We start from the raw sequence: 101,216 nt of genomic DNA on the forward strand, positions 1-101,216 counted from the left end.
AGTTACGTCAACAGGGCGTTAAACACCATCTGGCGGCAGGTATCGTGCTTACCGGTGGTGCGGCGCAAATAGACGGCCTGGCGGCCTGTGCGCAGCGGGTGTTCCACACCCAGGTGCGCATCGGCCAGCCGCTAAATATTACAGGTCTGACGGATTATGCGCAGGAACCATACTACTCAACGGCGGTCGGGTTGCTGCATTACGGCAAAGAGTCTCACCTTGGCGGTGAGCATGAGGTCGAAAAACGTGCCTCGGTGAGCAACTGGTTCAAAAGAATCAATAGCTGGCTGAGGAAAGAATTTTAATTTTATCAAAGAGATCACCTGGCACAGTTTATGATCTCGCAGTTACAGGCACAAAACGGAGAGAAACTATGTTTGAACCAATGGAATTAACCAACGACGCGGTGATTAAAGTCATCGGCGTCGGCGGCGGCGGCGGCAACGCCGTCGAGCATATGGTGCGCGAGCGCATCGAAGGCGTTGAATTTTTCGCGGTCAATACCGATGCTCAGGCATTGCGCAAGACGGCGGTAGGCCAGACGATCCAGATAGGCAGCGGCATCACCAAAGGTCTGGGCGCCGGCGCCAACCCGGAAGTCGGGCGTAATTCGGCGGAAGAGGACCGCGAAGCGCTGCGCACGGCGCTTGAAGGCGCCGATATGGTATTTATCGCCGCGGGCATGGGCGGCGGCACGGGTACGGGCGCGGCGCCGGTGGTTGCCGAAGTGGCGAAGGACCTGGGCATCCTGACGGTCGCCGTGGTGACCAAGCCGTTCAACTTCGAAGGCAAAAAGCGTATGGCATTCGCCGAGCAGGGCATCGCCGAGCTCTCCAAGCACGTCGACTCCCTGATCACCATTCCGAACGATAAGCTGCTGAAAGTTCTGGGACGCGGCATCTCCCTGCTGGATGCGTTCGGCGCCGCGAACGACGTGTTGAAAGGCGCGGTTCAGGGTATCGCCGAACTGATTACCCGTCCCGGTCTGATGAACGTCGACTTTGCCGACGTGCGCACCGTGATGTCCGAAATGGGTTACGCCATGATGGGCTCGGGCGTGGCGCGTGGCGAAGACCGTGCGGAAGAGGCGGCGGAAATGGCCATCTCCAGCCCGCTGCTGGAAGATATCGACCTGTCCGGCGCGCGCGGCGTGCTGGTTAACATCACCGCGGGCTTCGATCTGCGTCTGGATGAGTTCGAAACCGTGGGTAACACCATTCGTGCTTTCGCTTCCGACAACGCGACGGTGGTTATCGGTACCTCGCTCGATCCGGAAATGAATGACGAACTGCGCGTCACCGTGGTGGCGACGGGCATCGGTATGGACAAGCGGCCGGAAATTACCCTGGTGACCAACAAGCAGTCCAGCCAGCCAGTGATGGATCATCGCTATCAGCAGCACGGCATGACGCCGCTGACCCAGGAAAAACCGGCGGCTAAAGTGGTCAACGACCAGAATCAGCAGGCCAATAAAGAGCCGGATTATCTGGATATCCCGGCGTTTCTGCGTAAGCAGGCGGATTAATACCGCCCTATGACGTTGGAATCTCCGCTCTTTGTGCTAAACTGTCCCGCCGATCCTGGTATAAACTAGGTCGGTAGGTTCAGTAACATGCGAGATAAAATGATGATCAAACAACGTACACTAAAACGTATTGTTCAGGCGACAGGGGTCGGTTTGCATACCGGCAAGAAAGTCACCCTGACCATGCGGCCTGCACCGGCAAATACCGGGGTCATCTATCGTCGCACCGACTTGAATCCACCGGTTGATTTTCCGGCTGATGCAAAATCCGTGCGTGATACCATGCTCTGTACTTGCCTGGTTAATGAGCATGACGTGCGTATTTCCACGGTGGAGCACCTTAACGCCGCGCTGGCGGGGCTGGGGATTGACAATATTGTCATTGAAGTTGATGCGCCGGAAATTCCAATCATGGACGGCAGCGCCAGTCCTTTCGTCTACCTGCTGCTGGATGCGGGGATTGAAGAGCTGAACAGCGCCAAGAAATTCGTGCGTATCAAGCAGCCCGTGCGGGTTGAAGATGGCGATAAATGGGCCGAGCTGACGCCGTTCAACGGTTTTAGCCTGGACTTCACCATCGATTTCAACCATCCGGCTATTGATGCAGGCTCCCAGCGTTATCGTCTGGACTTTTCTGCCGACGCTTTCGTGCGTCAGATAAGCCGCGCGCGTACTTTCGGTTTTATGCGTGATATCGAATATCTGCAGTCTCGTGGGTTGTGCCTGGGCGGCAGTTTCGATTGTGCGATAGTGGTGGATGACTACCGCGTGCTGAACGAAGACGGGCTGCGTTTTGAGGATGAATTCGTGCGCCATAAAATGCTGGACGCCATCGGCGACCTGTTTATGTGCGGTCACAACATCATCGGCGCATTTACCGCGTTCAAGTCAGGACATGCCTTGAATAACAAACTGTTGCAGGCTGTGTTGGCGAAGCAGGAAGCGTGGGAATACGTCACCTTCGAAGATGACGCTGAAATGCCGCTGGCATTCAAGGCGCCGTCGACCGTATTGGCCTAACGCATAAAGTCGTTATTTCTTATTACGACTGGTTTTACTGGTACCCTCTCCGGCCAGTGAAGCCAGTCGTTCTAATATCCGGCGTAACTTCTCCGGGCTCTGACCGGCCAAACCCCGCAATATTTCCGCACTTTGTTCGCTCAACTGGCGAAATGGTTTTGCCTCTCCTTCCTCGTCGGGCGTGCCGATAGCGTTTTTTTTCACCAATTCATGTCCTTTTGCGGCGAGCGCGGGATTAATCCTGATGTCGATCGAGGCCAATGATGGTAATATTTGGGCGCGCAGTGCAGAGAGCAAGGCCGGCTGTTCATAACGTAACCGCATCAACCAGTTAGCGTTGGCGGTTTCCAGCACCAGCAGTCCATGCCGATAGTTGGCAACGCGACACCAGGGATGCAGCTGTGCGGGAAGTAATCCGCGCACCGCCCGGTTGAGTTTTAATAAAGCGATAGCGCGCTGCTGCACATCACGCAGTGGGCCGGTCCCCGCACCCGATGCGCTATCAAACAGGGATTCCAGTGATTGTGGGCGGCTATCACGCATAAATCAGGCTCCGACGGACGTTAAACTAGTGATCGGTATTCTAAATCGTTGGCGACAATTTGGCAGACGTTATTTCTGGCCGCATCTCTTATTGGGGATGGTCGCGGCGAGCCTTGGCTTGCCGGCCAGCCTGAACGAGTCGCAGGATCTGGCGCCGTTGCCGAATTCAGCCTCCAGCGTCAGCCGCCAGAACAGCGTATCGCTCAGCCTTACCGATTTAGTGGCGCTGAAAGAAGCGCAGCGTCGCTCTTCTTTTGGCGTGGACTACTGGCATCAGCATGCCATCCGCACGGTAATACGTCACCTCTCTTTTGCGCTTACCGCGCCGCAGCAGCTACATGCGCAGCAGGTCGACGACTTGCCCTCGCATTCTCTGGTGCTGCTGGATACGCTGAGCGCGTTGCTTACGCACCAGGAACTGCAACCCACCATCATTCGCCAGACCGGGCGAGCTTCCGATTTTTCCCCAGCGCAGCATCAGACGGGCATCTGGCTGGCCCAGGTTCGCGGCATTCGCGCCGGCCCCGCTATCCATAGCTGAAAAAGATTGCTTGCTAATTAACAGCTGTAGGATTTCCTCCCAGTTTTTTGATGTTGTGCAGCCACTGGATGAGTGGCATTTGTGAGATTAAAACTATTATGGTCATGAATATATTAACCAAAATTTTTGGTAGCCGTAACGATCGTACGCTGCGCCGTATGCGTAAGAACGTTGAGGTGATTAATCGTCTGGAAGCCGATATGGAAAAGCTTTCGGATGACGAACTGAAAGCCAAAACGGCTGAATTCCGCGAGCGTCTGGAGAAAGGCGCATCGCTGGAGAGCCTGCTGCCGGAAGCCTTTGCCGTGGTGCGCGAATCCAGCAAACGGGTGTTCGGCATGCGCCACTTCGACGTTCAGCTTATCGGCGGGATGGTATTGAACGAGCGCTGCATTGCGGAAATGCGCACCGGTGAAGGTAAAACGCTGACCGCGACGCTGCCCGCGTACCTCAATGCCCTGACCGGCCGCGGCGTGCACGTGGTGACGGTGAACGACTATCTGGCGCAGCGCGATGCGGAGAACAACCGTCCGCTGTTTGAGTTTCTGGGATTGAGCGTTGGCATCAACCTGCCGGGCATGCCGGCGCCGGCTAAGCGCGAAGCCTATGCCGCGGACATTACTTACGGCACCAACAACGAATACGGTTTTGACTATCTGCGCGACAATATGGCTTTCAGCCCGGAAGAGCGCGTACAGCGTAAACTCTATTACGCGCTGGTGGATGAGGTTGACTCCATCCTGATCGATGAAGCCCGTACCCCGCTGATTATTTCCGGTCCGGCTGAAGACAGCTCCGAGCTTTATATCCGCGTTAACAAAATCATTCCCCACCTGATCCGTCAGGAGAAAGAGGATTCGGATACTTTCCACGGCGAAGGCCACTTCTCCGTGGATGAGAAGGCGCGCCAGGTCAACCTGACCGAGCGTGGTCTGGTGCTGGTGGAAGAGCTGCTGGTGCGCGAAGGCATTATGGATGAGGGCGAGTCGCTCTACTCGCCGGCCAATATTATGCTGATGCATCATGTGACCGCCGCGTTGCGCGCCCATGTGCTGTTTACCCGCGACGTGGATTACATCGTGAAAGACGGTGAAGTTATCATCGTCGATGAGCATACCGGGCGTACCATGCAGGGGCGTCGCTGGTCGGATGGTTTACATCAGGCGGTGGAGGCGAAAGAGAATGTCGCTATCCAGAATGAAAACCAGACGCTGGCCTCCATCACCTTCCAGAATTACTTCCGTCTGTATGAAAAACTGGCCGGGATGACCGGTACCGCGGATACCGAAGCCTTTGAATTCAGTTCGATTTATAAGCTGGATACCATTGTCGTTCCCACCAACCGTCCGATGATCCGTAAAGATCTGCCCGATCTGGTCTATATGACCGAAAGCGAGAAGATTGACGCCATCATTGAAGATATCAAGGAACGCGCCACCAACGGGCAGCCGGTGCTGGTGGGTACGATTTCCATCGAAAAGTCTGAGGTCGTTTCTCAGGCGCTGGATAAAGCGGGCATCAAGCACAACGTGCTGAACGCCAAATTCCACGCCATGGAGGCGGATATCATCGCCCAGGCGGGCCAAAGCGGCTCGGTAACCATCGCCACCAATATGGCCGGTCGCGGTACCGATATCGTGCTGGGGGGAAGCTGGCAGACTGAAATCGCGCGCTTGGAAAACCCGGACGACGCACAGATAGCCGAGATTAAAGCGGCGTGGCAGGTGCGCCATGACGCGGTGCTGGCCGCCGGCGGTTTGCATATCATCGGTACCGAGCGTCATGAATCCCGCCGTATCGATAACCAGCTGCGCGGCCGTTCCGGTCGTCAGGGGGATCCGGGCTCTTCACGTTTCTACCTGTCGATGGAAGATGCGCTGATGCGTATTTTCGCCTCCGACCGCGTATCCAATATGATGCGTAAACTGGGGATGAAGCCGGGCGAGGCGATTGAACACCCCTGGGTGACGAAGGCGATCGCCAATGCGCAGCGCAAGGTGGAAAGCCGCAACTTCGATATCCGTAAGCAATTGCTGGAATATGATGACGTGGCGAACGATCAGCGCCGGGCGATTTATACCCAGCGCAACGAGCTGCTGGATGTTTCCGATATCAGCGAAACCATCGCCAGTATCCGCGAAGACGTGTTCAAGGTAGCCATCGACAGCTGTATTCCGCCGCAGTCGCTGGAAGAAATGTGGGACGTCGAAGGTCTGGAGCAGCGTCTGAAAAATGACTTTGATCTGGATATGCCGATTAAAGAGTGGCTGGATAAAGAACCTGAGCTGCATGAAGAGACGCTGCGCGAGCGTATTTTACAGCAGGCGATCGAGTTTTATCTGCGTAAAGAAGAGGTTGTGGGCAGCGAGGTGATGCGCAACTTCGAGAAAGGCGTGATGCTGCAAACGCTGGATTCCCTGTGGAAAGAGCATCTGGCGGCGATGGACTACCTGCGTCAGGGTATCCACCTGCGCGGTTATGCGCAGAAGGATCCCAAACAGGAATATAAGCGCGAGTCTTTCGCCATGTTTGCCGCCATGCTGGAATCGCTGAAATATGAAGTGATCGGCACGCTGAGCAAAGTCCAGGTTCGTATGCCGGAAGAGATTGAGGCGCTGGAGCAGCAGCGGCGTGAAGAGGCCGAGCGTCTGGCCCGTCAGCAGCAGTTGAGCCATCAGGAAGAGGCGACTCAGAATGCCGGCGCACCGGTTCACGCCGAGCGTAAAATTGGTCGTAACGACCCCTGTCCTTGCGGCTCCGGGAAAAAATATAAGCAATGCCACGGCCGGTTGCAAAAGTAGCAGACCGTTGAATTGAGCAATAATATAAAGGCGGTCGCAGAGACCGCCTTTTACTTGATGGGACGTATTATGGTGCAAAAACAGTTATCCGTTGCGGTAGGCATTATCCGCAATGCCGAGCAGCGGTTTTTTATTGCTCGTCGGCCGGCCGGCGTTCATATGGCGGGGATGTGGGAGTTTCCCGGCGGTAAAGTGGAAGCGGGCGAAACCCCGGCCCAGGCGTTGATCCGCGAACTGCGTGAAGAAACCGGGATTGAGGCGCAAAATCCGCAGCCGCTGAATACGAAAACTTTCTCTACGCCGGAGCGCGTCATCACGCTGCATTTTTTTCTGGTGGAGAACTGGCTTGGCGAGCCATACGGCCGTGAAGGTCAGGCCTCCCGCTGGCTGAAGGCGGATGAGCTGCTGGAAGATGAGTTTCCGCCAGCGAATGCGGAGATGATCCGCTGGTTGAAAGCCAATTAACGCCGTTCTTAACCGCGAGCGGCCGCCGTTGCCGGCGTGCGTTTGAAAAACGCGGCGCTATTCCTTAGTGCTGCGGTTCGCTCCAGTCTTCGCTGTCGGAAATAATATCATCGCTGGGGATACGCTTTTCCTCGTCGGCCCATTCCCCCAGATCGATAAGCTGGCAGCGCTTGCTGCAAAACGGGCGGTAAACGCTTTTCTCGTTCCAGATAACGGTTTTCTTGCAGGTCGGGCATTTTACGGTGGTTACGTCATTAGTCATGGCTTTTTCCTAACATATTTTCTTAGCTATTCTTTTCTTTCTTAACAACAGGCCAAATCAAACGGCAGCCGAGCGGGAATCTGGCCGTTCTCATTGTCCAGGGACAAGAAGCGGATGGCATAGCGCGTTTTGTGACCGGAAATTTGCGGGTAGAGCTGATAGGCCAGATCGATCCGCAGACGTAATAGATCGGCCTCTGAGGCATTATCCTGAAAGAAGCCGTTCAGGCTAATCTGCGGGCGGAAGGTGGCGGAATGACGGATCAGCTCCAGTATCATATCCAGCGATTTCTTTAACGGCGCCAATGAGTCAAGCCAGCCCGCCACCAGCTGTTCGCGCTGTTCCTGTGGCTGATAAAGCCAGATATGCAGCGTGGGCAAATCGAAGCTGCAACATCCTCCCGGTATGCTGAGCCGCTGACGGACCATGGCGATCAGCCGATCTTCCCGCAGGAGTTGTCCCATCCGCGGGGCGGCCATCAGCACGCCTGACTGCGTTTTCAACTGCTGGCGCAGGGAATGGATCCGCTCCATATCAACACCGGGAACATGGCTCCATTGCAGTAGCTTTTGCTGCTGGCGTTCCAGCTCTTTTAGCAGTTCGGTGCGAACATCCCCGCGCTCCAGCACATCCATCAGGTCGGAGATGGCGCGAAAAAACGTCAGCGCGCTTCCCATATCGGTCAGGGAATGGTTGCGGTGCAACTGCTGTAACAATGATTCGATACGCAACCAGGTGCGTGTTTTCTCGTTTAAAGGATATTCAAATAAAATGGTTGAGGATACGTCACTCATGCTTAGTAATCCTGTCAGCGGCTGAGGCAGCGAGCTCAAGGTAACGACGATGCAACTGCGCAACGCGCGAAGCAAGCTCTCTTTGGCTGCGACTATTATCAATAATATCATCGGCATAGGCCAGACGCTGTTCACGAGTCGCCTGGGCCGCCAGTATGTTTTCTGCTTGTTGACGACCGATCCCGTCTCGGGCCAGGGTGCGTTCAAGCTGAGTATCCCGGTTCACATCGACCACCAGAACACGCTGGGCAAGGCGTTGTAAACCATTCTCTATCAGTAATGGCACAACCCACAAGACATAGGCATCGGTCGATTCCTGAAACCGGGATTGTGTTTCCGCATGAATCAGCGGGTGCAACAGATTATTCAGCCATTGCTTATCCTCCGGGGAGGAAAAGATGCTTTGGCGCAACGCGGCGCGGTTCAACGAGCCGTCGGCGTGCAGGATGTCGGCGCCAAAGCGCAACCTGATGGCGTCCAGCGCCGGTTTCCCCGGTTCAACCACCTGACGGGCGATGATATCCGCGTCGATGATGCTCACCCCGAGTTTGGCGAACTCATCGGCTACCGTACTTTTGCCGCTGCCGATGCCACCGGTTAAGGCTACGATATATGTCATGGCGCCCATTCTCAAGATACTGTCCGCGTTGTCGCCGGTTACATTGGTATAGGTAAATTTATTCGATTCTATCCCAAGTAAAAGTAAATTCGCAGTCTTGTCGCAGGATTATTCCCGCGTATGATAACGTCACTGGAAAGGGCATGAATTACGCCGAACATCACCGTTGCGCCTCGTCGCCACTAACCAGGAATGCAAACCCCATGCGTATTGAAGAAGATTTGAAATTAGGCTTTAAAGACGTTCTTATCCGGCCCAAGCGCTCTACCCTCAAAAGCCGTTCCGACGTTGAACTGGAGCGCCAATTCACTTTTCTCCACGCCGGGTGCGACTGGTCCGGCGTGCCGATTATCGCCGCCAATATGGATACGGTCGGTACCTTCCGCATGGCGGAGACGCTGGCGTCGTTCGATGTATTAACGGCGGTGCATAAACATTATTCGCTGGAGCAATGGACGCGCTTTGTGCAGGATTCATCCGCATCGGTGTTAGGTCACGTGATGGTGTCAAGCGGCACGTCGGCCGCCGATTTCACCAGGCTGCAGCAAATTCTGGCGTTGTCGCCCGAGCTGAAGTTTATTTGTATCGACGTCGCCAATGGTTACTCGGAGCATTTCGTCACCTTTCTGCAAAAAGTGCGTGAGGCCTTTACGGACAAAGTGATTTGCGCGGGCAACGTGGTGACCGGTGAAATGGTCGAAGAGCTGATTCTATCAGGGGCGGATATCGTTAAAGTCGGTATTGGCCCTGGCTCGGTGTGTACCACCCGCGTCAAGACCGGGGTTGGCTATCCCCAGCTTTCCGCGGTGATTGAATGCGCCGATGCCGCCCACGGTCTGGGAGGGCAGATCGTCAGCGACGGCGGCTGTTCCGTGCCGGGCGACGTGGCGAAAGCCTTTGGCGGCGGCGCCGATTTCGTTATGCTGGGCGGCATGCTGGCCGGGCATGATGAGTGTGAGGGCACCATTGTGGAAGAGAATGGCGAAAAAATGATGCTGTTCTATGGCATGAGTTCGGCTTCAGCAATGGAACGCCACGTGGGGGGCGTCGCGGAATACCGCGCCGCCGAAGGTAAAACGGTCAAATTGCCGCTGCGCGGTCCGGTTGATGACACCGTACGCGATATTCTTGGCGGATTGCGTTCCGCCTGCACCTATGTCGGCGCTTCACGCTTGAAGGAGCTGACCAAGCGCACCACGTTTATTCGCGTCGCCGAGCAGGAAAACCGTATTTTCAATAGCTGACTAACGACGTATGCCGGTATTGGCTGGCTCAGGCGCCGGCCAATACGTTGCCCAGCTGGAATATAGGCAGGTACATGCCGATAACCAGGGCGCCGACCATCGCTCCGACAATCAGCATCAGCATCGGCTCCAGCGTTTGCGTCAGCGTTTCCGCCTGTTGGCGGGTTTTTCTCTCATACCACTGCGCCAATTGGGTAAACAGGCTATCCAATGCCCCGGTTTCCTCGCCCACGCGAATAAGCTGCTGACAAGGGGCCGGAAACAGCGCGCCATATTGCCGCGTCGCGTGATGAAGCGTGTTGCCCTGCCGGATCTCCATTTGTATCTGCCGGATTGCCGCCTGATAGACCGGGTGGCGGATGGCGGCGGCGGCATCCAGTCCTGCCGGCAGCGTCAGCCCGGCGTGTTGCGTCATCGCCAGTACGTTAAATATCTGGCTCAGGCAGCTGCCGCGGATCAAATGCGCCAGGAGCGGTAATTTCAACAGCCATGCCTGTTCTTTCTCCCGCCACAAGGGGCAGCGCCGGCGCAGGCTGCAATAGCCCAGTAACGCGCTCAATGCGATGATAAAGCCCGCGAAACCGTAGCGGGCTATCCCGTCCGCCAGATACAGTAACTGCCGGGTAAACCAGGGAAGCGGCGTGTCGAAAGACGCATACAGGTTGGAAAATTCCGGCAGTACCAGCGTCAGCATCAGCAGGCTGACCAGCATGGCGATGATTAATACAAAACAGGGATAACGCAGCGCTTTCACCACCTTCTGGCGCAGGCGATACTGCGCCTCCTGTTGCAGCGCCAGCCGCAGGCAGCACTCATCGAGCTTTCCCGTCAGTTCGCCCACGGCGATCAGCGAACGATAGATTACGGGAAAGATATGCGGATATTCCGCTATGGTTTCAGACAGCGCTTTCCCCTGCGCCACCTGGACGCCGATTTCTCTCAGCACGCAGCGCCAGCCCGGACGTTGATGCTGTTCGGTCACCAGATGCAGAGCTTCCAGCAAAGGGAGCCCCGCCTGCAACAGCGTCGCTATTTGTTTGATAAGCTCGCTGAGCTGCTCGCCTTTCCAATAGCCTGGCGTCAGGTAGCGGCCGCTTTTCAGCGATAAAGGCTGATATCCCTGGCTGATTAAACGCGCGTGGGCCTGTCGTCGACGGGCGCTGATTGTTTCTCCGTGGACCAACGTCCCTTCCGGCGTAATGGCCTGCCAGTGATATAAGCGCTCCAGTCTCATGACGCCGGCTCCTGATGCCATGCGCCCGCGCCGACAATACGGTAAATCTCCGCTATTGACGTCACCCCTTCATGCACCAGTAATAGCCCGGCTTCGAGCAGCGAGGGGGAGCCCGACTGGCATGCGAGCCGCGATAGCTCGCCGCTGCCGGCGTTATTCGCCAGCGCTTGCTGCAGTTGCGGCGTAATCAGCAGCAATTCATAGATGGCGACACGGTCGTAGTAGCCGGACAGACAGTGGCTACAGCCGTTGGCCCGCCAGTTATTCAGCGGACCGCGCCACAGCGCCGCGGGAAAATGAGCGAGCGGGTCGGCCGGCGTTTTGCAGCGGGGGCATAAGCGCCGCACCAGACGCTGGGCAATCACCAGTTTCAGAGCGGCGGCGATTAGGTAGCCCGGTATGCCGAGATGGCTCAGCCGGGTGAGGGTTTCCGGCGCGGAATTGGTATGCAGCGTGGACATCACCAGATGCCCGGTTTGCGCCGCTTTGACGGCGATTTCAGCGGTTTCGGCATCGCGGATTTCGCCGACCATGATTACGTCCGGATCCTGACGCAACAGCGCCCGTAATATGCGGCTGAAATCGAGGTCGGCTTTCGGGTTGATCGCCGTCTGATTGATGCCCGGCAGCGGGATTTCAACGGGATCTTCCACGCTGCAGATGTTGCGACTGACATGGTTCAGCCAACTGATGGCGCTGTACAGGGTGACGGTTTTACCGCTGCCGGTGGGGCCGGTCACCAAAATCATCCCTTGCGGCGCGTTCAGCACCCGCATCAACTGCTTCAGGTCGGCGTCCGCCAGCCCCAGTTTGTCCAGCGCCAACTCCTGCCGGCGGGTTTGCAGAATACGCAGCACCACTTTCTCGCCGTGGTGTACCGGTAAGGTGGCAATGCGTAACGAACAGCTTTGCCGATCCAGCATGATGCTGAACTGTCCGTCCTGCGGCAATCGCCGCTCGGCGATATTCAGCTTGCCCATGATCTTCAGCCGGGCGGTAATGCGCGCGCTCAACCCGCTCGGCGGCGGCGAGGCTTCCTGCAATACGCCGTCAATGCGCAGGCGCACGCGATAGTCGGCCGGCAGGGGTTCAAAGTGAATATCGGAGGCGCGGCGCTGAATGGCCAGGCGCAATATCTGATTGATAAACTGCACCGCCGGGGCGTCTTCGTCGCTGATGTGGCTTTCAGTCTCGGCTTGGTAATCCTCGGAGGTTTCCTTCACCACGGTTTTTTCCGCGCCGGTTTTGAGTTGCTGCTCCATTCTGGCCCGCGGCCACTGTTCCAGCAGAATCTGGCGGTTGCCGGCGAAACGCAGCGCCGCCATCATTTCCGCCGACGCCTCGCCGCTGACGGCGACCGATAAGGTCTGCTCATCCATATTCAGCAGTAAGGCATGGTAGCGATGGCACACCAGCTGTAATTCGCCGGCAAGATGTTGTGCGTCAGCCATGGTTAACCCGCCGTGTCGTCAAAACGGAAAACATCCTGACAGGCGGATTGCAGACTGTCCGCCGTGCTTGCGGCGGCGCAGTTTTTGGTCCAGCGCGCCGTGCCGGTTTCCGTATCCCATACGGGCGTCAGGACGACGCTCAACCCTTGCAGGGTGGATTGTCCGCTTAGGGTAATGACGCCCTGATTAACGCTGACCGCGCTGACGTAGCGTGAAGTTTTACTGCCGGGTATTCCCTGATTTCCCGCGTTGCAGGCGGAAAAGGCCGCATTCTCCAGCCCGCAAAGGTCTACGGCGGTTTTATACGACGCCATCGTTTGCAGCATATCGGTCATGGCCGCCTTTTGCAGGTATCCCTGATAGGCGGGTACGCCAATGGCGCTCAGGATGGCGACAATCGCGATGACGATCATCAACTCAACCAGCGTAAATCCCTGTTGTTTTCCCATGGTGGTTTTCCCTGTTGTGGTGCGTAACGACAAGATAGAAAACGTGGCGGCAACTGGCGACGGGCGGTGATGAAAACCGGAATAAGGCGCGGAGAAGAGTTGCTGATTTGCTGATTATTGAATGGTTTTTGCGAGCGGTTTTGCAATTTCGGTACGGCAATGAAGCGTAAGATTCAGGGCGGAAAGCGATTTTTGCTGACCTTATTTACTTTGCCGCACAGGAAACGGAATGACAGAACTAATCCTTTAATCGGAGGTTCATATGAAAATCTTGCTAGCGAGGAAAATATTACTAACGGCGATTTTTAGTCTGTTCGCTCTAGGCGCCAATGCGCAAACAAAGACCTATGACGTCGATGTCGGCGTTATCGGCGGCGGCGCCGGAGGCGTCACCGCGACGCTGGTCGCCGCGGAAAACAACCTGAGTGTGGTACTGCTGGAAAAGATGGCGTTTTTAGGCGGAGGCGGCAATCATTTTGAAGGCACCTACGCGTCGGAAAGCCCTATGCAGATTGAGGAAAATAATCCTTACTCACCGGAATTCGCCTTCAAACAAATCATGAATTTTCATCATTGGCGCATCGACCCGAAGCTGTTGCGCACCTTTATCAACGCCACCGGCGACAACATCCGTTACATGATGGCGCACGGCGTTGAATTTGAAAAAATACAGACCATGCAGCCTAAAAATGCCAACCGCACGTGGCATGTGCTGAAAAACAACACCGGCGCCACCATGATCAATGCCTTTGTCAGGGATATCAAAAAATACCCCGATGTGACCATATTGAGCAAAACGTCGGGGAAAAAGCTAATCCAGGATGATACCGGCCGGGTAACCGGCATTATCGCCGAAGATACCGCCGGCAATGAAATCATCATCAATGCCAAAGCGGTTATCGTCGCCACCGGCGGCTTTGCCATGAACCGGGAAATGGTGCTGAAATACCTGCGCTTTCCGCTGGAAGGGCAGGGCGCGGCCGGGCGCGTCGGCGATGGGGTCAATATGATGATGGCCGCCGGCGCCGATACCGTCAATATGGAGCTTGGCGCGCAAGCCGGCCCCTGTTTTGACGTGGACGGCAGCTACACCTTTGGCCATGGCGCCAAATATCTCGCCATCGGCGCCCTGGTGCTGCAACCTTTTCTGCACGTCGATATGACCGGCGATAGGTTCTTTGACGAATCACAGCCGCTGGAATTTATGTCCAACGCCATTGAAGCGCGCGGCGGCAAAACCTGGCATATCATCAATCAGCAGGTGCTTGACGAGCTTCAGAATGGCAAAGGGCTGGCCAAAAATCACGGCAATATGCTGGTCAGAGGCGCCAGGCTGGATAATCTGCAAACCATTTTGCAACAGGCCATGGCGGAGCCGGGTCCGGTGGTCGTCAAAGCGAATACGCTGGATGAACTGGCCGTTGCCACCGGCATGGATCCTCGGATATTGGCCGCCAGCCTGGAAAGGAACAACCGCTATGCCCGGCAGGGCTACGACGAGGAGTTTTATAAGGACCGTATCTACTTGAGAAGTATGGAGGAGGGGCCTTATTACGCGGTGAAGACGGTCATCAAGATGTTTGCCACGCTGGGAGGCGCACGCGTTAATGAAAAATTCCAGGTGCTGGATAAACAGCGGCAAATCATCCCCGGCCTTTATGCGATTGGACAGGATGCCGGCGGTCTTTACAGCGATTCCTACGATATGTCGATTGCCGAAGGCACCGCCAGTGCGTTCGCCATCACCGGCGGCAGGCTGGCGCCGCTCGCCATTGCGGAAGAGGTGAAAAAATAGCCATGGTTTTCTTACGGCAAAGCCCCCTGAGCAGGGCTATATCTTAGTCACATATTTACCGATAAAAGGTATATGTAAGCTCAGTGTTATTTCGTGCGCGAAAAAGAAAGGTATTTTTATGCCACGTCGTAGCACGCGCCCGACTCAGGGCGCTCAGTCGCCGCAGCCCTGAGAACCCTGGCTTCCGGCTGAAATTATGCCGCTGACGCGGTTCCCTCGGCGCCCATGACCGCTATTCGAGCCACCAGTGACGCGTTCCCGACGCGGCACTGGTTTTCGCAGCATCCCTGCTGCTCACTCGGCGGTCAAGTTCACCTCAGCATAATTTCTTACGCCGGGTAAAGGCAAAACCCGTCATGCGTCCCTGCATTTGTGTATAAGACGCAGTGCGCAGGGGGCTTTAACAAAACGGGGTCAGATAAAGCGCATCGATAAATCCAGCGCGCGGACGTGCTTGGTCAGTGCGCCGACGGAAATATAGTCCACCCCGGTTTCCGCATAGTCGCGCAGCGTCTCGATCGTTACGTTGCCGGAGATTTCCAGCAGGGCGCGGCCCTGGGTGATGTTCACCGCCTCGCGGATGGTTTCCAGACTGAAGTTGTCCAGCATGATGATATCCGCACCGGCGTCCAGCGCCTGTCGCAGCTCATCAAGCGATTCCACCTCCACTTCCACCGGCACGTCGCGGCGCAGTAAAAAGGCGTTCTCCACCGCCTGCCTGATGGAGCCGGCCGCGATGATATGGTTTTCCTTGATCAGGAAGGCATCGGACAGGCCGAGCCGGTGGTTATTGCCGCCGCCGCACATCACCGCATATTTCAGCGCGGTGCGCAGCCCCGGAATGGTTTTTCGGGTATCCAGCAACCGGGTGCCGGTGCCTTGCAGCACCGAGACGTAACGGCTGACTTCGCTGGCCACGCCGCACAGCGTTTGCAGGAAATTCAGCGCGGTACGTTCCCCGGTCAGCAGCTGTTTGGCCGGGCCGGCGATATCGCACAGGGTTTGGCCGGGCGTGATGGCGTCGCCATCGGCAACGCGCCAGGTAATGGACGTCGCGCCGCCGAGCTGGGCAAAAACCTCCTCAAGCCAGCGTTTGCCGCAGAAGATGCCCGCCTCGCGGGTGATAATACGGGCTGAGGCCTGGGCATCCTGGGCTAACAGACGGGCGGTAATATCCTGAGAGGCATCCACCGCGCCGCCCAAATCTTCACTTAACGCCAGCCGGACGCTGGCGGGAATATCCTGCGCAATACGATTGAGCAGCTCGGTCTGGCGTTGTTCCTGACTGTAGCGACGCGTTGTCATCACAAAAAGCTCCGAAAGGGGATTCGGGGCTCTATGCTACCCTGTTTGAACGACGACATCCACAACGACTAGTTGTTATAATTCAAGGTGTTAAATTGTTAAAAACTGTAGCCCACCACCAAATAATAACCCCAGCCGGTTGATTTCACTTCAAATGGCCCCTGGCCGAAGTTCAGCTCGGCGCCGTCCGCCCACTGTCCGCCGTTGTGGAAATAACGGGCGACGACGGCGTAGTGCCAGTGGTCGTAGCCCAGCGACAGAATATGGCTGGAGGCGATGGAGTTGCCGGTGCGCGACCGGCCGTCCTTATTGCGCAGGTCCGAGCCGAAGTCAACGTTGGTGAAACCGATATAGGCGACGTTGCCGCCCCACAGCGCCCCTAGCGGATAGGAGTATTTCACCTTGAAACGGTAGCCGTCCCATTCGTTTTCATTGCCGGCGCCATAGTTCTTCCACTGGTATTTGGCATAGATATTGGTGGAAAGCGATAAATCGGTGCCGGTATCGATATCGTTGCCCAATCCCACGTACCAGGTGCTTTGCCGCGAATCGCTGCTGCGCCCGTGGTCGTAAATGATATTGTTGGCGACATACCACTCTTTAAACGGACCGACCCCAAGGTCGACGCCCGTCAGCTTATCGATGGAAAAGCGCGGTTCAATTTCCACGAACAGCGGCGAGCCATCGTCCCAGGCGCCGCGGTCGTTCGAGTTTCCCACGCCGAAGAACTTCGGCACGTCGACATAGCCGTAAAAATCGAACCAGTCTTTGCGGGCGAACGCCTCGTATTCCAGATAGACATCGTTATTCAGCTGAGGTCCGAAGCGGGTGTGATAACTCCCCACCACGTTGACGCTCTGATGCCACCAGTCGGAAAGATATTCCGGTTTATTCTCGTCGGCGAGAGCCGGCACGCTGTAGGACAAGGCGACCAAAGCGCCTGCGGCGAAAGCTTTTTTCATATTCATTTCCGTATAGTTGGCAAAGCGCGTTGTGAAGCCGGGTATTGTGAAATAAGTTTTTGTAATACCTGCAAAAAATCGCTGGCTATTTCACGTCGCCATTTTAAATAAAAATTGAAACAGTGCACGTTAGTTAACTCACATATTCATCAGATTTCATAAAAAATGTGATGTGCATCACTATTTTCCAGCGTCCGGAAGAGGCGTAACGCGGATCGCCTTTGCAGCGATTACCCTGTTTAAAGGCGATTTATGGCGGCGTGACAACGCGCGGGGAAACAATAAAACCTTTTTGTATCCAGCCGGTTAGGTATGGTGTTGAGAAATATGGTACTCTGTCGGCAGGCGCATTCCGGTTAAAAACCGTTCCCATTAGCGCGCCAGATTCAGCCCGGCAAACGACATGATGCGAGGTTATCGCCGATGCTTTTGGAAAATGGCTGGTTATCCGAGATAAAACATATTCCTTCCCCCCATTGCGATAGTCGCCCGGACGACGAAGCCCCTTCTCTGCTGGTGATCCATAATATCAGTTTACCGCCGGGGGAATTTGGCGGCCCTTATATCAATCAACTGTTTACCGCGACGCTGGATGCCGACGCCCATCCCTATTTCGCCGCTATCCGCCATTTACGGGTTTCCGCGCACTGCCTTATTCGCCGGGACGGGGAAATTATTCAATATGTCTCTTTTAACCAGCGAGCCTGGCATGCCGGCGTTTCTCAATATGAAGGTCGTGAACGGTGTAACGATTTTTCCATCGGCATCGAGCTGGAAGGGACGGATACGCTACCTTTTACTACAGAACAATATTATCAGCTGGCGGCGGTAACCCGGCTGCTGCTCAGCGCTTACCCCGTTACGCCGTCGCGCATTACCGGACACAGTAATATCGCACCGGGCCGTAAAACCGATCCTGGCCCGGCCTTTGATTGGGATTTATATCACCGCCTGATACAGGAAGGCCGGATAGATAATGACGGGAGCATAAACCGATGACGCTGTTTACATTGTTGCTGGTATTGGCGTGGGAGCGTCTGTTCAAACAGGGTGAGCACTGGCAGCTGGATCACCGTCTTGAAGCGGTGTTTCGCCACCTGCCGCCCCCTTCCTTACTGCAAACCCTGTTTCTGACATTGTGCTGCGTGGGGGGGGTATCGCTCTTGCTATGGCTGGCGGACGGCATCCTGTTCGGGCTGATTCTGCTGCTGCTGTGGATCGCCATCAGCCTGATGTGCATCGGGGCGGGGGAGGTGCGGCAGCACTATCGGCGATATCTACAGTCGGCCCGGCGCGGTGAAGTGGGCGCCAGTCAGGAAATGGCGGCGGAGCTGGCTTTGATTCAGGGCTTGCCCGTCGGGGTGGGAGAAAAGGAGCGTTTGCAGGAACTACAGAACGCCTTGCTGTGGATTAATTTCCGCTTTTATTTGGCTCCGCTGTTCTGGTTTATCGTCGCGGGCCCTTATGGTCCCGCCGCCATGGCCGGCTATGCGTTTTTACGCGCCCGGCAGACGTGGCTGGCGCGCCACCATACGCCGCTGGCTCGCGCGCAGTCAGGGGTTGACTCGCTGCTGCATTGGCTTGACTGGATCCCGGTGCGTCTGGCCGGTGTGACTTACGCTCTGCTGGGGCATGGCGAGAAGGCGCTGCCGGCCTGGTTCGCTTCTCTGGGGGATTTCCGTAACTCGCAATATTGGGTTTTGACTCAGTTGGCGCAATTTTCGCTGACGCGTGAGCCGCATATCGACCCGGTCGAAACGCCAAAGGCGGCGGTGGCGCTGGCGAAAAAAGTGACGCGGATACTGGTGGTGGTGGTGGCTTTACTGACGATTTACGGCGCGCTGGTATAGGGCCAAGAGGAAGAAAAATGGCCGAATATATCGGCCATTTTTTCGCGTATCAGGCTAATTACCGGGGCTGATTTTTCTTCCTGAGAGCGTAGCCGATACCCAGAATAACCACCCATACCGGGATTAGCAGCACGGAGATGCGAATGCCCGGCGTCAGGTACATCACCACCAGAATACCCGCCAGGAACAGCAGACAGATATAGTTGCCCAGCGGATAAAGCAGCGCCTTGAACTTGGTTACCGTTCCTTCGCTGTCTTTTTTCGCCCGGAACTTCAGGTGGGCGAGGCTGATCATCGCCCAGTTGATCACCAGCGCGGAAACCACCAGCGCCATCAGCAATTCAAAGGCTTTGCCGGGAATCAGGTAGTTGATCAGTACGCAGAACGCCGTGGCTAAGGCGGAAACCCCAATCGCCACCACGGGTACGCCGCGAGCGTCAACCGTTTGCAGCACTTTAGGGCCGTTGCCTTGTTTCGACAGGCCGTACAGCATACGGCTATTGCAATAAACGCAGCTGTTGTACACCGAGAGCGCGGCGGTCAGCACCACGATATTCAGTACGGTCGCCACCACGTTGCTGTTCAGTTCATGAAAGATCATCACAAACGGACTGCCGCCTTCCACCACTTTGCCCCACGGGTAAAGGGACAGCAGAATGGTCAGGGAGCCGATATAAAAGATCAGGATACGGTAGATAACCTGATTGGTGGCGCGGGGAATGCTCTTTTCCGGGTCATCCGCTTCCGCCGCGGTGATGCCGACCAGCTCCAGTCCGCCGAACGAGAACATGATCACCGCCATCGCCATCACCAATCCGCTGGTGCCGTTGGGGAAGAATCCGCCCTGCGCCCACAGGTTGGTGACGGTCGCTTCCGGGCCGCCGGTGCCGCTGAGCAACAGCCAGCCGCCAAACAGGATCATGCCGATGATGGCCGCCACTTTTATGATGGCGAACCAAAATTCCATTTCGCCGTAAATTTTGACGTTCGCCAGATTAATGGCGTTAATCACCAGGAAGAACACGGCGGCGGAAACCCAGGTGGGGATATCAGGCCACCAATACTGGACGTAAATCCCTACGGCGCTCAGTTCCGCCATGGCGACCAGCACATACAGTACCCAGTAGTTCCAGCCGGAGGCGAAGCCGGCGAAGTTGCCCCAATATTTGTAAGCAAAATGGCTGAAAGAACCCGCTACCGGCTCCTCTACCACCATCTCCCCCAGCTGTCGCATGATAAGGAAAGCTATCAGCCCGCCAATCGCATACCCCAAAATAACCGAGGGTCCGGCCATTCTGATTGTTTGAGCGATGCCGAGAAAAAGGCCGGTTCCCACCGCGCCGCCCAGGGCAATCAACTGGATATGACGGTTTTTCAAGCCACGCTTTAGCGCTCCGTCCTGTTGTTGACCATCCATCAAATTTAATCCTCTGCCTTGGTGAGTAATAAAGGCCGATGCGCTGCGCTCGGCCCTATCAACTCTTTTACGTTGGTGTAATTTTATTTTTACGATGAGATGTATACGGATATTGCTCAGCATCTACCGTTGGTCAGAGAATAGTGGCAAGCAAACAAGATTGCACTGATTTCTTCTGCTCTATAGACAAAAATTATAGTGACATCAATGTCTCACCGTTAAATTATCCTTTTCCTCGCCGGCTGGCTATTTTGTCCCCGTTTCAGCGATCGCCTTTTTCTTACCATAGAATAGAGTAGCCCGATTTCCTGGCTGAATTAGCGCGGGAAATCGCGTTGACGCGAGAGTGTAAATGAATAAAAAGGTGTTTATTTTGAATTTTAATTCACTTATTCGCTGTTTAAACGGTTCAGCAACGCCTTCTTTACGTTTCATAAAAGTTAAAATACAAACCGGGGTCGGAAAGGGGAATAGCGCAGGCGCGCTATCACTTTGCCGCATATCCTTGGTGCATTTGTTAAAATATGAGGAGATTGGTGATTTAGCCCCGTGTCCTTATGGACAGAAGGTGAATATTTTGTTACTTTAGCGTCACGTTTTTGAAATTGGTAATACCAATTGACTCCGCGCCATTCGCAGAGATGAATCCACCATGGCATACAGCAAGATCCGTCAGCCCAAACTGTCAGATGTGATTGAGCAGCAACTGGAGTTTTTGATCCTTGAGGGAACCTTGCGCCCCGGCGAAAAACTGCCCCCGGAGCGCGAACTGGCCAAACAGTTCGATGTCTCCCGCCCTTCTCTGAGAGAAGCCATTCAACGCCTGGAAGCCAAAGGATTGCTTTTGCGCCGTCAGGGTGGCGGCACTTTCGTTCAGGCCAATCTATGGCAAAGCGTTAGCGACCCGCTGACGGAATTACTGAGCAACCATCCCGAATCACAGTTTGATTTGCTGGAAACCCGCCACGCGCTGGAAGGCATCGCCGCCTACTATGCCGCTCTGCGCGGGACCGAGTCGGATTTGCAGCGTATCCGGGATTGTCATGACGTCATTCAGCAGGCCAGGGACGCGGGCGATTTGGCGGCGGAGTCGGAAGCGGTGATGCAGTATCAGGTGGCCGTAACGGAAGCGACCCATAATGTGGTGCTGTTGCACCTGCTGCGCTGTATGGGGCCGATGCTTGAACAGAACGTAAGACAGAATTTTGAATTGCTTTATCTAAGCCGGGAAGTGCTGGCGCAGGTGAGCATTCATCGCGCCAGTATTTTTGCGGCGATTGTTGCCCGCGAGCCTGAAAAGGCGCGCGAAGCATCACATCGCCATCTGGCGTTTATTGAGGAAGTATTGCTGGATCTTAACCGGGAAAATAGCCGACGAGAAAGGTCATTGCGCCGGCTCCAGCAACGCAGGGATTGAGCGTCCTATTTTGTATTTTGGGGCTCTGAATTGCGGCGACTACGATGATGAGCCTGTCTTCATGTGCTTTACCCGGATCCAACGGCGGGACAGAGCACAGGAAGACAGGCTCCAACAAACCAACTTATTAGAGAAGATAAGGAATAACCATGTCAGATCGTTTAAATAATGACGTGGATCCGATCGAAACCCGCGACTGGCTGCAGGCGATCGAATCGGTCATCCGTGAAGAGGGTGTTGAGCGCGCTCAGTTCCTGATTGATCAGGTCTTGGGCGAAGCGCGTAAAGGCGGGGTGAGCGTTGCCGCCGGCAGCGCCGCGCGTCAATACGTCAACACCATCGCAGTGGAAGACGAGCCGGAATATCCGGGTAATCTGGATCTGGAAGGTCGTATTCGCTCCGCCATTCGCTGGAACGCGGTAATGACGGTGCTGCGCGCTTCGAAAAAAGATCTGGACCTGGGCGGCCATATGGCCTCTTTCCAGTCTTCCGCCACCTTCTACGAAGTGTGTTTCAACCACTTCTTCCGCGCGCGTAATGCGCAGGACGGCGGCGATCTGGTGTACTTCCAGGGGCACATTTCTCCCGGCATTTATGCCCGTGCTTTCCTTGAGGGCCGTCTGACCGAAGAGCAGATGAACAACTTCCGTCAGGAAGTGCATGGCAAGGGCCTCTCTTCTTACCCGCATCCCAAACTGATGCCGGAATTCTGGCAGTTCCCCACCGTCTCCATGGGTCTGGGTCCGATTGGCGCCATCTATCAGGCTAAGTTCCTGAAATACCTTGAGCACCGCGGCCTGAAAGACACCTCTAAGCAAACCGTTTACGCCTTCCTGGGCGACGGCGAAATGGACGAGCCGGAATCCAAGGGCGCGATCACCATCGCCACCCGTGAAAAACTGGACAACCTGGTTTTCGTCATCAACTGTAACCTGCAGCGCCTGGATGGGCCGGTTACCGGCAACGGCAAGATCATCAACGAACTGGAAGGCATCTTCGCAGGCGCCGGCTGGGAAGTGATCAAGGTTATCTGGGGCGGACGCTGGGACGAACTGCTGCGTAAAGACACCAGCGGCAAACTGGTCCAACTGATGAATGAAACCGTCGACGGCGACTATCAGACCTTTAAATCCAAAAACGGCGCCTATGTGCGCGAGCACTTCTTCGGTAAATACCCGGAAACCGCCGCGCTGGTCAAAGACTGGACCGACGATCAGATTTGGGCGCTGAACCGCGGCGGCCATGACTCGAAGAAAGTCTATGCCGCGCTGAAAAAAGCCCAGGAAACCAAAGGCAAACCGGTGGTTATTCTGGCGCATACCATTAAAGGCTATGGTATGGGTGAGGCGGCGGAAGGTAAAAACATCGCCCACCAGGTCAAGAAAATCAATATCGAAGGCGTGCGTTACTTCCGCGATCGTTTCAATGTGCCGGTCAGCGACGACAACGTCGAAAAACTGCCGTACATCACCTTCGACAAAGACTCCGCGGAATACAAATACCTGCATGAACGCCGTCAGGCGCTGGAAGGCTACCTGCCGTCCCGTCAGCCGAAATTCAGCGAAACGCTGGAGCTGCCGACGCTGGAGGATTTCAACACCCTGCTGGAAGAGCAGAACAAAGAGATCTCCACCACCATCGCTTTCGTGCGCGCCCTGAACGTGATGCTGAAGAACAAGTCGATCAAGGATCGCCTGGTGCCGATCATCGCCGACGAAGCGCGTACCTTCGGTATGGAAGGTCTGTTCCGTCAGATCGGTATCTACAGCCCGAACGGCCAGCAGTACACCCCGCAGGACCGTGAGCAGGTCGCCTACTATAAAGAAGACGAGAAAGGCCAGATCCTGCAGGAAGGGATTAACGAACTGGGGGCCGGCTCATCCTGGCTGGCGGCGGCGACCTCCTACAGCACCAACGATCTGCCGATGATCCCGTTCTACATCTACTACTCGATGTTCGGTTTCCAACGCATCGGCGATCTGTGCTGGGCGGCCGGCGACCAACAGGCGCGCGGCTTCCTGATCGGCGGCACCTCCGGGCGCACCACGCTGAACGGCGAAGGTTTGCAGCATGAAGACGGCCACAGCCATATTCAGTCGCTGACCATCCCGAACTGTATTTCCTACGATCCGGCCTATGCTTACGAAGTGGCCGTCATCATGCATGACGGTTTGCACCGCATGTACGGCGAAGCGCAGGAAAATATTTACTACTACATCACCACGCTGAACGAAAACTACCATATGCCGGCCATGCCGCAGGGTGCGGAAGAGGGTATTCGCAAGGGTATCTACAAGCTGGAAGAGGTTGAGGGCAGCAAAGGCAAAGTGCAGCTGCTGGGCTCCGGCTCCATCCTGCGTCACGTGCGTGAAGCGGCGCAGATTCTGGCGAAAGACTACGGCATCGGTTCCGACGTGTTCAGCGTGACCTCCTTCACCGAACTGGCGCGCGACGGCCAGGACTGTGAACGCTGGAATATGCTGCACCCGACCGAAGAACCGCGCGTTCCCTATGTGGCTCAGGTATTGAGCGATGCGCCGGCCGTAGCCTCAACCGACTACATGAAGCTGTTCGCCGAGCAAATCCGCAACTTCATTCCGGCCAGCGATTATCGCGTACTGGGTACTGACGGTTTCGGACGTTCCGACAGCCGTGAGAATCTGCGCCACCACTTTGAAGTGGATGCGTCTTACGTCGTGGTTGCGGCTCTGGGTGAACTGGCCAAACGCGGTGAAATCGACAAGAAAGTGGTTGCCGAGGCGATCGCCAAATTCGAGATCGATGCAGATAAAGTCAACCCGCGTCTGGCATAAGAGGTAAAGATTACATGGCTATCGAAATCAAGGTACCGGATATCGGTGCAGATGAAGTTGAAGTCACCGAAGTGCTGGTGAAGGTGGGCGACAAGGTGGAAGCCGAGCAGTCGCTGATAACCGTGGAGGGCGATAAGGCCTCGATGGAAGTGCCTTCCCCGCAGGCCGGTGTGGTTAAAGAGATCAAGGTTGCGGTCGGCGATAAAGTCGAAACCGGCAAACTGATTATGATTTTCGATTCCGCCGACGGCGCGGCCGATGCCGCGCCCGCCAAGGCCGAAGAGAAGAAAGAAGAAGCCAAACCGGCGGCCGCGCCGGCAGCCAGCGCCAGCAAAGAGGTTGCGGTGCCGGATATCGGCGATGACGAAGTCGAAGTCACCGAAGTGCTGGTGAAAGTGGGCGACAAGGTGGAAGCCGAGCAGTCGCTGATCACCGTGGAAGGCGACAAGGCCTCCATGGAAGTGCCGGCGCCGTTCGCCGGCACCGTCAAAGAGATCAAAATCAACACCGGCGACAAAGTGAAAACCGGCTCGCCGATTATGGTGTTTGAGGTGGCGGGCGCGGGTGATGCCGCACCGGCCGCGGCGTCAGAGGAAAGCAAAGCGGAAGCCGCTCCGGCCGCCAGCGGGGCGCCTGCCGCGAAAGACGTTAGCGTGCCGGACATCGGCGATGACGAAGTCGAAGTCACCGAGGTGCTGGTGAAGGTGGGCGACAAGGTGGAAGCCGAGCAGTCGCTGATCACCGTGGAAGGCGACAAGGCTTCCATGGAAGTACCGGCGCCGTTCGCCGGCACCGTCAAAGAGATTAAAATCAACACCGGCGATAAAGTGAAAACCGGTTCGCCGATTATGGTGTTTGAAGTAGCGGGCGCCGCGCCTGCCGCCGCCCCAGCGGCCAAACAGGAAGCGGCTCCGGCTAAGCAAGAAGCCAAAGCCGCCGCGCCGGCGCCGGCGGCGAAAGCTGACGGCAAGGGCGAATTCGCCGAGAACGACGCTTACGTTCACGCCACGCCGGTTATCCGCCGTCTGGCCCGTGAATTCGGCGTTAATCTGGCGAAGGTGAAAGGCACCGGCCGTAAAGGCCGTATCCTGCGCGAAGACGTTCAGGCCTATGTGAAAGAGGCGGTCAAACGCGCCGAGTCCGCTCCGGCCGCCGCCAGCGGCGGTAGCCTGCCGGGTCTGTTGCCCTGGCCGAAAGTGGATTTCAGCAAGTTCGGCGAAGTTGAAGAAGTGGAGCTGGGCCGCATTCAGAAAATCTCCGGCGCCAACCTGAGCCGTAACTGGGTGGTCATCCCGCACGTTACGCACTTCGACAAAACGGATATCACCGAGCTGGAAGCGTTCCGTAAACAGCAGAACGCGGAAGCGGAGAAACGTAAACTGGATGTGAAAATTACCCCGGTGGTTTTCATCATGAAAGCCGTTGCCGCCGCTCTTGAGCAACTGCCGCGTTTCAACAGTTCGCTGTCCGAAGACGCCCAGCGTCTGACGCTGAAAAAATATATCAATATCGGCGTGGCGGTCGATACGCCGAACGGTCTGGTGGTTCCGGTGTTCAAAGATGTGAACAAGAAAGGCATCATCGAGCTGTCTCGCGAACTGGCGGCTATCTCCAAGAAAGCCCGCGACGGTAAGCTGACCGCCGGTGAAATGCAGGGGGGATGTTTCACCATCTCCAGCATCGGCGGCCTGGGCACGACGCATTTCGCGCCGATTGTCAACGCGCCGGAAGTGGCTATCCTGGGCGTGTCCAAGTCCGCGATAGAACCGGTCTGGAACGGCAAAGAGTTTACGCCGCGTCTGATGCTGCCGATATCTCTGTCCTTCGACCACCGTGTCATTGACGGTGCTGATGGTGCGCGCTTTATTACCATCATCAACAACACGTTGTCTGACATCCGCCGTCTGGTGATGTAATCGAAAAGCCGGCCTGACGGCCGGCTTTTTCTGATAAGCTGTTATTTGCTACGGCTATCAGTGATTAAGGACAAATCGTTAGTCGCATGTTGTTTCAAAGTTGTTAACAATTTTGTAAGCTACCGCGGCAAAGACACGTCCCGGTGGAAGAGGGCGTTAAGACTCGATAACAATAACGTCACAGGCCCGCCGGAAATTAATTAAGAGGTCATGATGAGTACTGAAATTAAAGCTCAGGTGGTGGTACTTGGTGCCGGCCCCGCAGGCTATTCCGCGGCATTCCGCGCTGCGGACCTAGGCCTGGAAACCGTACTGGTGGAGCGCTACGCCACGCTGGGCGGTGTGTGTCTGAACGTCGGCTGTATCCCTTCCAAAGCCTTGTTGCACGTCGCCAAAGTGATTGAAGAAGCCAAGGCGCTGGCGGAGCACGGCATTGTGTTCGGCGAACCCAAAACCGATATTGATAAAATCCGCCTGTGGAAAGAAAAAGTCATCACCCAGCTGACCGGCGGCCTGTCCGGCATGGCGAAGGCGCGCAAGGTGAAAGTGGTTAACGGCCTGGGCAAATTCACCGGTGCCAACACGCTGGAAGTGGACGGCGAAAACGGCAAAACGACGATCAATTTCGACAACGCCATTATCGCGGCGGGCTCCCGTCCGATCCAACTGCCGTTTATTCCCCATGATGACCCGCGCGTATGGGATTCCACCGATGCGCTGGAGCTGAAAAACGTTCCGGAACGCCTGTTGATTATGGGCGGCGGCATTATCGGCCTGGAAATGGGCACCGTGTACCATGCGCTGGGTTCGCAGATCGACGTGGTGGAAATGTTCGATCAGGTGATCCCCGCCGCGGATAAAGACATCGTCAAAGTGTTTACCAAGCGTATCAGCAAGCAGTTTACGCTGATGCTGGAAACCAAAGTGACCGCGGTGGAAGCCAAAGAAGACGGCATCTACGTGACGATGGAAGGCAAGAAAGCGCCCGCCGAACCGCAGCGTTATGACGCGGTGCTGGTGGCCATCGGCCGCGTGCCGAACGGTAAAAACCTGGATGCGGGCAAAGCGGGCGTAGAAGTTGACGATCGCGGCTTTATCCGCGTGGATAAGCAGCTGCGCACCAACGTGCCGCACATCTATGCCATCGGCGACATCGTCGGTCAGCCGATGCTGGCGCACAAAGGGGTGCATGAAGGCCACGTCGCCGCGGAAGTTATCGCCGGCAAGAAACACTACTTCGACCCGAAAGTGATCCCGTCCATTGCCTATACCGAGCCGGAAGTGGCCTGGGTCGGGCTGACCGAGAAAGAAGCGAAAGAGAAAGGCATCAGCTACGAAACGGCTACCTTCCCGTGGGCGGCATCGGGCCGTGCTATCGCTTCCGATTGTTCAGACGGTATGACCAAACTGATTTTCGACAAAGAGACCCATCGCGTTATCGGCGGGGCGATTGTCGGCACCAACGGCGGCGAGCTGTTGGGTGAAATCGGTCTGGCGATTGAGATGGGTTGCGATGCGGAAGATATCGCGCTGACCATCCATGCGCACCCGACGCTGCATGAGTCCGTCGGTCTGGCGGCCGAGATTTATGAAGGCAGCATCACCGACCTGCCGAATCCGAAAGCCAAGAAAAAGTAATCGCGTCTATCGCATGGTGAAAAATAAAAATCCGGCATAATCTGCCGGATTTTGAGTTTATGACCCCCTCCCGGCCTCTTCCTTGTCAGCTGTCTCTTATACACAAATGCGGGAGCGCTGACGGAGGTGGCTGTTACGCGGCGTAAAAAATTATGCTGAGGAGATAGCAGGCTTAGGATGAGCCGCATGGACGCGGCGAAAGCTTGCGCCACGTCGGGAACGTGTCGCAAGCGGTTTTTTTTAGCCGGTTGCGAGGAATGTGGCGTCGGCCCGGGTATTTGTCGCCCAGCGTTTTACAATTTCGTCTCAAAGAAAAACAACGCCTTATCTTTGGGACTACTATGATATACATTTCACGACGAGCACCGTTCTGGTTGCTGGCGGCCTGCCTGATCGCACCTTCACTGATGGCGCATGACATGACCTACCAAACTTCGGCGGTGACGGATGAAGGTCTGCCCTCATTTTATCCGCAGCTTAAGCGGCAAATGACCTACCCGGATTCCTGGCTGGTAAGCGAGCATTTTCGCTTCCCAGACTGGAAGCACCATGCCCGCCGGACGCTGCGCGCTTTGCTGCTGACGCCCGATTCGACCCGCGCTTTCGCGCCGCAGACGCTGGACCGGCAGGATCGCGGCGGCTATCTGGCTGAGAAAGTCGCGTTTAACCTGACGGATGAAAGCCGGGTCGGCGCATTATTGCTGACGCCTAACTCTCCCGGACCTCATCCCGCGGTGATCCTGCTGCACGATCACGGATCGACATTCGATATCGGCAAAGAGAAAGTGATCAAACCCTGGGGCGACCAACAGCGGCTTGTTTCCGCGCAGGCGTGGGCGGATAAGTTTTTCTCCGGACGTTTTATTGGCGATGAACTGGCGCAACGCGGCTATGTGGTATTGGCGGTGGACGCGCTGGGCTGGGGCGATCGCGGGCCGATGCAATACGAACGGCAGCAGGCGCTGGCGAGCAATTTCTTCAATCTGGGGCGTTCGCTGGCGGGGCTGATGGCCTATGAGGATATGCGGGCCGCGGACTTTCTGGCTTCGCTGCCGCAGGTGGACGAAGAGCGTATCGGCGCGCTCGGATTTTCCATGGGCGCCTACCGCGCCTGGCAGCTGGCGGCGCTGTCCGACAAGGTGGCCGCCACGGCGGCGGTAGCCTGGATCGGCACCTATGGCGGGCTGATGACGCCGGGGAATAACGCGCTGCGCGGCCAGTCGGCCTTTTATATGCTGCATCCCGGACTGGCGGCGCGGCTGGATTTCCCCGATGTCGCCAGCATTGCCGCACCCAGCCCGATGCTGTTTTTCAACGGCGCCGCGGATAGCTTATTCCCGAGCGATTCGGTGCAGCAGGCGTACGATAAAATGCGCCGCGTCTGGCAGTCGCAGCAGGCGGACGACAAACTGGAAACCCGAATCTGGCCGGAGCTGGGCCACGTTTTCGATCGGCAGCAGCAGGAAGCGGCGTTCAACTGGCTGGATCGGTGGCTGAACGTTGCCGGGCAGTAACAACGTTCGCATCAGGCGCCTAAGCGCGATGGCGCCGTTCATTTTTTCTATGAGTATAAATTTATAATAAATTTGATACCGATTAGGGCTGCTGCTACTATTTTCCTCGCTGGCGTTTTATTTCCACGCCCAGCGGCCGGCTCAAGTAGAGGTAATAATCAGCCGGTGATTATCCAGGATTTAACCGGCCTGTTTGTGGCATCCGTCCACTCGCCATCAGGTATCAGTGAGGAGGTTAAATATGACTAATACCATGTCCCAAAAAACAGCGCGGGAAGGTTTAGGCAATCCCGAACTTTTTGAAGGCGGCGTCTTTGTCACCAAAAACGGAGTAGCCGAGCTTTTTGTGCAGACGGCCGCGGAACGGCAAGCCGAACTGGCTGAAAGAGCCCGCGAGCGTCAGATTAACGCCCTGTTGAAACTCGTTATGAAAGGGAAACACGACATCGCCAACGATCGCAAAATGTCCCCCGAAGAAGCAAAACAGCGTCTACGCGATGCGCGGAGATAACGGGCAGTAATCAATGAATAAAATGGTGGTTTTGGCGCAGTCGGCCTTTGATAGCTTACGTGAAATCGAGTTTTATAAGTCTGCTATTATCGGGCCGCAGCAAGCCGCAATTTTTGTCGATGATCTGATTGATCGCTCCGTAGCCAGCATCAGCCGTTCCCCCACGCTTTACAAATTTAATCCGGATTTGGCTGACAAAGGTATCCAGGTGCGAGAATGGTTGGATATTCACCACGGCTATCGATGCTTTTACGATGACAGAGGCCCGGAGATTGAAATCCTGCTGTATGCCAGCACCAGACAAGATTTTGAGGCGGCACTTTACCGCCACAGTATTATTTATGCTGATTCATCGATTGAGTAGCTAGCGAGCGCGGCTTATGCCGGCGTGTCTATCAGCAGCTCCAACAGATATCGCAGGTCCCCCGCCTCTTGCAGTGCGCAGCGAGCCAGGATCCGCCGGCTATCCAGATGCGGCAATGCGCTGATATTCTGCGCCAGCTTCGCGCCGAGATCGGTGGGTTGCGCCGCCGTTTCCCGCCGGGTAACGCGGCGGGTCAGCGTTGCGCCGTCGCGCAGCAACAGGGTGACTTGATGGAAACGGGCGTCCGGATCCAGCTCGTCCGGCGGCGCGCTATCGTCCGCCAGCCGGGTAACCTTGTCCGCCAGCGCGGCGATGGCCGGATCCACCGCACCTTCCGCAAACCGCGCCAGTTTCAGTTCGCCTTCCAGCAGCGCCGCGGCAATCACATACTCCAGACTAAAACGCGCTTCCACACCGGTGGCGGCTTTACGGATAAACGGGGCGGTATCGCCGCCGGGCGGGAAGGAAACGGTGATGCCGGCTATACCATCCGCCAATGATGCGCCGCTTTCCCGCAGCGTTTGCCACTGCTCCCTGAGCGCGAAAGCCGCTTCCGCCGCGCTGTGGGTGCCGCCGCAGGTCGGGTAGCGTTTGAATTCCAGGCCGGGAGACAGGATCCGCCACGGCGACCCCCAGGATTCGACGAGCAGCCGTGGCTGCTGTTTCTGGTCGCCGTGCGCGGCCAGAAAGGCTTCCACAACCCCTTGAGCGTTGCCGTTGAAACCGGCCAGCCCGAGTTTGACCGCGGTGAGGCCGGCTCTTGCCGCCAGTCCGGCATGCAGCGGCTTGGCCGCGGAACCAAACTGGGCGCGCAAACCGGCGGCCTGCGTCGCCGCCAGGCCGAGGATATTCCGCGTCTGCGCGGCGGAGGCGCCGGCCAGCCGCGCCGCCGCCGCAGCAGCAGCAATGGTTCCCAGCGTGGCGGTGCTGTGATAGCCAAGGCTATAGTGGCGCGAGCCGCTGGCCAGGCCGATGCGTCCTGCGGCCTCCACACCGATAACGTAGGCGGTGAGAAACGCCTCTTCGGTTATGGCGGGGTTTTCCGCGGCCAGCGCGAACAGGGCCGGCAGGATCACGGTGCCAGAATGGCCGCGAAACGCCGGTTGATAGTCATCAAAGTCCAGCGCATGGCCGGCGTACCCCAGAATCAGACTGTTCGTCAGGCTGTCGGCGCCGCTAAATACCTGTTTTAACGGATAAAGCCCGCTGTCGGCGATAGCGCCCTGGGTAATGGGCAGGGCGGCGGCGACAAAATCGGTGACGCCCTGACGCGCGGCGTCAACGGCCGCCCGGTCTGGCGAACTGTGGGTAACGTAATCGGCGAGGGTAGCGGTTAAATCGGCAACGTTAGTCATAAATGGCGCAAAATCAGCAGTGGAAGATACCTTAATCTACTGCGCCCGGCCGACGGATGATTAATAGCCAAACGTAATGAATCATGCTTTTCGGCTATTAAGGGCGTAATGGCGCGTATCAGAAACGATCCTTCACCTGCCCCGGCGTGACGCCGAAGGCGCGGCGCAGCGCGGTGGCGAAGTTGGCCGGGCTGTTATAACCGGCGATGCTGGCCGCCTGCGCGATGCCTATCCCATCTTTTTGCAGCGCCAGCATCGCGCGCTGTAAACGGCAGTTACGCAGGTATTCAAACACGGTGATATTGAACGTCTGGCGAAAATGACGCTGTAGGGTACTTTCGCTCATGCTGACGCTTTTGGCGATTTCAGCCATGGAGAGGTGGTCGGCGGCGCCGCTTTCCAGCATATCGCGGATCTGATGGACCCGCTGATGATTGCGCAAGGTCACGCCGGGGGCGGTTTTGTCCCGCTGCGCCTGGCTGGTGAGCGAGCCGAACGCTTCGATAATCAGCAACATACACTGGGTTTCCAGATACAGCCGTTGCAGCGGGGTATGGCAGGGGCCGGCGTTCAGAATCTGCCAGGCGATGGCCAGCGCCTGACGCGACGGGATCCATAAATGGGTGGCGAGATGGGTTTGCGTGAAATCATAAATAGCCTGCCAGTCGCTGACGCTGTCCAGCAGATTGCCGTACAGCCATTCCCGGCTAAAGGTGAGCGACACGGTGCGTTCGTATTCGTCGCGTTTGCCGCTGCGGCTGAACCGTGTGGGTTCGGTTAGTGAAATCAGCGATGCGGGCTGATGCTTTCCCAGATGCAGCGGCTTTTCATCGTAGCTGATATGCGCGATGCCGTTTACCACGATAGCCAACTTTATCGCCCCGTTCAGCATACTCTGCGTTTTCATATTGTGCAGGTTGATCACATCGGCCGTGTGCAGAATCAGATCGCGGTTCAGTTGGATAACGTTAAAGCTGCCGAACAGCACCGGCGTATCGTCAATCAGCCTCGATCCCAGCAGTTGATAGTCATTGGTGACCAGGCTGGACTGCTGCACGATATGGTTCTTATAGATCGATTTTGACGATGGCAGCTGATTTTGCATGATCCCCTCTTACCTTGTCCGGTTATCGCCGGTCATTTTGCCGTTTTTGCAAAACAATTTGCTGTTTGCACAAACCCGGCCCTGAAAAACAAATGTAACAATGACCGCGCCGAATTGGTAATGCAAATACTTCTCAATAGCATTTTTCGTTGGCGGCCGGCGACGCGCGGGCGATAACCGCTGGTGATATCACAGGCTTGTCTCCACAAAGTATGGAGCCGGTTTTACGGCGATAAATAAAGCCTGTCACAGCTGCGTCCGCATCAGCGTCTTTCAAATTACGATTCTACAGGGCGATTTTAATCATGAGACTACCACCACGCCACTATCTGGCGACCCTTATCGGACTGAGTTGTGCGACTACGCCTTTCCTGAGCTGGGCCGAGACCCCAGCGGCCGATACGGCCTCTACCCGGCAGACTTCGCCGGATGCCGCCGCTGACTCCTCCGATACCATCGTGGTCACCGCCGCCGAGCAGACCCGTCAGGCGCCGGGCGTGTCGGTGATCACCGCGGAAGATATCGCCAAGCGCCCGCCGGCCAACGATCTGTCGGAACTGATCCGCACCATGCCGGGGGTGAACCTTACCGGGAACTCCACCAGCGGACAGCGCGGGAACAATCGCCAGATCGATATTCGCGGCATGGGGCCGGAAAATACGCTGATTCTGGTGGACGGCAAACCGGTTTCCAGCCGCAATGCGGTGCGCTATGGCTGGCGCGGCGAGCGCGATAGCCGCGGCGACACCAACTGGGTGCCGGCCGATATGGTGGAGCGCATCGAAGTGCTGCGCGGCCCGGCGGCGGCGCGCTACGGCAACGGCGCGGCGGGCGGGGTGGTGAACATTATCACCAAACAGCCGACGCAGGAGCTGCACGGCAGTTGGAATACCTATCTGAACGCGCCGCAGCATAAGTCGGAAGGCGCCACCAAACGCACCGATTTCAGCCTGATGGGCGGCCTGACCGATAATCTGAGCTTTCGTTTGTACGGCAATCTGAATAAAACGCAGGCCGACGCCAGAGATATTAATGAAGGGCATCAGTCCGAGCGTACCGGCAACCAGATCAATTCTCTGCCCGCCGGTCGGGAAGGGGTGCGTAATAAAGATATTAACGGCCTGCTGCGCTGGGATATCACCAAACAGCAGTCGCTGGAGTTTGAAGCGGGCGTCAGCCGTCAGGGCAATATCTATGCGGGCGATAGTCAAAATACCAATAGCAATGCCAATGTCCTCAGCAATTACGGCAAAGAGACCAATCGCATGTACCGGCAGAACTTTGCCGTCACGCACCGCGGCTATTGGGACAGCGGCGTCAGTTCGATGTCATATCTGCAATATGAACGTACCCACAATACCCGTATTCTGGAAGGATTGGCGGGCGGTACGGAGGGGATTTTCTCTTCACCTAATGCTTTTAGCACCATCAAACTGGATAGTTTCACCGCGCATAATGAAGTCAATATTCCGTTTAATGCTCTGTTCGATCAGGTGGCGACCATCGGCGTAGAGTGGAACGAGCAGAAAATGAAGGATCCGGTGTCGAATACGCAGACCACCACCGAAGCCGGCAGCATCGGTTCGCTGAGCAGCGCCGGGCGCAGCGACAAGACATCCGCCCGTCTGGCGTCGGCTTTTATTGAGGACAATATTCAACTGACGCCGAGTACGGTGCTGACGCCGGCGCTGCGTCTCGATCACCATAGCAAGGCGGGCACCAACTGGAGCCCGTCGCTGAACCTGTCGCAGGAACTGGGAGAGGATTACACCCTGAAACTGGGTATCGCCCGGGCTTACAAGGCGCCGAATCTGTATCAGACCAACCCTAACTATATCCTCTACAGCCGCGGCCAGGGATGTTACGGCGGCAGCTCACAGAGCTGTTACCTGCTCGGTAATGAAGACCTGAAAGCGGAAACCAGTCTGAATAAGGAGATCGGCCTGGAGTTCCACCGCAACGGCTTGACGGCGGGCATTACCTACTTCCACAATGATTACCGCAACAAGATTGAGTCCGGTTTGTCGCCGATTGGTCAGGCAGTCGGCGGAAGCAACCCCGCTTACGCCAATGCCAATATTTTCCAATGGGGAAATATCCCGAAAGCGGTGGTGCAGGGGCTGGAGGGCAGCCTGAACGTTCCGGTAACGGAGAGCATCAACTGGCGTAATAATCTGACGTGGATGCTGGAATCGAAAAATAAAACCACCGGCGATTATCTCTCCATCACGCCGGAGTTTACTCTGAACTCATCGGTTGAATGGCAGGCGACGGAACGGCTTTCCTTCCTGGCGGATGTCACCTGGTATGGTCGGCAGAAACCTAAAAAGTATGACTATAACGGCAACCGGGTGACCGGCAGCGCCAGTGATGAACTCAGTCCATATGCGTTATTCGGTCTGAGCACCACCTATGAATTTAATAAATATGTGAGCGTAACAGGCGGCGTGGATAATCTGCTGGACAAGCGCCAGTTCCGCGCCGGCAACGCGCAGGGGGTGAACAATATCGCCGGCGCGGGCGCCGCCACCTATAACGAGCCGGGCAGAACCTTTTTCGTCAGTCTGAATACCCGCTTCTAAGCGACGCCGGGGTTTCCCCGCGGGCGGACGATAATATTCCGGTCGCAAGATCGGATATTATCGCCGCGATTGACGCCCTGCGCTCAGGATACCGTCGCCGCCAGTTGCGGCACCGCCTGCGCGTCTGATTTTTCCTCGCCGTGCGTCCGATCCTGCTCCAGTTGGAAAATGGCGACCGCCAGCATCAACTGCCGGGCCTGCTCTTCCAGTGACGCCGCCGCGGCCGCCGACTGTTCCACCAGGGCGGCGTTCTGCTGGGTGACGCCGTCCATTTCCGTCACCGCCTGACTCACCTGACTGATGCCCTGACTCTGTTCGTCGGAAGCGGAGGCGATCTCTCCCATCAGATCGTTAACCTGACTGATGGCGGTAATGACGCCATCCATCACCTCGCCGGTACGCACCACCTGTCTGGCGCCCGCATCAACGCGATCGACCGACTCGGCAATCAATTCTGCAATTTCTTTCGCCGCCTGAGCGCTTTTCTGCGCCAGATTACGCACTTCGCCCGCCACCACGGCAAAACCGCGCCCCTGTTCGCCGGCGCGCGCGGCTTCGACGGCGGCGTTCAGCGCCAGAATATTGGTCTGGAAGGCGATGCTGTTGATCATGCTGGTGATCTCGTTGATTTTACGCGAGCTGGTGGCGATGCTGTCCATAATGGTGCCGAGCTCGCGTCCCATCTCCCAGCTCTGTCTGGCCACCGAGGTCGCTTTTTCCGTCAGGCTGCTGGCCTGATGCACGTTGTCGGTATTGTGTTTTACCGTGGTGCCCAGTTGCTCCATACTGGCGGCCGTCTGTTGCAGCGCCGCCGCCTGCTGTTCGGTGCGCGAAGAGAGATCGTTGTTGCCGGCGCTGATCTCCGCCGTTCCCTGATAAATGGAATCCGCGCTGTTGCGAATGGTCGCCACTGTCATTTTCAGGCTCTCCTGCATCTCCCTGAGATAAGGCACCAACTGGCCGGCATCGTTGCGCCCGAAATCCTCCAATGGGCGATCCAGTTTTCCCGCGGCCAGGGTACGGAAATGATCCCTGATCGACATCAACGGCTTCACCACATAGCCGGCCAGATAGCGGTCGGTCAACAGCAGAATAACGGCCCCGACGGCCATCGCCGCGATAAGGATGCGCTTGCACCATTCAACCAGCGTATACACGTGCCGCACGGTACCGCTGTCCGAGGCGATGGCCTGATAGCGGCCCGCCGCGCTGATAAAGCTTTCGTTCAGCGCCTGGAAATCGTCGCGGAACAGCCGGCGGTACTCGGCGAAGCGCTTCTCCAGCAGGGCCGTCGTCATCGGCTGCAGACCTTTCTCGATCAATAGGCTCCACGTGGCCACCACCTCATCGACGACGGGCGAGTCGATTTGCGTATGAGACTGATTTCTGAACTTTTCCAGATTTTCCTGACTGCTTCGCAACGCGGCGCCGGCGGAGGAGACGGTGTTATCGATGTCGTCCAGTTTGCCGCTCTGCATCAGCGTCATCGCCCGGTTGATGCGGATGGCTGAAAGCAGCGCCTGATCGGTGCCGCTGGTCAGGGTATTTAATGATTCCACCTGCGTATTGCCGAGCGTCAGATAATGGGTGGCCTGATTAAGCGATGACAGCGTAAACCACGACACGCCGCCCCATAACAACAGAAAAAGACTGAGAATAACCAACAAAACCTTTCTTATGGTGACGTTGCGTAAAAAGGACATATGTACTCCCAATGGCGTTGATATCAACCTGCCCAGTAGGAAGCTATCGGCAATCGGGCGAATTTCTTACATAGGTCTTTTTTATAGGTTATGCGCGGTATAACGCATGGACATCGCTGAGGGTAATTAACGACGACGCGCTCGGGGCGAGAGTAAGGTGAATCGGATGCCGCTACGGGATATTGCACCAAAGAGTGGCAGAGATTTTTCATTTCTGGTGCAAGCCATGTTTATCGTTTATTTACCAATGAAACGGTTTATTTCCGCGCCTTAAATTATTTTCGGCACAAAATGGTTCATTTGAATCATTTTGATTCTGCCTATATTGCCATATTGACTTTTGATGCCGCAATTTATCCGCAAATATTGAATCAAGTGAATCGACATGAATCGTTTTTGGCACGGCGGTTGCAATTCCTATCCCATAGCGATGCGAAAAACGGGCTAATTTATGGATCATCTTGCGTTGTGCCAACAAATAAAACAGCGATTTGAGTCGTTGCCGAAACAGGAACGGCTGGCGGCCAGTTTTGTGCTCGACCATCCGCAGGAAGTGATCGTTATGTCGATGCGCGAACAGGCGCGGCTGGCGGGCATTCCCCCTTCCACCATGACCCGGCTGGCGAAACGGCTCGGGCTGTCCGGTTACGATGAAATTCGCGCTATTTTCGTCGACGCCGCGCGGGGGCAGGGACATGAGTACGCTCCGCGCGTGCCGGCGCTGGTGGAGATGAAACAGAAAATGGGCGAAAGCTCGCTGGTGCTGGATTTAGCCAATACCACCACGGCCTATATTCAGAATCTATGCGAGAAGTCTACGCTGGACGCCATTGTCAGGGCGGCGAAAGTGCTCTCCGCGGGGCGGATGATTTATTGCCTGGGTTTGCGCTCTTCATTTCCGGTGGCCTTTCATTTCGCTCACGTAGCCACTTATTTTCAGGGAAATATCCGTTTAATCGAAGGGGCAGGAGAGAGCGGCATTATGGGCCTGATGAATAATATCAGCTCGAAAGACGTATTGCTGGTATGCAGCCTTTCTCCCTATGCCAGGCGCTCGGTGGCGCTGAGCCGTTATCTGGCGCAGCAGAAAGTGCAGGTCGTCGCCATTACCGATAACGCCAGTTCGCCGCTGGCGCGTATCGCCAGCGAAACCATCTTGGTAAAAAAACAAACCGCGTCTTTTTTTGACACCTTAACGCCGGCTTTTCTCGTCAGCGAATTATTGGTGGCGTTATTAGCCGCTACCGCGAAAGTGGACGTACAAGGCTTGGTAAATAGTACCGAAGAAAAATTATGGGCGATGGGCGAGTGGTGGAGCCTGAATTAATTCCGCCGCTGTTTATCGCATTATTATTTATTGCTACCAGGAAAAGAGAAATGATTGCCTATAAACCGGAATTGACTACCGCGCCGAAACACGGTCATAAGAGTCTGCTTTATTCGGAAGTCGTGACGGATTTAAATACGCTCGATTCCGTGGATATCGCCGTATTGGGTATTCCCTATGGTTCGCCGTATTCGATCGATGAAGTCAGCAACGATCAGACCCATGCGCCGACGGCGGTGCGTCAGGCGACCGATCGCGCGCTGCGCAGCTTCGAGCGCTATGACTTCGATATCGGCGGCCCGATGATGGACAACCAGCCGATTCGTATGGTGGATTGCGGCGATATCGCCGGCGATGCGCGCGAGTTGAACCGGCACTATGACGCCGCCGAGGCGGTGGTGCGCAAGATTCTGGCGCTAGGCGGCATGCCGTTGATCATCGGCGGCGATCACGGCATTCCCATCCCGGTGCTGCGCGCGCTGGAAGAGGTCGGCCCGATTACGCTGATTCATATCGACGCGCACCTTGACTGGCGTCAGGACGTGAACGGCGTCACCGACGGTTACTCCAGCCCGATCCGACGCGCGTCGGAGATGGCGCACGTCGGCGAAATCTTCCAGATCGGCCTGCGCGCCAACGGTTCCGCCCGGCAGGAAGAGGTGGACGCGGCGCTGGCGTACGGCGCACATCTGATTACCGCGCACGAACTGCATGACGCAGGTCCCGAGGCCATCCTCAGCCGTATTCCCGACGGCGGCAACTATTACATCACCATGGATGCGGACGGGATAGACCCGACGATTATGCCCGCGGTCAACGGTCCGGCGCTGGGCGGAGTGACCTACGGCGAAGCGCGAAAAATCATTCACGGCCTGGTGGAAAAAGGGCGCGTGGTGGGCATGGATATCGTCGAAATTACGCCTAAAAAAGATGTGAACAATATTACGGCGATTACCGCCTGTCGGTTCTTTATCAATCTGATCGGTATGGCGGTACGCGCCGGCTATTTTAAAAAAAGGTCCGCGAGCCAATTTTAATGTCGCATCAGCGACGGTTCGCAGGGCTGGCGGACGGTAATGATCCGCCACCATAAATAAACAGACACCATTTTACGCCGCCGGCGAAAACAGCGGCTTTTGCGCCAAAACCAGGGTTTTTTATTTATCCAACCTTTATTCAGTACGCCAAGTCAGGAGAGTTGTCATGAAAAGAAAGACATTATTGTCCGCGCTCGTCGGTGTCGTAGCGGCGTTTGCGGTGATGACGGCCAATGCCGCCAGCGTTCTCGACAACATTGTGAGCCAGAAGAATTTACGCGTGGCCGTACCGGTGGACTATCCGCCCTATGGCTACGTCGGCAGCGATATGCAGCCGCAGGGGGTAGATATTGATGTCGCCCGCCTGATCGGTGAAAAGATGGGCGTCAAGGTGACGCTGATTCCGGTGACCGGTCCCAACCGCGTTCCCTATCTGCAAACCGGTAAGGCGGATATGACCATCTCCTCGCTGGGGAAAACGGAAGAGCGCGCCAAAGTGATCGACTACAGCATCGCCTATGCGCCTTTCTTTGACGCGGTGTTCGGCAGCGGCAAGGTCAAGGCGACCACCACCGACGAGCTGGCGGGCAAAACCGTGGCGGTGACCCGCGGCTCCATGCAGGACGAAGAGTTGACCACGATGGCGCCGAAGGCGGTTATCCGCCGCTTCGAGGACAACAACAGCACCATCTCCGCTTTCCTGTCCGGCCAGACCGAACTGGTGGCGATCGGCACGACGGTGGCGGGCGCCATGAAACAGAAAAACCCCAGGCTTGATCTGGAGCTGAAGGTCATTTTGTCCAATTCGCCGTGCTATGTCGGGATGCCGAAAGACCAGCCGGAACTGGTTGCCAGGGTGAACCAGATCCTGCGCGCCGCCAAGGCGGACGGAACGCTGGATGCTATCGCGCAGAAATGGTTGGGCGCGCCGGCCGGCGATCTGCCGGAATGATGACGGTGGGGCCGGAGAAGCGGGCATGACGGAAAAACGCGCGACGCAGCTATTGGCCGATTGGCTGGCGGCCATAACGCCGGAGGCGATCCCCAGTTCGGTGCGCCGGGTAGCGCAGCGCTGCCTGGTGGATACGCTGGGAGTCATGCTGGCAGGCTCGGCGACCCGCGTTGCCGGACTGGCGCGCGCGACGGCGACGCAGTACGCCGCCGCCGGCCGGGCGGAGGCGGCGGGATGCGATGTCAATATGGCCGCGCCGGCGGCGGCGTTTGTCAACGCTACGGCGGCCCACGCCCTCGATTTTGACGATAACTGCTACGCCGGTTTCGCGCACGGCTCGGCGGTAATTGTTCCGGCGGCGTTAGCGCTGGCGCAGTCCCGTTCCGCCAGCGGAGAGGCGCTGATAACCGCGCTGGTGGCCGGCTCGGAATGCCAGTACCGGCTGGCGCAGGCCCTGGGAACGACGCTGTATGAACGCGGCTGGTGGACCACGGGCGTGCTGGGAACGGTAGGCGCCTGCGCGGCGGCGGCCCGGCTGCTGAAGCTGGATGCGGTCGCGACTGCGCAGGCGCTGGGGTTGGCTATCGCCGGAACCGGCGGGATGAAAAGCGTATTCGGCAGCGACGCCAAGCCGCTGCTGGCCGGCCGCGCCAGCGAGGCGGGCGTGATAGCCGCGCTGCTGGCCCAGCAGGGAGCCAGCGGGCCGACGGATGCCGTCGAACATCCACAGGGGCTGGCCGCGCTGTGCAACGCGGGGCGCTTTATGCGGGAACGGCTGGCGGCGGGCGATAGCTGGCGCCTGCTGAACCCCGGCATCGACGTCAAGCGTCTGCCGGTGTGCCTTTCCTCCCATGCGGCGGTGGACGGCGTGATGGCGCTGGCGCGCGAGCGGGCGCTCGAACCGGGCGATATAGTCCGCATCGTCTGCGATGTGCCGCCGCTGGTGGCGGCCAATCTGGCCTACCTGCGGCCGGTTTCCGTTCAACAGGCGCAGTTCAGTCTGCCGTTCGCCATCGCCGCGTCGCTCTCTTATGGCGAACTGACGCTGGATTGCCTCAATGACGAGACGGTGCGCAGTCCCGAACTGGCGCAACTGATGGAAAAAGTGGCGATGACCACCGGCCCGCGCTGGCGTGACGACGAACTGCTGCGCCGGGCGCCGGAGGGGGCGGCGGTTACGCTGGAGATGGCGGATGGGACGAAACACGAACGGTTTACCGCTCAGGCATGGGGAACGGCCGCCCGGCCGCTGAGCGATGACGAACTGAGCGACAAATTTCGCCGCTGCGCCGGCCGGGTCATGGACGCCGCGCAGATGCACAGCCTGCTCGGACGGCTATGGGCGGCGGAAACCCTGACTGACCTTGACGATTTACTGGCACTGCGCCCAACGCGGGGGAAAACGCCTGATGATGTTTGATTTTGCTACGGTACTGCGACAGTGGCCGTTGTTATTAACCGGAACGATAACGACGCTGGCGATGGCGCTGATCGCGACGCTGTTCGGCCTGTTGCTGGGCATCGCCTGCGGCTGGGGACGGGCCAGGGGACCTGCCTGGTTGCGTTTTCTGGTGGGCGCTTACGTGGAGCTTTTTCGCAATACGCCTTACATCGTGCAACTGTTTTTTATCTTCTTCGGGCTGCCGGCCGCCGGCGTGCAGCTGTCGGCGCTGACCGCCAGCGTGGCGTCGCTGATCCTCAACCTTGGCGCTTACTCCGCGGAGATCGTGCGGGCGGGGATCGAAACGACGCCGCGCGGCCAGATTGAGGCGGCGAAGAGTCTGGCGCTCAGCCGCTGGCAGATTTTCACCCGCGTCGTGCTGCCGCCGTCGCTGTCCCGCGTCTGGCCGTCGCTGGTAAGCCAGGTGATTATCATCATGCTGGGGTCGGCGGTGTGCAGCCAGATCTCCACCGAAGAGCTATCGTACAGCGCCAATCTGATCGCCAGCCGCTCGTTTCGCAATTTTGAATCCTACATTATCGCGGCGGCGATCTATCTGCTGCTCGCTATGGCGATGCGCCGGTTTTTGAACTGGCTGGGACCGCGCTTTATTTTTATGACGGGCCGCTCTTGCCGGACGTCTTCCGGGGCGTCGCTCAGCGGCGTTAAAAAATTCGCCCGGCGTATTTTCAACCGCTGACATCAGGAAAACGATCATGAGTGATTTCTCGCTGTGGGATATCTACCGTAATCTGCTGCTGGCGCTGCGCTGGACGGTGGGGCTGTCGGCCATCGCCTTTATCGGCGGCGGCATCGTCGGCGGCATTCTGCTGGTGTTGCGTCTGTCCGGCGGCGTCTGGCTGCAGCGCCTGGTCGCCGCGTACGTCAATCTGTTTCAGGGCACGCCGCTGTTGATGCAGCTCTTTCTGACCTACTTCGGACTGGGACTGCTCGGCATCGAAACCGCGCCGCTATTCGCCGCCAGCCTGTGCCTGACGCTGTACGCCAGCGCGTTTCTCACCGAAATCTGGCGCGGCAGCGTAGCGGCCATTCCGCGTCAGCAGTGGGAGGCGGCCGCCAGTCTGGCGCTGTCGTTCGGCGAACAGTTACGCTACGTAATACTGCCTCAGGCGATGCGCCTGGCTATCGCGCCGACGGTGGGGTTTATGGTGCAGGCGGTTAAAGCCACCGCGCTGGCCTCGGTGATCGGTTTTGTCGAACTGACCCGTTCGGGACAGATTATTTCCAATGCCACCTTCGCGCCGTTTCTGGTTTACGGCAGCGTGGCGCTCTTATATTTCATCCTGTGCTTTCCGCTGTCGCTCTGGAGCCGGCATCTGGAAAAGCATTTAACGCGGGGGACAACCGGCCATGACTAATTCCGCCCGGCATGCCAGCGGCTTTGCGCTGGTCGATATTTGCGGGCTGCATAAGCGCTTTGGCGACAACGAAGTGCTGAAGGGCATCGATTTGCAGATAAAACGTCAGGAGGTGGTGTGCATCATCGGCAAAAGCGGTTCGGGCAAGAGTACGCTGCTACGCTGCATCAACGGTCTGGAGTCCTTCCAGCAGGGGGAACTGCGCGTGGACGGTCAGCCGGTCCAATACGACGATGAGAGCGCCATGCGCGAGCTGCGTCAGGACGTCGGTATGATATTCCAGAGTTTTAACCTGTTTCCCCATCTCACCGTGGGGAGAAACATTATGCTGGCGCCGTCGCTGGTGAAGAAAATGACGAAAGATGAAGCGGAACGCGCCGCCCGCCAGCTGTTGCAGCGCGTCGGGCTGGCGGAAAAGTTCGACAGTTGGCCGGACAGCCTGTCCGGCGGACAGCAACAGCGCGTGGCGATCGCCAGAGCGCTGGCGATGAACCCGGAGGTTCTGCTGTGCGATGAGATCACGTCGGCGCTCGACCCGGAACTGGTGGGCGAAGTGCTACAGGTGGTTGAGAAGCTGGCCGGGGATGGCATGACCATCATTATGGTGACCCACGAGATGAATTTCGCCCGCAAGGTGAGCGATCGGGTGGTGTTTATGCATCAGGGAAAAGTCCATGAAATCGGCTCGCCGCAGGATATTTTCGATAATCCGCAAAGCGCGGAACTGAAACAGTTTTTAGCCTAATCGGCCATTAATCGACTAATTAACGTTGTCAAACCATAGGCATGGGCAAACCTTGCCGCAAACCCGCTCGTTTAAAAAACGGCTTTACCAGGAGAAATACACTATGGCACATACGCGTATTCGCCAGTTCAACACCAAAAAAACCTACCCCGAACAGAATCTGGACAACGATCTCTGTCAGGCGGTGGTAGCCGGTAATATGGTTTTTCTGCGCGGACAAATCGGCCAGAATCTGGATACCCGGGAGTCGGTCGGGGTGGGGGATGTCGCGGCCCAGACCGAGCAGGCGATGTTCAACATCAAGATGCTGCTTGAAGAATCCGGCAGCAAGCTGGAGGATATCTGTAAAATAACCGTCTACCTGACGGACATCCGCTACCGTGAAACGGTTTACACCATTATGGGACGCTGGCTGAAAGGCGTCTTTCCGGTGTCGACCGGGTTGACGATCACCGGGCTGGCGCGTCCGGAGTGGTGGGTGGAAATCGACGTCATCGCCGTAAAATCCTGAGGATAGCCCGTTATGATCACCGCCATCGATATTCTGTCCGAACTGATTGCTTTTCCTACCCTGAGCCGTCAGTCCAATCTGCCGCTGATTGACTTTGTGGAAGACTATCTGGCCGGTTACGGTATTCGCGCGCGCCGGGTATACAGCGCCGACGGCCAGCGTGCGAATCTCTACGCCACCATCGGGCCGCAGGATCGGGGCGGGATCTGCCTTTCCGGACACTCGGACGTGGTGCCGGTGGCGGGACAGCCGTGGAGCGGCGATCCGTTCACGCTGACGCGGCGCGGCGATCGTCTCTATGGGCGCGGAACGGCGGACATGAAGGGGTTTATCGCCTGCGTGCTGGCGCTGGCGCCGCGTTTTATTCAGGGCGCGCGCGGCGCCGACGCCCGGCCGATACATATCGCCATCAGCTATGACGAAGAGATCGGCTGCGTCGGCGTGCGCGGCCTGCTGGATCAACTGGCGCGCGACGCCGTGCGCCCGACGGGATGCATCATCGGCGAACCGACGATGATGCGCATCGCGACCGCGCATAAAGGAAAAAGCGCCTGGCGCTGCACCGTGCTCGGTCAGGCGGCGCACTCTTCCCAGCCGCAGCTGGGAGTGAACGCCATCGAATATGCCGCCGAACTGATGATGTTTCTGCGTCAGCGCGGGCGCGACTGGCAAGGCGGCTTAACCGATACGCGCTACGAACCGCCGTGGTCGACGGTACAGACGGGAACCGTGCGCGGCGGCGCGGCGGTCAATGTGGTGCCGGATCGCTGCGAATTTGATTTTGAAATCCGCCCGCTGCCGGGCAGCGATCACCATTTACTGGCGGATGATCTGGGGAATTTAGCCCGTGGGCAAATCGTGCCGCATATGCGTCGGATCGCCGGCGACGCGGATATTCAGTTTGAGATGCTGTCCGCCTACCCTGGTTTGCAGGACGATGCGTCGCTGGATGCGCTGAAACACCGCTGCGCGGCGGCGGCGGAACAGCCTGGGTTTCACTCGCTGGCGTTCGGCACCGAGGCCGGATTGTTTCAGCAGGCGGGGATCCCGGCGGTTGTCTGCGGACCGGGCTCCATTGCACAGGCCCATAAGGCGGACGAATATATCGACTGCGGCCAGTTGGATCAGTGTCAGGCGTTTCTGGCGCGGGCGCTCGGCGTATAGCGGATCCCTCTCTTTATCGCCGCGCCGAGCGTTGAATGGGATGCTGGTTTACGGATGAAGTGAACGAAACGATACTTTAATGTTGCTGGGTTGTAAATGAATTAACAGGTGTTGCAAATTCTGATATGCTGGCGAGGCTGGACCGGGCACTCTCTTACCTTAACCCCCTCATGCTGACACAGCGGCATGGAAATCATCATCAGGAACAAGAGCGCCGGGCATAACGAAGACAATAAGAGCGAGGAGAAAGTCGTGCTAGAAGAATATCGTAAGCACGTAGCCGAGCGGGCTGCACAGGGCATTGTTCCCAAGCCGTTGGATGCCGCGCAAATGGCGGCGCTGGTTGAGTCATTAAAGCATCCTCCCGCCGGTGAAGAAGACGTTTTACTGGATTTGCTGATTAACCGCGTTCCCCCCGGCGTTGATGAAGCGGCCTATGTGAAAGCCGGGTTTCTGGCGGCGGTGGCGAAAGGTGAGGCGTCTTCCCCGCTGGTCAGCCCGGAAAAAGCGGTGGAACTGCTCGGCACCATGCAGGGCGGTTATAATATTCATCCGCTGATTGAGGCGCTGGACAGCGACGTTTTGGCGCCGATTGCGGCAAAAGCGCTGTCGCACACGCTGCTGATGTTTGATAATTTTTACGACGTGGAAGAAAAGGCCAAAGCCGGTAATGCCTATGCCAAGCAGGTAATTCAATCCTGGGCGGACGCCGAATGGTTCCTGTCCCGTCCTGAGCTGGCGGAAAAAATCACCGTTACCGTATTCAAGGTTACCGGTGAAACCAACACCGATGACCTCTCCCCGGCGCCCGACGCCTGGTCGCGCCCGGATATCCCGCTGCATGCGCTGGCGATGCTGAAAAACGCCCGCGAAGGCATTGACCCCGATCAGCCCGGCGTGGTCGGCCCGATCAAACAGATTGACGCGCTGAACCAGAAAGGCTTTCCGCTGGCCTATGTCGGCGATGTGGTCGGCACCGGTTCTTCCCGTAAATCAGCCACCAACTCCGTGTTGTGGTTTATGGGGGACGACATTCCCCATGTGCCGAATAAACGCGCCGGCGGCGTGGTGCTGGGAGGGAAAATAGCCCCCATCTTTTTCAATACCATGGAAGATGCCGGCGCGCTGCCGATTGAGGTGGACGTAAGCGACCTGAATATGGGCGATGTGATTGATATCTATCCCTATAAGGGCGAAGTGCGCCGCCATGATACCGGCGAGGTGCTGGCGACCTTTGCGCTGAAAACCGATGTGCTGCTCGACGAAGTGCGCGCCGGCGGCCGTATCCCGCTGATTATCGGCCGCGGGCTGACCTCCAAAGCGCGCGAGTCTCTGGGGCTGCCGCAGAGCGAGGTGTTCCGCATAGCCAGGGCGGTGGCCGACAGCAATAAAGGTTTCTCGCTGGCGCAGAAAATTGTCGGACGCGCCTGCGGCGTGGCCGGTATTCGTCCCGACGAGTATTGCGAGCCGAAAATGACCTCGGTCGGTTCCCAGGACACCACCGGGCCGATGACCCGCGATGAGCTGAAAGATCTCGCCTGTCTCGGCTTCTCCGCCGATCTGGTAATGCAGTCGTTCTGTCATACCGCCGCCTATCCGAAACCGGTGGACGTCACCACCCACCACACGCTGCCCGACTTTATCATGAACCGCGGCGGGGTATCGCTGCGTCCGGGGGACGGGGTGATCCACTCCTGGCTTAACCGCATGCTGCTGCCGGATACCGTCGGCACCGGCGGCGATTCCCACACCCGTTTCCCGATCGGCATCTCGTTCCCGGCCGGCTCAGGGCTGGTGGCGTTTGCCGCCGCCACCGGGGTAATGCCGCTGGATATGCCGGAGTCGGTGCTGGTGCGCTTTAGCGGCAAGATGCAGCCGGGCATCACCCTGCGCGATCTGGTGCACGCCATCCCGCTGTATGCGATTAAACAGGGGCTGCTGACCGTCGAGAAGAAAGGCAAAAAGAACATTTTCTCCGGGCGTATTCTGGAAATCGAAGGGCTGCCGGATCTGAAGGTGGAGCAGGCGTTTGAACTGACCGACGCCTCGGCGGAGCGTTCCGCCGCCGGTTGCACCATCAAGCTGGATAAAGCGCCGATTATCGAATACCTGAATTCCAATATCGTGCTGCTGAAGTGGATGATCGCCGAAGGCTATGGCGATCGCCGTACGCTGGAGCGCCGTATCCAGGGGATGCAGAAATGGCTGGCCGATCCGCAGCTGCTGGAAGCGGATGCCGATGCGGAATACGCCGCGGTGATCGACATCGATCTGGCGGAAATCAAAGAGCCGATTCTCTGCGCCCCGAACGATCCGGATGACGCCCGCTGGCTGTCCGACGTGGCCGGTGAGAAGATCGACGAGGTGTTTATCGGTTCCTGTATGACCAATATCGGCCATTTCCGCGCCGCCGGTAAACTGCTGGACGGCCATAAAGGTCAACTGCCCACCCGTCTGTGGGTGGCGCCGCCGACCAAAATGGACGCCGCGCAGCTGACCGAAGAGGGGTACTACAGCGTGTTCGGCAAGAGCGGGGCGCGCATCGAGATCCCCGGCTGCTCGCTGTGCATGGGTAACCAGGCGCGCGTGGCGGACGGCGCGACGGTGGTATCCACCTCCACGCGCAACTTCCCGAACCGTTTGGGCACCGGAGCCAATGTTTATCTGGCTTCCGCGGAGCTGGCGGCGGTGGCTTCGCTGCTGGGCCGCCTGCCGACCTCGGAAGAGTACCAGGCCTATATGGAGCAGGTGGATAAAACCGCGCTGGATACCTACCGCTACCTGAACTTCGACCGTCTGGATCACTATACCGATAAAGCGGACGGGGTTATTTTCCAGACCGCGGTGTAAACCACGGTAGTTTGATGACCCCACCCCGATCCTCCCCTTCGCAGGGGAGGGAGTTATATGTTCCTCCCCCTGACAAGGGGGAGGCCGGGGTCATAGCACCAAACTTTAATCAACGATTTCACAGAGGCCGTCAGGCCTCTCAGACCATTGACAAAGCTCGTTATTAGGGAGAGCGTGGCGAGGGGCCGTAGCGGCGTAAGCCACCGGAGCGCCCCTCGGTACGGTAGGCCCGGGTATCGCCGACTTACAGGCGACTTTGTCAGCAACCTCCTCTTTTTACTTTCCCCGCAGCCGCATATATAACTTTCCGTTACTGGATTAGTGCCTAATCGAATGACGATCCCGCACGCAATGGCGTGTCTTCCCCGGCGTATTTGCTCATTATATGACGGGTTATCGCCGCGTATTATCGATAAGGTCTCTGATCACTCATCCGGGTTAAGCCGTAAGGAAAATGCCATGCCAAGTTTATTCGATCCGATCAAGATTGGCGCCATTCAGTTATCCAATCGTATTGTTATGGCGCCGCTCACCCGTATGCATGCCTTCGAACAGCGAATTCCCGGCGAGTTATCGCTGGAATACTACGTTCAACGGGCCAGCGCCGGTCTGATTTTGACCGAGGCCACCGCCATCACGCCGCAAGCGGTGGGGTATCCCAATACGCCGGGCATCTGGTCGGAAGCGCAGATTGCGGGCTGGAAAAAGATTAACGACGCGGTGCATCAGGCCGGGGGGAAAGTGGTCGTCCAGCTATGGCACGTCGGACGTATTTCCGATCCGCTTTATCTGGCCGGCGAATTGCCGGTCGCGCCCAGCGCCATTGCGCCGGAAGGCCATGTCGCCGCCATCCGTCCGTATAAGCCTTACGTGGTGCCGCGCGCGCTGGAAACGGAGGAAATAGCCGGACTGGTGGCGGATTTCCGTCAGGCGGCGGAAAATGCCAAACGCGCCGGTTTTGACGGGGTGGAAATCCATGCCGCCAACGGCTATCTGTTCGATCAGTTCCTGCATGACGGTTCCAATAAACGGACGGATCAATATGGCGGCTCCATCGCCAACCGCGCCCGTTTCCTGCTGGAAACGACGGACGCCATACTGGAGGTGTGGCCGGCGGAGCGGATAGGAGTGCATCTGAATACCATGTCCGATACCCATTCCGTGCAGGATTCCAATCCGCAGGCGCTGTTCGGCTACGTGGCCGAACAGCTGAACGAGCGTCAGTTGGCGTTTATCTTCGTCCGTGAGACGCAGGAGACGCCCAACCGCATTCTGCCGCTGATCCGGCAGCGTTTTAGCGGCGCGGTGATTGCCAACGACGGGTTGACGCGCGAGTCCGCCGAGCGGCTGATTGCCGATGGAGAAGCGGATGCGGTGTCTTTCGGACGGCTGTATATCGCCAATCCGGATCTGGTGGAGCGTTTCCGACTCAACGCGCCGTTAAACGCCCTGAATAGCGCCACCATCTACAGTGCCGACAGCACCGGGTATACCGACTACCCGACGCTGGATCAGGTCGGCGGCTAAGCGTTATCCCACCTCTTTTTCTGACTGGACGCCTTGGGCGATTTTTTATAACGGGCGTCCTGCCCGCCACCCTTCGGGCCGTCGCAAGCGACGTTAAAAATTTCTCCCGGAAATTTTTTATGCCGGGCTATCCCTGCCCGCCACCCTTCGGGCCGTCGCAGGCGACGTTAAAAATTGCTCCTGGCAATTTTTTCTTGCGAGCGGCTTTGCAGGGCGGGGCGTATTACCTTTACCCGCGAGCTGCAGGCGTTATCGTGGCGTTCTTCGGGAACGCCATTCGCCAGGGACGACATGCAATCACATGATAAGGTATTCAAACTTTTTCTCAGCGATATTGCTGTGGCGCGGGATTTTCTGTCCATCCATCTGCCGCCGGATATTGGTGAACGCTGCGATTTCAACACGCTGCAACTGGAGTCGGCCTCGTTTGTGGATGAAGCGCTGCGCGCCCGGGTATCCGATATGCTCTATTCGCTGCAAACCACTGCCGGAACCGGCTATATCTATTGTTTGATTGAACATCAGAGCAAACCGGAAAACATGATGGCATTCCGCCTGATTCGTTACTGTCTGGCGGCGATGCAGCAACATCTTGAACAGGGCCATAAGCAGTTGCCGCTGGTGGTGCCGCTACTGTTCTATCAGGGGGAACGCAGCCCGTATCCGTACAGCCTGCGTTGGCTGGATGCATTTGATGATCCGGTGCTGGCGGCCCGGATATACAGTAAGGCTTTCCCGCTGATTGACCTCACCGTGACTTCAGATGAAGAGATTAAAACCCACCGGCGGGCGGCATTGCTGGAGTTGGTGCAAAAGCATATCCGTACGCGGGATATGCTGGAACTGGCGCGAGATATCGGGTTATTATTTGAGCGCTGGCAGGTGCCGCTGATGCAGAAACGGGCGTTGCTGTATTACATCGCGCAAACCGGCAATACATCCAGACCAGCCGATTTTATCGAAATGGTGGCGGAGCCGTTGTCAACGGATCGGGAGGAGATAATGACGATTGCACAGCAACTGAAACAAATTGGATTTGAAGAGGGGTTGCAGGCCGGAGTAATACAGGGAAGAGAGCAAGGCATAGAGCAAGGCATGAAAGCCAGTGCGCGGCAGATTGCGCGTCAGTTGCTGCTGACCGGCATGGCGCGCGAGCAGGTCCAGCAAATTACCCGGCTTTCCGACGAGGAGATGGCGCAATGGGCGCTCTCCGCAAACATATAAGATGATTTATCATTATCTTCTGGGATTCCCCAGGCTCCTGGCGATTTTTTATTCGGAGCAATCGGCTTCGCTTAGCATTTTGGCCCGCCCCATCGCCTGGGTACGGCTGGTGACGTCAAGCTTGCCGTAGAGATTCTTTAAGTGCCATTTGACCGTATCAACCGAGATATCCATGCTGCGGGCGATCTCTTTGTTCGAGCGGCCCTGGGCGACCAGCAGCAGCGTCTGATTTTCGCGTTCGGTCAGCGGAGGCAAGGGGCGCCAATCGGCAATCGGGCCGACGTCAATTTGCGGCGCGGCGCGTAACAGATTAGCGATATAGCCGCGCTCGTCGGCGTCCGCCCGGCTCTGCATGTGTTGAAGCAGCGGGTGGATTTCAGCGCCGGCATCCAGCAGGCTGCGCTTCAGATTTTGACTTCTGGCCAGTTTTATCACCGGCGACAGCGCGTCTGCGGCCTGCTGCCGCTCGCCTTCCCGCCACCAGGCTACCGCACACAGCGCGCGTAGCCTTAGCGCTTCCAGTATGCAGCGGCGTTCCTCCAGTTGCCGCACCAGCGGCCACAGCAGACTCGCCGCCTTACCGGGCTGGCCTTCATCCATCAGTATCAGAGCCTGCGCGGTGAGATGGCTGGTTTGCAGGTAGTTGGCGTGCGGCAAGGTCCGGCGATATTTTTCTCTGAGCGCGGTTAATTGCCCCATCAACTCCCGCGCCTGGCATCGCTGGTTTTGCAGCACGGCGACCCGGATCTGTTCCGCCAGCAGCATGCCTTGCAGCCGCGGCCAGCCCCGGCCGATCACCACCTGTTGCGCGTGTTCCAGCAGCACTTTGGCCTGTGCCGGGTCGTGCGGCAAGGCGCGCCGGACCAGCGCCCGATAGGCGCTTAGCAAGGCGTCCGGCGGCGCGAAAATATCGATTTTGGCTAAATGCGGAGCGACCTGCGAATCCAGCAGCAGGACGTTGTCCTCTTCATAATGAATTTCCGCCAGCAGGGCCTGTAACGTCGCGCTGCCGCAGGAGTCGACGCCGGTCAGACGCTCGGCCTGCTTTAATGCCTGCCGGTAATATACTTCGCCGGTGCGTAAATCCGCCTGACGCACATGATGGAGCCCCAGAATGAACGCCCGATAGACGCTGACGAACAAATTATCCTGTGGCGCGCAAGGCGAGGGCATATGTTGCTGCACCGCGGCGACGTCCTGATAGCGGTCCTGCACCAGATAGTCGTAGCTGAGGATATTGCACACCAGACCATCCACCCAGCTGTCGCCGCAGGGAACCCGCTTGAGCAGCGGTCTGGCCAAGGCTTCGCTGGTCACAATATCTTCGGCGAACGAGGCGGCGATGGCGCTGATCACCTGCCATTTAATGCGCAACCGTTCGCTTAACTGATGAAGCGCGAAGCCGGACTGTAGCCGGTTCAGCAGCGCTTTTGCTTCATCAAAACGAAAGTAGTGGGCCAGCGCCCATGCCAGGTTCAACTGTAGCTCAATGCGTTCTTCGCGGGCGCCCTCGGTTAACGGCAACTGTTGCAGCCAGCGCACCAGCGTATCGAGATCGCCTTCTTCGGCCAACGATTGCGCGCTCGGCGCGGCGTAGGCGGCGCTGTTGTCCAGCTTGCCCGCCGCCAGCGCATGGCGAATGGCCTCCGCCCAGTAGCCGTTGGCCGCCAGCCAGTTGCTGGCGCGCTCATGCAGTTCGGCGATTTTTACCGGCCCGTTGGCCAGGCGCTCATATTGCGCCTCGGCAAACAGCGAGTGGTAGCGAAACCAGCCCCCCTGCTGGTCCAGCGGCGAAATGAACAGGTTATGCTGTTCGATAAAATGCAGCATCTGTTTACCGTCGCTGCGCAGGGTGACGGCGTTGCATAACTCCGGCGTGAAGCGATTGAGAATCGAGGTCTGTAATAAAAACTGCTGGATTTCCGGCGGCAACGGATTCAGCACCACTTCCTGCAAATAACACGCCATCTGTTTGGCGCCGGCCGGGCCTTCGAGGGTCTGAAACAGGGCGCCGTCGCTGCCGGTCGCGGAGAGCGCGGCTACCTGGATGCCGATGATCCAGCCTTCGGTGATCGCCAACAGCCGCTGGATATCGGCCTGATCGAGATTCTGATGGGCGGTCTCGGCGAAGTACGCCAGAATTTCCGCCGGATTGAAGCGCAGATCGTTGATATCGATCATCACCATCTGGTTGCTCGCCAGCATGCGCATCAGCGGCAACGTCGGCAGGCTGCGGCTTCCCAGCAGCAGGTGCAGGCAGGCCGGCGCGTAGTTCACCAGTTCGTTGATATCCTGCAAAATCACCGGATTACGTATCAGATGAAAGTCGTCGATCACCAGATACAGCGGGGTCTGGCGCTGGCTCAGACTGTTGATTAGATTGCGGATAAACCCGTCTTCGGCGCACAGCGAGGCGCCCGGCGCGATGGGTTCAAGCTGGCTGAACAGTTCGCCGCAATAAGGGTGCAGGGCGGCCAACAAATAGCGGCGGAAATCATGCAGAGCATTGTCCTGTTCGTCCAGACTCAGCCAGGCCACGCAGTGCCCCTGGGAAATCATTTCCTGCTGCCACTGACTCAGCAGGGTGGTTTTTCCGAATCCGGCGCCGGCGCACACCAGCGCCAAGCTGAGTTGATGAACCCGATCCAGGTGAGATAGCAGGCGATCGCGACGCAAAACGGCGCCGGAAGTGCGCGGCGGAGACAGTTTTGTCGCTATCAGCGGCAGCCCGTGGCTGAGCGTAAATGACTTCTGGCGATAATCGATGGCTGACGTGAGCGTCGGGTACCAAAGGTTCTCATTCATGGGGCGCGATCCTCATGTGGTCCTGTTGTCCAGGTAATGATTCGCCGGCGTAATGGCTGCGCTTTTTACTCCCCCCCAATTTAGCCGCCTTGACTACCCGTTCGGGTAGTTATCCCCGCCGTTTTATCTTTCTATCTTAGTCTCTGGCGAGGGTGGATCCCGTGATAGGGGTCACCGTTAACAACGGTAAAACCAGGCAAATGAGGGCTAAATCATGTCGTTAAGCAAACAGGCGTTATTGCAGGCCTATCGCAAAATGCGCGAGATCCGCGTTTTTGAGGAGCGGCTGCATCAGGAGAACACCACCGGGGATATTCCGGGGTTTATCCATCTGTATAGCGGTGAAGAAGCAATTGCCGTCGGCGTTTGTCAGAACCTGAGCGATCGGGATTATATCGGCTCCACCCATCGCGGACACGGGCATTGCATTGCCAAAGGTTGTGATATTCACGGCATGATGGCGGAAATATTCGGCCGGGAAACCGGGCTGTGCCGGGGGAAAGGCGGTTCGATGCATATCGCCGATTTGAGCAAAGGCATGCTCGGCGCCAATGCGATTGTCGGCGGCGCGCCGCCGTTGGTTATCGGGGCGGCGCTGACGGCGAAAACGCTGGGTACGACGGATGTGGCCGTCTCTTTTACCGGCGATGGCGGCTCCAACCAGGGACTGGTGTTCGAAGCGATCAATATGGCGGTGGTATTACAATTACCCGCCATTTTCGTATTTGAAAACAACGGCTTTGGCGAAGGCACCGGTCATGACTATGCGGTAGCCGGACGGGATATCGCCGGTCGCGCCGGCGGTTTCGGTCTGCCGGCGGTGAAGGTGGACGGCACCGACTTTTTAGCCGTTTACGCCGCCACCGAAGAGGCGGTGCGGCGCGCGCGCAGCGGCGGGGGGCCGAGCGTTATCGAAGCGTTTGCGCCCCGCTGGCACGGGCATTTCGAGGGCGATCCGATGCTTTACCGCCAGGAAGGCGAAGTCGACCGCCTGCGCAAAGAAAAAGATCCGCTGCAAATCTTCAGTAAGCAAGTGAAAAAGCAGATCTCCGCCGCCGAACTGGCGGCGATCGACAGCGAGGTTCAGGCATTGGTGGATGATGCGGTCCTGAAAGCCCGGGCCGCGCCGTTCCCGACGGTGGATCAGGTTGTTACCGACGTTTATGTCTCTTACTGAGGGCTCGACCATGGCAATCAAAACGTATCGTGAAGCGATAAAAGAAGCGCTGGCGCAGGAAATGGAGCGGGATGAACGCGTGGTGCTGATTGGTGAAGATGTGTGCGGCGGTCAGGCGGGGACGGTGGAAGTCGGCTCTCGCGGCGAAGCGATGGGCGGGGTATTGGGCGTCACCAAAGGGCTGTGGACGCAGTTTGGTTCATCGCGGGTGATTGATACGCCGATTACCGAATCCGCCATTATCGGTATGGCGGCGGGGGCGGCGCTGACCGGCTTAAGGCCGGTGGCGGAACTGATGTTTATGGATTTCTTCGGCGTCAGTCACGACATGCTGTACAACCAGGCGGCGAAGTTCCGTTACATGTTCGGCGGCAAGGCCAAGGCGCCGCTGGTGGTGCGCGGGATGATCGGCGCGGGTTTTTCGGCCGCCGCGCAACATTCGCAATCCCCCTATAACATTTTTGCCTCGACGCCCGGTCTGAAAGTGGTGGTGCCTTCCTCGCCCCATGACGCCAAGGGCTTGCTGATCCAGTCGATTCGCGACGACGATCCGGTGATGTTCTGCGAACACAAAATTTTGTACGACATCAAAGGCGAAGTGCCGGAACAGGCTTACGCCATTCCGTTCGGCGTCGCCAACTACACCCGCGAAGGCACCGATGTCACCATTATCGCGCTGTCCGCGATGGTGCATAAAGCCAATCAGGCGGCGGATCAGCTGGCTAAGGAGGGGATCTCGGTGGAAGTCGTCGATCCGCGCACCGTCTCGCCGTTGGACGAGGAGGGGATCCTGGAGTCCGTAGCCGCCACCGGCCGCGTGGTTATCGTTGACGAGTCGGGGGCCCGCTTTGGTTTCGCCCACGACGTCGCCGCGCTAATCGCCTCGCAGGCGTTCTATCGGTTGAAAGCGCCGATTGTGATGGTCACGCCGCCCCATACGCCGGTTCCCTTCTCAAACGTGCTGGAACAGGCCTGGATACCCAGCGTCGATCGCATCAAGACCGCGGTTCGTAAAGTGATGGAGGACTGACTATGAGCGCCATTCGGGTAATCGAAGTACCTAAGTGGGGACTGTCGATGGAGGAGGGAACGCTTAATGTCTGGCTGATTAACGAGGGGGAAAGTTTTACCGCCGGACAGGAGGTTTGCGAGATTGAATCCAGCAAGATCACCAACGTGCTGGAAGCGCCTTTTGCCGGCGTGCTGCGCCGCATTCTGGTACAGCCGGGCGAGACGGTGCCGGTCAGCACGCCGTTGGCGCTGGCGGCCGACGTCGATATCGGCGATGACGAGCTGGATCGCTTCGTCGCCGAACTGCAAGGCGGGACAGCCGCCGATAATTCGCCGCCGCAGGCCGTCGCGGCAGACCCGCCGCCAGCGCCGCCGGTAGCGACATCGCCCGTCGCATCGCCGCCATCCGTCGCCAAAAAGAGCGAAACGCCGGCAGAGGCCTCCAACGCTTATCAGGTGCCGGCGGAGCTGCTTGGCAACGGCGGACAAGAGAGTTTCGCCACGCCGCGCGCGCGGCGTCTGGCGACCTCGCTTGCCGTCGATCTGAGCAAGATTGCGGGCAGCGGGCGCGGCGGACGCATCTCGATCGCCGATATCGATGCGGCCATCGTGCAGCACGGCGGCAAGGTTAAAACGCCCGAGCGCCAGGCGCGGACGACGCATCAACCGGCGTCGCGTCAGGATGACGGTCAGGTCGCGGCGACGCCGGTCGCCCGCCGTCTGGCCGCCAAGCTGGGGATTAATCTGCACGACTGCCGGACGACGGGGAGTCGGGGACGGGTGTGTCAGGCGGACGTCGAACAGGCGGCGGCGCGTTTGGCTATCCCGCTGGCGGGAGAGGAAGCCACGGCGGCAGAAGCAGTGACGCCGGGCTACGAAGTGACGGCCATGAGCGGTATGCGCCGGGCGATCGCCACGCGTTTGCAGGCGTCCAAACGCGATGCGCCCCATTTCCGGCTGCAAGTGGATTTGGCGCTGGATCGTCTGCTGGCGCTGCGTAAAGAGATCAATGCGGCGGTGCCGTCGGTCAAACTTTCGGTCACCGATATGCTGATCAAAGCCTGCGGCCTGGCGCTGGTTAAGGTTCCCGGCGTCAACGCGTTGTTCGATCAGGATCGCCAGGCGATCCAGCATTATCACGATGCGGATATTTCGATCGCGGTCGCGCTGCCCGACGGTCTGATCACCCCGATTGTGCGGGCGGCGAACCGCAAGACGCTGGCCGAGATCGCCGGGGAGATGTTAACGCTGGCGACCAAAGCCAGAGCGGGCACCCTGAAGCCGGAAGAGTTTCAGGGCGGCACGTTCAGTATTTCCAATCTCGGGATGCACGGCGTGCGCCAGTTCGACGCCATTATCAATCCGCCGCAGGTGGCGATTCTGGCGATCGGCGCCGGGGAGCGCCGCGTGGTGGCGGAACAGGATCAGATGGTGGTGCGCACAGTGATGAGCGTGACCCTGTCCTGCGACCATCGGGTGGTCGACGGCGCCAGCGGAGCCGAGTTTCTTAGCCAACTCAAGCATCTGGTGGAAAACCCCGCCACGCTGCTGGTATAGGAGCGGAAATGAAAGATAACTATGATGTTTTGGTTATTGGCGGCGGACCGGGCGGCTATGTCGCCGCTATCCGCGCGGCGCAGCTGGGGCTGAATACCGCGCTGGTGGAGAAGCGGCATTTGGGCGGCGTATGCCTCAACTGGGGCTGTATTCCCACCAAGGCGCTGTTGCGCGGCGCTGAACTGGCTCATCAACTGGCGCATATGGATGAGTTCGGATTCAGCGCGGAGGCGGTCCATTTCGATATCGCCAAACTGGTGGCCCGTAGCCGCGGCGTCTCCGCCGGGCTAACGGCCGGCATTGCCTCGCTGTTGAAAAAAAACGGCGTGACCGTCATTACCGGCACGGCGACGCTGACCGGCAAAGGGGAGGTGAGCGTCGACGCCGACGGCGCAGCGCGCGCTTATCGGGCCAATCATATTATTCTGGCCACCGGCGCGCGGCCGCGCGGACTGCCCGGCATCACGCCGGACGGCAAGCGTATCTGGAACTATATGAACGCGCTGATCCCGGAAACGGTGCCGTCGTCGCTGCTGATTGTCGGCACCGGCGCCATCGGCATCGAGTTCGCCAGCCTGTATAACGATCTGGGCTGCGCGGTGACGCTGGTGGAGATCGCCGATCGCATCATGCCGCTGGAGGATGCCGATGTTTCCGCGCTGGTCGCCCGCCAGTTTAGCCAACGCGGCATCGCCATTCTGACCAACGCCGGCGTGACCGAAGTCGAAACGGACGACGAGCGCGCCAGATGCCGTATTCGACTGGCGAACGGCGACCGGCAAACGGTTGACGTCAGCCAGGTGCTGCTGGCGGTCGGCGTGCGCGCCAACCATGAGGATCTGGGGCTGGAAGCATTGGGCGTCGAGATCGACGGCGGCTACATCAAAACCGACGAGTGGTGCCGGACCAACGTCTTCGGTCTTTACGCCATCGGCGATGTCGCGGGGGCGCCCTGCCTGGCGCACAAGGCCAGTCACGAGGCGGTGATCTGCGTGGAGAAACTGGCGGGCGTGGCCGATGTCGCGCCGCTGGACAAGCGCGCCATCCCGGCCTGTACCTACTCTCGTCCGCAAGTGGCCAGTTTCGGCCTGAGCGAGGCGGCGGCGCGGGCCAGCGGCCGGGCGATTGCGGTCGGTCGTTTCGACTATCGGGCCAACGGCAAAGCGCTGGCGATGGGCGAGGCCGTGGGCTTTGTGAAAACCATTTTTGACAAGGAGAGCGGCGAACTGCTCGGCGCGCATATGGTGGGGCCGGAGGTGACGGAGCAGATCCAGGGATTCGCCATCGCTCATCACCTCGAAGCGACGGAAGAATCGCTCAGCCAGGTGATTTTCGCCCATCCGACGCTCAGCGAAGCGATGCACGAGGCGGTGCTGGCCGCCGGCGGCAAAGCGCTGCATCAATAAGCGTAATCCGGCGCAATCTTTCCCGGCGCCGGATAACCTGCTATCGTTCGACAGGTTTCTGATATTGACAGGATTGCTGGTTGTCCGGCTGCGCCGCAATCCGCATTTCCTTCGGCATCAGGAGCGCGCGACCTGTATCAGACCGGCAGACCTTTTTTCTTCTCTGCCCGGCATGCTTGAAGTATGACGGGTATATCACTGTGGTATGGCAGGAGGATGGTTACACTGAAAAACAAGCACTATCACAGAGGGCGGCATCATGGACTATGAATTCTTGCGGGACGTTACCGGGCAGGTAATGGTACGAATGTCGATGGGACATGAGGCGGTCGGTCACTGGTTTAATGAAGAGGTCAAAGGGCAACTGACGCTGTTGGACGAGGTGGAGGCGGCGGCGCGTTCGGTGGCGGGAAGCGAAAGACAGTGGCAAAAAATCGGCCACGAATATACGCTGCTGCTGGACGGCGAGGAAGTGATGATTCAGGCCAACCAGTTGCAATTCGTGGTTGATGAAATGGAAGAGGGCATGAGCTACTACGATGAGGAAAGCCTGTCGCTGTGCGGCCTGGAAGACTTTCTCGATCTGGTGGCGAAATACCGGGAGTTTGTGCGGCAGCGTTAAGCGGACTGATGGGATTGCAACAGTAAATATTATTATGGCGAGGGTGGTTTGCGTGCGTCGTGAGCCCGTGGGGACGTTGTCGGCATATTCCGCGAATACGCCGATCCGCAGCAATATGTCGGGTAGATATCGGCATTACAGCGAAGCGCCGCCGCAAATCACCAACTGCTGCCCGGTAATGGCCGCTGCTGACGGCGAGAGCAGATAGTTAACCAGATCGGCGACTTCCTGTGGTTGAATAAAACGGCCAATCGGCGGCAGCCTGGGCGGTGAACTTTCGCGACCCGGCATGTTTAGCATCGGCGTTTCCGTCGCTCCCGGCGCGACAATATTCACCGTAATGCCGCGCGGAGCCAGTTCCGCCGCCCAGCTTCTGACCATGCCGATCATGGCCGATTTGGTTGCGACATACTGGCTGCGGCCTGCGGCGCCGCTGGAAGTGCGGCTGCCCAGCAAGATGATGCGTCCTCCCGGCGGCAACTTATCCACCAGTCGATCGGCCAGCACTTGCGCGGTTTGCACATGCAGCCGCCACAGATGTTCCCCGTCTTCCAGCGACAACTGACCCAACGGGGCGGCTTTCATCACGCCGGCGGCGTGGATGACGGCGTCAAGTCGGCTGATATCATCCAGTACCGCCGTCAGCGCCGCGCTATCCATAAGATCGACCGCGCGATGGGTAAAGTTCGGGTGAGAATACTCGCCAGACTGGCGCGACAGGCCGGTGACTCGCCAGCCTGCCGCCAGCAATGTCTGGGCGATCGCCGTGCCGATACCCGAACTGCTACCGGTCATCAACGCGTGTCTGGACTCTGCGACGGACATATTGTGGCTCCTTAGGGCGTATTCAACAGGGCAAGCGGAATTTTAAACACGGCTTTTTTAACCGGGGCGGGAATATCATCAACCGCGCACAGCGCCTGATGCGCTTCCCCGGGATAAAAGGTGACAAAATCGCCCGAACGGAGGAGGATTTTGTGGGGAACGGATGGATTATCAAGGATATACAAATCCGGTTTACGCTCCGTCGCCGCTTGACCCTGTACGTCGTTCAGGCCGTAGCCGATGATCTCCTCTCCTGCCAGAACCAACTGGATATCAAGGTAATTACGGTGAAACTCGGTATGCCGCGCCGCTTGCGGCGCGGTGCTCACGCTGCCGATGCTGTAGAACCAGTCGGCGCCTTCAGGTTGATAGCGGCCTTCCGGCAATGCGTTCAGTTCCGTCAGCGTCATGCCCGGCGCGGAGAGAATATTCCATAACGGCGTGGGCAAGGTGGCCAGCTTCAGATGGCTGAGATTACCTGCGATCATTATATTCTCCTTGAAAGTTGATATTCATTCTTATTTCTTATTAGATTTAATGTCTCTACAGAAATAGAGAAAAACATGGCGAAATAGATATATCCTTTAGGAACATGAATATGAATGCCATCGAGAACCAGGGTGATCCCGACCAAAATTAAAAAAGCCAGTGCCAGCATTTTTACTGACGGGTGATTTTCAACGAAATCGCCGATCGGCTTTGCGGCCAGCATCATAACCAAAACTGCAATGATGACGGCCAACATCATAATCGCCAGATGTTCAGATAGTCCCACGGCAGTGATAACGGAATCGAGGCTGAAAATAATATCCAGCAACATAATTTGAATTATTGCGCCGAAAAAAGAGGTAACATGACTCTGAACCTGATGTTTTTCTACTATCAACGACTCTTTTATTTCTTTCATTGACTTAATAATCAGAAAAAGCCCGCCGGAAAAGAGGATCAGATCTCTGACGGAAACGCTATGGTTAAAAATCATAAATAAAGGATGATTCAGGTGCATTAGCCAGGAAATGGAGGCCAGTAATGAAAGTCTCATCAGCATGGCCGCCGTTAATCCGGTTATTCTGGCGATACTCTGTTTTTCTTTAGGCAGTTTCGCTACCACCAGCGATAAAAATATGATGTTATCAATACCCAGCACAATCTCGAGGATCGTTAATGTACTTAGGGTCAGCCAGGCATTGGGATCTGCCATCCACATAAACATCTTTTTTTCCTCTTTGTTTCTTTTTCATCAGTGTGAACCAATCTGATGGTTTATAGAAATAGGGTAAACCATCTACCCTATTTAACAGCCGTTAATTAATATTCACTGAGAGACGAAGTTTCTGACAATTTCGAAAGTTGACCATAGGCCAATCAATGAGATAACACCCAGAATATTCAGCACCACCAGATTAGGCGCGCCCGGCATGGTCACAATGACGGGGATAATAATGTAGACCCATATCTGAATCTAATTAATGAGTCGCCCAATCCCATCATTAATGTAACGGGAACAGAATAACCGCACCGACGCACAAGGCAAAAATACGAATTAAGTACATCGGCACCGTGAATTTCCAGAACTCTGGAAGCTTATATTTACCCATTCCTAAGATCATGGCGGGCATACCATCAACCGGCATATAGCCGCCGTTCCATCCAGAGATAACGACTGCAGTCGCGGCTGCCACAGGATTAAGCCCCAGACTTAAGAAAGTCATGATGGCAATGGGGGCAAAAATATAAACCGAGCCCATATTTGAGCCAGTGAAGGTAGCGCAGGTGCTGGTTAAGAGTGCGAAGATAAAAATAAGAATGAATGGATGGATATTTGTCCCCAATGAGCCAGCCACAACATCACCGATCATCACGGTGAAGCCGGAATTAGCCAACGCATCTGCTACGCCGATAACGCCCGCCATCATAAGAATAACCGGGGCGAACATATTGTCGCGAAATTCTTTGAAATCAATAATATTGATTATCATCATGATTACTCCGGCAATGCCGGGAATGACATAAGCCGATTCGCCGATCGTTCCCATCAGCATCATGCCCACCACGCTGATGGCAAACAGTGCGATCGTACAATTCTCCTTCCACCTCGGCAGGCTTGCCGCTGCGCTTTTTTCTACGATCTCATCGTCTCCGGAATGTTCATTAATTGCGTGATCGGGTAAAAGACGATAGGCAACCAAACTCCAGATTAAGAAACCCAGCGCCAGGATAAAGTTTACTATGGCGAATTTTGGCATCGACAGTGAAGTATGGTGGCCGGCGGTTTCAAGAACGCTGACGGTAACTCCGTAGAAGAGTGCGACATTGAAAGGAACCAGCGGATGATTAGTGGCAAAGCCTAAAGGCATCATCAGCTTGGATGTCGGCATTTTTTTATTATAAGGAATCGTCGATACTAAAGATAAAATAAGTACGTAATAGCCCGTGGAACCAGAACCCGTTAGACTGGCGCCAAGCATGACCACGATGAGTAACAGGACATAGCTCTTATACCCGCCCTTGTTAACTAAAGTCACCATGGCGGACTGCACTCTGCCGATTAAACTCGTCTTCATCAGCCCCGCCATTACCACCATGAAGCCTGCAACCATAATCACGCTTGAATTGATAAATCCGGCGAATGCTTCCTGAACGGTAGATAAACCTGTGATCACGAGTAAAAGACAAGCAATAACAGGCGGTGCGCCAAACGCAAATTTGTCGCACATAATCATTACAATCATTAGAACTAAAATAACAAGGGCATGGATCATTTCCATTGTCATTTGGGTTTCCCCTCTTTCTTTTATAGTCTAATTAACAGGTTTATGTTGAGTTTGTCTTATATGCAAAAAGACACCTTTGAATATGATTACATTAGATATTCTGTATGGTTCGGCCATACATCTTTATTAATTTCGCTCACATTAGAACAGTGTTAGAAAATACCTGATGTAATACTAAACTAAATCAACACCTATTCTCCGTTATAAAACCTGTTACCCATTTAGCGAAAATCCAATTCGCTGATTATTTAACTACACCTTCACCTGACGTTGGATTGTACAAGCCTTCTGTTTCGCGTTTTTCACCGAATAAATCTGCTACAGTAAAACGGACGTATTTGATACAAAGTCTATTTTTGTAGGCATATACCAAGTGCAATACGCCATTTCTGCCTTGATAAAGCGTCGGGTATTCATGTTGTGAATTATTTGTTTTGTTTTCGATGCCAATATAGCCTTCCGCCGGTTCAAAAATTCTACCGATAGGCCATGTTTTGCCAACATCTTCGGTTACAGAAACCGCGACGGGATTACGCAGCCCTGGCCAAGCTACTTTGCCAAATGCAGCATTATTGGCCGAATTAATATTGTAAGCCAAAGCGATTTCTCCAGATTGCAACCTGATAGCGCTAATACTGGCGTTGTTATTTGGCAACACATTGGCTTGCGGAATACTCCAGCTATCGCCAAAGTCATGAGATTCACTGGTATACACATGATCGGCAAAACGACTGCGCATGAAAGCAACTAAATGACCGGGTTGTACTTCAATAACATTCGCATGAACGCGGCCACTACTTTCCGGCATACGTATAGATTTCCATGTTTTCCCTTGATCATCAGATAGTTGGAATTCTGTTGGGTCATTTGTCAAGCCTTCCGGCGAGTCTTTGCATAACCAGGTGCTGAAAATCCAGCGCCCATTGCTTAAAATTTGAATCGCCTGTCTCGAGAACGTCCCTTCGCTGGCAAACAATACCTCTGGTTCTTTCCAAGTCTGACCTTCGTCGCTTGATTTTTGAACCATAATGATCGAAGTAAACTGCATGTTGTCCTTGCCTGCTTGTCGGCTTAATTGCGAAGTATAAATCAGCCAAATTTCACCATCCGGAGCTCTAAAAAATGCAGGATTTTGTTCGCTGCGATCAACGCCTTTAGATACTATTTCTGGAACTGACCAGACTTGGGTTTCCGGATCTAATTTGGATACGGCAATGGAAATATCGCCGCTTCCTTCGAAACTCCCGGCAAACCAAGCGCATAATAGCGCGCCATCTTGCGTTTCGATTAATGCGGGCGCATGAGCAGTATTATTTCCACCTGTTGGAATTAACGCAAAGTCCACATTTAAAAATTCATCATGATACACGACGCCATTGGGTTCTGATTGTCTTACATTTGGTAATTTTGTCGCCATTTTGATTTTCCCACGTTATTTTGAAAGATAAATTTCCTTTATTTCTTATCAAGCAACAACTTTGGTAAATTTACTTCATGCTACATTCCTTCCGTTGCTCGACGGTTATCAGAAAAAAAAGGAATTAGCGTAACCCATGCTGTTGAATAATATTTTTAATGGCAGCATTCATGTCGTCGTCAAACTCAACAGGATAGCGGCTGACGCCGACGTCTTCGCCCATCAACGCCAGGGCCTTTTTCACCGCCGCCGGGGAGAAAGCGATGGCATACAGCGCCTTACGCAGTTCGCTCACCTGTTCCTGCGCCAGGCGCGAACCCGCGATATCGCCGGCCTGGAAGCGATGCCAGATTTGGCTGACGGCCGCGGGCGCGACGTTCGCCAGCCCGGAAATACAGGCGGAGCAGCCGTCGACGAATCCCTGATGAATAAGCGAATCCGGTCCGTTCAGCACGTCGAACCCCGGTATGTCTTGCACCGCCCGCAGATAACCGCTCAGGCTTTCATAACTGCCGGCGCTGTCTTTAATGCCGATGATATTGGAGTGTTCCGCCAGGATGCATACGGTTTCCGGCGCCAGCGTGTTGCCGGTGCGCGCCGGGATGTTGTAGAGAAATACCGGTACGGTCAGGGCATCGGCGATGGCCCGATAGTGCGCGATAAGTTCTTCCTGTTTCAGCGGAATAAAGTAAGGCGTAATAACCGAAACCGCATCCACGCCCAGCGCCGCAATACGTTTTCCCAGCCTGATGGTTTCCCGGGTGGAGATTTCGCCAATATGGCCGACGACAGGCACTTTCCCCGCCGCCTCATCGACACAGACTTCGGTTACGGCGATTTTTTCATCGCTATGCAGTACAAAAAACTCGCCGTTAGTACCGTTGCAGAAAATGCCGTTGCCATATTTTATCTGACGCTGTACCTGAAGGCGCATGGCGACGGGGTTGAACTCGCCCTGGTTGTCAAATGGCGTGACAATCGCTGTCAGTACGCCAGAAATTTTTTCACTCATTTTTTCCTCGTCGATCCGTAGTCCAACACACAAAAACCTAAAACAGCGTTAAATAAATCTCACGCACGTCATCGGCACTGACCTGCGTGGGCACGTTTTTCATCAAACGCTGCACCTGTAGCGCGGCATCGACCAGATAGGGCAGGTGGGCTTTTTCCACCCCGAGCTGTTGCAACGTATCCGGCAGGTTGAGCCGCTTCACCAGATCGGTGAAATACCTCACCAGCGCCTGGGCCTTGTGCGCTGAACTGAGCGTCAGATCAGCGTCCGGCAGCAGGTCGTAGGCTTGAGCGAATTTTTCCTGCGCGGCAGGTTGTACGAAACGCATACAGGGGGCGAGCAGGATGGCGTTCGCCACGCCATGGGGAATGTGGTATTTGCCGCCCAGCGGGTAGGACATGGCGTGAACCAGGTGGGTGCCGGCGTGGGCAATCGCCGCGCCGCCGTAGTAAGACGCCCACAGCATGTTCAGCTTCGCCGCCAGGTTTTTCGGTTCGCGCACGGAAGTTTCAATATTGGCGAACAGCTTCTTCATGCCAATCAACGCATAGTTATCGCTGACCGGGTTGGCAATGGTGGCGGTGAAACACTCAATCAGATGGCATAACGCATCGATGCCGGTCGATGCCGCAATGTGCGGCGGCATGCTGGTGGTTAATTCCGGCGCCAGCGCGACATAATCCGGCAGCATGACGGAGGTGATGATGCCGACTTTGGTTTCCTTTTCCGGAATGGCCAGAATGGCGTTGGGCGTGGCTTCCGAGCCGGTGCCCGCGGTGGTTGGAATTAACAGCGACATCGTGCGTCGCGTGGGTTTTTCACCCGCCAGCAGTGTAGCGAGCGTGACGGCGTCATCACCCGCGCACAGCACCGACAGGAGTTTGGCCACATCCAGTACGCTGCCGCCGCCGACGCCGATAACCAAATCGGTACGCGTTTGTGCTAGCTGGGCCAATATCCCCGCCACATCATGCTGGCTGGGCTCGGCGGGTACGTTATCCACCAGTAATACCTGCGGAACCGTTTGTTTTACTTGCGCAATCAGCGCCTGGACATCGGGCAGGCCGGCGATATTTCCATCAGTGACAAACAGGGCATGCTGTTTGCCCGCCATGAGATGGCGAATATCCTGGAGCGCCCGATAGCCGCTGATGATGGTGCTATTGATGTTCATGCTATCCCCTTGCCTTTCCTGTCAGAATCACGGTTTGGCATTTGTGATTTTTATTAATCAATGAGTTCGTTGGTACTCAATAAAAGCCACCATATGCCATGTTGTGGCCCTAATTTATAGGTGAAAAGCATTGTAAATAATTTGATGTTGCTCACATATAATCAATTATGATTTAATATAATCATTGTCCAGATGATCGATAACCGGGGACTGGGGTATGGAGAAAGATCAAAAATCTGCGATTCAGGTCTTGGTCGTCGCGGATGATTTCACGCGAGCGAATGATGCGGGCGTCAGCCTGTCGCTGAATGGCGCCCAGGTCAGCGTGATATTTGCTGTGGATAAACTGTCGGCGGGACTGCCGGGAAATGCGGTCGTCATCAATACCGATAGCCGTGCGGTTAGCGCCGAGATCGCCGCGCAGCGCACGACGGAAGCGGTTAACGCCTGGCGTGCCGCCGGCGGACAAGGCTGGGTCTTCAAAAAGATCGACTCCACGCTGCGGGGAAATCTGGGGGCGGAAACGGCGGCGGCGTTAGTCGCCGCGCAACGTCCGATGGCGTTGATTGCTCCCGCCGCGCCGGCGTTGGGTCGGATCACCCGCGGCGGGCAGGTTTGGGTCAACGGGCGTCTGCTCACCGAAACGGAATTTGCCAGCGACCCCAAAACCCCGGTGCCTTCCGCCGCGGTGAGCGATCGTCTGGCGGAACAAACCGATCTTCCGGCGGCGACGCTTTCTTTGTCCGATGTTCGTCAAACGGATTTGGCCGCTTATCTACGGCAACTGGCTGATGAGGGCGTTCGTCTGGTGATCCTGGATGCCGAGCATCAGCATGATTTGGAGAACATCATTCATGCCGCCGATGCATTGCCGTTTTCTCCCCTGCTGGTGGGATCTGCCGGGCTGAGTGACGCGCTGGCGAAGCTGAAGGGCATTCAGTTGCCGGTGATGAAACCGCTGCTGGCGGTGATTGGTTCTCTGAGCGATATCGCTCAAAAGCAGATCGCCTTTATCAGTCAGCGGAAGAATGTATCGATTATTAATATCGATATCAACGAGTTATTAAAGTCTTCGTCCTCGCTCGCCATGGAGCGATGGCGCCCCGACGCCTTAGCGGCATTGGCTCGCGGCCATCACTGCATTATCCGTACCTGCTCCAGCGACAGGGCGCGGTTTGAAGTCGATCGGCTCTGCCGGCGGCATGAACTGAGCCGGGCGCAGTTGGGCGAAATCATCAGCCATTTTATGGGGGAACTGAGTCGAAGCCTTGTCCTGAATAGCGACGGGATCAACCGCCGCCAACTGGGCGGGTTGTATTTATCTGGCGGCGACATTGCGCTTGCCGTGGCAAGCGCGCTGGGCGCCAGTGGTTTTCAGATTAAGGGGCAAATCGCATCCTGCGTGCCCTGGGGACGCTTGCTGGACAGTGCGATCGGCGATATTCCCGTCATGACTAAAGCGGGGGGATTTGGCAACGAAGCCACTTTGCTGGACGTTTTGCGTTTTATTGAGGAGAAAGTCAGTGAATAAAATTATTGCGGTAACCATGGGTGACCCGGCGGGTATCGGTCCGGAAATTATTATCAAATCGCTGGCTGAGGGAGAACTCTCCGGCGCCCCTGCGATAGTGATTGGTTGTGTGCAAACGCTGCGCCGCATTCAGGCGCTGAATATTGTGCCGGCTGTCGAGTTGAAAGCGATAGATAAACCCGCCGATGCGGTTTTCACTCCCGGCGTCATCAACGTCATCGATGAGCCATTGGCCGAACCGGACGCGCTGACACCGGGAAAAGTGCAGGCTCAGGCGGGCGATCTGGCCTACCGCTGCATCAAGCGGGCGACCGAACTGGCGATGGCGCACCAGGTGCACGCCATCGCTACCGCGCCGCTGAATAAAGAAGCGCTCTATTCGGCCGGACATATTTATCCGGGGCATACGGAATTGCTGGCGAAACTCACCCACAGCCGCGATTACGCCATGGTGCTGTATACGGATAAGCTGAAAGTTATCCACGTCTCGACGCACATCGCGCTGCGTAAGTTTCTCGATACCCTGAGTAGGGAACGCGTCGAAACGGTGATTGCCATGGCGGATACTTTTCTCAAGCGGGTCGGGTTCACGCAGCCGCGCATCGCCGTGGCCGGGGTGAATCCGCACGCCGGAGAGAACGGTCTGTTTGGCGATGAGGAAATCAATATCGTCGGCCCGGCGATTGAGGCGATGAAGGCCAAGGGGATTGAGGTAGCCGGCCCCTGTCCGCCCGATACCGTCTACCTACAGGCGTATGAAGGGCAATACGATATGGTGGTGGCGATGTATCACGATCAGGGGCATATCCCGCTGAAGCTGCTGGGTTTTTACGATGGGGTCAATATTACCGCCGGACTCCCTTTTATTCGTACCTCCGCCGATCACGGCACGGCGTTTGATATTGCCTGGACAGGAAAAGCGAAGTCTGAGAGCATGGCGATCTCAATCCGATTGGCCATGCAGCTCGCGTAATTCGTGGATGTTTTTCAACGGCTAATCGGCAGTGTGATTCAATAAATGGATGGCGTCGTGGGGAAAACATTGAGTGATGCTTTCCGCGTGAGCGGAGATAATGTAAAAGGACGAAGCCGTCTTGACCAGATTATGGATTATCTGAAAAGCCATAATCTGGTGACGGTGGATGAACTGGTTACCGTCATTGACGCTTCCCCGGCGACCATTCGCCGCGATCTGATCAAGCTGGATAAACAGGGCGTTATCAGCCGCACTCACGGCGGCGTCACCCTTAACCGTTTTATTCCCGCCCAGCCGACCACCAACGAAAAGCTTCAGCGCAACTTGCTGGAAAAACAGGCCATCGCCCGCTATGCCGCGACGCTGGTGCAACCCGGCAGCTCAGTGGTGCTGGATGCGGGCACCACCACGCTGGAGCTGGCGCGTAACCTGACCCACCTGCCGCTGCGGGTGATCACCGCCGATCTGCAAATCGCGCTGTTTCTGTCCGAATTCAAACAGATTGAAGTGACGATTATCGGCGGGCGAATTGATGACAGCAGTCAGTCGTGCATCGGCGAGCACGGCCGGCGGTTATTGCGCAGTATCTATCCCGATATCGCGTTTATCAGCTGCAACTCATGGAGCCTGGAAAAAGGCATTACCACGCCGACGGAAGAAAAGGCCGGCGTGAAACAGGATCTCCTGCTCAACGCCAGCCGCCGGGTGTTACTGGCGGACAGCAGTAAATACGGCGCTTATTCACTATTTTGCATCACGCCGTTGTCCGACCTGTCGGATATCGTCACCGACGGCGGATTGCCGCCGGAAGTACAGGCGCAGCTCAGGGCGCAGCCGTTTAATCTGACGCTGGTGTGACAGGGTATCGGCCCGCTGCCGCCTCCCGTACCGCGCCCATTACGGCGGCGTAATGCTATTCCTCTCCCGCGGCGTTCCCCCCTCGTTAACGATCTCTATCCATGTGGGATTTGACCTCCTGACGTTGATTTTGTGATCCATAAACCATTTCTAAACTATGTCGCAAACCGGCTATTTACTCGCCATAAACGGCGGTGCTAGCATGCCTGTTATGAAATATAGAACATGGTTTTATAATGTAAAACAAATGTCGGTGGGTTTGCTGTCGCGGCAACAAGCGTTGGTAGCAACAAATGTTGCTGCAACAGGCGCCTTCCTCTCTTGGTGGTTGATGTTGTAAGGAGACGTTAATGGGTTTTTCGACAAAATTTTCCGGGATTATTCCCCCGGTATCTTCGATCTTCGCCGCCGATGGCGCGCTGGATGAAGCCGGAATGCGGCGGGTGATCGATTATCTGATCGCCGCCGGCGTGAATGGCTTGTTTTTTCTCGGCACCGGCGGCGAGTTTTCGCAAATGTCGGCGACGGAGCGGATGAGCCTGACGGAAACGGTTATTCGCCTGGTGGATGGCCGCGTTCCGGTACTGATTGGGGTGGGCAGCACCAATACGCGGGAAGCGGTGGCGCTAAGCCGCCATGCGCAATTGTCGGGGGCGGATGCGGTCGTCGCCATCAACCCCTATTACTGGCAAATCACCGAAGATAATCTGTTCGGCTACTACGGCGCCATTGCGCAGGCGGTAACGCTGCCGGTGATTTTGTATAACTTTCCGAAACTGACCGGACAGGACCTCTATCCGGAACTGGTGAAACGCCTTGCGGATGCGCATGCCAATATCGTGGGTATTAAAGACACTATCGACTCGGTTGCCCATCTGCGCGACATGATCGCCACCGTGAAGTCCGCCCATCCCGATTTCAGCGTGTTCTGCGGGTTCGATGACCATTTGCTGAATACGTTGCTGCTGGGAGGGGATGGGGCGATTTCCGCCAGCGCCAACTTTGCTCCGGCCCTGTCTGTCGACCTGTATCGGTCGGTATGCGATGGCGATTTGGCGCAGGCGGCGGCGCTGCATAAGACCATCCTGCAATTGCCGAGGCTCTATCAGATCGACAGCCCATTCGTAAATGTGGTGAAAGAGGCGATGCGGTTGACGGGGTTGGATATTTCGACTTTCTGCCTGCCGCCCACTCAGCTTTTGAACGAGAAGCAGAAAGCGCAGGTCAGGCAAACGCTGATCGACGCCAATATCTTGCCGCGGGAATAGATCAGGCTACGGATAGCGCTGGTTACCGCTGTGACCCAAGGGAAACAGCGCCTTTCATTCTAATCAATAAGTGAAGAAGCCATGTCTATTAATACTATTTTTAATCAAGACAATGCGCAGGTCTATGACATTTATACGCACGCCGCGGGGCCGCAGGGGGCGCTGCCGCTGACGCCGGAAATGCTGATAGATTCGCCGAGCGGCCATATTTTCGGCCTGACGCTCAATGCCGGTATGGGGTGGGATCCGAACAAGTTATTGGGTAGCGAGGTATTGATTCTCGGCACCCAGGGCGGCATCCGAGATGCGGACGGCACGCCGGTGGCGTTGGGCTACCATACCGGCCACTGGGAAATCGGTCTGCAAATGCGCGCCGCCGCCGAGGAGATCGCGCTGCATCGCGGCGTGCCGTTTGCCGGCTATATCAGCGACCCGTGCGATGGGCGCTCTCAGGGAACCACCGGGATGTTTGATTCCCTGCCGTACCGCAATGATGCGGCGATGGTTTTCCGCCGTCTGATTCGTTCTCTTCCCACCCGTAAGGCGGTGATTGGCGTCGCGACCTGCGATAAAGGGCTGCCGGCGATGATGATTGCGCTGGCGTCGATGCACGATCTGCCGACGATCATCGTTCCCGGCGGCGCCACGCTGCCGCCGACGCACGGCGAGGATGCGGGCAAAGTACAGACGATCGGCGCGCGTTTCGCCAATCACGACCTGACGCTGGAAGAAGCGGCGATGCTCGGCTGCCGGGCCTGCGCCTCGCCCGGCGGCGGATGCCAGTTTCTCGGCACGGCGGGAACGTCGCAGGTGGTGGCCGAAGGGCTGGGATTGGCGTTGCCGCATTCCGCGCTGGCGCCTTCAGGGCAGGAAGTCTGGCTGGAGATTGCCCGTCAGTCGGCGCGAGCGGCGCTGACGCTGGAGCGCAAGGGGTTGACGACGCGCGATATTCTGACCGACAAGGCGATTGAGAACGCGATGACGGTGCACGCCGCTTTTGGCGGTTCAACCAATCTGCTGCTGCATATTCCGGCCATTGCCCATGCCGCGGGATGCCGGATCCCCGACGTCGAACAGTGGACCGCCATCAATCGCCGGGTTCCGCGTTTGGTCAGCGTGCTGCCTAACGGTCCGGTTTATCATCCGACGGTTCGCGCGTTTCTGGCGGGCGGCGTGCCCGAAGTGATGCTGCACCTGCGCGCGTTGGGGTTGCTGCATGAAGACGCGCTGACCGTGACCGGCGAAACCCTGGGCGACAACCTGGCATGGTGGGAAAACTCGCAGAGACGCAAAATATTCCGCGAGCGTTTGCAGCAGCTGGACGGCATTCATCCGGATGAAGTGATCATGAGTCCGGCGCAGGCGCGCACCAGAGGTCTGACATCAACCATTACCTTTCCGGTGGGCAATATCGCCCCTGAAGGATCGGTGATTAAATCGACGGCGATAGACGACTCGGTGGTGGGAGAGGACGGGGTTTACCGGCATACCGGCAAAGCCAGCGTCTTTGTTTCGGAAGAACTGGCGATTAAAGCGATTAAACAGGGCGATGTGCACCAGGGCGACATTATGGTGATCATCGGCGGCGGGCCGTCGGGAACCGGGATGGAAGAGACGTATCAGGTTACCTCGGCGCTGAAACATTTACCTTACGGCAAATACGTCTCGCTGATTACCGATGCCCGCTTTTCCGGGGTTTCAACCGGAGCCTGCGTCGGGCACGTCGGGCCTGAAGCCCTGGCCGGCGGGCCGATTGGCAAACTGCGCGACGGCGATATGATTGAAATTATCGTCGATCGCCGGAAACTGGCGGGATCGATTAATTTTATCGGCAGTGAGCAACAGCCGCTGACGCCGGATGAAGCGGCCGATGTGCTGGCGAAGCGCGAAGCCCATCCTGATTTGCGCCCTCATCCTGAATTGCCGGATGACACCCGTTTATGGGCGGCGCTGCAGGGAGCCAGCGGCGGAACCTGGAGAGGCTGTATTTACGATACCGATAAAATTATTGAAGTATTGCAAGCCGGAGTGAAGACATTAAATAAATAATGCCGAAAAGATAATAATATAATTATCCAACTGGAAATAACGTGATGCCGTGTATTACCGCCTTGTTTAATTAAGCAAGCGGTAATATGCCATCGGTCGATTTGTATTTAATCGCCGACGTGTTTTATATGATATCAATCATGTTGCAAACTGCCGATATGTTGGCTGCCTGTCTGCGCCTTGAAATCAATCGGATATAACGGCGAGAAATGAATTTTATTTCAGGATGAGTAGGTCTGATTATCAGGGAAAACTATAAATAATAGAAATCTATCTTGCCTTTAATAATATAAAAACCCGGAGTTACTGATATGCCATTATTTATTGTCTGTATCGGGATCTTTTTCCTGCTTATTTTAATCATGAAGTTAAAATTAAATACCTTTGTTTCCCTGCTCATCGTCGCCTTTGGCGTGGCGCTGGCGCTGGGCATCCCGCTCAACGGCGTAGTCAAGTCCATCGAGAAAGGGCTGGGAGGCACATTAGGCCATATTGCGCTTATTTTTGGCGTGGGCGCCATGCTGGGACGGTTAATCGCCGATGCCGGCGGCGCGCACCGCATCGCGGTGACGCTGATTAATCGGTTTGGCGAACGCCATATTCAATGGGCCGTGGTGATTGCTTCGTTTATTGTCGGGATTGCGTTGTTTTTTGAAGTCGGATTGGTATTGCTGATCCCGATTCTCTTTACCATGTCACGGCAATTAAACGTTTCCATTCTGCACCTGGGCATTCCGATGATTTCCGCGTTGCTGGTTACTCACGGATTTTTGCCGCCGCATCCTGGTCCGACGATGATTGCGGGTGAATATGGCGCGGATATCGGTACGGTATTATTTTACGGCATTATCGTCGGTGCGCCGACGGTGGTTATTTGCGGTCCGCTATTCAATAAAGTGGCGAGACTGCTTGTTCCGGAAGGCTTCAGCAAAGTCGGGAATATTGATTCTCTCGGCATGCAGAAAACCTTTCAACTGGAAGAGACCCCGGGATTCGGCATCAGCATATTTACCGCCATGCTGCCGGTGATATTAATGTCGATTGCGACGCTGGTGTCGATGGTGCAGCAGCAAATCGGCGTGCCCGATAGCCTGTTTATCGACATTATCAAATTTCTCGGCGACGCATCGGTCGCCATGATTATCTCTTTGCTGTTCGCCATCTATTCCATGGGGCTGAGCCGGCATATCGCGGTGAAAGATCTGATGTCTTCATGCAGTTCCGCGGCTGCCGGCATCGGGATGATGCTGCTGATCATCGGCGGCGGCGGCGCCTTCAAGCAGGTGCTGATCGACGGCGGCGTGGGCAGCTATGTCGCCGAACTGTTTTCCGGCACCTCGGCTTCTCCGATTCTGCTTGCCTGGGGCGTGGCGGCTATTTTGCGCGTTTCGCTCGGTTCCGCCACCGTCGCGGCCATTTCCACCGCCGGGCTGGTGATACCGACGCTGGCGCAAAGTCACGCCAATCTGGCGCTGGTAACGCTGGCCACCGGGGCGGGCAGCGCAATCGCCTCTCACGTCAATGATGCGGGCTTCTGGATGATAAAAGAGTATTTCGGCTTGACGATGAAAGAGACCTTTGCCACCTGGACGCTATTGTCGACGCTGGTTTCTGTCTTTGGTCTGGCCTTTATCCTGCTGCTTAATATGGTGATTTGACGGGCTTGCTCCGGCGTGGCTTGCCGTCATGCCGGAGCGGCAATCTCAACCTTCGTAGCCAAGGCGTCGGGATAGCTCTTTGGACGCGGCTTTCAGCAGCACGATGTAGTCGTTGAATTCCGCGTCGGAAACGCGGTTGGTCAGCGTCGACATACTGATTGCCGCGATGGTGCGGCGAGCATGATTCCAGATGGGCACCGAAATACATCTCACGCCCTGTTCATTTTCCTGATTATCCAGCGCATAGCCATTCTGGCGTACGGATTCCAGCGCTTGCAGATAGGTTTCCCGATCGACGATGGTATTGGGGGTCCGCTGGGTAAATTCATAGTCCTGCAACAGCGCGTCGATTTCATTTTGCGGGTTGAACGCCAGCAGCACTTTACCAATCGCCGTGGCGTGAACGGGTAAACGCCGGCCAATGCGCGAAAAGGTAATTACCGCCAGTTTCCCTTCGACTTTATCGATATACACCCCCTCCTTGCCGTCCAGAATGGCAAGGTGCGTGGTCTGGCCGGTTTGCGACGCCAAATCCAGCAGGTAGCTGCGCGCCTTTTCGCGAATATCAATGGAGTTCACCACCAGATTACCGCGTTCTACCAGCTTCATCCCTAATCGATATTTGCCGTTTTCACGGTTCTGATCGATATAACCCGCGACCTGCAACGTTTTCAGCAGGGAGTGCAGGGTACTTTTATGTAGACCCATTTGCGTGCTGATATCGGTAATTTTGATCTCAACATTATATTCGTCAAAAAGGTCCAGAATACGTAAAGCGCGTTCCACCGACTGGATGATTGGCATAGGAAAACCAACTGCTTATGAGGGGTAGGGTGAATTTTTGCATGGTACTACGTCGGTCAGGGTAAATCAATTTGCCGCGCTGGAACGGATAAGGGACCGCCCCGCGGATTTCCTCGCCCGCGGGGCGGTCAGAGCAGGCTATTTCATGCCGGCGGCGATGGCGTCGACGTTATGTTTAAACGCCGCGGTGTAGGTCGGGGCGGGACCGGACGCGTCGGTCAACGCCTCCGGGTACAGCTCGCCGCCGGGCTGCGCGCCGCTGGCGTTGGCGATTTGCCGCACCAGACGGGGATCGGTCTGGTTTTCAATAAAGTAGGTGGTGATTTTTTCTTGTTTGATTTGTTTGATCAGCGAGGCCACTTTTTTACCGCTGGCTTCCGATTCGGTGGAATAGCCCACCGGCGCCAGGAATTTCACCCCGTATGCCTGGCTGAAGTAACCGAAAGCGTCATGGCTGGTGAGCACTTTGCGTTTTTCCGGCGGAATATCGGCAAAGGTCCGCTTCGCGTAGTTATCCAGTTCGGTTAACTGCCGGATATAGGTTTCACCCTGCTTACGGTAATAGTCGGCATTTTGCGGATCGGCTTCGCTCAGGGCGGCGACGATGTTGCGGGCGTAGACCACGCCGTTGCTCATGCTGTTCCAGGCGTGAGGATCGGTTTCGGTTTTGCCGTCTTCAACCATGGTCAGCGTCTGAATGCCGTTAGACGCGGTGACCACTTTGCCGGCGTAGCCCGAGGCGCTAACCAGTCGATCCAGCCAGCCTTCCAACTCTAATCCGTTGACGAAAACCACATCGGCTTCGGCCAACGTTTTGCTGTCGCGCGGAGAGGGTTCGAATTCGTGGGGATCGCCGTTGGGTTTGACCAGATCGGTTACCCTAATCCGATCGCCGCCAATCTGGCTTACCATATCGCCCAACACGGAAAAGCTGGCTACCACATCCAGATTTTTCGCCATCGCCAGCGGGCTTAACAGCAGGCCGGATAATGCAATCGCTAATAGTGAAGGTTTCATTTTTTCCTCATCAAGAATAGATAACGAATCAGCGGCGCGGGCGCAGCATGCCGCCGTTGAGGCCGAAGCAAACCGAGAAACAGAAAAACAGCGTTACGGTCAGGATAATCGCCGGTCCGGCAGGCAGGTCGGCGTAGTACGACCAGAGCAGCCCAATCAGGCTGGCAGCCATGCCGAGCGCCACCGCCGTCGCCAGCATCACCGGCAGCCGCTGGGTCCAGAAACGCGCGCAGGCGGCCGGCAGCATCATCATGCCGACGGCCATCAGCGTGCCTAAAAGCTGGAAACCGGCCACCAGATTCAGCACCACCAGCGACAGGAACAGCGCGTGGATCGCCGCGCGATAGCGGCCGGAGGCGATACGTAAAAAAGTGACGTCAAAGGACTCGATCACCAGCGCCCGGTAGATAACGGCAAGCACCACCAGAGAAGCGGAGCCGATAAGGGCGATGTCGATCAGCGCCGCCCGATCGACGGCCAGAATGGAGCCGAACAGCACATGCAGCAAATCGATACTGGAGCCGCGCAGGGAGACCAGCGTGACGCCCAGCGCCAGCGAACCGAGATAAAATCCGGCGAAGCTGGCGTCCTCCTTCAGTTCCGTGCGGCGGCTTACCAGACCGGAGAGCATGGCGACGGCCAGCCCGGCGATAAATCCGCCGATCCCCATCGCCAGCAGCGACATGCCGGAAACCAGATAACCGATCGCCACGCCGGGCAGTACGGCGTGCGAAAGCGCGTCGCCGATCAGGCTCATCCTGCGCAGCAGCAGAAAACAGCCCAGCGGGGCGGCGCTTAGCGTCAGCGCGAGGCAGCCGACCAACGCCCGGCGCATAAAACCAAATTCCGCGAAAGGCGCGCTGATTAAATGAAACAGCATCATAAGGCGACGCTCCTCAGGGGAGGGAAGGCCGGCGCTTCCGTCCTGCCGGACAACACGGACCGGCAGGATCCCCAGCGGTGTTCGCCGTTGGCGAGCTGCAGCGCCTGCGGGAAATGGCGCTCGACCAGATCCAAATCGTGCAGCACCGCCAGAATGGTGCGGCCCTCTTGATGCAGTTGCCGAACGATGTTCAGCAGCGTCTGCGTTGTCTGGCTATCGATGCCGGTAAAAGGCTCATCCAGCAGGATGATCGGCGACTGCGTCAGCAACAGACGGGCGAACAGCACGCGCTGCAACTGCCCGCCGGACAGCGTGCCGATATGGCGATGGGCGAACTCCGCCATATCGACCGCCTCAAGCGCCTGCATAGCCCTGGCGCGCCAGCGGCCGGTAATGCCGCGCAAGATGCCGCAGTGGGGCAGGCAGCCCATCAAGACCAGATCGCCGACGCTGACGGGAAACTGCCGGTCAAACTCGGAGAGCTGCGGCAGATAGCCAATGGCGTTTTTTTTCGCGTTATCGATGGTGAAGGCGCCGGCGAGCGGCGGCAACAGGCCGGCCAGCGTCTTTAGCAAGGTGGATTTTCCGCTGCCGTTGGCGCCGATAATCGCCGTCAGCGAGCCGGCCTGAAAGCGTCCGCTCAGTACCCCCAACGGCGCCTGGCCAGGGTAGCCGAAGGCCAGTTCCTGTAATGCGATCATGGCAATATCACCGCCCAGCCGACCAGCAGCCACTGTAGCGACAGCAGCGCTAATACCAGAAGTACGCGTTTGGAGGCGGAGAGGGAATACAGGCTGGTCATGGTTATCCGTTTACTTCCATTAGTTGTTACAATATAACATAACACTTTTGTTTTGCGGCGGAATAGGGGAATAGGTAAAAAAGTATTTCCGCAAAGCGGCGCGTGAACATTAGCGCGGTGGTTTGGCGCCGGCGCGGATCCGCAGTGCCCGGAGGCAGGACATTCATGGAGGGTATTGTATCCACATGGTATATTCTTGTGGCGCCAGTCATGGTCACTGGCTCGGCACTGTCGGTTTTAGCGGGAAGGTTAATGAATATAGCTCAAATCGTAGCGATGCCGCGCGCGCTGGTGGTGGATGATCACCGTAAAATCCGCGAGCCGCTCGCCGTATACTTGCGCCGCCATGCGTTTGATGTGCGCACCGCCGAAAGCGCGGCGGGGATGTGGCTGATGCTGAAAAACCAGTCGTTTGATATCGTCATTCTGGATGTCATGCTGCCCGACGGGGACGGCATGACGTTGTGTCATCAGATCCAACGGCGCTGCAACACCCCGGTGATTCTGCTGACCGCGCGCGGCGATATCGACGATCGTATTCGCGGGCTGGATCTGGGGGCCGATGATTATGTGGTCAAGCCGTTCGAGCCGCGGGAACTGGTCGCCCGTATGCATAGCGTTCTGCGCCGACAGAGCGTAAACCGGCCGGAATCCTCGCATGCCGATACGGTTAACAAGCGGGTAATCTATCGTTTTGGTGGTTTACACTTTATGCCGATAAGCGGAATACTCAGTAACGATGAGGGCGCCACGGTGCAATTGAGCACCATGGAAGGACGTCTGCTGAGCGCTTTTTTGCAACATCCCAACATCGAGCTGAGCCGCGATCGGCTGATTGATCTATGCGTTCGCAATGGGGAGGACGTGTTCGATCGCAGCATAGATCGGCAAGTCAGCCGCCTGCGCGGCAAGCTCGCCCATTTTCTGCGCGATCGCGAACTATTGATCACCGTCTGGGGCCGCGGCTATCTTCTGGCGACGGACGTGAGCGTGCAGCCGGCATGAGGTGGCTGCGCCGCTGTATCCCAAGGCGCATGGGCAATCAGTTAGCGCTGCTGCTGGTGCTGGCGTTGGCGATATCCAATGCCATCGCCATCGCCTGTATCCAGTTTACCGGGGCGCTGCTTCATCCGGTGTCGCGTACGTTGGCGCTTGAGCGGCTGACCATCGCCTATCAGGCGGCGGAGAGCCTGTCGGCAACGGACGCCGGGCAACTGCTTACCTCCATGAATGCCGGCGATACCCGCTTCTGGATCGCGGCGTATCCTGACGTCAGCCCATTTGATATGCGGCCGGAGGAACGCCGGCTGGCGGCGGAGCTGGCCGCTCGTCCGCCAATCGCGCGGGGAATATCCATCGTCATGCAGTTGGAAAGTACGGACGGCGGATTGGCGCGCGGACATTTCTTCAGTGCGGCGCGTTGGGAGCCGCTGCGGCTGCGCACCACTATCCGGCTGCCGGACGGGCGGTATCTTAATGGTATACAGCACCCGATTCAGGCCTATGAATGGAGCCGCCTGCTGTCCTACTCGCTGCCGGTCGCCAGCGTGCCGCTGCTGCTGATTGTGGCGCTCTTTATGCGGCGCGTGGTGCATCCCGTCAAGAAGCTGGCCGACGCGACGGATCGCGTCAGCCGGGGAGAATGGATAGCGCCGCTGCCGTTATCCGGTCCGCAGGAAGCGCGCGAACTGACGCAGGCGTTTAACGTCATGCAAGAACGGATCGCCCGTCACGTTGAAGGCCGAACCCGGATGCTGGCCGCCATCAGTCACGATCTGAATACCCCCATTACCGAACTGCGTCTACAGGTCGAACTGCTGGCGGAGGGGCCTGAGCGCGACGACATGTTGGAAAGTCTGGCCGAGCTCGGCGCGATGGTGAGCGAAACCCTTAATTTCGTGCGCGGCGACGCGCTGCAAGAGCCAACGAGCAGGTTGTCGATTACCGATATACTCGACGATTTAGCCAAGCGCTACCGCATACTGGGGCATCAGGTGATATGGCCGGGAGCGGCGCCGATGGCGATCCGCGGGCGGCCGCTGGCGCTAAAACGCGCATTGGGCAATTTGATCGACAATGCGATAGTGCACGGCGGGGACGCGACCCTGAGCCTGTGGCGTGAGGGCGACAACCTGCGTATTGAAATTCTTGATCGCGGTCCGGGCATTGATGCGGCCAGTCTGGAACAGGTTTTTGAGCCTTTCGTGCAACTGGGGCGACATCGCGGACGCGGGGACGGTGAAATCGGCGCGGGAATCGGATTGGGGCTGTCCATCGCCCGCGCCTGTATTCATGCGCACGGCGGCGAGCTGATTCTGGAGAATCGCCCGCCGACCGGACTCTGTGCGGTGGTATGGCTGCCCGCGGATTAGAAGGTGATGTTGGAGCCAAACCAGAAGGTGCGGCCGTAGTTCACCGTACCGTAGGTTTCATCATCCAGACGTTTGTCGTTCAGATTGTAAACCGCGCCGTTCAGCGCGACCGCCGGGGTCAACTGGTAGGAGACGCCGATATCGGCCGTGGTGTAGCCGGGAGACGGTTCGGCGCTAACCGTATTGCCGAACTCTTTGCCGTAGTAGTTGGCGGCGGCCCACAGCTGTGCTTTCTCGGTCACATTCCACTCGGTGCGCAGGTTGGCTTTTTGCTTCGGCGTCAGCGCCAGCGGCGCGCCGGCGTTGGCGCCGCTTTTTTGCTCCGAGTCGGTATAGGTGTAGTTGCCTTTCAGGGAGAGCGTTGGCGTAATCTGCCAGCGTCCGTTCAGCTCAACGCCGCGAATAACCGCTTTATCGATATTGATTCGCTCCATAATGATAAAATTATTCCAACGCCGATCCGTGGTGTTGGTTGAAAGTTTATCCTGAAAGTCGTTATAGAATACCGTTGCGCCGGCCGATAGGTTATCGCGGTTGGACCAGAGCGCCGACAGCTCATAGTTGGTGCTGGTTTCCGGCTTCAGATCCGAGTTGCCGAACATCACGTAGGTATTACGGCGCAGCACGGCGTAATCATCAATAACCGCACGCAGTTCCGGCGCCTTAAAGCCCCTGGCGATACCGCCTTTGACGGTCCATTCGTCATTCAAATGCCATACCCCGTAGAGTCGGGGATTGAAATGACTGCCGTATTTTTCATGGTGATCCAGACGCAGGCCGGTGGTCAGCGCAAAGCTATCGGTAAGCCGCCACTCGTCTTCGGCAAACAACGCTTTTTGGATGACCTGGAATTTGTAGTTTTTCCGATCGCCCACGCCCTGATTCCAGTCATGCAGCGTGCTCTGGTTCCATTGCACGCCGGCCGTTGTGACGTGGTAGTCGGTTGGCGCCACCAGCTTGGCGTCGAATACGGTATTCTTGATTTCAGGTTTACGCCCCAGAACATCCGCCTGTCTGGCGGTGGCTACGCCCTCACGGCTGGTTTTTTCCTGCGACAGCGAAAGGTTTGAGGTCGCCCAGCTCCAGCGTCCTTCATGAGATACCGACCAGTGATCGCGATGGTTCTTTTGTTCCCGGGTCGCCCAGTTGGGGCTGGTGCCTTCGCCATTCTTCAGACGCGTGGCGCCTGCTTCCAGCAAAATGTCATGATTGGCCGTTGGCGTAAAGGACAGCCGGCCGGTCAGATCGCGATGGTCGGCTTTGGTGAAACCGTTGGTATTCTGAACATCATCGTCGGCCTGACGGTTCAGATAACGTCCCCACAGCTGTAGTCCTACGAGATCTTCAATCACCGGCCCATTGAGATAGAACTGGGTCTGGCTGGCATTGCCCTGATCGCTGTGCTGGCGTGCCGAATAGTCATAAGACACCGAGCCGCCCCATTCACGCGCCACTTTGCGGGTGATGATATTGATAACGCCGCCGATGGCATCCGAACCGTACAGCGACGACATCGGGCCGCGAATCACTTCAATACGCTCAATGGCCGCGGCTGGCGGGACAAAACTCTGTTCATAACCGGCATTGCCGTTGACGCGGGAATCGCGTCCGCTCTGACGTTTTCCATCCACCATCAGCAGGGTGTAATCACCGGGCATACCGCGAATGGAAATATCTGTTTCATTCGCGCCGCCGTTTACCGTTACGCCTTCCACGTCGCGTACCGCATCTCCCAGATTCTGGATGGAGCGTTTACGCAGATCTTCGCCTTTAATCACGGTAATGGAGGCAGGGGCGTCTTCCTGGAGCTGTTCAAATCCGGAAGCCGTAACCACCAGGGTATCGTTTGCCTGTTCTTCCGCCTGGGCGTAGAAGCTCATTGGCAGGGCCAGCGCGAGCTTGATGACGACGGCCAGCGGACGTTGGTGAAAGCGCGATTGCATGAGGAGATATCTCTCTGAAAGTTTATTAAACGCGAATCATACGCATGCGCATTAATAAAAATTGGACAAGGTGTGACAACGAGGGAAAGTTGGCGATGGCGGGCGATTAGGGTCAGCATTCACCCTTGAAAAGAACCGACAATTGTCCATAATGACTACTGACAAATGTCAGGTTGAAGGAGGTCGCGATGAGAACCTATGTTCCCGATGGCAAACCGGATGGCAGTGCGCTCTGGCGCTACGCGGGCCTGCCGGCGCGCGGGCTTGAACTCACCCGCCTGCTGAAAGTCGGTCTGCCTGTCGATGTGCTGGACAATATTCGGCACTGGTCGGCAATGTCCAAAGCAGACATTATGCGAGTCACCGGCATCAACGAACGCAACGTTGCGCGTCGTAAAAACGCGGGCAAAAACCTCTCTCCCGATGAAAGCGAGCGGGTCGCGCGTTTTGTCCGCGTAATGGATGCGGCGGTACGGCTTTTTGACGGGAACAAAGAAGACGCATACCGCTGGCTCAGCCTCCCGGTTAAAGGTTTAGGCCATGTCGCCCCCATGTCTCTTATTTCCACAGAGAGCGGCGCACTGGAAGTTTTGGATCTGATCGGCAGACTGGAACACGGCGTCTTTTCATGATTTTTTATCGCCTGATAAAAACCGCCCATGCCTCAGAAGCCTGGACCGGATATGGCGCCAAACAATATGGCGGACGCTGGAACCACAAAGGATATCCGGCCATCTATGTTTCCACCTCGATTTCGCTTGCCGCGCTGGAAATACTGGTGCACGTATCCAAAGAAGCCCTTCTGGAGCAGTACTCGCTGTTCAGTATTGACGTTCCTGACGACGATGTCGCCTCCCTCGCGCCAGAATTTTTTCCTGATAACTGGCGGCGGGATCCCGCGACCGTATCGACTATGGATATTGGAACAGGGTGGTTACAATCCGCCGAGGGTGTGGCGCTTATTATACCGTCCAGCATCATTCCAGCCGAGAATAATGCCGTACTTAATCCGCACCATCCCGGCTTTACGCCGTGCCTGAGCAGTACGCGAGAACTGCCATTCTTCTTTGACCGGCGATTAATGAAATAGTCGACATCGCCGCTAACCAGGCGTCGGTACTAAAAGATATCTATACCCGTCATACTTCAAGCTGCAGGTGCGTTGGCTACGCTCAGTCACCCGAATCACTTACTTGAGTAAGCTCATCGGGATTCCTTCCCTTGCCGCCTTCCTGCAACTCGAATTATTTAGGGTATAAGTAGTACCGCTTTTAAGCTAATGAAGAAAATAATAAAGCCCCGAATTACGGGGCTTTCAGACCATTGACAAAGTAGCCATTGGTGATAGCAAATCCAAATCCGTCATTCCTGCGTAGGCAGGAATCTTCCTGATATCAACGCACTAGCTGAAAGCAGATCCCCGCCTACGCGGGGATGACTATGGCGGAGTGGGTTTGTCAGCAATCTGAAAGCCCCGAATTACGGGGCTTTATTGAGATGACGAAAGATATTTTAATGCCGGATCAAAACGGAATATCGTCGTCAAAGTCCATCGGCGGTTCGTTGCCTGCCGCCGGGGCGTTGTTCTGTGCCGGGCGCGCTTGCTGCGCTGGCGCGGCGCCGCCGCTGAACTGATTGCCGCCCTGCGGTTGCTGCGGCTGGCCCCAGCCGCCGGATTGCTGCCCGCCCGCGCCCGCGCCGCCGGCCGGTGCGCCGCCGCCTTGACGGCCGCCCAGCATTTGCATGGTGCCGCCGATGTTGACCACCACTTCGGTGGTGTATTTGTCTACGCCGGACTGATCGGTCCATTTACGGGTTTGCAGCGAACCTTCGATATAAACCTGAGAACCTTTACGCAGGTATTCGCCCGCGACTTCAGCCAGTTTGCCGAACAGCACCACGCGATGCCATTCGGTTTTCTCTTTCTGCTCGCCGGTTTGCTTGTCACGCCAGCTTTCCGACGTGGCCAGCGTGATGTTGGCAACCGCACCGCCATTCGGCATATAGCGAACTTCCGGGTCCTGCCCCAGATTTCCGACAAGAATCACTTTATTAACGCCCCTGCTGGCCATGCTCGTGTCTCCTGATGAATCACTCGATTTATCTTAAGTCTAAACGATCGATTTTAGCATGATACGAATTTCTATCATACCTGCGAAATAGCTTCAGCAATGAAAGTGCTGATTGCAGCGGTTGCATAAAAAACGCGCCAATAACTGGATATCCATTCAGCCTTTTTGGTGGTAGGCTATCCCGGTTCGCTGCCTTTACCGGCTGTTTCCGTCAATGCTAAAAACGCGCCTGGCGTTTTTTTTGTGCCATAATTGCATGTTTCGTACCGGTTGTCTCCGTCCGCGAGATAATGCAAAACCGTATTTATTTCGGGAAGTGTGTGAATGGATAAGATCGAAGTTCGTGGTGCCCGTACTCATAATCTCAAGAATATCAACCTGATAATTCCTCGCGACAAGCTGATAGTGATCACCGGATTATCGGGTTCAGGTAAGTCATCGCTGGCGTTTGATACGTTATATGCCGAAGGGCAGCGGCGTTACGTTGAATCTCTCTCCGCCTACGCGCGCCAGTTTTTGTCGCTGATGGAGAAACCGGACGTCGATCATATCGAAGGGTTGTCGCCCGCCATTTCCATTGAGCAGAAATCGACGTCGCACAACCCGCGCTCCACCGTCGGCACCATTACCGAAATTCACGATTACCTGCGCCTGCTGTTTGCACGCGTCGGCGAGCCGCGCTGCCCGGAGCATGACGTTCCTCTGGACGCGCAGACCGTCAGTCAGATGGTGGATAACGTACTGTCTCAGCCGGAGGGCAAGCGGCTGATGCTGCTGGCGCCGGTGGTGAAAGATCGCAAGGGCGAGCACAGCAAGACGCTGGAAAATCTGGCGACGCAGGGTTACATCCGGGCGCGTATCGACGGCGAAGTGTGCGATCTGTCCGATCCGCCGCCGCTGGAATTGCAGAAAAAGCACACCATCGAAGTCGTCGTCGATCGCTTCAAAGTGCGCGACGATCTGGCGCAGCGTCTGGCGGAGTCGTTTGAAACCGCTCTGGAATTGTCCGGCGGCAGCGCGGTGGTGGCGGATATGGACGACCCGACGGTGCCCGAACTGCTGTTCTCGGCCAATTTCGCCTGTCCGGTGTGCGGTTACAGCATGCATGAGCTGGAACCGCGCATGTTTTCGTTCAATAACCCGGCGGGCGCCTGCCCCAGCTGCGACGGCCTGGGGGTACAGCAGTTTTTCGATCCGGCCCGGGTAATACAGAACGCCGAGCTGTCGCTGGCGGGCGGGGCGATCCGCGGCTGGGATCGGCGTAACTTCTACTATTTCCAGATGCTGCGCTCGCTGGCGGAGCACTATAAGTTTGATGTCGATGCGCCGTTCGACAGCCTGGGCGAATCACTCCAGAAGCTGATCCTGTACGGTTCAGGCAAGGAAAACGTCGAGTTTAAATATATCAATGACCGGGGCGATACCTCGGTGCGCCGTCACCCGTTTGAAGGGGTGCTGCATAATATGGAGCGCCGTTATAAAGAGACGGAGTCCAGCGCGGTGCGCGAAGAGCTGGCGAAATTTATCAGCAATCGCCCTTGCGCCAGCTGCGGCGGCACGCGGCTGCGCGAAGAGGCGCGCCACGTATTCGTTGAGCAGACCACGCTGCCGCAAATTTCCGATATGAGCATCGGCCATGCGATGAGCTTCTTTCAGAACATGAAACTGAGCGGACAGCGCGCCAAAATCGCCGAGAAAGTGCTGAAGGAAATCGGCGATCGGCTGAAATTTCTGGTCAACGTGGGGCTGAATTACCTGTCGCTGTCGCGCTCGGCGGAAACCCTCTCCGGCGGCGAAGCGCAGCGTATCCGTCTGGCGAGCCAGATCGGCGCCGGGCTGGTCGGGGTGATGTACGTGCTGGACGAACCGTCCATCGGCCTGCATCAGCGCGATAATGAACGCCTGCTGGAAACGCTGATTCACCTGCGCAATCTGGGCAACACCGTGATTGTGGTTGAGCATGACGAAGACGCGATTCGCGCCGCCGACCATGTGATTGATATCGGCCCCGGCGCGGGCGTGCACGGCGGCGAGATAGTCGCGGAAGGGACGATGCAGCAGATTATGGCGGTGCCGGAATCGCTCACAGGCCAGTTCCTCAGCGGAAAACGCAAGATTGACGTGCCGCAGCGGCGCGTGCCCGCCGACCCGACCAAAGTGCTGAAACTGATCGGCGCGAAGGGCAATAACCTGAAAGACGTGACGCTGACGCTGCCGGTGGGGCTGTTTACCTGCATCACCGGGGTGTCCGGCTCGGGTAAATCCACGCTGATTAACGATACGCTATTCCCGCTGGCGCAGCGTCAGCTTAACGGCGCCACGCTGGCCGAACCGGCGGCCTACCGCGACATTCAGGGGCTGGAGCATTTCGATAAGGTCATCGACATCGACCAAAGCCCGATCGGCCGCACGCCGCGCTCCAATCCGGCCACCTATACCGGTATTTTTACCCCGATTCGCGAGCTGTTCGCCGGCGTGCCGGAATCACGCACCCGCGGCTATAACCCCGGCCGCTTTAGCTTTAACGTCCGCGGCGGGCGCTGCGAAGCCTGTCAGGGGGATGGGGTCATCAAAGTCGAAATGCACTTCCTGCCGGATATCTACGTGCCGTGCGACCAGTGCAAAGGCAAACGTTACAACCGCGAAACGCTGGAAATCAGATACAAAGGCAAGGGTATCCATGAAGTGCTGGATATGACCATCGAAGAAGCCCGCGAATTCTTTGATGCCATCCCGGCGCTGGCGCGCAAGCTGCAAACCCTGATTGACGTCGGCCTGTCGTATATCCGTCTGGGACAATCCGCCACCACGCTGTCCGGCGGCGAGGCGCAGCGCGTCAAGCTGGCGCGCGAGCTGTCGAAACGCGGCACCGGGCAGACGCTGTATATCCTGGATGAACCGACCACCGGCCTGCATTTCGCCGATATCCAGCAACTGCTGGCGGTGCTGCACCAGCTGCGCGATCAGGGCAATACCATCGTGGTCATCGAACATAATCTGGATGTGATTAAAACCGCGGACTGGATTGTCGATCTGGGGCCGGAGGGCGGCAGCGGCGGCGGGGAAATTCTGGTCTCCGGGACGCCGGAAACGGTCGCCGACTGCGAACAGTCGCATACGGCGCGTTTCCTGAAGCCGATGCTGGCGCGTCAACCTGCGTAACCTTCACCGCTAAGCCGAGGTAGCTATGTGGATACAATATGAAATTCGTCTGACGCCGAAAGCCAGAGGCTTTCATCTGATTACCGAGGAAGTGCTGGCGCAGGTAAAAGCGCTACGGCAAATCAAGGTCGGTCTGCTGCATATTTTTATCCAACATACCTCGGCGGCTCTGACGATAAATGAAAATGCCGATCCTACCGTACGGCAGGATTTTGAACGATTCTTTAATCGCCTGGTGCCGGAAGATGAGCCCTATTATCAGCATGTCGATGAAGGCAGCGACGATATGCCCGCGCATCTAAAGGGCAGTCTGTTAGGGAGCAGCCTGACGCTTCCCATTAGCGACGGGCGGCTGAACGTGGGCACCTGGCAGGGGATTTATTTATGTGAACACCGTAATCACGGCGGTAGTCGCCGCTTGGTTGTGACGCTGCAAGGGGAATAATGGGCCGGCCGGGATACGACAAACCGCAGGGAACGAATTTCTTTTAAGCCGCGGGGCGCCGGGCTTTTTCTCTGCGGCGATTTTTTTTAACAGTTTTTTTGACCATAAAAATAATAAAGATATAGCTAATCAGGCCGATAAGAATCATCAGCGCAGTGAGAGTGACTAACGCGGATGGACGTGAAGAAGGATAATGACGGCGGCTGCCGGCTGGATATTATCCTGCGTTGGTTTCTTACATAGAATCTTGGGCGAAGCCGTTGTTCGGGCGATAAGCATTATTTTCCGAATGGCGGCGGTAGTAATGTTGTCAGTGTTGCTGTTGTTGCATTTTTTGATGTTATTTATGGTAATTACTCTCCTTCATAATTTCCCATCCTGTTGATATCCCTCACTTGTCGTTCTCTGTTGTGTTTTTGGTTTTTTATTGAAGTAAGGGGAGAGTATGCGTTTATCCGACTGGAAAATCGGCACCCGTTTGGTGGCCTGGTTTATCTTTCTCGTCGCCATGATTTGTCTTATCAGTCTGGTCTCGCTTTCGCGGTTATCTTATTTTCACGATGACGCCCGCGGAATAGTTGAAGATGTCTATCCGCAGACGGTGGATGCCAACCGGCTGATCGATGATGTGAATGCCGCGGTATTGGCGTTTCAGAAACTGCTACTGGTGCAAAGCGAGGATAAAGTCAAACAGGTACGTGATGAAATCACCCACGTATCGAGTAATATCAGCCATTTAATGGAAAAAATAGCGGCCAGCGCTACCGATGCGGAATCGCAGAAAATTATGCGCGATATTCACCAATATCGGACGGAATTTCTGAATTCGGGGCAAAAAATCATCAGCCTGACTTTGGCGGGAGAGCAGGATGCGGCCGTCGACGAATTTAATGCCAACACGGATATTATCCAGAGCAAATATCGAAGCGCCATCACCCGTCTGATTGATTATCAGGATAATGCCATGGACGTCACGATTGATGAGATGTCCCACTCCTATAACGTCAGCCGCTGGATTCTGCTGGGTATTCTGTTCGGCTGTATTGTGGTCGGCAGCATGATTGCCGTGGCGATGACGCGCAGCATCACGTTGCCGATTAATCAGGCATTGCAGGTGGCTAATCGCGTGGCGCAGGGAGACCTGATGTCAACGATTGAGTCGCGGGGCAAAGATGAAACCAGCCAACTGCTACAGGCGCTGGAGCATATGAATGTCAGTCTGCGGCAGATCGTCGGTCAGGTACGTGAAGGGGCGGAATCCATCACCACCGCCTCTTCCCAGATTGCCGCCGGCAACCAGGATTTGTCGGCGCGTACGGAAGAGCAGGCCAGTTCGCTGGAACAAACCGCGTCCTCCATGGAGGAGCTGACGTCGACCATTAAAAATACCGCCGACAACACCCGGCAGGCCACGGAGATTGCCAACAAAGCGTCTGATTCGGCGAAACGCAGCAGCGAAGTGATGGTTTCCGTTACGCAAAAAATGCGCGGGATTCGCGATTCTTCCCAGCGGATGGCGGAAATTATCAGCGTCATCGACGGCATTGCCTTTCAGACCAATATTCTGGCATTGAATGCCGCCGTGGAAGCCGCCCGTGCCGGCGAACAAGGGCGCGGTTTCGCCGTGGTGGCGGGTGAAGTCCGTTCTCTGGCGCAGCGCAGCGCCACGGCGGCAAAGGAAATTAAAGAACTGATTGATGACTCCGTCGGAAAAATCCATGAAGGGATGCAACTGGTGGATAACGCCGAAGAAAATATCAGCGGCCTGACGACCAACGTTCAGGACGTAAACGATATCATCAGCGAAATCGCCCAGGCCAGCCATGAGCAAAGCGACGGCATCAACCAGATTAATATTGCGGTAGGGCAGATCGATAGCACCACCCAGCAGAACGCGGCCCTGGTGGAAGAGTCGGCCTCGGCGGCCCTTTCGCTACAGTCCCAGGCGTCCATACTGGCGGAGTCGGTGCGTACGTTTAAGCTGGGCGACGCGGGTGCGCCATCGGCGTTCGCCCAATCCGCCAACGCGGCTAGCTCCGCCCGGCCCGCGGCATTGCCCGCCACCGGAAAACCGGCGGCGGAAAAAACCGCGGATAACTCACAGGACTGGACCTCGTTCTAAGTCTGTCTGAAGCCATTCTCCGCATGAGGATGGCTTCACTATTTTTCTTTTCAACTAAATCACGCTATTACAAATGGACAAAGTTTCATTGAAAAGGTGAGGCTTTGCCTTATTGTTATCTGCTCTGCCTGTGCGGCAGTGAACTTCAGCCCACATCTCCCAGAGGGCTCTGGCGTTTTCTAAGCTGCCTGTACGGCAGTGAACGGAAGGAAAGCCGGTTCCTGCGTATGTAGCAATTTCTAAGCTGCCTGTACGGCAGTGAACCGCTCGTCCACAACCCCGCTGGCTATCTGTTCTTTCTAAGCTGCCTGTACGGCAGTGAACAATAGTTATACAAAATAATGAAGGTTGCCACTTTTCTGAGCTGCCTGTACGGCAGTGAACGCAACGCAGTCAGGCTGTCCGGATCAGAACCCTTTCTGAGCTGCCTGTACGGCAGTGAACATGACAACTCAACGGCTAATTGGATGGCTGGCTTTCTGAGCTGCCTGTACGGCAGTGAACGTAGAATGCGTGCACCTGCGCTGGAAACATTATTTCTGAGCTGCCTGTACGGCAGTGAACACCTCGGATGCCTGACCGCGACGCGGCATAAATTTCTGAGCTGCCTGTACGGCAGTGAACCAGTGGGCGCAGGAGAACGGTTACTCCCGCGATTTCTGAGCTGCCTGTACGGCAGTGAACGTGGTCTACTACCGTACATATCAGCAATTGCCTTTCTGAGCTGCCTGTACGGCAGTGAACTTATCAGGTGGCATTTGATTACCGTGATAAATTTTCTGAGCTGCCTGTACGGCAGTGAACTTAGCGTGTTCAGCGCCCGGTTAACGTTGGCCTTTCTGAGCTGCCTGTACGGCAGTGAACGGGTTTCATGCACGATGCGATCGCGCTCATACTTTCTGAGCTGCCTGTACGGCAGTGAACATAGAGCCATGATTATTGCCGCCGACGCTAATTTTCTGAGCTGCCTGTACGGCAGTGAACTGGAGGTATTGGGCGTAGGCGCCGTGCTTTGTTTTCTGAGCTGCCTGTACGGCAGTGAACCGCTTTCACAGACCAATGTGGTGTCATCCAACTTTCTGAGCTGCCTGTACGGCAGTGAACTTCGGCAATATCCATGCCGGAGGCCAGCGACATTTCTGAGCTGCCTGTACGGCAGTGAACCTGGATCAGCAGCTTTGGTGCTGGCATTTTCTTTTCTGAGCTGCCTGTACGGCAGTGAACCAGATAGCGCGTGATTGGGAGCGAAACATTCTTTTCTGAGCTGCCTGTACGGCAGTGAACGATACGGACCTGATTTTGTCCAGCCTGTGGGATTTCTGAGCTGCCTGTGCGGCAGTGAACTGTTATAAAATTATGGTTTATTCCTGATTGTTAAAGAAAAACAGCATCAGCGACGTAAAAACCCTTTTTTAAACGAGTGGTCAATCCTATGTAAAATCAGCAGGTTAGGATTGACCGAAGAAAAAGGGTCAGAACCACGGCACGGTGGCGGCTGAGCTCAGCCCGTATGAACTGAACTCCCCCTTAACCGGCGTTTCCTGAATGGGTCCCTGCGCGACAAACAGCTTGAACATCTGACCAGATGACAGACTTTTTAACTGTAGAAAAGGCAGGTTAGTGCGCTTCTCGCAGGTAAGCGGTATCTGCTCTTCCGCCTGCTGTTCGGTCAGCCAGCCTTTTTTAACCGAACGCCGACGCAAACGCGGCGCGCTGCTTTTCACCTGAACCCGTTGCACGGTGCGGAATTTTGCCCCAACGGGCACCGGCTGAATCTCACTGCTTTGGGTATAATCCCGTAATCCTTTCAGCCAGTTGCTCGCCTGTAACGCAGACAGCGCGTGTGCCGGGCCATGCAACCGGATGGTCTTACCCAGCGTTTTTCCGGCGTCAGGGAAACTTACGCCAATGTTTCCCGTTGCCATTTGTCCCAGCGAACGGTGCAGTTTGGCAAACAGCGCATTCAGCAGTTCTGATTCGGTAAATTCGAGATCTGGCAGCACACGTATCTCAAGGTAGTGATCCATGGCCTGCTCCTTATTCACCTTTCTCGCCAAACACACCGCCCCGAATCAGTGTCGCTATCACATAATGCTGCTGATCCTGTTCCGGTGCATTGCCTTTGGTGATCCAGTTATCCAGCAGGGTGTAAAAATCCATTTTCTGCTTAGGCTGACGATAGGCTTTGCCTCGGCTGGTCACTGAGCCGTAAGGTTCAACCGCAATCGGCCCCAGCCCCAGTTCCACCGCATCAGGATACCAATCATCAACGGTACGCAAGGCGTTGCCAATCTTTTGGGAATGCAGCGCTGCCGTACCATCCACCTGATACAGAATCTTGCTTTTCTTATTGCGGCTGTTGTCGTCCAGCACCAGTTCCTGCGAGGGGAACACTTCCTGACCGGCCCCTAAGCGCACAAACGCTTCAACGGTGAAAAAAGCCGAACCCTGCCCCAATAGCCCTTGCTCAATGGCCGCCGCCAGCTGTGCCAAATCATCGCCGGGCTCGCTGAAGTGCCGCAGCGAATAGTCTTCGCCATCGAACGTCCAGCTTTTTTCACCCTGCGTTACCCGTATTTTCAACGCCTCAGCCCCAATCCGGTTGCGCCATAAAAAGCGGCCATTAGCCAGATTTTCCGCGTAACGCGCCGCCAGCACGCCGAATCCGTATTCGGCGATATAACCATCAATCACCCGTGATAGTTCGGCCTGATAATCCTGATCGTTACAGACGGAAGGCGTCGCCAGATTACCCAGCACGCGTAACGAAAAACTGACCTTCAGCGTATCGGCATCAAAAGGCAGAGACGCCACATCAACGCGTTGCAGGTTGGCTTTTTGAATCTCGGCATCCAGCTTGGCCGGGTCGCTGGCCAGAGCATTTTTCAGACGGTTGGATATGGTGCCGCGTACCGCTTTTTCTTTTATTTCGATCGGCTGCCAGCCAACTGCCTGATCCCAGTGACCGGAAAACAGCAGCGCATCGGAATTAGCCAGTTTACGTTCGAACGCCAGTACTGATGCCGTTTTAATGGTTGTTTTAGCCATGATTAAATCCTTTTTCCGTTATTCGTCGTCGTTAAATTCGTAGGTTTCGGTTGCAACAGCACTGTTGCTTCGGCACAGATACCAGCCGTTGTGATAGCAGTAGCGCCAGAGCGCAGCGTGAAGATCGTCAATACGGTGTGCTCCTCGCCACTCGCCGATGCCGTAGATCGACTCGGCGAAGCAAAACGGTGTCGTCGGATCGCGGGTTTTCTCCACCTCGCCGGCGGCATACAGCGGAGAAATCGCGCGATAGCCGGTCATCAGCGGCACCAGATAACCTGACTCAGGCTTTGGCAGATAACGCCAGTCAACCTGCTCATTGCCGTCGTTGTTCGCTACGGCGCCCATCTTTATCGCCACGAAATTCAGCCAGGCATCAAGCATTTCGGCTTGTGGATTTCCCTGTTTGAGCTGCTCAAAATGATTTTTCAGCAGTTCACGCCGATCCAGCAACATATAGCCGGGCAGCAAACGACGCATGACGCTGCGGGTTTGCGCCTCATTTTGCGGGAAGGCCACTACGTCGATTTTTCCGATACGGGTAATTACACCGCCCGCCAGCCGCAGATTGGCACAGTGTATGGACAGGTGATCCGCCAGCGCCCGCGCGCCTTCATCGCCATCGGCAATCACGCCGTGGCATTCCATCAGCAGAGAGACCGTCATATGCATGCGGCCTTCTTCATTAAACGCCGCGGTTTTCTCTTCTTTAGTCAACGGATTGCGGGTAAGCGCGAAAGATCGCTCCCAGCCGGAGCCGTAAGCATGGAGCTGTTGTCGGTGGCAGATTACCCCGCAACCGCTCAGCGTCAGGTTATGGCTTTGCTGTAGCCGGCGGGAAAGGGCGTGGGTGTAACCCAGAAAGTGGGTGATAGCCGGAAAACCGTAAGTCAAGCCGGCGATGGCATTGGCGTTTTCCACGCTTACATGACGCAAAATAATCAGCGTGCTCATCGCATCTCCTCCGTCAGCGCGGACTCAGACTCCCGCATCCGGCGTTTGAACAACGCGGCCGTCGACCACTCCCGCCGCTCAACCTCGCTGAAGCGTAGCTGTTCATGTTCCAGTTGACGGTTAAGCCAGACGCCAAAGTCCTGTGCGACCTCTTTTTTCCAGTCGCCGCCTTCGCGTTCAAATTTAAAATCCCGGTCAGATAGGGCGCTATACGGATCGAGCCACAGCTGCTGGGAGCGTTTTAAGCGGCAGGTTTCTTCTCTGCTCCACCCCGCTTCTAAATTCTGTATCGCCGCCGCATAGTTAAATAAACTGTCGATAATGCTATCGGCATACGACCAGCATTGCTGGCGGATTTCCAGCGTGTTGCCGACCGGTGCGACACTGAGCAGAAATTGTCGCATCTGCCGCACCGCCGAACGGGCCAGATATTCAAACTCGCCGCGGGGGCGAAAAATGGACTTATGCTGTAACGGCGGCTTCGCCATGCTTTCCCAGACCGGCGCGGCGCAAGGCAATAAGTAGGACTTTCCCCGGCGGCCGCTGTTAAGAAACGAGATATTCTGCGGTTTGGTGCCCCCCATGTTTTGTACGGCAAGATTGGGGAAAGACACCTCTATCTCATCGTGCCAGCGCTTCTCTTTTCTGGCCAAACGAACCGCCTTGGCCTCATCGCTGAAACGCGCGGCCGTAATGCGCTGGTACAGCGCCTGTGCCAGTGAGGATGAATAAAGCGGACTGATTAAGTGGTATTGGCCGTCAGCGGAGGTGTCTGACAAGGGGAAGTAGATCTGCTTGGCCAGCTTGTGCGAACTGAGCTGCTTATCCGTCAGCGCCTGCTTAAAACCGGTTACCCACTGCGCCAGCTGCTGCGGGTCATCCGTCAATGCGGCAAGCGCGGAATCATCGCCACGCTGCAATGCCGCGACCAGCGAATCCCCCTGGTATTCCGTCTGTAGCAATTTAGCTACATCCAGCGCGGCGGCATTCCCCACCGCATCCACCGCCGGTTGTTTCAGCGCGGCGGTCGAAAGATATTCAGGACTCTCTTCCTGCGCCTGAACGCTAAATACGCTGCTGCCTTTGGCGTCGCTGTGGGTAAACTTCAGCGCATGCGTCACCAGGCTGATCTGCCCCGCGCGGGAAGCGGCATCGGTTAACCAGGCCTGGCTCTGATAGCGGTCGTTAATCTCCTGCCGTTCGGCCGCCAGCGCCGGTTCATCGTCGGCAAACTTTTTTTCCGCCGCCTCAAGCCTAAGCCGTTTGCGGTTTTCGATATAGTCGAGAATAAACCGACTTAGTCCGTCCTCTTCCATTGTCCTTCTCCTTTTTATATCAATCGAGTGCGCCAAACACCCCAAGCAACGGGTGCCATAGCCATCTTTCGTTTTTCTCTTCATCACGAACCGGTAAGTTGAGCTCGCCAAAACGCTGACTAACGGCGCTCAGCTCCATATCCAGCCGTTCCGAAAGTTGCAGGTAGATGGACTGATAGTCCGCGCTCAGCCAGCTGCTGACGCCTTCGGCCAGCACGATGTCGATATCCTGAAACACATAACTCTCTTTCCAGCCTGAATAACCGCTGTCCGGCATTTTAAACCTGAGCGGGTCGCCCTCTTCGGCTATCCATGCATAGTGTTGCTCATCCGGCACCGACTGGCGGAACGGTTTAAGGCGCTGTAGTTCCCCACTCCAGTCAGCAGAGGTTTGCCACCACAGCGCGGCGTAGTCATGCGGTGAATTCTTTATCCCCTGCATTGCCTTGCGCAGCATGTGATGTTCCAAATCCACCAGGTTTTGCTCTGGCGTAAGCGAGGGTCGCTGCTGAATCCGGGGAATGGCGCTGATTACGCGATACTGCTCTTCCGTCAGTAAATCCGCCAGATCGTGGCTGACCAGCTTTGGGTCATTTGCCGCGCGGGACTCAAACCCGGGACGACTATAGGCTGGACGGCGCTCGCGCAGCGCTTTTACGTTTTTACGCAAAATATGCAGATTCGGCGTAACCGGCTCCTGCTGCCGGTGGCGTTGGATCCGCCCGGCAAGCTGGATCAGCGAACGCATGGAGCTGGGTTCGGCAATGGCCCAATCATAGTCGTGATCTCTGCCGACTTCCGCTACCGAAGTCGCCAGCACCACAAACAGATGGTGCCGTTCCCGGTCATGCGCCAGCGCCTGCCGGATTTCATCTATTTGCCAGAGCGCATCCGGATTATAACGGGTGAGTGAGGCGTCCAGCCGCTGTTCGATATATGAGCGCATCGCCAGAGGATGCTGACTGTGATACACGCAGTAATGAATTCGGTAGTCCGCCGGTGAAGGCACCTGGAATAAATGGCGGGCAACAGCCACCAGCGGGTTGATATTCGCCATGCGAATCAGCCCCAGCGATACCGTTTTGCCTGATGAATGCGTTTGGTGATGCGCCTGATGCAATGTCATCATCGATTGATGAAAAGCGGCGGCAATTCCGGCAATCACCTCACCGGGCCGCGTTGCGGAAATAGCGACAGGAACCAGATCGGCCAGGCGCAGCACCGGGGCTTGTCGCAGTTTTTCTACTCTCGCCGCCACAAACGTTTCATGGGCCTGTTTAAAAGATTTACCCGTCCGATGATCGCTTTGCAGCGCGGTATGTTCATCAAACCAGCCGCAGCAGACGTTCACCGGCCGGTCCGGCGTGCCGCATGCCTGCTGATATTCAGCCCGCCCGCAGCGATAGGCGTTAAACAATGCCTGAATCAACGCCGGCGGCAAGGTGGCGGAAGAGAGTAATACGCGCGCGCCCAGCATCCCCGCCCAATTCACCAACCGACACAGCGCGGGCAGATCGGCGATGTCGAAATCATCCGGTTCATCCAGTACCAGATCGGCGGTCAGCAGGCGCAGCATCGGCGCAATCTGTTTGCCGCCGCGCACCCCTTCCGTCGCCGGTATCAGGTGATCGATAGTTGATACCAGCACCGGCGCGCTAAGCAATTTATGCAGCGTCGGGCTTTTGTTTAGCCAGGCGCTGAGACGCCCGTCATCCAGACTGCCGTCGTAACTGACATACTGATGCTCCGCGAATAAAGCGTCGGCCGATTCGCTGCCCGAACGCTCAGCGGCGCTGGCGGCGTCCCGATTTAACTTATGTAATTGGCTGACGGCCTGCGAACCTATCAGCACCGCCAGATCGTCATCCCGCAGCGTTAACTTTTCTCGCAGCGCATCGCCGGTTTGCAGCGTCAGCGTCCTCAGCCCCAGCGCGACGGAAAAACGGCAGCCCTGCTTTTCATCCGCCAGACCGTACATAATGCGGGCATTGGCAAAGGTCTTACCGCATCCGGTCGACGCCATATTTACGCCAAAGAAACCCTGTTCGGCTGAACGCTCGCGCAGCGTACAGGCCAAGTCAAATGCTTTATCCTGCCAGCGATATTTTGCGCTGGCGCTGCGTTGCTTAAATCCTTTATGGCGGGTGATGGACGGCAGCGTTTTTCTCACCTGCGGCAGACTGCGCCCCAGCAGCAGGGCATTTTGCCCGACGCCGATACAGTGTTCGTCCAGTTTCTGCTTACTCCGCCCGGTCCGGCGGTCGGTATTGGCGATGGCGGCATAAGCCGTATCCTGCCAGCCTTCGGTGGGCTCTAGTGAAGAATAGTGATGGTCTGCCAGCATCAGGGCCAGGCGTGCAAGATGACAGCTGTGGCGCTGACCGAGCATAGCGTACTGAGTCAGCGAACCCAGTTGCCGCGCCCGGGAGGCAAATTTATGCGCCTTATCGCGCCATGTTTTGCTGCGTATCGGCGTGCCGTAGGGAAAGCGCCAGACCGCCTGTTTGTCCCGATCGCTCCATGATTCCCTGTCCATATTGGTGGAATTCCACACGGCGGTAAGCTGTTGCGTCAACCAGCTATCGACATAAGCCAACTCCGGTGGACGGGTATAACGCTCGGGAAACGCGGTTTCTTTTGCCGGATAAGCAGGCAGGCGGTGATGCGCAACAATCAGCCAGGCAATGACCGTTGCCAGCGGCGGTAAATCTTTAAAGGGATTGCTGAACGACTCGACGCCGTCTTTTCGCAGTTGCTGGAGTAATACGGCTTCATCGGCAATATCGATCTGGCTAAGCGCAGTCAGCCAGGTCAGATCATCGCGATCGCCGACAAACGCCTGAAACAGACGCAGAGAAACCCATTCATGCCGGTAAGGCTGGTACGTTTTCCCTTCGCCGCGCAATCCCTGCTGAAACAACTCATTGGCTTTGCCGAAGTCGTGAAACAATCCGGCAATCGCGGCGAGCAGGCTGATGGATTCAAGGTTATGCCACTGATTTTCATCCTGCGATTTCAGGATATCGCGCTCGGTCATATTGGTAGGCACCACGCCCTGCGCATTAAAACGGCGTAAATTACCGATAATCCATAATAATTCCGTCCGATTGGCGCTTTTTATCCAGTGGCAGGCAACGGCGGTATTGCGCCGGGCGGTTTTACGCAACAGCTTGCGTAAAGTGTTCAGCCCTTCCAGTGTGATGGCGGTTTGCCAGGTGCGTTCGCCTTTACGTTCAGCAAACTGATCCAGCACGCGCCGGGTTTCGATCAGCGCCCGTTTATTGCATTGGGAAACCAGCAGAATATTCATCGTCCGACCCGACTTAATTTCCCGGCAACCGTTTGTAGCGCATCAATCATCACATCCAGCGCATCCGCCTGCTGAAAGCCGCTCAGGCAGCGCTGCCGGAATTCTTGCTCATCGTCCCCGGCCATTGCCGCAATAAACGCCTGCGGCAATATCAGCGCATCTTTAATCAAGTCAGCCACATCAAATACCAGCCCGCCGCGACGGGTTTTGCCATGCAATACCGCCAATCCGTGCGGCAAACCGATTACCCAGGTGGCGACCGCGGCCAGCCCATAAGCCAGATAGTTGCCATGATCGAGAAAACGGTTAGCCAGATCGACGCCACCACCCCGCTTCGCACGAATGAATTCACCATAATTAACGGCATTGGCCGCCAGCTTATACAGCGCCTTGGTCATCACCGCTTCCTGCGCCAGTAGATCATTACTATTAGCGCACGATGGCAAACTTTGTTCGTAACGATCAAGCAGGGCCAACAGCCTGTCGCTATTTAGTGCGAAGCCTGGTTCCCTTTCCATACGAGCATTCAGCCAGTGATGACGAATCTGTGCGATACGCACTTTCTGAAAGGCAACGGCGGCGGCCAAACGCTTTTCGTCATCAAACCAGAAACTCACCCAATCCTGTAAATACTCGGTAGGCCGATATTCACTTTGCGGCGTTAGCCATGAAACATCAACCTCCACTTCATTCGCCGAAAATAACGGCGTTCCGCCCCCGCCGCAAAAACCGATCATCACGCCGGCGCGAGCAAATTCACGCATAGCCGCCTGAGTAATTGACGTTCCGGTTCCCAACATAATGACGCTGGTATTGGCGATGGGGATATTCCAGTACAGGGATTGTTTACCTTCATCGGTAACGTATTCGACCCGTCCGCCGTTGACTAAAATACGGCAATATTGCAGGTAATAAACATTGGATCGCTTTGAGTGCAGAATAGTTTTTAGATCAGAGGGGCTAAATGCGTTATCCATATGCAACAATCCTGAAAAATATATTTCACAAATAGGTTTTTTTTATAGATTAGCGTTATTTATGAACAAAAAATTACGCCAATATTTAATATAGAAAAGAAAATATTTATAGCAATGATTTAATTAAAATAGGGAGAGCGGGGTCTGAATTTCATCGAAGAATAAAATGTCCAACTCCGCAAAACCGAGATCCTGTCCTTCCTTTTTGCCAGAAAGAGGATTCCGGGTAACCCTTTTTCACGACATATCTCATATATCAATTAAATTCAATAGGTTACGTGTAGTGATATAAAAAAAGGTATAGCGGGAACATTAACGATTGTTCTTTTTAAATCAATCAACTACTGTTGATTCAGACCATTGACAAAGTAGCCATTGGTAATAGCGAATCCAAATCCGTCATTCCTTATACGTGCAGACCTTGTTGTCTGCATGTATTAAGATCCTCAGGGACGCCTGAGGGAGAGATAAACAGGCTGAGTCATTCCCGAGGCCTTCCGAGCCTGTTTCGCAGATA

Annotated in this window: 81 protein-coding genes and 1 CRISPR repeat array (1 of these 82 cut by a window edge); of the genes, 48 read left to right on the plus strand and 33 right to left on the minus strand. The window is 56.5% G+C overall.

Going from position 1 to position 101,216, the window contains the following annotated elements:
• The 3 genes from ftsA to lpxC form a co-directional block, all read left to right on the plus strand.
• Positions 1–305 carry the end of a cell division protein FtsA gene (gene ftsA, locus MFP24_RS16515; RefSeq protein WP_249231245.1) on the plus strand. The gene continues 952 nt to the left of window position 1, outside the view, so 305 of the gene's 1,257 nt are visible here — the last part of the coding sequence; the start codon falls outside the window, past its left edge; the stop codon is at positions 303–305.
• Between the two features lie 68 nt (positions 306–373).
• Positions 374–1,525 (plus strand): cell division protein FtsZ, encoded by a 1,152-nt coding sequence (gene ftsZ / locus MFP24_RS16520; protein WP_009111448.1) that lies wholly within the window; start codon positions 374–376, stop codon positions 1,523–1,525.
• 102 nt (positions 1,526–1,627) lie between these two features.
• Positions 1,628–2,545 carry a UDP-3-O-acyl-N-acetylglucosamine deacetylase gene (gene lpxC / locus MFP24_RS16525; protein ID WP_040343643.1) on the plus strand — a complete coding sequence of 306 codons (918 nt, stop codon included), beginning with the start codon at positions 1,628–1,630 and terminating at the stop codon, positions 2,543–2,545.
• Positions 2,546–2,557: 12 nt separating this feature from the next.
• On the opposite strand, the gene MFP24_RS16530 is transcribed toward lpxC, so the two are convergent.
• The gene (locus MFP24_RS16530) at positions 2,558–3,088 is read right to left on the minus strand and encodes a DUF721 domain-containing protein (RefSeq protein ID WP_249231244.1); all 531 of its coding nucleotides are present in this window, start codon (positions 3,086–3,088) and stop codon (positions 2,558–2,560) included.
• A 28-nt stretch (positions 3,089–3,116) separates the two neighbouring features.
• Here MFP24_RS16530 and secM point away from each other — a divergent pair, with 28 nt between their 5' ends.
• From secM to mutT, 3 genes are all read left to right on the plus strand, one after another.
• Positions 3,117–3,629 (plus strand): secA translation cis-regulator SecM, encoded by a 513-nt coding sequence (secM, locus tag MFP24_RS16535; protein ID WP_249231243.1) that lies wholly within the window; start codon positions 3,117–3,119, stop codon positions 3,627–3,629.
• Positions 3,630–3,727: 98 nt separating this feature from the next.
• A complete protein-coding gene (gene secA, locus MFP24_RS16540) occupies positions 3,728–6,430 on the plus strand; it encodes a preprotein translocase subunit SecA (RefSeq protein ID WP_249231242.1) in 2,703 nt (900 codons plus the stop codon).
• A gap of 69 nt (positions 6,431–6,499) precedes the next feature.
• Positions 6,500–6,895, plus strand: coding sequence for an 8-oxo-dGTP diphosphatase MutT (mutT, locus tag MFP24_RS16545; protein WP_249231241.1), 396 nt, complete (start codon positions 6,500–6,502; stop codon positions 6,893–6,895).
• A 64-nt stretch (positions 6,896–6,959) separates the two neighbouring features.
• On the opposite strand, the gene yacG is transcribed toward mutT, so the two are convergent.
• The 3 genes from yacG to coaE are packed head-to-tail and all read right to left on the minus strand — an operon-like array spanning position 6,960 to position 8,570.
• Complete coding sequence (gene yacG / locus MFP24_RS16550) at positions 6,960–7,157, minus strand: DNA gyrase inhibitor YacG (RefSeq protein ID WP_249231240.1); 198 nt, start codon at positions 7,155–7,157, stop codon at positions 6,960–6,962.
• A 41-nt stretch (positions 7,158–7,198) separates the two neighbouring features.
• Entirely contained in the window at positions 7,199–7,951 is a 753-nt protein-coding gene (gene zapD / locus MFP24_RS16555; RefSeq protein WP_249231238.1) for a cell division protein ZapD, read from the minus strand.
• A complete protein-coding gene (gene coaE / locus MFP24_RS16560; RefSeq protein WP_249231237.1) occupies positions 7,944–8,570 on the minus strand; it encodes a dephospho-CoA kinase in 627 nt (208 codons plus the stop codon). The genes zapD and coaE overlap by 8 nt, the downstream gene beginning before the upstream one ends.
• Before the next feature lie 203 nt (positions 8,571–8,773).
• Between coaE and MFP24_RS16565 the strand changes: the two genes are divergently transcribed.
• A complete protein-coding gene (locus tag MFP24_RS16565) occupies positions 8,774–9,814 on the plus strand; it encodes a GMP reductase (protein WP_249231236.1) in 1,041 nt (346 codons plus the stop codon).
• 28 nt (positions 9,815–9,842) lie between these two features.
• Here MFP24_RS16565 and hofC read toward each other — a convergent pair whose 3' ends face one another.
• Genes hofC through ppdD form a run of 3 tightly spaced genes read right to left on the minus strand, consistent with a single transcriptional unit; the run spans position 9,843 to position 12,948 of the window.
• Positions 9,843–11,048 (minus strand): protein transport protein HofC, encoded by a 1,206-nt coding sequence (hofC, locus tag MFP24_RS16570; RefSeq protein ID WP_249231235.1) that lies wholly within the window; start codon positions 11,046–11,048, stop codon positions 9,843–9,845.
• Complete coding sequence (gspE, locus tag MFP24_RS16575; protein ID WP_249231234.1) at positions 11,045–12,499, minus strand: type II secretion system protein GspE; 1,455 nt, start codon at positions 12,497–12,499, stop codon at positions 11,045–11,047. Before gspE ends, hofC begins: the two co-directional genes overlap by 4 nt.
• 2 nt (positions 12,500–12,501) lie before the next feature.
• The gene (gene ppdD / locus MFP24_RS16580; protein WP_249231233.1) at positions 12,502–12,948 is read right to left on the minus strand and encodes a prepilin peptidase-dependent pilin; all 447 of its coding nucleotides are present in this window, start codon (positions 12,946–12,948) and stop codon (positions 12,502–12,504) included.
• 262 nt (positions 12,949–13,210) lie between these two features.
• Between ppdD and MFP24_RS16585 the strand changes: the two genes are divergently transcribed.
• Complete coding sequence (locus tag MFP24_RS16585; RefSeq protein ID WP_249231232.1) at positions 13,211–14,743, plus strand: FAD-dependent oxidoreductase; 1,533 nt, start codon at positions 13,211–13,213, stop codon at positions 14,741–14,743.
• A 414-nt stretch (positions 14,744–15,157) separates the two neighbouring features.
• On the opposite strand, the gene nadC is transcribed toward MFP24_RS16585, so the two are convergent.
• Positions 15,158–16,048: a carboxylating nicotinate-nucleotide diphosphorylase gene (gene nadC, locus MFP24_RS16590; RefSeq protein WP_249231464.1), complete on the minus strand. Its 891-nt coding sequence runs from the start codon at positions 16,046–16,048 to the stop codon at positions 15,158–15,160.
• Between the two features lie 98 nt (positions 16,049–16,146).
• Positions 16,147–17,010 carry a nucleoside-specific channel-forming protein Tsx gene (locus MFP24_RS16595; protein ID WP_249231231.1) on the minus strand — a complete coding sequence of 288 codons (864 nt, stop codon included), beginning with the start codon at positions 17,008–17,010 and terminating at the stop codon, positions 16,147–16,149.
• Positions 17,011–17,433: 423 nt separating this feature from the next.
• Here MFP24_RS16595 and ampD point away from each other — a divergent pair, with 423 nt between their 5' ends.
• Positions 17,434–18,009: a 1,6-anhydro-N-acetylmuramyl-L-alanine amidase AmpD gene (gene ampD / locus MFP24_RS16600; RefSeq protein ID WP_249231230.1), complete on the plus strand. Its 576-nt coding sequence runs from the start codon at positions 17,434–17,436 to the stop codon at positions 18,007–18,009.
• Complete coding sequence (gene ampE / locus MFP24_RS16605; protein WP_249231229.1) at positions 18,006–18,860, plus strand: beta-lactamase regulator AmpE; 855 nt, start codon at positions 18,006–18,008, stop codon at positions 18,858–18,860. The genes ampD and ampE overlap by 4 nt, the downstream gene beginning before the upstream one ends.
• Positions 18,861–18,918: 58 nt before the next feature.
• Here the strand turns inward: ampE and MFP24_RS16610 are convergent, their stop codons facing one another.
• Positions 18,919–20,277: an amino acid permease gene (locus MFP24_RS16610; protein ID WP_249231228.1), complete on the minus strand. Its 1,359-nt coding sequence runs from the start codon at positions 20,275–20,277 to the stop codon at positions 18,919–18,921.
• A gap of 652 nt (positions 20,278–20,929) precedes the next feature.
• Between MFP24_RS16610 and pdhR the strand changes: the two genes are divergently transcribed.
• From pdhR to MFP24_RS16645, 7 genes are all read left to right on the plus strand, one after another.
• A complete protein-coding gene (gene pdhR, locus MFP24_RS16615) occupies positions 20,930–21,694 on the plus strand; it encodes a pyruvate dehydrogenase complex transcriptional repressor PdhR (RefSeq protein ID WP_249231227.1) in 765 nt (254 codons plus the stop codon).
• A gap of 149 nt (positions 21,695–21,843) precedes the next feature.
• Positions 21,844–24,507, plus strand: coding sequence for a pyruvate dehydrogenase (acetyl-transferring), homodimeric type (gene aceE / locus MFP24_RS16620; protein WP_249231226.1), 2,664 nt, complete (start codon positions 21,844–21,846; stop codon positions 24,505–24,507).
• 14 nt (positions 24,508–24,521) lie between these two features.
• On the plus strand, positions 24,522–26,423 hold the full coding sequence (gene aceF / locus MFP24_RS16625; RefSeq protein WP_249231225.1) for a pyruvate dehydrogenase complex dihydrolipoyllysine-residue acetyltransferase: 1,902 nt from the start codon (positions 24,522–24,524) through the stop codon (positions 26,421–26,423).
• Positions 26,424–26,636: 213 nt separating this feature from the next.
• Entirely contained in the window at positions 26,637–28,061 is a 1,425-nt protein-coding gene (lpdA, locus tag MFP24_RS16630) for a dihydrolipoyl dehydrogenase (protein ID WP_249231224.1), read from the plus strand.
• 419 nt (positions 28,062–28,480) lie between these two features.
• Positions 28,481–29,575 (plus strand): dienelactone hydrolase family protein, encoded by a 1,095-nt coding sequence (locus tag MFP24_RS16635; protein WP_407062013.1) that lies wholly within the window; start codon positions 28,481–28,483, stop codon positions 29,573–29,575.
• 241 nt (positions 29,576–29,816) lie between these two features.
• Positions 29,817–30,086, plus strand: a complete 270-nt coding sequence (locus MFP24_RS16640; RefSeq protein WP_009111471.1) for a hypothetical protein — start codon at positions 29,817–29,819, stop codon at positions 30,084–30,086.
• Between the two features lie 13 nt (positions 30,087–30,099).
• A complete protein-coding gene (locus MFP24_RS16645; protein WP_249231222.1) occupies positions 30,100–30,450 on the plus strand; it encodes a type II toxin-antitoxin system RelE/ParE family toxin in 351 nt (116 codons plus the stop codon).
• A 14-nt stretch (positions 30,451–30,464) separates the two neighbouring features.
• On the opposite strand, the gene MFP24_RS16650 is transcribed toward MFP24_RS16645, so the two are convergent.
• Both MFP24_RS16650 and MFP24_RS16655 read right to left on the minus strand, forming a co-directional pair.
• Positions 30,465–31,805, minus strand: a complete 1,341-nt coding sequence (locus tag MFP24_RS16650; protein WP_249231221.1) for an MmgE/PrpD family protein — start codon at positions 31,803–31,805, stop codon at positions 30,465–30,467.
• A gap of 118 nt (positions 31,806–31,923) precedes the next feature.
• Positions 31,924–32,910: a helix-turn-helix transcriptional regulator gene (locus MFP24_RS16655; protein WP_249231220.1), complete on the minus strand. Its 987-nt coding sequence runs from the start codon at positions 32,908–32,910 to the stop codon at positions 31,924–31,926.
• Between the two features lie 305 nt (positions 32,911–33,215).
• Between MFP24_RS16655 and MFP24_RS16660 the strand changes: the two genes are divergently transcribed.
• The gene (locus tag MFP24_RS16660) at positions 33,216–35,492 is read left to right on the plus strand and encodes a TonB-dependent siderophore receptor (RefSeq protein WP_249231219.1); all 2,277 of its coding nucleotides are present in this window, start codon (positions 33,216–33,218) and stop codon (positions 35,490–35,492) included.
• A gap of 83 nt (positions 35,493–35,575) precedes the next feature.
• On the opposite strand, the gene MFP24_RS16665 is transcribed toward MFP24_RS16660, so the two are convergent.
• Positions 35,576–37,195 (minus strand): methyl-accepting chemotaxis protein, encoded by a 1,620-nt coding sequence (locus tag MFP24_RS16665; RefSeq protein WP_249231218.1) that lies wholly within the window; start codon positions 37,193–37,195, stop codon positions 35,576–35,578.
• A 451-nt stretch (positions 37,196–37,646) separates the two neighbouring features.
• Here MFP24_RS16665 and MFP24_RS16670 point away from each other — a divergent pair, with 451 nt between their 5' ends.
• The 12 genes from MFP24_RS16670 to MFP24_RS16725 all read left to right on the plus strand — a co-directional run bounded on the left by MFP24_RS16670 (position 37,647) and on the right by MFP24_RS16725 (position 51,352).
• A complete protein-coding gene (locus tag MFP24_RS16670) occupies positions 37,647–38,522 on the plus strand; it encodes a MurR/RpiR family transcriptional regulator (protein WP_249231217.1) in 876 nt (291 codons plus the stop codon).
• A 50-nt stretch (positions 38,523–38,572) separates the two neighbouring features.
• Positions 38,573–39,559 carry an agmatinase gene (locus MFP24_RS16675; protein WP_249231216.1) on the plus strand — a complete coding sequence of 329 codons (987 nt, stop codon included), beginning with the start codon at positions 38,573–38,575 and terminating at the stop codon, positions 39,557–39,559.
• A 166-nt stretch (positions 39,560–39,725) separates the two neighbouring features.
• On the plus strand, positions 39,726–40,511 hold the full coding sequence (locus MFP24_RS16680; protein WP_249231215.1) for a transporter substrate-binding domain-containing protein: 786 nt from the start codon (positions 39,726–39,728) through the stop codon (positions 40,509–40,511).
• Positions 40,512–40,536: 25 nt separating this feature from the next.
• The gene (locus MFP24_RS16685) at positions 40,537–41,931 is read left to right on the plus strand and encodes an MmgE/PrpD family protein (RefSeq protein ID WP_249231214.1); all 1,395 of its coding nucleotides are present in this window, start codon (positions 40,537–40,539) and stop codon (positions 41,929–41,931) included.
• Entirely contained in the window at positions 41,921–42,652 is a 732-nt protein-coding gene (locus tag MFP24_RS16690; RefSeq protein WP_249231213.1) for an amino acid ABC transporter permease, read from the plus strand. The genes MFP24_RS16685 and MFP24_RS16690 overlap by 11 nt, the downstream gene beginning before the upstream one ends.
• A gap of 16 nt (positions 42,653–42,668) precedes the next feature.
• Entirely contained in the window at positions 42,669–43,331 is a 663-nt protein-coding gene (locus MFP24_RS16695; protein ID WP_136166143.1) for an amino acid ABC transporter permease, read from the plus strand.
• The gene (locus tag MFP24_RS16700; RefSeq protein WP_249231212.1) at positions 43,324–44,076 is read left to right on the plus strand and encodes an amino acid ABC transporter ATP-binding protein; all 753 of its coding nucleotides are present in this window, start codon (positions 43,324–43,326) and stop codon (positions 44,074–44,076) included. The genes MFP24_RS16695 and MFP24_RS16700 overlap by 8 nt, the downstream gene beginning before the upstream one ends.
• Positions 44,077–44,179: 103 nt before the next feature.
• The gene (locus tag MFP24_RS16705; protein WP_249231211.1) at positions 44,180–44,587 is read left to right on the plus strand and encodes a RidA family protein; all 408 of its coding nucleotides are present in this window, start codon (positions 44,180–44,182) and stop codon (positions 44,585–44,587) included.
• A 12-nt stretch (positions 44,588–44,599) separates the two neighbouring features.
• Positions 44,600–45,751, plus strand: a complete 1,152-nt coding sequence (gene argE / locus MFP24_RS16710) for an acetylornithine deacetylase (RefSeq protein ID WP_249231210.1) — start codon at positions 44,600–44,602, stop codon at positions 45,749–45,751.
• Between the two features lie 252 nt (positions 45,752–46,003).
• A complete protein-coding gene (gene acnB, locus MFP24_RS16715; RefSeq protein ID WP_249231209.1) occupies positions 46,004–48,601 on the plus strand; it encodes a bifunctional aconitate hydratase 2/2-methylisocitrate dehydratase in 2,598 nt (865 codons plus the stop codon).
• Between the two features lie 459 nt (positions 48,602–49,060).
• Positions 49,061–50,128: an alkene reductase gene (locus MFP24_RS16720; protein WP_249231208.1), complete on the plus strand. Its 1,068-nt coding sequence runs from the start codon at positions 49,061–49,063 to the stop codon at positions 50,126–50,128.
• Between the two features lie 291 nt (positions 50,129–50,419).
• On the plus strand, positions 50,420–51,352 hold the full coding sequence (locus tag MFP24_RS16725; protein ID WP_249231207.1) for an Rpn family recombination-promoting nuclease/putative transposase: 933 nt from the start codon (positions 50,420–50,422) through the stop codon (positions 51,350–51,352).
• Positions 51,353–51,400: 48 nt separating this feature from the next.
• Here the strand turns inward: MFP24_RS16725 and MFP24_RS16730 are convergent, their stop codons facing one another.
• On the minus strand, positions 51,401–54,157 hold the full coding sequence (locus tag MFP24_RS16730; RefSeq protein WP_249231206.1) for a winged helix-turn-helix domain-containing protein: 2,757 nt from the start codon (positions 54,155–54,157) through the stop codon (positions 51,401–51,403).
• A gap of 214 nt (positions 54,158–54,371) precedes the next feature.
• Between MFP24_RS16730 and MFP24_RS16735 the strand changes: the two genes are divergently transcribed.
• The 5 genes from MFP24_RS16735 to yacL all read left to right on the plus strand — a co-directional run bounded on the left by MFP24_RS16735 (position 54,372) and on the right by yacL (position 59,930).
• Positions 54,372–55,334: a thiamine pyrophosphate-dependent dehydrogenase E1 component subunit alpha gene (locus MFP24_RS16735; RefSeq protein WP_249231205.1), complete on the plus strand. Its 963-nt coding sequence runs from the start codon at positions 54,372–54,374 to the stop codon at positions 55,332–55,334.
• Between the two features lie 10 nt (positions 55,335–55,344).
• Entirely contained in the window at positions 55,345–56,364 is a 1,020-nt protein-coding gene (locus MFP24_RS16740) for an alpha-ketoacid dehydrogenase subunit beta (RefSeq protein ID WP_249231203.1), read from the plus strand.
• 2 nt (positions 56,365–56,366) lie between these two features.
• Positions 56,367–57,902 (plus strand): dihydrolipoamide acetyltransferase family protein, encoded by a 1,536-nt coding sequence (locus MFP24_RS16745; RefSeq protein ID WP_249231201.1) that lies wholly within the window; start codon positions 56,367–56,369, stop codon positions 57,900–57,902.
• Between the two features lie 8 nt (positions 57,903–57,910).
• Positions 57,911–59,308, plus strand: a complete 1,398-nt coding sequence (gene lpdA / locus MFP24_RS16750) for a dihydrolipoyl dehydrogenase (protein ID WP_249231199.1) — start codon at positions 57,911–57,913, stop codon at positions 59,306–59,308.
• Positions 59,309–59,567: 259 nt separating this feature from the next.
• Positions 59,568–59,930, plus strand: coding sequence for a protein YacL (yacL, locus tag MFP24_RS16755; RefSeq protein ID WP_249231197.1), 363 nt, complete (start codon positions 59,568–59,570; stop codon positions 59,928–59,930).
• A 135-nt stretch (positions 59,931–60,065) separates the two neighbouring features.
• Here the strand turns inward: yacL and MFP24_RS16760 are convergent, their stop codons facing one another.
• From MFP24_RS16760 to MFP24_RS16790, 7 genes are all read right to left on the minus strand, one after another.
• On the minus strand, positions 60,066–60,755 hold the full coding sequence (locus tag MFP24_RS16760; RefSeq protein ID WP_249231195.1) for an SDR family NAD(P)-dependent oxidoreductase: 690 nt from the start codon (positions 60,753–60,755) through the stop codon (positions 60,066–60,068).
• 11 nt (positions 60,756–60,766) lie between these two features.
• The gene (locus tag MFP24_RS16765; protein WP_249231193.1) at positions 60,767–61,243 is read right to left on the minus strand and encodes a NanQ anomerase/TabA/YiaL family protein; all 477 of its coding nucleotides are present in this window, start codon (positions 61,241–61,243) and stop codon (positions 60,767–60,769) included.
• The gene (locus MFP24_RS16770; protein ID WP_249231192.1) at positions 61,243–61,968 is read right to left on the minus strand and encodes a TerC family protein; all 726 of its coding nucleotides are present in this window, start codon (positions 61,966–61,968) and stop codon (positions 61,243–61,245) included. The genes MFP24_RS16765 and MFP24_RS16770 overlap by 1 nt, the downstream gene beginning before the upstream one ends.
• Before the next feature lie 277 nt (positions 61,969–62,245).
• The gene (locus MFP24_RS16775) at positions 62,246–63,529 is read right to left on the minus strand and encodes an SLC13 family permease (RefSeq protein WP_249231191.1); all 1,284 of its coding nucleotides are present in this window, start codon (positions 63,527–63,529) and stop codon (positions 62,246–62,248) included.
• Positions 63,530–63,773: 244 nt separating this feature from the next.
• On the minus strand, positions 63,774–64,946 hold the full coding sequence (locus tag MFP24_RS16780; protein WP_249231190.1) for a sialidase family protein: 1,173 nt from the start codon (positions 64,944–64,946) through the stop codon (positions 63,774–63,776).
• A gap of 124 nt (positions 64,947–65,070) precedes the next feature.
• Positions 65,071–65,958 carry a dihydrodipicolinate synthase family protein gene (locus tag MFP24_RS16785; RefSeq protein WP_249231189.1) on the minus strand — a complete coding sequence of 296 codons (888 nt, stop codon included), beginning with the start codon at positions 65,956–65,958 and terminating at the stop codon, positions 65,071–65,073.
• Between the two features lie 37 nt (positions 65,959–65,995).
• Entirely contained in the window at positions 65,996–67,132 is a 1,137-nt protein-coding gene (locus MFP24_RS16790; RefSeq protein WP_249231188.1) for an iron-containing alcohol dehydrogenase, read from the minus strand.
• A 217-nt stretch (positions 67,133–67,349) separates the two neighbouring features.
• Here MFP24_RS16790 and dtnK point away from each other — a divergent pair, with 217 nt between their 5' ends.
• The 6 genes from dtnK to MFP24_RS16820 all read left to right on the plus strand — a co-directional run bounded on the left by dtnK (position 67,350) and on the right by MFP24_RS16820 (position 75,472).
• Positions 67,350–68,663 (plus strand): D-threonate kinase, encoded by a 1,314-nt coding sequence (gene dtnK / locus MFP24_RS16795; RefSeq protein ID WP_249231187.1) that lies wholly within the window; start codon positions 67,350–67,352, stop codon positions 68,661–68,663.
• Positions 68,656–69,636, plus strand: a complete 981-nt coding sequence (locus MFP24_RS16800; protein WP_249231186.1) for a D-threonate 4-phosphate dehydrogenase — start codon at positions 68,656–68,658, stop codon at positions 69,634–69,636. Before dtnK ends, MFP24_RS16800 begins: the two co-directional genes overlap by 8 nt.
• 45 nt (positions 69,637–69,681) lie before the next feature.
• Entirely contained in the window at positions 69,682–70,497 is an 816-nt protein-coding gene (locus tag MFP24_RS16805; RefSeq protein WP_249231185.1) for a DeoR/GlpR family DNA-binding transcription regulator, read from the plus strand.
• Positions 70,498–70,847: 350 nt separating this feature from the next.
• Complete coding sequence (locus MFP24_RS16810) at positions 70,848–71,765, plus strand: dihydrodipicolinate synthase family protein (protein ID WP_249231184.1); 918 nt, start codon at positions 70,848–70,850, stop codon at positions 71,763–71,765.
• Between the two features lie 81 nt (positions 71,766–71,846).
• Entirely contained in the window at positions 71,847–73,814 is a 1,968-nt protein-coding gene (locus MFP24_RS16815; RefSeq protein ID WP_249231183.1) for a YjhG/YagF family D-xylonate dehydratase, read from the plus strand.
• A gap of 311 nt (positions 73,815–74,125) precedes the next feature.
• On the plus strand, positions 74,126–75,472 hold the full coding sequence (locus MFP24_RS16820) for a gluconate:H+ symporter (protein ID WP_249231182.1): 1,347 nt from the start codon (positions 74,126–74,128) through the stop codon (positions 75,470–75,472).
• A 45-nt stretch (positions 75,473–75,517) separates the two neighbouring features.
• Here MFP24_RS16820 and MFP24_RS16825 read toward each other — a convergent pair whose 3' ends face one another.
• The 4 genes from MFP24_RS16825 to MFP24_RS16840 form a co-directional block, all read right to left on the minus strand.
• Positions 75,518–76,276, minus strand: a complete 759-nt coding sequence (locus tag MFP24_RS16825; RefSeq protein ID WP_249231181.1) for an IclR family transcriptional regulator — start codon at positions 76,274–76,276, stop codon at positions 75,518–75,520.
• Between the two features lie 138 nt (positions 76,277–76,414).
• Positions 76,415–77,293 carry a metal ABC transporter substrate-binding protein gene (locus MFP24_RS16830; protein ID WP_249231180.1) on the minus strand — a complete coding sequence of 293 codons (879 nt, stop codon included), beginning with the start codon at positions 77,291–77,293 and terminating at the stop codon, positions 76,415–76,417.
• Between the two features lie 28 nt (positions 77,294–77,321).
• Entirely contained in the window at positions 77,322–78,176 is an 855-nt protein-coding gene (locus tag MFP24_RS16835) for a metal ABC transporter permease (RefSeq protein WP_249231179.1), read from the minus strand.
• Positions 78,173–78,877 (minus strand): metal ABC transporter ATP-binding protein, encoded by a 705-nt coding sequence (locus tag MFP24_RS16840; RefSeq protein WP_249231178.1) that lies wholly within the window; start codon positions 78,875–78,877, stop codon positions 78,173–78,175. Before MFP24_RS16840 ends, MFP24_RS16835 begins: the two co-directional genes overlap by 4 nt.
• A gap of 353 nt (positions 78,878–79,230) precedes the next feature.
• On the opposite strand from MFP24_RS16840, the gene MFP24_RS16845 reads away from it, so the two are divergent.
• A complete protein-coding gene (locus MFP24_RS16845; protein ID WP_249231177.1) occupies positions 79,231–79,983 on the plus strand; it encodes a response regulator transcription factor in 753 nt (250 codons plus the stop codon).
• A gap of 29 nt (positions 79,984–80,012) precedes the next feature.
• On the plus strand, positions 80,013–81,350 hold the full coding sequence (locus tag MFP24_RS16850) for an ATP-binding protein (RefSeq protein ID WP_249231176.1): 1,338 nt from the start codon (positions 80,013–80,015) through the stop codon (positions 81,348–81,350).
• Here MFP24_RS16850 and MFP24_RS16855 read toward each other — a convergent pair.
• Positions 81,347–83,293, minus strand: coding sequence for a TonB-dependent receptor domain-containing protein (locus tag MFP24_RS16855; protein WP_249231175.1), 1,947 nt, complete (start codon positions 83,291–83,293; stop codon positions 81,347–81,349). The two genes, MFP24_RS16850 and MFP24_RS16855, sit on opposite strands and share 4 nt — an antisense overlap.
• Positions 83,294–83,481: 188 nt before the next feature.
• On the opposite strand from MFP24_RS16855, the gene MFP24_RS16860 reads away from it, so the two are divergent.
• Positions 83,482–83,925 carry an Xre family toxin-antitoxin system antitoxin gene (locus MFP24_RS16860; protein WP_249231174.1) on the plus strand — a complete coding sequence of 148 codons (444 nt, stop codon included), beginning with the start codon at positions 83,482–83,484 and terminating at the stop codon, positions 83,923–83,925.
• Positions 83,922–84,383, plus strand: a complete 462-nt coding sequence (locus MFP24_RS16865; RefSeq protein WP_249231173.1) for an RES family NAD+ phosphorylase — start codon at positions 83,922–83,924, stop codon at positions 84,381–84,383. The genes MFP24_RS16860 and MFP24_RS16865 overlap by 4 nt, the downstream gene beginning before the upstream one ends.
• 433 nt (positions 84,384–84,816) lie before the next feature.
• Here MFP24_RS16865 and ssb1 read toward each other — a convergent pair whose 3' ends face one another.
• Positions 84,817–85,365, minus strand: a complete 549-nt coding sequence (ssb1, locus tag MFP24_RS16870; RefSeq protein ID WP_249231172.1) for a single-stranded DNA-binding protein SSB1 — start codon at positions 85,363–85,365, stop codon at positions 84,817–84,819.
• A 324-nt stretch (positions 85,366–85,689) separates the two neighbouring features.
• Between ssb1 and uvrA the strand changes: the two genes are divergently transcribed.
• From uvrA to MFP24_RS16885, 3 genes are all read left to right on the plus strand, one after another.
• The gene (gene uvrA / locus MFP24_RS16875; protein WP_249231171.1) at positions 85,690–88,527 is read left to right on the plus strand and encodes an excinuclease ABC subunit UvrA; all 2,838 of its coding nucleotides are present in this window, start codon (positions 85,690–85,692) and stop codon (positions 88,525–88,527) included.
• A gap of 25 nt (positions 88,528–88,552) precedes the next feature.
• Positions 88,553–88,972 carry a secondary thiamine-phosphate synthase enzyme YjbQ gene (locus MFP24_RS16880; RefSeq protein WP_249231170.1) on the plus strand — a complete coding sequence of 140 codons (420 nt, stop codon included), beginning with the start codon at positions 88,553–88,555 and terminating at the stop codon, positions 88,970–88,972.
• A 445-nt stretch (positions 88,973–89,417) separates the two neighbouring features.
• On the plus strand, positions 89,418–91,094 hold the full coding sequence (locus MFP24_RS16885) for a methyl-accepting chemotaxis protein (protein ID WP_249231169.1): 1,677 nt from the start codon (positions 89,418–89,420) through the stop codon (positions 91,092–91,094).
• A gap of 116 nt (positions 91,095–91,210) precedes the next feature.
• Positions 91,211–92,438: direct repeats of the CRISPR family, unit length 28 nt; unit sequence TTTCTGAGCTGCCTGTACGGCAGTGAAC.
• Positions 92,439–92,566: 128 nt separating this feature from the next.
• On the opposite strand, the gene cas6f is transcribed toward MFP24_RS16885, so the two are convergent.
• Genes cas6f through cas1f form a run of 6 tightly spaced genes read right to left on the minus strand, consistent with a single transcriptional unit; the run spans position 92,567 to position 100,699 of the window.
• The gene (cas6f, locus tag MFP24_RS16890) at positions 92,567–93,121 is read right to left on the minus strand and encodes a type I-F CRISPR-associated endoribonuclease Cas6/Csy4 (protein ID WP_249231168.1); all 555 of its coding nucleotides are present in this window, start codon (positions 93,119–93,121) and stop codon (positions 92,567–92,569) included.
• Between the two features lie 10 nt (positions 93,122–93,131).
• A complete protein-coding gene (gene csy3, locus MFP24_RS16895; protein WP_249231167.1) occupies positions 93,132–94,142 on the minus strand; it encodes a type I-F CRISPR-associated protein Csy3 in 1,011 nt (336 codons plus the stop codon).
• Between the two features lie 18 nt (positions 94,143–94,160).
• Positions 94,161–95,096 (minus strand): type I-F CRISPR-associated protein Csy2, encoded by a 936-nt coding sequence (csy2, locus tag MFP24_RS16900; protein WP_249231166.1) that lies wholly within the window; start codon positions 95,094–95,096, stop codon positions 94,161–94,163.
• Positions 95,093–96,412, minus strand: a complete 1,320-nt coding sequence (csy1, locus tag MFP24_RS16905; RefSeq protein ID WP_249231165.1) for a type I-F CRISPR-associated protein Csy1 — start codon at positions 96,410–96,412, stop codon at positions 95,093–95,095. The genes csy2 and csy1 overlap by 4 nt, the downstream gene beginning before the upstream one ends.
• Positions 96,413–96,431: 19 nt before the next feature.
• On the minus strand, positions 96,432–99,722 hold the full coding sequence (gene cas3f / locus MFP24_RS16910) for a type I-F CRISPR-associated helicase Cas3f (RefSeq protein WP_249231164.1): 3,291 nt from the start codon (positions 99,720–99,722) through the stop codon (positions 96,432–96,434).
• Positions 99,719–100,699 carry a type I-F CRISPR-associated endonuclease Cas1f gene (gene cas1f / locus MFP24_RS16915; RefSeq protein ID WP_249231163.1) on the minus strand — a complete coding sequence of 327 codons (981 nt, stop codon included), beginning with the start codon at positions 100,697–100,699 and terminating at the stop codon, positions 99,719–99,721. Before cas1f ends, cas3f begins: the two co-directional genes overlap by 4 nt.
• Positions 100,700–101,216 lie beyond the last annotated feature (517 nt).

The sequence above is a fragment of the Brenneria tiliae genome (assembly GCF_023347575.1).
GTDB classification, from domain to species: Bacteria; Pseudomonadota; Gammaproteobacteria; order Enterobacterales; family Enterobacteriaceae; genus Brenneria; species Brenneria corticis.

What these genes read in the sequence shown, in the direction of transcription:
- MFP24_RS16860 (WP_249231174.1), top strand. Translation starts at nt 83,482, where the DNA reads ATGAGAACCTATGTTCCCGATGGCAAACCGGATGGCAGTGCGCTCTGG.
- dtnK (WP_249231187.1), top strand. Translation starts at nt 67,350, where the DNA reads ATGGAGAAAGATCAAAAATCTGCGATTCAGGTCTTGGTCGTCGCGGAT.
- MFP24_RS16685 (WP_249231214.1), top strand. Translation starts at nt 40,537, where the DNA reads ATGACGGAAAAACGCGCGACGCAGCTATTGGCCGATTGGCTGGCGGCC.
- MFP24_RS16745 (WP_249231201.1), top strand. Translation starts at nt 56,367, where the DNA reads ATGAGCGCCATTCGGGTAATCGAAGTACCTAAGTGGGGACTGTCGATG.
- MFP24_RS16670 (WP_249231217.1), top strand. Translation starts at nt 37,647, where the DNA reads ATGGATCATCTTGCGTTGTGCCAACAAATAAAACAGCGATTTGAGTCG.
- MFP24_RS16680 (WP_249231215.1), top strand. Translation starts at nt 39,726, where the DNA reads ATGAAAAGAAAGACATTATTGTCCGCGCTCGTCGGTGTCGTAGCGGCG.
- MFP24_RS16695 (WP_136166143.1), top strand. Translation starts at nt 42,669, where the DNA reads ATGAGTGATTTCTCGCTGTGGGATATCTACCGTAATCTGCTGCTGGCG.
- MFP24_RS16810 (WP_249231184.1), top strand. Translation starts at nt 70,848, where the DNA reads ATGGGTTTTTCGACAAAATTTTCCGGGATTATTCCCCCGGTATCTTCG.
- MFP24_RS16595 (WP_249231231.1), bottom strand. Translation starts at nt 17,010, where the DNA reads ATGAAAAAAGCTTTCGCCGCAGGCGCTTTGGTCGCCTTGTCCTACAGC.
- csy2 (WP_249231166.1), bottom strand. Translation starts at nt 95,096, where the DNA reads ATGAGCACGCTGATTATTTTGCGTCATGTAAGCGTGGAAAACGCCAAT.
- lpdA (WP_249231224.1), top strand. Translation starts at nt 26,637, where the DNA reads ATGAGTACTGAAATTAAAGCTCAGGTGGTGGTACTTGGTGCCGGCCCC.
- MFP24_RS16880 (WP_249231170.1), top strand. Translation starts at nt 88,553, where the DNA reads ATGTGGATACAATATGAAATTCGTCTGACGCCGAAAGCCAGAGGCTTT.
- MFP24_RS16660 (WP_249231219.1), top strand. Translation starts at nt 33,216, where the DNA reads ATGAGACTACCACCACGCCACTATCTGGCGACCCTTATCGGACTGAGT.
- argE (WP_249231210.1), top strand. Translation starts at nt 44,600, where the DNA reads ATGATCACCGCCATCGATATTCTGTCCGAACTGATTGCTTTTCCTACC.
- cas3f (WP_249231164.1), bottom strand. Translation starts at nt 99,722, where the DNA reads ATGAATATTCTGCTGGTTTCCCAATGCAATAAACGGGCGCTGATCGAA.
- MFP24_RS16640 (WP_009111471.1), top strand. Translation starts at nt 29,817, where the DNA reads ATGACTAATACCATGTCCCAAAAAACAGCGCGGGAAGGTTTAGGCAAT.
- MFP24_RS16815 (WP_249231183.1), top strand. Translation starts at nt 71,847, where the DNA reads ATGTCTATTAATACTATTTTTAATCAAGACAATGCGCAGGTCTATGAC.
- MFP24_RS16845 (WP_249231177.1), top strand. Translation starts at nt 79,231, where the DNA reads ATGAATATAGCTCAAATCGTAGCGATGCCGCGCGCGCTGGTGGTGGAT.
- MFP24_RS16775 (WP_249231191.1), bottom strand. Translation starts at nt 63,529, where the DNA reads ATGACAATGGAAATGATCCATGCCCTTGTTATTTTAGTTCTAATGATT.
- MFP24_RS16585 (WP_249231232.1), top strand. Translation starts at nt 13,211, where the DNA reads ATGAAAATCTTGCTAGCGAGGAAAATATTACTAACGGCGATTTTTAGT.
- MFP24_RS16830 (WP_249231180.1), bottom strand. Translation starts at nt 77,293, where the DNA reads ATGAAACCTTCACTATTAGCGATTGCATTATCCGGCCTGCTGTTAAGC.
- cas6f (WP_249231168.1), bottom strand. Translation starts at nt 93,121, where the DNA reads ATGGATCACTACCTTGAGATACGTGTGCTGCCAGATCTCGAATTTACC.
- MFP24_RS16885 (WP_249231169.1), top strand. Translation starts at nt 89,418, where the DNA reads ATGCGTTTATCCGACTGGAAAATCGGCACCCGTTTGGTGGCCTGGTTT.
- MFP24_RS16610 (WP_249231228.1), bottom strand. Translation starts at nt 20,277, where the DNA reads ATGGATGGTCAACAACAGGACGGAGCGCTAAAGCGTGGCTTGAAAAAC.
- MFP24_RS16705 (WP_249231211.1), top strand. Translation starts at nt 44,180, where the DNA reads ATGGCACATACGCGTATTCGCCAGTTCAACACCAAAAAAACCTACCCC.
- MFP24_RS16770 (WP_249231192.1), bottom strand. Translation starts at nt 61,968, where the DNA reads ATGTTTATGTGGATGGCAGATCCCAATGCCTGGCTGACCCTAAGTACA.
- MFP24_RS16720 (WP_249231208.1), top strand. Translation starts at nt 49,061, where the DNA reads ATGCCAAGTTTATTCGATCCGATCAAGATTGGCGCCATTCAGTTATCC.
- yacG (WP_249231240.1), bottom strand. Translation starts at nt 7,157, where the DNA reads ATGACTAATGACGTAACCACCGTAAAATGCCCGACCTGCAAGAAAACC.
- cas1f (WP_249231163.1), bottom strand. Translation starts at nt 100,699, where the DNA reads ATGGATAACGCATTTAGCCCCTCTGATCTAAAAACTATTCTGCACTCA.
- MFP24_RS16530 (WP_249231244.1), bottom strand. Translation starts at nt 3,088, where the DNA reads ATGCGTGATAGCCGCCCACAATCACTGGAATCCCTGTTTGATAGCGCA.
- zapD (WP_249231238.1), bottom strand. Translation starts at nt 7,951, where the DNA reads ATGAGTGACGTATCCTCAACCATTTTATTTGAATATCCTTTAAACGAG.
- mutT (WP_249231241.1), top strand. Translation starts at nt 6,500, where the DNA reads ATGGTGCAAAAACAGTTATCCGTTGCGGTAGGCATTATCCGCAATGCC.
- MFP24_RS16675 (WP_249231216.1), top strand. Translation starts at nt 38,573, where the DNA reads ATGATTGCCTATAAACCGGAATTGACTACCGCGCCGAAACACGGTCAT.
- pdhR (WP_249231227.1), top strand. Translation starts at nt 20,930, where the DNA reads ATGGCATACAGCAAGATCCGTCAGCCCAAACTGTCAGATGTGATTGAG.
- ampD (WP_249231230.1), top strand. Translation starts at nt 17,434, where the DNA reads ATGCTTTTGGAAAATGGCTGGTTATCCGAGATAAAACATATTCCTTCC.
- uvrA (WP_249231171.1), top strand. Translation starts at nt 85,690, where the DNA reads ATGGATAAGATCGAAGTTCGTGGTGCCCGTACTCATAATCTCAAGAAT.
- MFP24_RS16730 (WP_249231206.1), bottom strand. Translation starts at nt 54,157, where the DNA reads ATGAATGAGAACCTTTGGTACCCGACGCTCACGTCAGCCATCGATTAT.
- MFP24_RS16820 (WP_249231182.1), top strand. Translation starts at nt 74,126, where the DNA reads ATGCCATTATTTATTGTCTGTATCGGGATCTTTTTCCTGCTTATTTTA.
- aceE (WP_249231226.1), top strand. Translation starts at nt 21,844, where the DNA reads ATGTCAGATCGTTTAAATAATGACGTGGATCCGATCGAAACCCGCGAC.
- MFP24_RS16780 (WP_249231190.1), bottom strand. Translation starts at nt 64,946, where the DNA reads ATGGCGACAAAATTACCAAATGTAAGACAATCAGAACCCAATGGCGTC.
- MFP24_RS16690 (WP_249231213.1), top strand. Translation starts at nt 41,921, where the DNA reads ATGATGTTTGATTTTGCTACGGTACTGCGACAGTGGCCGTTGTTATTA.
- MFP24_RS16785 (WP_249231189.1), bottom strand. Translation starts at nt 65,958, where the DNA reads ATGAGTGAAAAAATTTCTGGCGTACTGACAGCGATTGTCACGCCATTT.
- MFP24_RS16655 (WP_249231220.1), bottom strand. Translation starts at nt 32,910, where the DNA reads ATGCAAAATCAGCTGCCATCGTCAAAATCGATCTATAAGAACCATATC.
- MFP24_RS16725 (WP_249231207.1), top strand. Translation starts at nt 50,420, where the DNA reads ATGCAATCACATGATAAGGTATTCAAACTTTTTCTCAGCGATATTGCT.
- MFP24_RS16805 (WP_249231185.1), top strand. Translation starts at nt 69,682, where the DNA reads ATGGATGGCGTCGTGGGGAAAACATTGAGTGATGCTTTCCGCGTGAGC.
- MFP24_RS16850 (WP_249231176.1), top strand. Translation starts at nt 80,013, where the DNA reads ATGGGCAATCAGTTAGCGCTGCTGCTGGTGCTGGCGTTGGCGATATCC.
- MFP24_RS16650 (WP_249231221.1), bottom strand. Translation starts at nt 31,805, where the DNA reads ATGACTAACGTTGCCGATTTAACCGCTACCCTCGCCGATTACGTTACC.
- aceF (WP_249231225.1), top strand. Translation starts at nt 24,522, where the DNA reads ATGGCTATCGAAATCAAGGTACCGGATATCGGTGCAGATGAAGTTGAA.
- csy1 (WP_249231165.1), bottom strand. Translation starts at nt 96,412, where the DNA reads ATGGAAGAGGACGGACTAAGTCGGTTTATTCTCGACTATATCGAAAAC.
- MFP24_RS16825 (WP_249231181.1), bottom strand. Translation starts at nt 76,276, where the DNA reads ATGCCAATCATCCAGTCGGTGGAACGCGCTTTACGTATTCTGGACCTT.
- hofC (WP_249231235.1), bottom strand. Translation starts at nt 11,048, where the DNA reads ATGAGACTGGAGCGCTTATATCACTGGCAGGCCATTACGCCGGAAGGG.
- lpdA (WP_249231199.1), top strand. Translation starts at nt 57,911, where the DNA reads ATGAAAGATAACTATGATGTTTTGGTTATTGGCGGCGGACCGGGCGGC.
- MFP24_RS16665 (WP_249231218.1), bottom strand. Translation starts at nt 37,195, where the DNA reads ATGTCCTTTTTACGCAACGTCACCATAAGAAAGGTTTTGTTGGTTATT.
- csy3 (WP_249231167.1), bottom strand. Translation starts at nt 94,142, where the DNA reads ATGGCTAAAACAACCATTAAAACGGCATCAGTACTGGCGTTCGAACGT.
- MFP24_RS16735 (WP_249231205.1), top strand. Translation starts at nt 54,372, where the DNA reads ATGTCGTTAAGCAAACAGGCGTTATTGCAGGCCTATCGCAAAATGCGC.
- MFP24_RS16835 (WP_249231179.1), bottom strand. Translation starts at nt 78,176, where the DNA reads ATGATGCTGTTTCATTTAATCAGCGCGCCTTTCGCGGAATTTGGTTTT.
- MFP24_RS16760 (WP_249231195.1), bottom strand. Translation starts at nt 60,755, where the DNA reads ATGTCCGTCGCAGAGTCCAGACACGCGTTGATGACCGGTAGCAGTTCG.
- ssb1 (WP_249231172.1), bottom strand. Translation starts at nt 85,365, where the DNA reads ATGGCCAGCAGGGGCGTTAATAAAGTGATTCTTGTCGGAAATCTGGGG.
- MFP24_RS16840 (WP_249231178.1), bottom strand. Translation starts at nt 78,877, where the DNA reads ATGATCGCATTACAGGAACTGGCCTTCGGCTACCCTGGCCAGGCGCCG.
- MFP24_RS16645 (WP_249231222.1), top strand. Translation starts at nt 30,100, where the DNA reads ATGAATAAAATGGTGGTTTTGGCGCAGTCGGCCTTTGATAGCTTACGT.
- MFP24_RS16635 (WP_407062013.1), top strand. Translation starts at nt 28,481, where the DNA reads ATGACCTACCAAACTTCGGCGGTGACGGATGAAGGTCTGCCCTCATTT.
- MFP24_RS16700 (WP_249231212.1), top strand. Translation starts at nt 43,324, where the DNA reads ATGACTAATTCCGCCCGGCATGCCAGCGGCTTTGCGCTGGTCGATATT.
- MFP24_RS16855 (WP_249231175.1), bottom strand. Translation starts at nt 83,293, where the DNA reads ATGCAATCGCGCTTTCACCAACGTCCGCTGGCCGTCGTCATCAAGCTC.
- gspE (WP_249231234.1), bottom strand. Translation starts at nt 12,499, where the DNA reads ATGGCTGACGCACAACATCTTGCCGGCGAATTACAGCTGGTGTGCCAT.
- MFP24_RS16740 (WP_249231203.1), top strand. Translation starts at nt 55,345, where the DNA reads ATGGCAATCAAAACGTATCGTGAAGCGATAAAAGAAGCGCTGGCGCAG.
- nadC (WP_249231464.1), bottom strand. Translation starts at nt 16,048, where the DNA reads ATGACAACGCGTCGCTACAGTCAGGAACAACGCCAGACCGAGCTGCTC.
- secA (WP_249231242.1), top strand. Translation starts at nt 3,728, where the DNA reads ATGGTCATGAATATATTAACCAAAATTTTTGGTAGCCGTAACGATCGT.
- lpxC (WP_040343643.1), top strand. Translation starts at nt 1,628, where the DNA reads ATGATCAAACAACGTACACTAAAACGTATTGTTCAGGCGACAGGGGTC.
- MFP24_RS16790 (WP_249231188.1), bottom strand. Translation starts at nt 67,132, where the DNA reads ATGAACATCAATAGCACCATCATCAGCGGCTATCGGGCGCTCCAGGAT.
- MFP24_RS16865 (WP_249231173.1), top strand. Translation starts at nt 83,922, where the DNA reads ATGATTTTTTATCGCCTGATAAAAACCGCCCATGCCTCAGAAGCCTGG.
- MFP24_RS16765 (WP_249231193.1), bottom strand. Translation starts at nt 61,243, where the DNA reads ATGATCGCAGGTAATCTCAGCCATCTGAAGCTGGCCACCTTGCCCACG.
- ppdD (WP_249231233.1), bottom strand. Translation starts at nt 12,948, where the DNA reads ATGGGAAAACAACAGGGATTTACGCTGGTTGAGTTGATGATCGTCATC.
- ampE (WP_249231229.1), top strand. Translation starts at nt 18,006, where the DNA reads ATGACGCTGTTTACATTGTTGCTGGTATTGGCGTGGGAGCGTCTGTTC.
- yacL (WP_249231197.1), top strand. Translation starts at nt 59,568, where the DNA reads ATGGACTATGAATTCTTGCGGGACGTTACCGGGCAGGTAATGGTACGA.
- MFP24_RS16565 (WP_249231236.1), top strand. Translation starts at nt 8,774, where the DNA reads ATGCGTATTGAAGAAGATTTGAAATTAGGCTTTAAAGACGTTCTTATC.
- coaE (WP_249231237.1), bottom strand. Translation starts at nt 8,570, where the DNA reads ATGACATATATCGTAGCCTTAACCGGTGGCATCGGCAGCGGCAAAAGT.
- ftsZ (WP_009111448.1), top strand. Translation starts at nt 374, where the DNA reads ATGTTTGAACCAATGGAATTAACCAACGACGCGGTGATTAAAGTCATC.